A 115343-nucleotide genomic window follows, 5' to 3' on the forward strand; every position below is an offset into this window, starting at 1 on the left:
CACCGCAAACGCAGCGCTCCGCACCGCGTTGAAATCAAGTTCCTCGTCAGGGTCGAGATCAAACACCAGCCGATCGGGAAACTCCAGCCGGTCAATGCGTGAGCCCCATATATGGAATTCAAGCGTGCTCATCTGCACCGCAGAGATGACGCCGCTCACATCGTTGATGTAAAGATACTCATCCTTCTCGCCGCTTTTCTCAGCGATCGCCAGACGTCTTACTGTTTCGGGAAATCCTTTAGCGCCATGGCGCTGGAAGAAGCAGGGACTGTCCCGCCCGTCCGGGCAACGCACGAGACTGACAAGGCGCTTTTCGATATGCGGAAGCATACGCGTTCCTGCATGCTCGTAGTAGCGCGCTAGATCACTTTTGGTGATGCCAACCTCTTCGAACAGGATTTTATCCGGGCTCGACAGAGATACACCGCCGATCTGCAACCGATTGTCCGAACTCATCTGCACCGGCCTCCAGCTTGTTCAGGCCCCGACCGCGTGCGTTTCGTTCAAAACCGACCAGATTCGCAAAAAATGTCGAAAGTCGAGCGAATGTGGTCAGCCGCAGCCCGCACTGGCGCCGAAGCATCGGGAGCAACGACCATACCGATGTGATAGTTGCATAACTTCGGCAAGCCGTCCTTCGGACCGAGTTCCACGAGATCATCACGCAGGAAAGACTTGGGCAGCGGCGCGATGGCGAGATCCGAGAGGATAGCGGCTCGCTGTCCGGCCGTGTGGGCGCTCATATAGGCGATACGATAATCACGACCGTCTTTTTCCATGGCCGAGAGTGCACCGGCGCGCCATGCGCACCCCTCCTCCCAAAGGGAAAGCGGCAGCGGCTCACGCAGATGAGCGCAACCACCCTTGGCGCCAGCCCAGACGATGGGTTCGGTGAAGATGATCTGAACGCTGCCGTCTTCAGATCCTTCAGTGCATGTGAGAAGTGTGAGATCAAGTTGCCGGTTGGCCATGCGCTTGCGAAGATTTGCGCTCTGGTCGATGACCACGTCAACGGCGATGGAAGGGTGGGTTTCTGCAAAGCGTTTGAGAACGCGGGGTAAGATGCGCTCGCCATAGTCATCTGGCGACCCTAATCGAACGATGCCGCTGATATCGGGCATCACGAACTTCGAAACCGCTTCCCGATTCAGGGCCAGCAATCTCCTCGCATAGTTCAATAATAACTCGCCGTCTGCTGTGAGTGACACCGATCGCGCATCGCGCTGAAAGACCGAGCGTCCTAACATTTCCTCGAGCTTCTTGATCTGCATAGAGACGGCTGAAGGCGTCCGGAAAACCGCGTTGGATGCTGCGGTGAAACTGCCTGTCTCCGCGATCGCAACAAATGTGCGCAGCACATCGAGCTCCAATAAGGGCATCGGGTGATTGAGGGGGGCGTTCATGCCGTTCTCCGTTCAATAACTTTGAATGAAAGGATCATTCGATTGTGTTTGATTGAACATCAACCTTGCGGCATAGTCAACCTTGTCAGGCGATGACGTCTGGCAAAGCAGCCAGACAGAGGAGAAGGACAATGTCTGTATTCACACGCATGAACCAGTATGTCCGTCACTACCGGACGACTTTGAACCGTAGGCGCACCGAGCGTCTCATCGACACGCTTCCTGCAGAAATCCGCAAGGATATCGGGTGGCCTGCACATTACACTGGCATTCAGTCCGATGGTCAGGACAATCGCAGCATATCCCGTTTCTGAAGATCTGTCCTAGACAAGGAGGAGTATGCAATGACGTTGCTGACAAGGGCCCTGAAGGCCGTTCGGGATTTCGCGATCGAGTTCGATGCGATGACGCATCACGCGAAATACGGCACCCGACCCACGAAGAAGCTCGGGCCTTCTGGCCGGTGCTCGCACTGACATGAAACCAAAAGCCACGCGTTTATGCGCAGCCCATCCTAAGGAAAGCTGACCCCGAACCGAATGTCGGGGTCTTTTTTTATCTGCCCGGCACTGCAAACCCCATGGATGTCGCATTTTCTAACGTGTGCTTCGTTTTTTCCACCTCCGCGCCGGCCCAAATGGGATAATTTCCCACTATCGAACGAGCGACCCCACTCCATTCCGTATGAGAAGGCGCTCGGTGAGAGCCGATTGTCTTTCGATACAAATTCTTTGGAGCGTAAAATGAAGCTTTTTGCCCGCTTTATACGCCGTCGACGGGGTTCCAACCCGAACACGGTCTTTGCCCGTCAGCGCTTCGGCAAGACGATGCCGGGCGAGACCGGCGCCCTCGCCGCTTCAAGGTTAGGCTTTCTGGTAAACTGATCGCCCTATATCAGGACCTGTCGAATAGCCGCCGTGCCGGGCTGGTGCGGTGGCACATTCTGTTTGCGAGCCTGACACCGCAAGCATCACGGGCAAGGAACCGTGAAATGCGCCCTGAACCGCCTCACGGGCTGTTTCTTGTTCCGTCTTTGGATTGACAGAAAACCCGTTTCCTGATGACGCTTGGATGACAGGGACCCGACCCGCTGAGCGGGCGTCATGTGCGATCGGGAGGCACCATGCCGGGCGAGAACCATCACAAACGGTCAATCGTTTTCTTTCTCATCCCCGACTTCACCATGATGGCTTTTTCAGCCGCCCTGGAACCCTTGCGAACCGCCAATCGGATGGCTGGCTATGAGGCCTACACATGGCGTTTGGCAAGCAGCGACGGAGCCCCTGTTTGCGCATCCAACGGCGTGGAGGTTGCCGTCGGATCTTCTCTCGCAGCCGAAAGGCAGAAGATGGTCGGGCACGAGCGCCCGTCAATGGTCATTGTCTGCGGCGGACTGAACATAGAGGATTACAACAACAAGACCGTCTTTGCCTGGTTGCGCGAGGAGTACAACCGCGGAGTCGCCATTGGCGGTCTGTGCACGGCAGCCTATGTGCTGGCAGGAGCCGGTCTCCTCACGGATCGGCGGTGCGCAATTCACTGGGAGAACCTGCCCGGTTTCGCCGAGCGATACCCTCGTGCCAATGTGTTCGCTGATCTCTTCGAGACAGAGGCGAATATCTACACCTGCGCCGGCGGCACAGCGGCAATGGATATGATGCTGAAACTGATCGGTGAGGATTTCGACGAGACCCTGATCAACCGCGTCTGTGAGCAGTTGTTAACGGATCGCGTCCGCAGCCCATCTGATCGCCAGCGCCTGCCCCTGCGAGCCCGGCTCGGTGTCCAGAACTCGAAGGTACTGACCATCATCGAACTGATGGAGGCCAATCTGGCCGAACCGCTCTCGCTGGTTCAGATCGCCGAGAATGTCGGTCTTTCGCGCCGCCAGATCGAGCGCCTCTTCCGGCAGGAAATGGGACGCTCCCCCGCGCGCTACTATCTTGAAATCCGGCTCGATCGGGCCCGCCACCTCTTGATACAATCCTCCCTGCCCGTGGTCGAGGTTGCCATCGCCTGCGGTTTCGTCTCAGCTTCTCACTTTTCCAAATGCTACCGCGAACTCTATGCCCGTTCGCCCCAGCAGGAACGCGCCGACCGCAAGCAGCTTCTCGTCGCCTGAACAAAAAAGGATCGTTGCTGTCGGGGCTGAGGTGAGCCATTCGTCCTCGCAGCATGATCAACCAATGGGAAGCACCACAATGACCACGACCATCGACGTCAAGCCGTCCGCCGAAAACGAACTGGTTCTGGCCCGCATCATCGACGCGCCGCGCGAGAAAATCTTCCGTGCCTGGACCGAACCTGAGATCCTCCGGCAATGGTTCGTGCCAAAACCCTGGACCATCTCGAAAGTGGAAATGGATGTTCGCCCGGGCGGTTCGAGCCTTGTTGTCATGAAAGATCCGGATGGAAACGAATACCCCAATCCCGGCGTGTTCCTGGAGGTGGTCGAGAACGAGAAGATCGTGACCACCGACGCCTTCACCGAGGCCTGGAAGCCTTCTCCAAAGCCCTTCATGACCATGATCCTCACGCTCGAAGACGCCGGCGATGGGAAGACACGCTATATCGCCAGAGCGCGGCACTGGAACGCAGAGGATGTTGAAGCCCATGAAAAGATGGGCTTCCATGAGGGTTGGGGCCAATGCGCCGAACAGCTCGAAGAGATTGCCTCCAGTCTGTGAGTGGCGTCAGGGATCGCTCCACATCCAGGAGCGGTCCCGCCACATCCTTTCACCGACAAGACAATCATAGGCACTGTGAAACTGCGCCAGCATGACCTGCGGCCGATGCGTCCTCACCTCTGCGAGTTCCAGAACAAGTTTGCGACGGATGGCTTCCGGGAACTGCGACCATTCATTGACCGGTACGACGAACGCTCCCGGCCCTCCAATCACACAGTTTCGATAATAGGTATCGAGATCCTTGACGTCGAAACTGGTTGTCAGCCCGCCATTGGTCATCAGGGGCAAACCGTTGATGGTGATGCCCATGTCCACCAGCCGATCACGTGAGGGAACCACCGGTCCACCCTGGTTGTTGGGCCCATCGCCGGAGACATCGACCACGCGACGCACCCCCCTGAACCCGCTTTCGGCCAACAGATCACCGGCAAAGTCGAGCGCGCCGGAGATCGAGGTTCGGCGCGCACTGCCAGGCGGATTGGCCGACAATTGCTCGGCCACGCGTTGCGCGTCGTCAGCAGAAGCGATCCGGGTCCAGGGAATGATCACGCGCTGCGAAAAATGACCCGCCCATTCAAAATAGGTCACGGCAATCTTCCCGTGCAGCCCATTCAGAATGGCATTGACCACCTCTTCATGAACAAGGGCTTCTGCATAGCCGCGACGCTGTATCTCCAGTTCGCCCGCCGACATGGAAAGCGAGACATCGACAGCAAGAACAAGCTGAACGTCAACGATCTCCTGCGCCCTTGCCATTGAAGGGCCAGCGAAAAAAGCGCCGCAAAGACCTGCGAAAGCAGCAATCAAACCGCTTCTAAGAGTTCGCTGAGTCTTCGCTGACCTGCGCATGGCCCAGTTTAGCGCAAGAACAGCCGCATACAAATCCCGCAATTTGGCGTAATCGTCTGCCTGAACAAGCGCAAAGTACGGATTGCAATTCACCAGCCATCGGACCGCAAGGCGGCGTTCTCTGGGTCAAATGGGCTTTCTCCGATCACCTTTGCCGGGTGGCGCTTCCCCAAAATCTTGATGTCCAACTCAGTCCCTGGCGCAGCATGTGCAGGGCGCACCATCGCGAGCGCCAGGCTTTTGCCCACCCGCCAGCCAAAGCCGCCATGAGTGGCGCGTCCGACCAGTTCTCCCGCCCTGTAGATCGCCTCATTGCCACGCGCGTCTGCGTCCACGACACCCCCCACCTGAAGCGTGACGTAATTCCAGTTGAGCCCCGTCTCGCGCTGCTTGAGAAGCGCGTCCCGGCCGATGAAATCCCCCTTATCCGGATGGACGAAACGGTCAAGCCCGCTTTCCCAGGCCGTATACTCGATGGAGAGTTCGCGCGGTATCAAACGGTAACTCTTTTCGATGGCCATCGCTGTCATGGCGCGGATGCCGAAGGGTTTGATGCCGAATTTTGCGCCTGCCTCCATGACCAGATCGAAAATCAGGTTCTGCTGCTCGATCGGATGGTGCAGCTCCCAGCCAAGCTCACCGACGAAATTCACGCGCAGCGCATGGGCGCTCGCCCGCCCGATCGCGACCTCTTTCCCCGAAAGCCATGGGAACGCCGCATTGGAGAGGTCCGTGCGGGTGAGCTTTTGCAAAACATCGCGGCTTTTCGGACCAGCAAGAACGAACACGCCATATTGCTGCGTCAATGGCCGCAGAGTGACGGACCCGTCAGCGGGAGCCAGCTTCAAAAGAACGTCATGGTCATGCGCTTCATAGGCGCCGGCTGATACCAGATAGAAGCGCCCGGGCTTCCATTCATATACAGTGAATTCGGAACGCACCCCGCCATTTCTCGTCAACAGGTGGCAGAGAGCGACCCTCCCCCGTTTCTTCGGAATGCGATTGGCGAGAATGCTGTCGAGCCAGGCCCTTGCCCCCGGTCCCGAGACCTCGATCTTGGCGAAGGCCGACATGTCGAGCAGACCCACATTCTCGTGAACGTTCTTCACCTCGTTGCCGACATGTTCGAAATAGTTCGAGCGGCGAAACGACCATTTTTCAACGACACGACCATCGGCAAGCGCCGGCGCGTGATTGTGCTTCAGGAGTACATCTGCACCCACGCCTAGGTTGCTTTCCGGAACCTGATACCCCTGAGGCGCAAACCAGTTGGGCCGCTCCCACCCGTAGACGGAGCCGAACACAGCGCCGAGTCGCTTCAATCGATCATAGCTTGGCGTCGTCTTCAGCGGCCGCGCGGCCGGACGCTCCTCATCCGGGTAATGCACTGTGAAGACATTGGCATAGGCCTCCTCGTTCTTCTCACGCAGATAGCCCTCGGTTGCATAGGGACCGAAACGTCGGGGATCGACACCCATCATGTCGATGGACGGCTCGCCCTCTACGATCCATTCGGCAAGCTGCCAACCAGCACCGCCCGCTGCCGTCACACCGAATGAGTGTCCCTCATTCAGCCAGAAATTCTTCACCCTCGGCGCCGGTCCGATAATGGGAGAGCCATCGGGCGTATAGGCGATGGCGCCGTTGTAGATCTTCTTGATCCCCACCTCGCCGAACGCAGGCACGCGCGCGATCGCCGTTTCCACATAGGGCATGAGCCGCTCCAGATCCTCCTGAAACAGCTCGTACTCACTGTCGTCGCTCGGACCATCCACATAGCAGCAGGGCGCACCGACCTCGTAAGGACCAAGCAGGAGACCACCATTTTCCTCGCGCATGTACCAGGAGGAATCGCTCTCGCGCAGGACGCCCATCTCGGGAAGCCCCTCTTTCTTGCGCGCCACAATGGCCGGGTGCGGCTCGGTGACGATATACTGATGCTCCACCGGGATCACCGGCACATCGAGCCCCACCATCGCGCCGGTTCTGCGAGCAAAATTGCCGGTGCAGGAGATGACATGCTCACAGCAGATCTCGCCCTTGTCGGTGGTCACCGTCCAGGATCCATCTGCCTCCTGCGATAACGCCGTCACCGTGGTGTTGCGATAGATGGTAGCGCCAAGATCGCGCGCGCCCTTGGCCAACGCCTGTGTCAGGTCGGCCGGCTGGATATATCCGTCATCAGGATGCTGGATAGCGCCGAGCAGCCCCTCCGTTTCGCAAAGCGGCCAGATTTCTTTCACTTGCTCGGGTGTCAGGATGTTGACCGGGATGCCAATGGTTTCCGCGATCCCGGCGTAATACATATACTCATCCCAGCGGTCTTTCGTGCGCGCAAGACGAATGTTCGAGCATTGGGTGAAGCCGACATTCATGCCGGTTTCCTTCTGAAGCTCCCGATAGAATTTGACCGAGTATTTGTGGATCTGTCCAACCGAGTAGCTCATGTTGAACAATGGCAGCAGACCCGCTGCATGCCATGTCGAGCCCGATGTCAGCTCCTTGCGCTCAAGCAGCACCACATCCGACCATCCTTTTTTGGCGAGATGGTAAAGCGTTGACACCCCCACCACGCCACCGCCGATGACAACCGCTCGCGCATTCGCCTTCATGCACTCAATCCCCTCGATCGCTTTCCGGCCGAACCTTCCAGCCAGGCCGGATATGACCTGTGACAGAAACCGATCCTAGTCTGCGGGGCGCAGGGCTGCTTTGCCTGAATGCGACATCACAGAAGCGGCGCGCGCCATTAAGCAAAACGGACGTTTTGCTCAGCCGATTAACCTCTTTTCACCGCCTGTCCGGTAAAACCTGCCCCAGCGGCAGGATATTGGATTTCGGGGACACACATGACGATGGTGGTCGAACACGCAGCGACAGCGAAACGGCGAAGCTGGCTGACAAGCCCGGTTTCAATTCTCGCGATCACGGCACTTGTTATGCTGGTGTTTCTCGCTCTGCCGCTCAATGTGCCGATCGGTCCTATGTACTGGGACCTGTTCATCTATTTCGACGCTGCCAACAGGCTCTTTTCCGGTCAGGTTCCTGCCACGGATTTCTTCGCGCCCGTGGGGCCGCTCGGCTATTATCTGTTCACCGGCGGCGTGAAGCTCTTTCCAAACGCGCAGCCGCTGCTTCTTGTCCACTGGTCGCTCTTTGCAGTCACCGCCCCGTTGATGGCGCTGGCGCTCTGGCAGGTGAATCAAAGGTCACGCACAACGGCGCTCGCTCTTCTCCTGCCATTTCTCGTCTTCGCCGTGCTGCCGTTCAATACGCGCGAATTTTACTCCTTTCCCGGGTCCGATGGTTTCGGCATCTACAACAGGCAGGTCTGTCAGCTTCTTTATGTGCTGACGGTCGCGCTCATCTATCTGCGTGATCAGCGCCTCCTGCTCATCTCCATCGTAGCCGGCATGACTGGGCTTTTCCTGACGAAGATCACCGGTTTCGTTTCCGGCGGCTTGCTCTGCGCCTTTGCCTTTGCTGCGGGCCGCCTGACCCTGCGAACCGCTGTCACGTCCGCCGTTCTGTTCCTCGGCATCCTTGGGTTCCTGGAAATCGCGAGCGGTTTCACACTAAATTACTTTGCCGATATTCTGGCGCTGGTGGTGATGAACGAGGGAAGCCTTCTGCCACGGTTCCTTCAGGCTGCGTCGCACACATTCGGCATTGTAGTTCCGGCAGGTCTTCTCGCACTCGCCCTGCTCTTCCATGATCGCGCCCACCTTTTGGAGAAACTCCGCTCGAGAAGCCTCTCGGGCATGGCAAGCGTGATCGACCATGAAGCCTTCTGGATCATGGCGGTGCTCATTGCCGGCATTTTCTTCGAAACTCAGAACACCGGAAGCCAGGCGCTCATCTTCATATGGCCCGCAGTCCTGCCCGCCCTCACCCGGCTCTGGCAGACCGAAACGGCCCGCAGCCCGGCCTTTCTAACCGCCGTCGCTCTTTCCGCAGCCACGGCACTCCCGCCACTGATCAACACTGTGGAGCGCGCTGCCCGCACCTATATCGGCGCAATCAAGAATGTGGAGTTGCCGAACCAGAATCTGAAAACGCTGGGACGCGTCAACATGCGGCCCGAAGTCCTTCGACGCTCCGAAAAGATGCTCGATTTCTACGCACGGCATCGAGAAACCTATGCCGATTTCATCCGCATTCAGGAGCTGCCGGCCTATATGTACTATTCGGAATTCGACTTTCAGGCCGCGCATCTCCTGGCCATCGACGGGGCCATCGACGCGATCCGGGAGCTGGAAGCCGAACAGGGCATCAGGTTCGAAACCATTCTCAACCTGAACTTCGTCAATCCCTTCCCCTGGCTTCTCGACCGCCAGGCGCCCCTGCATGTGGCCATTGGTGCCGATCCCACGCGCGCCGTTCCTCCACCAGACGCAGAAGCACTGGAAGCCGTTCGCCAGACGGATCTGATCCTGCACCCCACCTGCCCGCTGACCACGGCCAATGCCGATCTTCTGAAGATTTACGCACCTGCCATGCAGGAGCACGAGCGCATCGCGCTGAACCAGTGCTTCGACGCCTATCTCAGGCCAGAGATGGCAGACCGGATCGAATAGGCACGGCAGCTCGTTCAAAGCCGGGCGCACGCCCCTCATCCGCCTGCACCATCGCAGACAAAAAAGAAGGCCGGGACAAGCCCGGCCAGTTGTCGCGCGAGAGGCGCTATTCCTAAACTTTTCAGAGCCTTGAAAGGCGATCCGGACTCATTCTCTCAAAAGCCGGCGCTCACTTCACCTGGCTTTTGACGAAATCCTTCACGATCGAAACGACACCGCGCCCAAGCAGCGCATCCAGCGAATCCACGAGCTTGTCCACATGCTCTGGACGCATGATCAGCGGCGGCAGGAGGCGGATGACATTGCGGTTGTATTCGGTGAAGGCCACCAGCACATCGTAATCGCGCAAGAGAAGCGCACCGACAAAGCCCGAAAGCGAACCCTTCAGCTTCTCGTCGAGCACACCCACCACCGGGCGCAGGACCGCCGGCAGGGTCTGCGAGAAATCGTGGAACTCGAGCCCGACCATGCAGCCACGGCCACGAATGTCCTTGATGATGCGCGGGTACTTGTCCTTCAGCGCATTGAGGCGTTCGACGAGATAAGCGCCGGTGATTTCGGCATTCTCCATCAGCGCCTCGTCATAGAGCACGTTGGTGCCCTCGATGGCCGTGGCGCAGGCCTCGCCGATGCCGCCGAATGTGGCCATGGCGTGGATCATCGCCGTCTTCGGGGTACCATAGGCCTTCATGTAGATCTCGCGCTTGGCGATCATCGCGGCCATGGCAGCCTTGCCCGCACCCAGCGACTTGGCGAGTGCAGTGATATCCGGCACCACGTCATAATGCTCAAACGCGTAGAAGCGGCCCGTGCGCCCGTAACCGCACTGCACTTCGTCCGCCACCCAGATCACGCCATACTGGTCGCAGAGCTGACGCAGCTTTTGCCAGAATTCGCGCGGCGCCTCGTTGATGCCTCCGCCGCCCTGCACCGTTTCAAGAACGATCGAGCCAATCTCGGGATCGGTGCGGAAAGCCGTTTCGATGGCGTCTATATCGCCAAAGGGCACACGCACAGTGTTGTCCGTCAGGCGGAACTCGGCGCGGTAAAGAGTGCCATCGGTAATGGTGAGAACACCCTTGGTCTTGCCGTGGAATGAATTTTCCGCATAGACGACCTTCGGCCGCTTGGGCCCGGCCGCGCGCTCGGCAAGCTTGATGGCCGATTCCATTGCCTCGGACCCCGAGGACCCGAGAAACACCATATCGAGCGCACCCGGCGAACAGGCAGCCAGATTGGCGGCCAGCGCCGTCGCATATTGCGACATGAAGGCAATGGCGATCTCGTGGCGCTTCTCGTCCTGGAACTTCTTGCGCGCTTCGAGAATGCGCGGATGGTTGTGGCCGAAGGCCAGCGACCCGAAACCGCCGAAGAAATCGAGGATCTTTCGACCGTTCTGGTCGATGTAATACATCCCTTCGGCACTTTCGATCTTGATCTTGTGAAAACCCAGAAGCTTCATGAAGTGAAGCTGGCCAGGGTTGAGATGCGCCTTGAACAGGTCGGTCATCCGCTCGACGCTCAACGCCTTGGCATCTTCCACGGTCAGAAGGTCGGGTTTCACGATTGTCCTGGGTGCGAGTTCGGGTGCATCCATCACGGGCCTTGCCCCTTTCGTCTCGGTCTTTGTCACGACGGTCATGGCGACCTCCCTACTCGGCCGGAACCTGGCTGGCATCCATGGCCTGCCCGGTCTTTTTGGCGCGATATTCATCATAGGCAGCGATCAGCATGTCGCCGTCATTGTATTGCGGCACCCAGCCAAGATCGCGCTCGCCCTTCGACACGTCGAGCACGCACATTTCGTCGGCGATCAGATATTGCTCCGGGTCCATGAGCGGCATGTTCATCCAATCGAGGAAATCCAGCGTGCGCTTTACCGCCCAACCGGGCGTGGGCAGAAGAAACGACTTCGAGCCCGCATGTTTTACAAGATCGCCAAGCAGCTTGCGAACCGGCGGCGGATTGAGCGAGCCGAGATTGTAGGCCTCGTTCGGCACCCCGGCCTTCCACGCAAGCCGTGCTGCTTCCGCACAATCAAACACGGAGATGAACTGATAGGGATTCTTGCCCGAGCCGATCATTGGCACCGGCAAATTCATGTCCACCAGTTTGAACAGCTTTTCCAGAATGCCCAGACGCCCGGGCCCGATGATGAGGCGCGGACGGAACAGCGAGATGTTCATGCCGCGCTTGCGCCATTCGGCTGCCAGCACTTCGGTGTCGAGCTTTGACTGGCCATATTCGCCAAGCGGCGAGACCGGATGATCCTCTGTCATCGGATAGGTCACGGTGTGGCCGTAGATCATGTCGGTGGTGAAGTGGACGAGACTCTTCGCGCCCGCCTTGTCCATCGCCTCAATGATATTGACCGTGCCGTGATAGTTCACCGGATAGAAGAAATCGTGCCGCTTGGCGCGCACCTGGATCGGCGACAGCATCTTGGCCGACAGATTGTAGACCATGTCATCGGCCTTCATGCCCACAGCCTCGACAGCCGCCGGATCGGTCACATCACAATGAATGAAGTCCACCTGGCGATAGTGTGGCAGATCGCTCTTCGCGATGTCTGCGACGATAACCTCTTCGCCATCGGCCACAAGTTTGGGCGCCAGATGACGACCGACAAAGCCGTCACCGCCAAAAATGATGTGTCTCATTGGATTATCGACCTTTCGGACTCAAGTTTGTCTTTTGCGAGCGCAGCCTGATCTTCAGGCGTCTCCCGACCGCTCTGCGCGATCAACACGGTGCCGACGCAGATGAGCGCAATGCCGGCGATGCGATAGGCGTTCAGATCCTCCTTGAAGAGCAGATACGCGAACACCGCCACCGCCACATAGGCAAGGCTCAGAAACGGATAGGCGAAGGACAGATCAACCTTCGAAAGCACATAGAGGTGCGAGGCCATGGAAATGACGAAAACGCACAGGCCGGCGAAAATCCACGGACTGAAGACAATCTGCAGGATCTTCAGGATCGGATTGGTGCCGGCAAAGCTCAGTTCGCCAAGCGACATCATGCCGTATTTCAGCATAAGCTGCGCTGCCGCGTTGGTCATCACCGTGAAGAGTATGAAGGGTATGTATTTCATCTTGTCCCGCCCTTGTCCGTCCTAACGCCGTCTCGCAAACAAAGCGTGAAGCGCATTCCAAAAATTGCATCCATCGCGCGCATTGCGGTGTTTCCCGCGCCGACTGCCTGCTCACTCGGCGGCATGGCGCCCTCCTGCGGCACTGGCCGGCAGCTCCAACGCCGTTCTGCGCCAGAAATCCGAAACGAAACCGGGATCCCGGAAGACCTCCAGATCGCGCCATTTCGGAAACGAAGCTTCGAACACCGCAGCACTCATGCGCGCATCCTTATAGGGGTTGACCGCGCCACCGGCTTCGACCGTCAGCTGATCCAGGCGCTCGAAAAGCGCTTGCGTGGCGGCACCCCCATTGGAGAAATCCAGCGTCAGCGTGTATCCGGGCCTTGGAAACGAGAGCGTGCCCGGCGATGGCACATCGCCAAACCGTTTCAGAACGGTCAGGAACGAAGCCTGCCCCGCCTCGCGCGCTGCCGCCAACATGGCCGGGATGGTTTCGCGCGCTGCATCGAACGGCACCACGCATTGATGCTGGAGAAGCCCGCGCGGTCCATAGAGCCGGTTCCAGTGGCGCACCGCATCAAGCGGAAAGAAATAGCTTTGATATGAAGAACGCCGGATGCCCTCCGCCCGCGCCTTGCTCCACGCGAACGCACGGTTGAACAGCGTCAATGACCAGCGGTTCAGGAGGTTGAGCGGCGGCCGGAAGGGAACGGCAAGACGGCGGCTGGAAGGCGAAGTATAGACCGCGCCATCCTCCGCATGATTGGCCGTGAGCAGGAATCCCCTCCCCGCCTTCGATCCCGTGGCAAGCTGATCAAGCCACGCAACGGCATATTCGTTCTGCGCGTCGGCCTCTTCGGCAAGTTCAAAATACTCGTCGAGGCTTGAAAACCCGCGCACGTGTTCATTCACATCGACGGAGGCGACCTTCATCAATCGGATCGTTGCCTTCAAGATGAGGCCTGTCAGTCCCATCCCGCCTATAGTTGCACGGAAGAGCTCGGGATTGTCCGTTTGACTGCAATGGTGTGTCTGACCATCCGAGCGCAGTAGTGTGAACGAAATCACATGACACCCAAAGCTGCCACGCCGGTGGTGATTCTTGCCGTGCACATCATTGGCGATGGCACCACCCAGCGTGACGTATTGCGTTCCAGGCACCACGGCGGGAAACCAGCCCTTCGGGCCGGCATGAGCAATGATGTCCGACAGCATGAGCCCGGCCTCAGCCGTCAACACACCGTTTTCGTCGTCAAATGCGAGAATGCGGTTCATGGAGCGCATGTCGATCAGCGCTCCCTCGTCGTTCAGGCAGGTATCGCCGTATGAGCGTCCATTGCCATAGGGCAGAACGGTCTCCGGTAGGCCCCGGCCCGCACGCAACCGCTCGATCGCCTCTTCAGCGCCGATCGCCTGTGTCGTGCCTTTCCGAACCAGTCCGAATGCCCCGTATTCAGCCATGCGTCAGAACCCCGCCGTGAAGAGGAGAAGCGCACCCAGCAGGCCGAAAAGCTGGCTGCGCCAGTCGCTGATGATGAAAACGATGGGATCGTCATGCATCTCGTCACGCCTGGCAAGGATCCACATGCGGATCGTGATGTAGAGAACAATCGGGCAAAGCGGCCAGATCAGCCATGGCATGTCGTAGAGTTCGCGCACCGCGCTGCTTTGAATATAAAGTGCAAGAACCATCGCCGAGGAAAAAGCGGAGGCCATACCCGCCTGTGCAATCACCTCCTGATCCTCCGCGCGGTACCCCCTTCCCGCAATCCGCTCGCCAGCGGGGAGCACCGTGGAGCGGAGCTCGACATAGCGTTTCACCAGCGCAAGCGAGAGAAAGAAGAACACGGAGAAGGCCAGAAGCCAGAATGAGACGCCGATCATGGTCGCCGCGCTGCCGGCAAGGATGCGCACCGTGTAAAGGCCCGCCAGGGTCAAAACGTCAATCAACAGCATCCGCTTGATGGAAAGCGAATAAGCGGTGGTGGCAACCAGATAGGCGAGGAGCACGAGGCAGAAAAGCGGCGGCAGGAGAAGCGCCGTTGCGCCACTGATTGCCAGCAGCGCCAGCATCGAGGCAAACCCGAAGGGAATCGAAAGCACGCCACTTGCAAAAGGTCTGTTCCTCTTGCTGGGATGCCGACGATCAAGTCCGAGATCGAAAAAGTCGTTCAGGATGTAGATGGCCGAGGCCGCCGTGCTGAACGAGATGAAGGCCAGAATGCACAGAATGAGCAGGGGAACATTGAAATATTCGTGACTGAGGATCAGAGGCACAAAAATCAGACTGTTCTTCAGCCATTGATGGACCCGCAGCATTTTCACATAGGTCCTGAACGTCGGCTGGGGTGCTGCCAGCAGCTCGCCACCATTCACTGCATGCCAGCGTGCGGCCGCACGATCAGGGGCAACCACGATCGCTCTGCGCGCGGCATCGAAGACAGCAACATCGGCGCGGCTGTTGCCCGCATAGTCGAACCCGCCGTCGCCGAATGCCTCGATCAGCGCGTCACGCTTCATTCCGGACGCCATGTTGCGCCCAGGTTCGGTGGAGATGACCTCGTCAAAGACCCCAAGGTGCTCTGCGATCGCATCGGCGAATTTCTTCGGCGAAGCCGTTGCCAGAACAATGTGGCGGCCGTCTGCCTTGTCTTTGCGAAGCTGTGTGAGCAGTTCCTGACGATATGGCAGCCCTGGCGCGTCTAGCTCGACGCGCGCGGCGATTTCGCATTTGAGCCGCGCCTTGCCCCCAAGAAGCCAGAAAGGAAGGAAAAGCACACACAAGGGCTGCCGGCGTAGCAGGAGGAACAGGCTCTCCCACAAAAGATCGGTCGCAATCAGCGTGCCGTCGAGATCGACAGCCAAAGGCACTGCATTGCGTTCAGATCGCGCGTCCATAAAAGCCCCCGACGAGATATCCGTTCTTCAAACGGCCTTACCCGAAAGGAGCTTCCAAAGTCTGAAATCATCGATCGACTGAGCAAATACAAAAGTAGAATTCAAAAACAGGCTTAAGACTTCCCTAAGGTCAACTGACCGGGGGGCGGCTGCGCATAAAAAACTCCGGCAGAATGGCTCTGCCGGAGCTTCTAGTAATCAGGGCATTCAATCCCGAGCAAGGGCTGCAGTCAGCGGACGCGACCGCGACCCTCGGAAATCTCGACCGTTTCCGAACCGGTCAACACTTCGCGGTCGCCATTGGGCATTGTCACAAAACAGCCTGCCGAGCAGAATTCGATCGTTTCGCCCGCACCCACCACGATCTCCGATTGCGAGCCGCCTTCGGTAACGACGATGGTCTGTGGTTCGCTGTCGCGGTTGACGACACTGGCCGCAAACACCGAACCGCCGGCGAAAATGAACGTGGTGGCCGCAAGTGCAAATATCTTCATGGTTTTCATCGGTGCTTCACCACCCCTGTAACAGCGGGCACGACAGCCCTTTGGCCCCGTTTATAGAGATTTCAACCTGAACGGCAACTGAACGACGCATCCAGTTTTCCGCCGCTATTCCGGGTCGACTTTGCGTCGGCGCCGACGCTTTCCTGCCGACAAATCATCCTGTTCGTCCACTACCGCGTCCGAGGGATCTCCATTATTTGTAGCCTGCGCCGTCTCTTGAGCTTTAAACAGCCCCGAGCGCACGTGGATATCGCGTTGCGGAAACGGTATTTCGATCCCCTCCGCCTCGAATGCGTCGACAATGGCAAAGCGAATATCGTTTTGCACATTAAGCTGCATGAGAATGTCCGAAAGGTAGACACGAATCTCGAAATCGAGGGAAGAGTCGCCAAAGCCGGCAAAGAGGACAAATGGCTCCGGGTTCTTGAGGACAAGCGGATGTGATCTGGCGATTTCCAGAAGAATTTCGTGCACCCGCCGCACATCCGACCCATAGGCGACACCGATGGGTATCTCCATGCGCCCCAGCTTGTTGCGGTGGGTCCAGTTGCCGACAGCCGCGTTGATCAGCTCGGAATTCGGCAGAATGACTGACTGGCGTTGAAACGTCTCGATTTCGGTTGCGCGCACGGAAATTTTCTTGACCGTGCCCGATACCCCGCCCGCAACGATCCAGTCACCCGCCTTGAACGGACGCTCTGCCAGCAGGATCAGCCCCGAAACGAAGTTTGAGACGATGTTCTGCAGGCCGAAGCCGATCCCGAGAGAAAGCGCACCCGCGACAAGGGCGAGATTGGACAGATTGATGCCGGCCGCCGAAATGCCGATAAGCGCCGCAATCACCAGGCCGACATAGCCGATACCGGTTCGAATGGAATTGCGCACGCCGGAATCCATCCGGCTTCGGGCCATCACCTTCCCGTCGAGCCAACTCTGAAACCAGCGCGTAAGGAAATAACCGATGACGAACACGAGAATGCCGGTCAGGATTCCGACAATGGAGAACGAGAGAGAACCGACCTGAATCTTGCCGGCGATCCGATAGCTCCACGCCGTCAGATCTGCCCAACGGAACCCCCATTGCAGAAGGATAAGCGGCACGCCGATCAGAACCACGATCGTGTTGATCAGCATACCGGTGACGAGACCGAGTTGATCGAGCGCGGTTTCATCGAAAGCCGTGTAGCGCTCCAGCCGCCGTGCCAGCCAGGAATTGGCGAAAGCCCCCTCCGAGGTGATCGCCCCGGCTGTTAGGATGCCGATATACGTCGTGGCGATGATCGCGCCCGTGACCACCGCCTGCTGGGAAAGGAACCGGGCAAAGCCGATATAGCCAAGCATCGCCGCAATGATGATGGCCGCCCCAAGGGCGAACAGGAGATAGCGAAACTTGAGCGGCCAGGGTTTCGGTTTGCCTTCCTCATCATCCAAAGGGCTGACGCCGCCAATGGCCATGATGAGCAGGCCTACAATAACAGTGGCTATCAGACTGGTGGCCACTGTCAGCGAAAGCTGAGAGCCGAACAGCAGGTAGACCTGATCCATGAAATAGTCGAATCCGGTCGCTATCGCCGTAACCACGGCCAGAACTAGCAGCCATTGAGCCGCCTGCGACCGTACGGGCAGCAGCCGCCAGTTGGGTCGCCTCGGCGCAAGGATGGCCCGCGCCAGACGATAGACGAAATAAACCAGGATGATGACGGAAAAAAACGCCCACAGAAGTGGTTGGATATCGCTGCGCAGAAGGCTGAAATAGTCGAGAAAATAGTAGGTCGAGGCTAGGAAAACGCCAATAGACAGCGACGGTATCAGCGTCGAGAACAATGCCAGCGAAAGACGACTGAGATAGGTAGGCTCCGTTTCCGTCGGATCAGGCTCTATGAAATCGCCGAACAGGCGGCGCCCCCCGAAAAGCAGCGCGAGGGCGGCAATGGTCGCCAGCGTAGTCGCGAGAAGAAGTGGCTTGAGGCGATACTTGAAGACGAAGGAGAGCCAGGCGGAGACACGCTGGTAAACGCGTCCGACGTCCTGAGTGAACTCACCGGCAACATCCGCGCTCAAGGCCGCGGAGACATCGTAGCGGCGTGAAAGCGTTCGCGTGAAAAGGTCCCGCCGAAGTTCGGCAATTCCATCGACGACACTGTTGATATGAACCGAAAGCCTCTCGGCGTCGCCGATCAGCACGTTGAAACTCGCCTTCTCGTCGAGCAATCGGGTGCGTTCGCGCGTCACCTCCTCCGGTTCGGCCGGCTCGCCCTCCTTGCGCGGCTCACCCAGTTGTTCAAGACGCGTATTGATTTCGGAAAGGCGTGGACGAAATGCCAGACTTGCATCAAAGACCTCGCGCGCGAGCTTCTCCAGCTCAACACGCACCGAGACGAGTTCACCATCGTCAGTGGCCTGATCGTCTACTTCCTGTTCCAGGCTGTTGACGGTGGATTCGATTTCGGAAAGCTTTTCGCGTTGCACCTGCAGGAAGTTTTCCGGTGCCTGAGCCAAAGCCGACGCCAGGATGGTGACTTGGAACAGGAAGCACAGGAAAACCGGAAGGGCACGAAACTTCAACGACATCTCTAACAGTGTTCTCACAGAATCATACGCCATCGGTCATCAGCCTCAATGCGTGAACATTGCCTGAGCTACGTCGGCGCAGCAAGCGATACCCCGCGCCGAGGTCTGGTCTGTGAAAACCCTTGGCGTTTTGTTTGCTTTCGGCATTCCGGGTGTCCTATAGCTTTGATCCGGGATCAATCCTCGCTCTGGCAAAAGAATGGCGGCGCATGGCGGAATATTCAGCTTTTTCGCTTTTGAAGAATGCCTTTTCAGGCAATCGTGACTGGAAACCGGCCTGGCGCAAGCCCGATCCCAAACCGAATTACGACGTCATCATCATCGGTGGCGGCGGCCATGGGCTGGCAACTGCCTATTATCTCGCAGCCGAACACGGCATCACAAATGTCGCCGTTCTGGAAAAGGGATGGCTGGGTTCCGGCAATATCGGCCGCAACACCACCATTGTGCGTTCCAACTATCTTCTGCCGGAATCCCTCCGGTTCTACGAATATTCGATGAAGCTCTGGGAAAATCTCTCCCATGAGCTCAACTACAATGTGATGTTCTCACAGCGGGGCATCCTCAATCTCGCTCATAGTCCGGGCCAGGCGGACGCTTATATCCGCCGCGGCAACGCTATGCGCCACAGCGGTGTCGATGCCGAATGGTTGAGCCCGCAACAGATCGCACGCAGGGTGCCCGGCCTCGATACGTCCGCCTCGGCGCGCTTTCCGATCACCGGCGGGCTCTTGCAGCCGCGCGCGGGGACCGCACGCCACGATGCAATCGCCTGGGGCTATGCCCGCGCCGCAGACCGTCGCGGCGTCGACCTGCTCGAGAATTGTGAGGTGACGGGTTTCCTGCGCGACGGCGACCGGATCACCGGCGTCTCCACCACGAGAGGCGACATCCGCGCAAAAAAAGTTGCGGTGGCAGTTGCCGGCAGCACCAGCCGGGTCTTGCAGCGTGCCGGCATCGAGCGCCTGCCCCTCGAAAGCCACGTCCTTCAGGCCTTTGTCTCCGAGGCCATCAAACCATTCGTGAACTGCGTCGTCACCTTCGGTGCAGGGCATCTCTACATGTCCCAGTCCGACAAGGGCGGGCTGGTATTCGGCGGCAGTCTCGATTTCTACAATTCCTACGCCCAGCGTGGAAATCTTCCCACCGCTCAGGATGTGATGAGTGAGATCTGCGCCATGTTCCCCTCCGTTGCGCGGCTGAGGCTTTTGCGCTCCTGGGGTGGCGTGATGGACATGTCCATGGATGGCTCACCCATCATCACGAAAGGCCCCCTTCCCGGTCTCTACCTCAATTGCGGCTGGTGTTACGGCGGGTTCAAGGCCACGCCGGCCTCCGGCTATTCCTTCGCCTGGACCATCGCGAAGGACGAGCCGCATGCGATCAACGCCCCCTTCACGCTGAGCCGTTTCGAGCGCGGCGCCGCGATAGACGAAACGGGCCACGGCCCAACACCCAAACTGCATTGAGGGACACGCCATGCTGATCGATTGCCCGCATTGCGGCCCGCGCGATCTTGCCGAATTCTCCTATCAGGGGGATGCATCGCGCACGCGACCTGACCTCGGCTCGACCGACACGAAGGCTTGGATCGACTATGTCTACAATCGACCAAATCCAGCCGGACGACACCGCGAGTTCTGGCAGCATGCAGGCGGCTGCCGCGCGCATCTGGTCGTGGAACGCGACACGCTGACCCATGAAATTCACGCGGTCGCTATCGCTCGAGACGCTGCTGGCGGAGATGCCGCATGAGCCCGCGCCGTTCCAGTGCTGGCGGGCTGATCGACCGTACTCGAACCATCCGCTTCACCTTCGACGGCGAGAGCCTGACAGGCCATGCGGGCGACACGCTGGCCGCGGCCCTGCTGGCCAATGGCATCTCGCTGATGGGCCGCTCCTTCAAATATCACCGCCCCCGCGGTGTCTACAGCGCCGGGATCGACGAACCCAACGCGCTGGTGACCCTCCTGCGCGAAGGCGTGCGCGAGCCCAACATTCCCGCCACGCGGACCGAGATTTATGACGGTCTGCGCGCCGAAAGCCAGAACCGCTTCCCCTCGCTCGCCTGGGATGTCGGCGCGATCAATCAGCTTGGTGGCAAGCTTTTGGGCGCGGGCTTTTACTATAAAACCTTCATGGGCCCTGTCATCGGGCCTTTGAAGGGCACGCGTTTCTGGATGATGTGCGAACATTTCATCCGCCGCGCTGCCGGTCTCGGTCGCGCCGACTTTGAGGCCGATCCGTCACGCTATGAACAGGTCAACGCCTATTGCGACGTTCTGGTGGTGGGTGGAGGCATCGCCGGGCTCATGGCGGCGGAAGCGGCGGCAAAAGCAGGAAAACGCGTCATCCTGGCCGAGCAGGAGCCGCACACCGGCGGCTTTGCCCGCTGGTCCGGCGAAACCATTGACGAGATTCCGGCGCACGACTGGGCGAATGCGCTCACCCGGCGGCTTGCCGAGCTCGACAATGTCCGTGTTTTAACGCGCACGGCAGTCTGGGGCTATTACGACGGCAACACGCTCGCAGCCCTTGAACGCGTCAACGACCACCTTGCCCGCACGCCGAAAAATCACCCCCGCCAGCGACACTGGACAATCCGTGCCGGTGACGTTGTGCTCGCGACAGGCGCACTTGAACGGCCCATCGTCTTTCCCGGCAATGACCGACCGGGGATCATGCTGGCCGGCGCGGCGCGGCGCTATGCTAAGGAATTCGGCGTTCTGCCCGGAAGCAAAACCCTGTTTTTCACCAACAATGACAGCGCTTATCAGGCAGCCGCGATCGTGAAGCGCGCTGGCGGCCATGTGGCGGCCATTGTGGATGTGCGCGCCCGGATCAGCGATACCGCAAGCGCGCTCGCCATCGAAGCAGGCGTAGAACCGATCACCGGACATGCGGTCGTCGGCACCAAAGGCGGCAAGGCGCTTTCTGGCGCAATCGTACAGGCTTTTGATGCCGCGACAGGCAAGCTGTCGGGAGAAGCAAGGCCGCTCGAATGCGACAGTCTTGCGGTTTCGGGCGGTTGGCAGCCGGTCCTTCACCTGGCAAGCCAGGCGGGCGCAAAGCCCGTTTGGGACGACGTCACACAGGCCTTTCTGCCTCCCCAACCCACACAGCGCTGGATGGGTGCAGGCGCGTTTACGGGCAGGTTCGGCACGGCCGAAGCGCTCGTCACAGGTCGCGATGCGGGCCTGAAATGTGCCGAAAAACGTCCCTCCCGCGCCAGATTGCCTGACATCGCACCCGATGCGCCCGACCTGACGCCGGCTCCCGTTCTCGAGATCCGGGGCAAGGGCAAGGCTTTCGTCGATTTCCAGCACGACGTGACCGCCGACGATGTGCGCCTCGCCCACCGCGAGGGCTTTGTCAGTGTGGAGCACCTGAAGCGCTACACAACGCTCGGCATGGCGACAGATCAGGGCAAGACGTCGAACGTGCCTGGCCTCGCAATCATGGCCGCCGCGCGCGGCATCACCATCCCCGAGGCCGGCACCACGCGGTTTCGCCCACCCTATTCGCCGGTGGCCATCGGCGCCTTGGCTGCGGAACGTTATGGCGACCTGAAGCCCGAGCGATACACCCCCATGCATGAATGGCATGTGGAACACGGGGCGGAGATGACCCCGGCCGGCCTGTGGCATCGCCCGCTCGTTTATGCCGCCCCCGGCGAAACGGTTGAACAGGCCTATATCCGCGAGGCGGCGGCGGTGCGCCGCTCGGTGGGCATTGTCGATGTCTCCACCCTGGGCAAGATCGCCGTCAAGGGGCCGGACGCCGCCACTTTCCTTGATCGAGTCTACACCAACACCTTCTCAACGTTGAAAGTTGGCAAGGCACGCTACGGCCTGATGCTGCGCGAGGACGGCATTGCCTTTGACGATGGCACAACATGGCGGCTTGGCGAAACCGACTTCCTGATGACCACCACAACCGCCAATGCGGGCGCAGTGATGCAGCATCTGGAATATTGCCTCGACATTCTCTGGCCCGACCTCAAGGTCCATCTCACCTCGGTGACGGACCAATGGGCAGGCGCGGCCATTGCCGGGCCGAAGGCACGCGCCGTGCTGGAGCGCTGCGTCACCGGAGCGAAGGTCGACAACGAAACACTGCCTTTCATGGGCATCGTGCATGGTCAGGTTGAGGGCGCCCCCGTCATGATCTGCCGCCTCTCCTTCTCAGGCGAACTCGCCTATGAGGTCTATTGCGGCGCCGGCCACGGCATGCATGTGTGGGAAGCCCTGATGGAAGCCGGCGCCCGGTTCGAGATCACGCCCTACGGCATGGAAGCGCTTGGCGCATTACGAATCGAGAAAGGCCATGTCACCGGCGCCGAGATCGACGGTCGAACCACTGCACGCGACCTTTATCTGGACTGGATGCTCTCGAAGAAGAAGCCGTTCATCGGATCGGGCCTGATGGACCGCCCGGCCCTGATCGAGAAAAACCGCCTGCGGCTTGTGGGTGTCATCTCGCTCGATGGACAAAAGCTTGGCGGCGGTGCTCATCTGGTTGAGCGCGGCAGTCCTGACGAGCCGGGCGAAAGCATCGGCCATGTGACCGCCTATTGCTACTCGCCCGCACTGCAGAAATATATCGGACTTGCCCTCGTCCGGGGCGGTAAGGCCCGCCACGGCACACGGGCCTATCTCTCCGATCCCCTGCGAAAACGCTTCGGTCAGGTAGAGATCGTCAGCCACCATTTCTTCGATCCGGATGGGGAACGCATGCATGGTTGAACGCGCATCACCGCTGGCAAGTGATTTCCGCCCCGGCTCCTATGGCGACTTTGCCGACGGCACCGGCATCACGATTTCGGAAGCCAGAAAGGGCACAATCATCGAGGCAAGTTCCTGGCCCGGCCAGGAGGGGTCACTGGCAGAAGCCCTGTCAGCCATCTGCCATCTCAAGCTTTCGGCACGGCCTGGAAACGGCGCGACGAACCGCGAGGGCACATGCGCCTTCAACATCGGCCCCGGGCGTTTCCTTGTGAGTGGTCAAGATGAAGCGCTGGCAGGCGCTCTCTCTGCAGCCATTGACGCGACAATCGGAACGGTGACCGATCTTTCGCACGGTCGCACGGTGTTCACCTTGGAAGGTCCGGCGGTCGAATGGGTTCTGTCCAAGCTATTCGCGCTCGATTTCGACCTTTCCGCGTTCCCGGTTCACGCCGGGCGGGCCACGGCCCATCACGATCTCTTTGTGCAGATCCAGCGCAGGGCTGAGACGCGATTTGAGCTGTACCTGTTCCGTTCGTTTGCGAAAGCATTCGCCGACACGCTTCGCCATGCGTCACAGGATGTGGGCTATACAATAACATAGGCCCGGCGCGTCAACGCCGGGCCTATCGACCGACCCGCGGAGCCCGCGCGAACCGGTCTGATCTGCCGGAAGGCACCACGGGCACCTTCCGGCAGTTTTCAATCAGCCATTGTCGGCATCTGGTGCCATCTCTGCGGGCGGATTGCCTGGGCGCATTTTACCGGGCATATCTCCACGAGGGCCGCCTCTGTGGTCACGCTTGTGGTGCATTTTCTTGCCATGATGGCCGCCACGCTCGCCTGCCATCTGGCGGAACCCACGGCGCATTTCGCGCTGATCGACCTTGCCATCGTCATTGGCATCCATGAGCGCGAAACGCTTTGCCTGCTGGCTTTCGATCTCGGCAATGGTCACCGTGCCGTCGCCATCCACGTCGAGGCGCTGCGCGGCACGCTTGGCGCGGCGATCAGCCATGCGCTTCGCGGCCATGTCTTGAAGTTCTGCGTCAGACAACACACCGTCACCATCGGCATCGGCTGCTTTCAAACGTTCGATGTGAACCGCAGAAAACTCTTCGGCGGAGATGGCACCGTCGCCATCCTTGTCGAGACGGGAAAAGCCCCGCATCTTCTTGCCGTCCTTCATCTTTTCACCGGCGACCTGGGGTGCAGCCTGACCGGAGTTGGTCTCCTGCGCAATCGCGGCAGAACCAGCCATCAGGCTCAGAGCCATCGCCGTCAGAAGGATTTTCTTTTTCATATCTGTCTCCTCGTAGGGGCGCCGCAGGGAGGTTGCGGCAGGGAACGAGGAGATAATCGCTGATCGCACATTACGGCGACCTTGCCGGGAAATTACAAATTCGTAAGCAACAGCGGTGGAAAGCGACGTCAGCGAACGAAGGAAACAAATTCCTCCAGCGGCGCGCGTTCACTGCGCAGGTCATTTTCCGGCTTGGAGGCATCCTCGTAGCCGAGCGCCATGCCGCAGACGACGATTTCCTCATCGGGAATGCCGAGGATCGGGCGGATCTGCTTGTGATAGGGCGCAAAAGCCGCCTGCGGGCACGTATGGAGTTCACGGCCGCGTGCCGCGATCATCACCGATTGCACGAACATGCCAAGATCGATCCACGATCCCTTGTTCAAACGCCGGTCGATGGTAAAGATCAGGCCGACCGGTGCATCGAAAAAGGTAAAGTTGCGGTCATGCTGCGCGCGCATCCGCTCGACTTCACGCCGGCCAATGCCCAAAAGACTATAAAGCGCATAGCCAACCGCACGACGGCGCGAGAGATACGGCTCGAAGAATTTGTCGGGATAGTACTTGTATTCATCCCACTCGATCTTTTCCGGGCGAACACCTGAAGAAAGAATGGCGTCAGACAACGCCTTTTTGCGCTCACCCGACACCACATAGACCTTCCAGGGCTGCATGTTGGTGCCCGAGGGTGCACGCGCGGCAACGCGAAGAATGTCCCTGATTGTCTCATCGTCGACTGGGTCCGGCAAAAATGCCCGGACGGAACGCCGCGTCAGCATCGCCTCATCGACGATGTCGGAAATGGACGGTTCATTCTTCTTGTCAGGGGCCAACATGCCGCTATCCTTCCTGGCGGTCCTTTCAGATGCGCGACTATGCCCCCTGCATCAATATCGCGATCCATTCAGGACCAAATGCACACATTCACTACGCTGTTCTCGCACCGGTCGATTTGCTAAAACGCCGACCAATGCGCCGGTCCTCGTAGTCGAAGGACCTGTTTTTTTCAAGTCGAATGCCAAATTCGCCCCTGGAGCCCTCTATGCCAAATCCCTCATCCCGCATTGCAGGCATCGTCCCGTCAGGCAAGAATGGGTGGGAAATCCACTTCGCCGCCATGACCCGCAAACAGGCGGGCGACAAGGTCATCATGTTGTCCGTCGGCGACCACGACTTTGATACACCGGAAGGTACGGTCGAGGCCTGCGTCAATGCCGTGCGGGGCGGGCATCACCACTACACTCAGCTTCCCGGCCTGCCTCGGCTGCGACGTGCTTTGGCAAAATTGTCGGAAGAATGCACGGCAACCGAGACAAGCGCAGACGAGATCATGGTCACCATCGGTGGCCAGGGCGCGCTTTATGCTGCTTTCCAGGGAGTGCTCGATCCAGGCGACCATGCGGTGATTGTCTCGCCCTATTACGCGACCTATCCCGGCACAGTTCGTGCGGCTGGCGGCCGTTACACGGAGATCGAGACCCATGCGGAAAACGATTTCGAGCCAAGCCTCGAAGAAATCGAAGCCGCACTCGAACCAGATACACGGGCGATCCTGATCAATTCGCCGAACAATCCCACCGGCGCCGTCTACTCACGCGCAACCATCGAGCGCATCGCGGATATCTGCCGCAAACGTGATCTCTGGCTCCTGTCCGATGAAGTGTACTGGACCATTCGCTCGGAAAAGGAACATCTGTCGCCCCGCGCCCTACCCGGAATGAAGGAGCGGACGCTCGTCATCAATTCGCTGTCGAAGAGCCACGGCATGACCGGATGGCGCGTCGGTTGGCTCACCGGTCCGGCCGAGATGATCGCTGTTCTGACCAATCTCAATCTCGTTGCCACCTATGGCCTGCCCGATTTCACGTCCCACGCCGCCATCGCTGCCGCCGAGAACGGTTTCGGCCTCCGCGAGATCGCCGACCTCTACACCAAAAGGCGCAAAGCGTTTCTAGAGGCGATACGCGGCTTGAACGACGTGGTCGTTCGCGGCTCGGAGGGCGGCATGTATGTGATGCTCGATATCCGCGCCATCGAATCGGACTGTGAAAGATTTGCCTGGGATTTTCTGGGCGCGGAGAATGTTGCGGTGCTGCCCGGCGCGAGCTTCGGTGACGCCGCCAAGGGACATATCCGCATCTCCATGTGCCAGGACGAGGAAACGCTGCGCGAGGCTGCCAAACGCCTCCAACGTTTCATCACGGCCCGCCTGGGGCGCTCTGCCGCGGAATAGCGAGACAGGGCGCCGAGCGCCCTACTCCTTCTTCTCGGGCAAGCCCTTGCGATCGGTTTCAGCGAATTCTTCCAGTTCGTCTTCACTCATGGACTCATACATTTCCTTGGAAGCGCCCTGAAGCTTGGATTTCGGCATCTCTCCGCGTTTGGCCGCGAGTGCGGCCCCGGCGGCCTTTTGCTGCGCTTTGGACTTTGCCGGCATCTTGCTCTCCTGCTTGAGTTACCCACCCAAGGAACAAGCCTGGGGACGAAGCGCGGTTCCCGACATCGTTCAGATTGGTGACAATTTTCGCCAATGAGGATCGGGATTGAAGCGGTCGCCGTGCTGTGCCTGCAGGCGTTCAAGCGCGTTGACAATGTCTTCGATGCCGCGCGCACGCGCATATCGAAGCGGTCCACCCCGAAACGGAGCAAACCCCGTGGCAAAGATCATCGCGCCTTCCAGCGTCTTCTCGTCGGTCACAACGCCCTCCCGCAGGCAGGTCATGCAGGTGTTGAGCATGGGCAGGATCAATCGATCTGTCATGGCTCCGTCAGGCACCGGATGCTTTGTATTTTTCACCGGATCACCATTCCGGTCGTATGTATAAAGCCCCTGCCCCGCCTTCCGGCCGGTGTGTCCTTCCGCAACCATGGATTCCAGCCAGCCGGGCACATCCGGTACCGAGGTGTCGAGGCCGGCCCGCATGGTGCGCGCCACTTCAAGACAAATGTCCAGGCCGACACGGTCGGCAAGTTCGATCGGCCCCATGGGCATGCCGAACGAAACCGCGGACTGATCGATGGCTTCTTTCTGCATGCCTTCGTCGAGCATAACAAACGCCTCGGTGAGGTAAGGTGTCAGAACGCGGTTGATGAGAAAGCCCGGCGAGCTTTTCACCGCCGCGGGAAGCCTGTCGATAGAGCCGCAAAAGGCCGCCAGCCGCGCCAGCGCCGCATCCGAACAACCGTCATGTGAAACAACTTCAACGAGTTCCATGCGCGCGACAGGATTGAAGAAGTGCAGGCCCACCAGTCTCTCAGGAAACGGAACGGCCGTTAGCAACTCGTTTAAGGGAATGCTGGACGTGTTGGTCGCCAGTATCGCGTCCTTCTTCATCAAGGGCGCGACCGTTTCAAAGACCTTGCGCTTCACGTCGGCCTTCTCCGCCACCGCCTCGATCACCAGATCAGCCTGCCTGACGCCATCACCCGCAAAATCCGGAATCAGCCGATCTGACGCATCGCGTCTGGCGATCCCGCTGTGCAGGCGTTTCTCAAAAAGTCGCCCTGCCCGGCCGATTGCTGCGGCAAGAGCCTGTTCATCCAGATCGGAAAGCGTCACCCTGAGACCCCGCGCCGCACACCATGCGGCGATATCCCCGCCCATCGTCCCGGCACCGACCACGTGAACTTGCGCGATACCACTGTCCCCCTTCCCCCCTGCCTTCAAGGCTTCACGCAGGAAAAATACGTGAATGAGGTTCTGCGCCGTCTCCCCGGTCAAAAGCGTTGCAAAGGAGCGGATTTCCTCCTTCTGCATCTCGTCCTTGTTCCCGGCACCATGGTCTTCCCACAGATCAATCAGTCGATGAGGAGCAGGATAATGCTTTTCCGGTGCGCGCTTTGCAGCCATGGCGCGCATCTTGCGTGCGGCGAAACCGCGATAAAACGAAAAGCGGCTCAAACCCGCGCCCCGCTTTGTGGGCTTCAGCTTTCCCGAGATGGCCGCTTTGACCGCGTTCACGACATGCCGCTCCTCGACCACGGCGTCGACCAGGCCGAGCTTCCGCGCTTTGGCCGCATGTACGGATTTGCCAGTCAGCATCATCTTCATGGCTTCCACCGGATCGATCAGTGCCGGCAGGCGAAAAGTCCCTCCAAGGCCCGGGTGAAGGCCGAGAAGCACTTCCGGAAACCCGAAAACCGCTCCCTCGACCGCGATCCTGAACCTGCAGGCGAGCGCCAGCTCAAGCCCGCCGCCAAGACAATGGCCGTGCACCACCGCAACGCTTGGCATCGGGAGCGCTGCCATACGGTCAACGATTGCGTGGGCCCGCGTCATACGGGCTTCAACCTCGTTTGATTGAGAGACACCGGCGAAGTCTCGGATATCGGCACCCGCGATATAGCCACCGGCTTTGCCCGAGCGCAGCACGAGCCCAGCCGGCTGTAACGCCTCGACCTTTTCCAGCAAGGTTTCCAACTCGGCCATCACTGTTTCGGAAAGCGTGTTCGTGCTTTCTCCCGCGCGGTCGAGCACCAGCCAGGCAATAGCGTCCGCGTCCCTGGACAGCGACCAATGCTCAGTTTTCGCGATCTCCTGCGCATCGGAGCCGAGCGCAAGACGGTTTCGATCGAGATGCTTGCCAGCAGATATCGTTTCAACAGACATCAGACCACCTCCATCAGCATCGCGCCACCAAGACCGCCGCCGATGCATTCGGTTGCCACACCGCGTTTGAAACCGCCTCTGCGCAGGGCGTTGACCAGATGAAGCACGATCCGGTTGCCGCTGGTTCCAACCGGATGCCCGAGGCTGATCGCTCCTCCATCCACATTGAGGCGAGTGTGGTCGATGCGGCCGAACGGCGCTTCAAGCCCAAGAACTAGGCGGCAGTAGTCTTCGTCTTCCCACGCGGCAAGGCATGCAAGAACCTGCGCCGCAAAAGCCTCATTCAGTTCCCACAGTTCGATGTCCTCGCGGGTCAGACTGTGCCGTTCGAGCAACGCCGTCGAACTCAGTGTTGGCCCAAGACCCATGATGGAAGGATCCAGCCCCGACCACTCACTGTCGACGATCCGGGCCAGCGGTGTGAGACCGTGCTTCCTGAGCGCCTCCTCGGAAGCAAGGATGACCCAGGAGGCCCCGTCGGTGATCTGCGAGGAATTGCCCGGGGTGACGTTGCCAAAAGGTTTTTCAAAGGCCGGTTTCAGCTTGGCGAGCCGCTCCATCGAGGTATCCGGACGAACGCCGTCATCGTGATCGTACAAGACGCCATCGCGGGTCACAGCAGGAACGACCTCCCCTTTGAGAGCGTCGCTTTTCTGTGCCCTCGCCAACCGCTGGTGACTTTCCAGCGCATATGCATCCGCCGCTTCACGCGAAATGTCGAAGATATGGCCGATTTTCTCGGCTGTCTGTCCCATATTGAGTTGGGTGACGGGATCGGTCAGCCCACGCTCAAGCCCAATCACCGGTTTGAGCATGCGCGGTCGCAAGGCACCCACGGCCGCCAGCTTTTCAAGAAGCGACTTGGAAAAGGCGAAGCGACCGAACCATGCAGAGCCTTCCTGCGGCCACACCAGCGGTGCATGGGAAAGCGCCTCCGTTCCTCCTGCCAGGATGAGATCCGCCTTTCCCGCCTCGATCGTACGGAAAGCAGTGTCGATAGACTGCATCCCGGAACCACAATTGATCTGAACGGTGAAGGCCGGCATCGCGTCACCCATGCCCAGCCGCAATGCTGCCACCCGTGCCGGATTCATCTCGTCTGCAATCACGTTGACACAGCCGAGGATGACCTTGTCGAAACTTGCGGAAGAAAAATTCTGTCTTGCCAACAATGGCCGCCCGCATTGGACGGCAAGATCCACCGGTGTGAATGGCCCCGGCTTGCCCTGGGCCCTTAGAAACGGCGTCCGTGCGCCATCCACGATGAAGACGGGCCTGTCTTTGCTCTCACGATTTTTTGTCTGACGGACAGGAGCTGTTCGCGTGCCTCGCGCGGGTGATTTCCGGGCAACGCGCTCCTGCTTTCGGGGCAATTGTGCCATGCAACACGCACCTTTCCTGAGAACCCGACGACCAGCAATTCTTCAGCTCAGTCGAAGCAGTTGAGCATCTTTGTCATTAATGACACAACCTTTCTGGCCTTTCCTGGTTCCGATGTTGCTTCATTCCCAATAACGCCGGCTTTAGGCCACAATTGTCTGGCCTGACCTGATTAGCCGCATTGGCCCCAGAAGCGGTTTGTGGTTTAACCGCACTGTTTTGCAGCATACGGGCGACAGGCGTTAACGTCACGGCAAGGTTGGTGACCGACACTTCGGCTCGAGAATGGGAGACGGGTTTGAGTGAAATCGACGCGAAACCGTCGATGGGGTGGCGTTTGCACGGGCCGTTGCTGCTCGCGCTTATGCTCGCCTTTTCGCCGCCTTCCGCCAATGCTTTCGAGCTGTTCGGCTTAAAGCTCTTTGGCAAGGACAAGAGTGCAGAAGAGCCGGACACGATCGGTGAACCCTGGAACTACACGGTAGAGTTCGTCCTTCCCTATGGCGCGGACGACACCGAAAAGAAGCTGAAAGGCGCCTCCTCTCTCTGGGCAGACCGCGAGAAACCCGCTTCCGGCGCAGCCGGGCTCATTGTCAAGGCGCGTGGCGACTATCGCCGCCTTCTGAATACGCTCTACGGCTCAGCGCTCTATGGCGGTTCCATCAGCATCACCATTGATGGCCAAGAGGCATCCAGTCTTCCCATCGACGCAGACATTTCCAACCCGGCCACTGTTCGGGTCGCTGTCGACCCCGGCTCCGTCTTTCATTTCGCCCAGGCGCGTATCGTCAATCAGGCGCCACCGCCGCTCAACCGCAAAGACCGTGTGGAAGACCCGGCAAAAGAGGGCTTCCAATCGGGAGAGGTAGCAGCCTCCGGAACCATCCTGAGAGCCGGTCGCCTTGCCGTCGAAGCCTGGCGCCATCAGGGGCATGCAAAGGCCGAGATCGTTGAGAGGCGCGTCACCGCCGCGCATGAAACGAAGACAGTGGATGCGATCCTTACCGTCGAACCTGGCCGTCGCGCGACCTATGGCGCTGTATCCGTCAGCGGAACGGAACGAATGGATCCCGACTTCGTGGCGCGCCAGACCGGGCTCGTTCCCGGACGCGAATACGACCCGGACGACATCGATCGGGCTCGCCAGCGCCTTTCAAAGCTAGACGTCTTTCGCTCCGCCCGGATCGAGGAAGCCGACGAGATCAGCGCTGACGGCATCCTGCCGCTTGCCGTCATCGTCCAGGAGCGCCTGCCCCGCCGATTCGGTGTCGGCGGCACCTATTCAACGCTGGACGGACTTGGCGTGCAGGCTTACTGGATGCACCGCAACCTCTTCGGTCGCGCCGAAAGACTCCGTTTCGAAGGACAGGTTTCCGGCATCGGCAACACATTCAAGCCGGAAGATCTGACCTACCGGGTCGGAACCAGCTTTCTCAAACCCGGCGTCTACACGCCCGACACGGATTTCCAGGCTTCGATATTCGGTGATCGGGAGGTTCTCGAACGCTATACGCGCACCGCGGTAAGCGCTGAGTTCGGCTTCCGGCACGAATTTACCGAAGAGCTTTCCGGAAGCCTGTTCGCCAATGCCGGCCGTGCCCGCTTCGAAGACGATTTCGGAACACGCGACTTCACGACGATAGGTCTCGCGGGCACGCTGACTTATGACAGCCGGGACAACCCTGCCGACGCAACCGAAGGCTATTTTGCCGAGTTGTCGCTCGAGCCGTTCTACGAAATGGAATATCGCAACCTGGCCGCCCGCATGCTTCTGGAAGGCCGCGCCTACCATGATTTCGGCAGCGATGGTCGCTTTGTGCTGGCCGGACGCGCAAAAATCGGCGCCCTGGTGGGTGCGCCCATTGATGAAACACCCCCAGATAAGCTCTTCTTCGCCGGCGGTGGCGGTTCAGTCCGGGGTTATGCCTATCGCAACATCGGCGTCGAGACGGCGGACGGTACTGCGGGCGGCCGCTCGTTGATGGAGGCCTCGGCCGAACTGCGCGCACGCGTCACGAATTCTATCGGTGTCGTTGGATTCATTGACGCCGGCACTGTCGGTGCGGAATCCTTCCCTGACTTTTCGGAGGACGTGCGAATCGGCGTCGGCGCCGGTCTACGCTACCTCACCCCGTTAGGGCCCGTGCGTCTCGACGTCGCCGTCCCGCTCGATCGACGCGACGGCGATCCGAGCGTTGCCGTTTATGTCGGAATAGGACAAGCGTTTTGATCCGCTTTTTTGCAGCTCTGATCCTGCTTTTCGTCCTGCTGCCTGCCATGGCGCAGGACACCCCCAGCGAGCGCACGCCCGATGAAGAGCGCTCTTTCTTCACACGTCTTCTGGAAGATCAGCTCTCCACCCCGAACCGGCAGATTCGCATTTCCGGCATCTCCGGTGCTCTGTCGTCGCAGGCCACCATCCGTGAGATCACCATCGCCGACCGGGAGGGCATCTGGCTGCGCATCGACAACGCCTCCATCGACTGGAGCCGCTCCACCCTTCTTCTGCGCCAGCGCCTCGAAGTCCAGAAGCTCGCCGCAGAAACGATCCTGGTCACGCGCCGTCCGCTGCCGGATGAGGGGCTGCCGTCGCCCGAATCACGCTCTTTCCAGGTCCCCGAACTGCCGCTAGCCGTCAATCTCGAACAGCTCGAGATAAAAGAAGCAACGTTCGGGCAGGAGGTTTTCGGCCTTTCTGCAAACCTCGCCCTGACCGGCGCCCTGAAAATCGACAGCGGAACCCTCGAGAGCAATTTCGATGTACAGCGACTGGACGGTCCTGGTGGACAGTTTGCCCTTGATGCTGCGTATTCCAACGAAACCGAGATACTGGATCTCGATCTGGTCCTTGATGAACCCGCAAACGGTGTGGTCGCCAATCTTCTGAATGTCCAGGGCCGTCCGCCTCTCAAGCTTACCCTTGCCGGCAGTGGGCCGCTGAGCATGCTTGACGTCAAGCTGGCGCTTGAGGCCGACGGTGTACCCGCCTTCGGAGGGACGGCGCGACTTCGCGAACGTGAGGAAGGGCTTGGCTTTTCGGCCAGTCTCGCAGGGTCTATCCGACGGCTCGTGCCGGTCCAGTTTCAGGATTTCTTCGGCGCGGGGACCCGCATCAACGTCAACGGCGTATCGAAAAACGGCGGCGGGATCCTGCTTGAAAATTTTCAGGTCGCCAGCGCCTCCATGCGTATCGAGGCTGTTGCGGAGACGAGCAGCGACAATTTTCTCACCGCTCTCTCCCTTGGCGCCTCCGTCGCCAACCCCAAAGGCAACCGTGTGCTGTTGCCGGTCGCCGGTGGTCAAACCTCCCTGCAATCGGCGAAACTGGATGTCACCTTTGGCGAGGCCGGTTCCGACCGCTGGAACGGAAAAATCGAACTGGATGGGCTTCAAACCGCGGAATTCGCCGCTGGTCAGACCATCCTTACGATGGGCGGACTTGCACAGAACCTGAATAATCCCCTTTCACGCCGCATAAGCTTCGAGGTCGACGGTGGCCTCTCCGAGATCACCGCAACGCAGGCAAAGATCGCCGAGGCACTCGGTGATACCATTGATATCATGGCGCGGGGTGACTGGCAGGCAGGCAATCCTGTCTTGCTGGAAAACGTAAGCATTTCTGGAAACGGGCTGGAGGCCGCCTTCGCCGGCCAGATCGATGATTTCGCCTTTAACGGCGATATCAAGCTTAGAGCAGCCGACATTGCGCCCTTCTCCGGCCTTGCGGATCAGGCACTGGGCGGTTCGGTCAATCTCGTCGCCAATGGCACGGTGCGCCCCATCAGCGGCGCTTTCGATCTCGACCTCGACGGTACGGCAACCGACCTGCGTATCGAGAACGAGATTGCCGGAAACCTGCTTGCGGGAACCACGCGTGTGGAGGGCGGTGTGGCTCGAGGTCCCGAAGGGTTGACCGCGCGGGCATTGTCCCTCGCAAACAATCAGTTCAGCATGCAGGCCGATGGTACCTTTGCCACCGGAACAGCGAATTTCCGCTTCGACGCCGCACTGGAAGATATGGCGCTTCTTGCAGATAATGCGTCGGGCCGCCTGACAGCCACAGGCCGCGCCGAAGGAGCGGAGGAACGCATCAATCTGACGCTGAAAGCCGATGCGCCGCGCGGCAGGCTGTCCGGCCGCGATCTCAGCAATGCCACGATCGGTTTCGACGGACAGCTCGAAAATGATACTCTAACGGGCGCCGTGGACGGTACCGCCTTTCTGGCGGGCGAGCGCGTGGACCTCTCCAGCCAGCTTGTCCTTTCGCCGGATCAAAGACGGATGACGGAATTTTCATTCCGTGCCGGCGGCGCGACCGCCAGCGGCAACATCGTGCAGAATGTGCGCGAAAACCTGATCGACGGAAAGGTCAACATCGATGCCGCCGATGTGTCCACCGCCGCTGCCCTCCTCCTGCGTGAGGCAACCGGCAGTGTGAAGGCCGACCTGTCTCTTTCACACGTCGGCGAAAACCAGATTGCAGACATCAACGCCACAATCCGTGACCTGAACGTCGAGCAGACGCGCATTTCCACCGCGGCAATCGCCGCCACCGTCGAGGACTTGTTTGGTGTCCCCTCGGCGGTCGGCTCGATCAATGCAGAAGGGATCAGTGCTGGCGGTGTCAACGTCGCTTCAATTGAAGCCACCGCGCGCAAGAACGCCGGTGCAACAGATTTCGAGGGCAAAGCCCTTCTTGAACAGGGCACCGAAATTGAGACCAGGGGCGCGCTCGCACCTGAAGGCGAAGGCTATCGCCTTCGGATCAACGAACTCCGCCTGGACCAGGGTGCTGTTAAGGCCCGTCTTCTGGATCCCACGTCCCTTCTTGTGGACGGCAGCGTCTACACGCTCGATCCAACAGCGATTGATGTTGCGGGCGGTCGCATCACCGCCGGAGGGCGCATCGCCGATATTCTCGATCTCGCCGTCAACCTACAAGAGGTCCCGCTTTCCATCGCCAACACGATCCAGCCTGGGCTAGGTCTTGGCGGCACGCTCGACGGCAATGCTGAGATCAAAGGCACCCGCGACAATCCGCTGGTGAATTTCGACGTCGACGGACGCGAAATCACGTCACCTGTTCTGGCACAGGCAGGCCTGAGGGCGCTGACGATCGATGCAACCGGGACGAGCCGCGACAATCGGCTGAACCTCGACACCAGCATCAGCAGCCCGGAAGGGTTGAACGCCTCCGCAAGCGGCGCGGTCCCCTTCGATGACGGGCAGCTTTCCCTGGATGTCGCTCTCAACGCTTTCCCTCTGGCCGCCCTGAACCGTGTCGTGCGCGGTCAGGACCTTGCCGGACAGCTGACAGGCAGCGCTCGGGTGACGGGCAAGCTTGCAAAGCCGCAGGCAAGCTTCGACATGCGCGCCACCGGTCTACGGGCTGCACCTTTGTCCGGTGCTGGCCTTGGCCCGCTTCAGCTCGCTGCCAGCGGCCGTTACGCAGGCGATGCGATTGAACTGGCCCGGTTGACGGCGGACGGCCCGTCCGGGCTTGGCGTGGAAGCGAGTGGCACAATCCCGCTGTCCGGTTCCGGCCTTGGGCTCAACCTTGCAGGTACGGCACCGCTTTCCATCGCCAATCGCTTTCTTGCCGATCGTGGAACCCAGCTTTCCGGAACTGCCTCCGCCAATATCCGCGTCTCCGGTGCCGTGGCCGATCCTATCATTGATGGCACGATCTCGACCGCCAACGCTTCTGCCGTCGATCCCCTCACCAATCTGCGCATTGGAGACGTGCGCCTGGCCGCAGCCGTCAATGGCGATCGGGTGACGATCACCGAAGGCTCTGCCGCCCTGGCCGCCGGCGGTCGCGTGTCCGTCTCCGGCACGATCTCGACCAATGCTCAGGCGGGATTTCCCGCCGATCTGAGAATCGGGCTGAACGACGCCAGACACACCGACGGCGAAATGCTGACAGCGACCGTCAACGGTGCCCTGACGATGACAGGCGCCCTCACCCGCGACCCGCTGCTTGCTGGCGAGGTGAACGTGGAACGTGCCGAAATTCTCGTGCCGGAAAGCATCGGTGGCGGCGCTGCTGAGATCAACGTGCGCCATATCGATCCGCCCCCGGCTGTTCAGCGCACGCTGGAGCGCGCCCGCGCAGATGACGGTACACCCATGCCCTCGGCGCGTCCGAGCGTCATGCGGCTCGATGTCAACGTGACAGCGCCGGCTCGCATCTTCGTGCGTGGGCGCGGCCTTGATGCCGAACTTGGAGGCTCGGTGAGATTGACAGGGCCGGTAACCAACATACAGCCGGTCGGAGGCTTCAAGCTCATTCGCGGCCGTCTATCCATCATCGGTCAGCGCATCACCTTCGACGAGGGAGAAGTCACCATGGTGGGCGATCTCGATCCGCAGCTCGATTTCGTCGCCCGCTCACGCGGCAACGACATCATCGTCTTCATCAATGTGAATGGTCGTGTCTCCGACCTGAACATCACATTCTCTTCGCAGCCCGAACTGCCGGAGGACGAAGTGTTGGCGCGCCTCATCTTCAACCGAGGCATCAACGAACTCTCCGCCGTGCAGATTGCACAGCTTGCGGCAGCCGCCGCAGAATTGGCGGGCGGATCCAACAGCTCCTTGCTGGGCTCATTGCGCAGTGCAACAGGACTTGACGATTTGGATGTCGTCACCGACAGCGAAGGCAACGCGGCGGTGCGCGCGGGCCGCTACATTCAGGACAATATCTATCTTGGAGTGGAAGCTGGCGCGAAAGGCACGACACGCGGCACGATCAACCTCGACATTACCGAGGATCTCAAAGCACGTGGTGCGGTGGGATCCGACGGCGATTCAAGCCTCGGGATCTTCTTCGAAAAAGACTATTGATCCGGACAAAAGAAAGCCGGCCAGAGGACTGGCCGGCAAACGGCGCGCTTGGTTCGGGTCGGGGGGATGGTGGGTGCGCGCCTTGTCTTTGAAACATCGCTGGGCAACAAAGGTTCCACAAAAAATCTCAACTTCGCGAATCCCGCGCAAATCGTTCATCCGGGAGACGCGTCTCAGCGTTGCCAGCCCTGCGCGCCGATCAGAGGAACGAAAGAAACCGTCGCAAGAACCTCCGTGCGAAAGTCGCTGTCCCCGTCACGCACCACGCAGGTGAGCTTCTGGGCACCGGGCGTTGACCCAACCGGCATGACTAGCCTTCCATTGAGAGCGAGTTGCGCTTGCAGCGCTTCCGGCACCCGCGGCCCTGCAGCGGTCACTATGATGGCATCAAACGGCCCTTCTTCCGGCAGCCCCAGCGTACCGTCACCCACAACAATACTCACATTGTCGAGGTAGCCCGCCTCTCCCAGGCGTCGCCGCGCCGCAATCGCCAGAGAATCGTGCCGCTCAATCGAAAAAACATGTCCGGCGATGCGAGACAGGATGGCCGTGGAATAGCCCGACCCCGTCCCGACCTCGAGAACCCGGCTTTGCGGCTTTATATCTGCCACCTCGGTCATCAGCGCAACGATATAGGGCTGGGATATGGTCTGCCCGTCGCCGATGGGCAGAGCTCCATCTTCATAGGCCAGCTCGGCAAGATGCTCCGGCACAAACAGATCGCGCGGCACTTCAGCCATTGCATCGAGCACGGTGTCGGACACGATGCCACGCCGTCTCAACACCGCAAGCATCGCGCCGCGGCGGTCGTCGTTCTGTTCGGTATGTTGCTTGCTGCTCAAACCTGCCCGGCTTCGGTCGTGAAGAAAATGTCCAACCCCTATATTGCAGCCAAACGCATCTCACCGTCCATCCTTGCGCCCATGAACTTATGCATGGCAGAGCAGGAACCGCGCATAGCTCGACTGGCCAGGGGCGGATAATTCGTTTGAAATGCAAAGAAAAAAAGTTTGGTGGGTGATACAGGGCTCGAACCTGTGACCCGCTGATTAAGAGTCAGCTGCTCTACCAACTGAGCTAATCACCCGACCAATTCGGGCGGCGATCTGGTCGCCGTCAACCGAATGACCGGCTCCTTAAACGGTTTCTGCCATGCATGCAAGACACTCTGACACGAGTTTGTCACTTATTGCTCAAATCAACAGTTTCCCCTCCGCCACCCGCACCGCATGACCGCCGATCCGGGCAGAAGTGATCGCCCCCAGATGGACGTCCACCTCCAGGCGGATGCTGGACGGCCGGCCCATTTCAATGCCTTGCTCGATCAGGAAGCCATGTGCGCCATCGACAAGCGCATCATGCTGCATGATCGCACCCGCAAAGGCAGCAGCCGCCGAACCCGTTGCTGGATCTTCGGGTATCCCGTCATCAGGAGCAAACATGCGAACGTGAAATGCATGATCGTGGTTCACCGTTTCGCGGCAATAGATGTACGGGGCAGCGGATGGCCCCTCGATCCGAGGGACAAGCGAACGCCAGAGGGCGGGATCGATCTGCGCACGGCGCGCCACGCTTAGATTGGCCACCGGCACACAAATATAGGGAACCCCTGCACTCCACGTGCTGATGGTGTGATTCTCGAACCCGATCTCATGATGACCGAGCCCGAGAGCAGCAGCCACCGCCTCCGGTTCTATCGGGAACGGAAGCGTCATGGGCAATTTGGGAAGATCGAACTCGGCATAGGCCACGTCCTTCCCCGCCGTGACAGCGCAGCGCACCGGTCCCACCGCCTCCTCCAGCATCATGATCGAAGTCTGGGAGCTCCCATCACCCGGTCCCGCCCGCTCAGCTAGAGCGATCGCGGCTCCCACCGTCGGGTGACCAGCGAAAGGCAATTCCGAACGCGGCGTGAAGATGCGCAGATGCGCTGTGTGGCTCTTGCTCGCCGCTTGTCCGATAAAAACGGTCTCCGAGAGATTGAACTCCCGCGCGATCCTCTGCATCACCGCATCATCCATCCCGTCCGCATCCAACACCACGGCCAATGGGTTTCCTGAAAGGGACTCAGCGGAAAAAACGTCATAAATATAATAGTTTCGACCAGTCATCTCGCCTCTCACAGAAAAATCCAGATCATCGCAGCAATGCGGCGGTGCGGACCCTGCTTCGCCATCTTTTGCCCACTTTCCTCATACCACGTCAGAACGAAATGGGGGGCGCCGCAAACAACAGGCGACCATGGAAATGACGAGCCATGAAGTTGACGGGCCCGCGACTGCACAGTGTCGGGAGGCAAGCACCGATCTCGATCCGAAACGCCGCCCGAAACACCGCCCAAAACGCCATCATTGGCTATTGCTTCTCTCCCTCGCGGCGGTGCTGGCGACAGGCATCTGGGTCTTCGCCAGCACCCGATCCATCCCGGCGGGAAGCGCATATATGCTTCACCCGGTCGAACGCGGCGATCTTGTCGCACAGGTGGCGACAACGGCGGTGTTGCGCCCTCGCACCCAGATCGAGATATCGAGCGAACTGAAAGGCACGGTGCAGTCGGTTCCTGTGCAACAGAGCCAGCGCATCCGGCGTGGAGACATCCTGGCAACACTCGATTCCACTGTGTTCCAATATGCCGTCGAGCGGGCAGAGGCGCTGGTGGCAACGGCAAGGGCGAGCCTGTCCGACGCCGAGATTTCCTTGCGCGAAGCCGAACGCAAGCTCGAAAGAGCCCAGGCCCTGAAAGCGAGAAGTGCACTCAGCGAGCAAAAGCTCGAAGACATGCAGGCCGAACGCGATCGTGCCCGAAACAAGGTCGCTACCGCACGAGCCGATCTTGCGGCCAATGAGGCCGATCTCAAGCTGAGGCGCTTCGACCTCAGCCGGACCACGATCCGCTCCCCGATCGACGGGGTGGTATTGGCGCGCAAGGCCGAGCCTGGCAAAACGATGTTCGCCTCTTCAGACGACGGGGTGCTCTTTATTCTCGCCGAGAATCTGGAGCAGATGGAACTGGTCGCGAAGATCAACGAGGCCGATATCGGCACGGTCCAACCTGGGCAACAGTCGAGTTTTACCGTCGAAGCCTATCCCGACCAGACCTTCAGCGCGACAATCCGTGATGTCTCTTTCGCCCACAAGACCGAAAACGATGTGGTGACCTATGAGGCAAACCTCGATGTACGCAACATGGACCTCAGATTGCGTCCAGGCATGACGGCCTCTGTTTCGATCAAGACAGACGAAGCGCACGAAGCTCTCCTCATCCCCACCAGCGCGCTGCGCTATCGGCCACCCACCCTTGAAGAGGCATCCTCTCGGCTCCCTTCCGGCGAACCCGGCAATTCCGCGCTTGTCCACGTGCTTGAGAACGACGAGCCGAGGGCGGTCCGGGTGAAGCTTGGTGTGCGCAACTGGGAAAAAGCCGAGGTCGTCTCCGGCCTCTCGCTTGGGCAGAATGTGATCACCGGTGAACAGATCGGCGGACTGCTCCAATGAATGCGTCGATCCCGTCGACACCGCTTCTTGCCTTCACGAAGGTCTGGCGCAGCTATGGCGAAGGCGAAATGCAGATCCATGCGCTCGCGGATGTGAGTTTCGAGATCGAGAAAGGGGCATTCGTTGCGGTAACCGGGCCGTCGGGTTCGGGAAAATCCACCGCAATGAATATTCTGGGCTCTCTCGATACCCCCACCCGTGGCGCCTATTATTTTATGGGCAACGACGCCGGCGGCCTCGATAAAGTGAAGCGCGCCGAACTGCGCAACCGGCATATCGGCTTTGTGTTTCAGGGTTACAACCTGCTGCCACGGACCACCGCGCTCGAAAACGTGGAATTGCCTCTGGTCTATCGCGGCCTCTCGGCCCACACACGTCGCACCCTGGCCAGAAGGGCGCTGGCGCAAGTCGGGCTTGAGGGGCGTGAAGATCACACACCAAGCGCCCTCTCCGGCGGTCAACAGCAACGGGTTGCGATCGCGCGCGCACTCGTCTCGGAACCGACACTGCTCGTGGCCGACGAACCGACCGGAAATCTGGACACCGGGCGCAGTCACGAGATCATGGCGCTTCTCACAGGCCTCAATCGGCAGCAGGGCCTGACCATAGTGATGGTCACTCACGAGGCAGATATCGCAGCCTTTGCCGGCAGGCAGATCGGCTTTCGCGACGGGCGGATCGCCTTTGACAGCAGTGCGGGGGCGACAGGCTGATGCTCCTGGAATCGGTTCACCTGGCGCTTCTCTCCATCGCCCGTAACAAGATGCGCTCCCTTCTCACACTGCTCGGAGTGATTATCGGCGTCGCCGCGGTAATCTCACTCCTCACGATCGGTGGCGGAGCCCGGGAAAGAATCCGCTCCGAAATGGCCGGCCTCGGAAGCCGCTTGATCTTCGTGTTTGCCGGCGTTCCCCCGGATCCCTCTGTGCCGGCTGGCGTAAAGGCACGCGCGCTGACAAACATGCATCTCATCAATCTCGAAAGATCTGTCAGCGAATACGCCATCGTTGCAGGATATGCGGAGACCCCACTTCGCATTTCTTATGGAGCACGGGGGCTCCCTGGTCGACTTCTGGGCGTCAGCCGCGCCTATTTCGCTCTGCGCGAATGGCCTTTGCGACGCGGACGCTTGCCCACTCCCCTGGAACTGGCCAGCAATGCCAGCATTTGCGTGGTTGGAAGCAAGGTATCAGAAGCACTTTTCGGGATAGAAAACCCGGTCGGCGCCCGCATTCGTCTTGGCCCCTCCCACTGTCGTGTCGTCGGCGAACTTTCCGACAGGGGCGCTTCTTTTTCCGGGGATCAGGACACTATCGTGATGATGCCGCTCGGGCTGTTTCAAACCCGGATCAGCGGCAAGAACGAGGTTGACCAGATATTGATCAACGCGCCCAACGAGGCATCAATCCCCGGTCTCAAAACGAAGGTGGCAGAGGAAATGCGCCCTCTTCGCCGCATTGTTCCGGGCCAGAATGATGACTTCCAGGTGGAGGACATGGCTGAGTATATGCGCCAGGCAAGCAGCATCATCGGGAATGTCACGGCGATACTCGGCGCGATCGCCGCCATCAGCCTTCTGGTCGGTGGAATAGGCATCATGAACATCATGCTGGTATCGGTAACCGAACGCACCCGCGAAATCGGCATCCGCATGGCCATCGGTGCCCGTCAGCGCGATATTCTGGTTCAGTTTTTGACGGAAGCCTCTGTTCTGTCACTGCTCGGAGGTTTGATCGGTATAGGCACCGGCCTTGCCATTGCCTGGGCCGTAACCGCCTTCATGAATGTCGACTTCGTGCCCAGCCTCGCCGCGATCGCAGCAATCGCTGCCGTTTCTATGCTCATCGGCATCGTCTTCGGCTTTTTCCCGGCACTGCGCGGCGCCCGTCTTGATCCGATCGAGGCCCTTCGGCACGAATGATTGCTGATACCGGCTCTTCGCCCGGTCAGGTTATATCGAGTTGAACCACCACCGGACAATGATCGGAAGCTTTGGGGCGGTCCCAGCCTACGCGAGGAAAGCGGGGTATGTCTTGATCCGGCGGAAAGATCGTGCGCCAGGGCTGTCCGGAGCGGATGATCTCGGGCACGGCACGGGGGTTGCGTGCGGCGAGCCCTTTCGAGGCAAGCAGGTAATCGAGCTGGCAGAGATGCCGTTCCTCCGGTCCCCTGGTGTGATAAAGCGTCCAGCGATCCAACTCGGGCCGGCGCTCTACCAGGTTTTCGCAGAAGCCACCGGCCGTCAGCGTGTTGATGCTCGAAAGCGCCTCCTGCACAGGCTCAAACCTGTATCCCTCATGCGCTTCTCCCGAAATGACGACGCGCTCGCGATAGTCGTTCAAATCGCCGCAAACCACCCAGCGCTTGGAAGAGGCCCGCTCCTCACCGCCAAAACGCTCCTCGATGATGCGTCGGACAGCAGCGGCCTCGGCCATTCGCACAGGCATCGACGCCGTGCGTCCATCCATGCCGTTTCGCGGCGGGCTCATCGCCTTGAAATGGACAACGTAGAGCGACATCGGGCGGCCCCCGACCTTGATGTCCAGCTCCAGGCAATCCCTGCGGAAGATGCGGTCCTGCGGATTGATACCAAGGTCAGCCAGCGCATCGTTATGAAGGTCCAGATCCGAGAAAGTCACATGGGCATGACTGGTCATGCGCTCGAATTCGATTGGCTGGCCATGCGCAGTCATTGGCCGCATCATCACCGCCACATCGATACCGCGTGAATCATTGCCCGAAGCAGAATACTTCTCGCGGTAACCGTTCCCGATCATCTTGAAGAGATAGCCATACTCGAACGCCTTGAGCGCGGCGAGATTATCGACTTCCTGAAGGCACAGAATATCTGCTCGGGTCGCTGCGATGGCAAGTGCAGTCAATTGCCTCGCATCATCCGTCAACGCTACGGCTCGCGCCTGTTCAAGTGCACGATAATGCGCTTCATCCTCGATCTCATAGAGCGACAGCGCGCGGTCGCGATGCAAATCGTTGCGGAAACCGGAGAAATCGAACCGGTTCATCAGATTTTCGACGTTGAAGGTGGCGAGCCGGAGCGACATGCAAGAACGTTTAAACGCTGCAGCACGGATTACAAGCCTCGGTTCAGCCCAGAAACGGCAACGTTTCCATTCATCACACGTTCATGGAGATTGTGCTTGCTTCTGATACTATAAGCATCTCTGACATTGCTTGTTTAAAGGGATGAAGGGGCTTGTTGGGGTCTGGAAACCAGGAGACCACTATGAAACACGGACTGACAAAATTCGCTTGTTCGGGCCTGATCGCGCTTGGCTTTATCGTCTTCGGCGCACCTGCCAATGCCAATGCGCTCGGTATCGTCGGCAGCGCGGCTTCGGGAGCGGTAGAGCGTTCAGCAAGTGAAGCGCCTTTGACGCAGGTAAACCACCGCAATCACAGGAAATGGCGCCACCACAAGCAACGCCGCAATTGGCACCGGCATCGCCCGCGTGCAGGCTTTTACCTGGAGTTCGGCCGGCCAGCTCCCTATTACTACCGGCCTCATCATGTCCGCCCCCGGCCCGTACGCCCTTACTACGGCCAGCCGGTGAGGCTGTCGCGCGCGCATGTACGCTGGTGCCACAATCGCTATCGTTCCTATCGCGCTTCCGACAACACTTTTCAGCCCTATCACGGCCCACGTCGGCCCTGCCGTTCGCCATACTACCGATAGGCAGAGGACCTGAATTCTGGAAATGGCGCGGTCCGTCCGCGCCATTTTCATATGGAGCATCTGCTGTCGCGCCGACTTGAAGCGATGTTTACGACAATTCTCCTTTTCAACCTTGAAGACGCAATGGAGAATCCGGATTTATATCTGGAGTTGTTCATTATGCACTTTTCAAAAGCTGTTCTTGTTATTGCTCTTTGCCTGGCAGGCACGCAAATGGCGACCGCCGGTCGGCTTTTTTCGACAACCAGCAACCGCATTTGCCTGGACAGCTGGAACGAACGTCGCACGATGCGGCATCTCTTTCCCGGCCGAATGCAGTTGACACTGGGCGACATGCATCGTCGCCATTGGCTCGAGCGTTGCCGCACTGCCTATCGCTTAAACCATCGCACCAATCCCTCATGGTCGCCCTGGCATGATCCGCATGGCCGCTTTGCTGGCTATTTCTACGGTTTCAACGATGTGTACGGTCCAGGTCGGCCATTGTTGAGACCACGCCATGGAAGTCGGTCGTTCTATTGGCGCTATGAGCCAGCGCAGCGCACAGGGGTGGCACGCCCATATCCGAGCCATAACGCGCGCGCCGCGCATCTGGCTTGGTGCAGCGGAAAATACCGTTCGTTTCGCGCTTCAGACAACACGTTCCAGCCCCATCGCGGTCCACGCAAACGCTGTGTATCTCCTTACGGCCGATAGGTTGGCTACCTGAAAAAAAGACGCGTGCCTCACCCGCGAAACAGCGCCCGATAAGCTCTTGGGGTCATGCCTCGCAAAGCCTTGAACTGCCGGTTGAAATTGGCCAGCGAGTGATAGCCGACCGCTGCAGCCACGTGCCCGATTGGCTGATCATTTGAGGACAGCCGCATGCAGGCTTCACCAATGCGCAGCCGCATTACGTAGTCCGAAATGCTGGTGCGCGTATGCCGGCGAAACAGACGATGCAAACCGGAGGAACTGAGCGCTGCAATCTCGGCCAGCTCCGCGTTGGTAATCCGCTCCGCGTAGTGGGTATGAATATGCAAAAGAACGCGATCTATCCGTTCGCGGTCCGCCCGATCGAGATCACGCGCCGCCACCGTGCTTGCAAGAGATTCCGCATCCGTGTCTGCTGCCAGAAGCAGCAATACCCGCACCAGCGCCAGAAACCGCTCGGCCAACTCCGCCTCGAAAAGTGCCTCGATCAGGGGCCGCGCCCGTGCGGAAACCTCTGCCGAAAAGGCAAGTCCGGTCTCTGCGCGCGACAAGAGCCCTCCTATGGGGCGCAGCTCCGCAAACCCCTCCCCCAGTGCCGCCGCCCATTCGTGACGAAACCACATGACCAGCGCCACATGGGGCAGAGAGGGGTTCCGCCGCGTCCGGGAAGCCCATGTATGCGGCAGGTTCGCGCCCACCAGAACCAGATCGCCATCATCATATTCCCCCACATGATCGCCGACGAAACGCTGCCCCGTGGAGTTGAGCGTCAACGTCAACTCGTATTCGGGATGATGGTGCCACTCGAAAGGAATACCATCCTCGAGTCGACGATTGAGCATGCTCCAGGAGGCACCCGGCACCTTGGGCAATGTCTCAAGAAACGGCCTCATCCAGCGCTCCACAGCCTCAGAAGGCCATAATCGTATCAATATTGGCGACGAGAGTACAACATCGCCCTGGGGGCCGCGGTATTCTGATCCCTGTAAGTAGGAATATTCGGGAGGAAACCATGCAAGAAGCGGCCATCAAGCGCGATGCGCACCCCTCAACCAGCAAGGTTGGCACGCAGCTTAAAGACATCAAGAAGACACTGCCACTGCGTGTGCTTTCTAAAGACGACTGGCAGCATTGGATCACGAAGGGCTACGTCATTGTACGTCAGGCCGTGCCCCGCGAGAATGTCGAGCGTCTGGTGGAGCTCCTATGGGAGTTCGACGAAAAAGACCCCAAAGACCCGGCCACCTGGTACGCCCCGCAGCGCCGCGAGCATAAAATGAAAGAGCTCAACAACACCGGCATGCTGGAGATCTACAATCACCAGTATCTGTGGGATAATCGTATGGAAAAGCGCGTCTACGATGCCTTCGTCGACATCTGGGACCGCGAAGACCTCTGGGTCACCATCGACCGTGCCAATCTGAACGTGCCGAAGAAAGCTCCCGGCAATCCCAACGGCTTCATCCACTGGGATGCCGACACATCGCTCCGCCCCCTGCCCATCGGCGTTCAGGGCGTCTTGAGCCTGAAGAAGCAGGACGGCGATGTCGGCGGTTTCCAGTGCATTCCCGAGCTCTTCGAGCATTTCGATGACTGGGTGAAGACCCAGCCTGTCGACCGCGATCCCATGCATCCGGACACGGCTGGTTTCAAGATCACCAACATCGACATGGAGGCAGGAGACCTGTTGATTTTCAACTCGCTCCTGGCACATGGCGTGCGCCCCAACCATTCGAAGGACCGGGTTCGGATGGCACAATACATCTCGATGCACCCCGCCGAATTCGAAAATGAGCAAGAGCGCCTCGAACGCATCCGCCTCTGGCGCGAACTCGACCACCCCAAGCGCGACGCCTTCCCCGGCGACCCGCGCGAATGGGAAAAGAACAACGCGAAGACGGCGAAGCTTACGGAACTGGGGGAAAAGCTTCTGGGGCTGATGGAATGGGATTGAGACGTGAGATCACGAGAAGGGTTTGCTGTCCGAGGCGAACCCTTGCCGTCGCATAATTGAAAAGAAGCATCAGGGTTCAGGATTTATCGCTTTCGATGGAAGGCAAACCGCTTCCCTCTGGGCAGGGATAAGGCTTTGTTATGCCTGCCCGCTTTGTCCGTCTTCGACACTTCTTGAAAAAGGACAAACACAAATTTGCCGCAAACAATGAATAAAAAGGCAAGCATAGAAGAAACTAATGCTTTAAAGAATAACGGTTTTAGGCAATGAATAGAATATCAATTTCAATTTTATCAATGATCGTAATAAGCGGATCTGCACTCGCTGCGGATGATACTTCCAATCTCGATCGATTCGAAGTGAGCGCTGAAGAAATCACAGTGGACGACACCAACATTATGCATGCCAACGGCAATGTCGTCCTAACCGATGAGCGCACAGAAATCCGTCTGGACAAGGCCAAGATCTCCTTCAAGGACGGCAAAACCATCATTGATGCGCGCGTCGCAAAATAGGCTAGCCGTGCCGGACGGGATTTACGTCCGGCACTCGCCCCCTCACGCAAGCGCCACGCCGATCTCCGTCAGGCTGCGCCAGCGGATGCTGGCTTGGCGGACACGGTCGCTGCCTTCGATCTCGACATAAACTTCATCGGGAATGACCCAGTATATCGCCACGCATCCGGCCGAACACGGAAACGAGGAAGAACACCTCCGCCTCTGGCGCGAACTCGACCACCCCAAGCGCGACGCCTTCCCCGGCGACCCGCGCGAATGGGAAAAGAACAACGCGAAGACGGCGAAGCTCACGGAGCTGAGGGAAAAGCTTCTGGGCCTTGAACCCTGGCCGCTAACAGCCTGAACAGGCTAGTCAATTCACGACAAACCAAGGCCCTGGGCATATCGTCACTCTCCTGTCAGCGCACGCGCTCCTGGCAGGAGAGGACTGATGTCGAACCCTTTTGACAGGGTCACAACGCCTGTCTCGGTGTTGATCAGACAGACGAGCACGGGACGATAGGCGTCCGTCAGTCGCGGGCCGGCCACCACCGCCACGTCATAGCCTGGCAACCCACCGGCGTCCGGCAAGACAATCGGATTCTGCCAGGTCTCGCGGGCCGCCTCGCCGCAACGCGAACTGACCTCCATCTGCCTTTCGAACTTGATGGACACGTCTTCAGCTGAAGCCATTCCGGGGAAAAGGAACAAGGGTAAAAATGCAAATTTACAAAATAAGCGCATTGCAAAACCGTTTTAATAAATACAAAAATCATGCGCTCTATACTGGTTTGAATGGATGTTTTCATCAAGTAAAAATAATATAACTATTTATCAAAGCGATATTATTATCTTGAATTACGCAAAAACATAAAGTAAATTTTCATGTAGGGCAAGAATTTACCCAAAGGCAACTCCGATCTCCGTCAGGCTGCGCCAGCAGATCTTGGCCCGGCGCACGCGATCACTGCCCTCAATCTCGACGTAAAATTCATCCGGCACGGCACAGATGTCACAGAAGCGGATGCGCGCGCCGCTCTCGCTGAGATCACGCACCATACCCAGAAGCATGCAGGCGCCGTTGTTCCAGAAGAGCCGGGCACGTCGCTCCACGGGATCGCGCGGTTCGTTGCGACGCTCGGTCGAAACCGTGCGCCCGGAAGGTAATCGTCTTTCCATGTCCGAAATCATCACCATCTCCTCGCATTTGCCCGCTTCTGGAGGACCACGCAGCGAAAATTGTGCCAGCATGTCCGTTTCATGGTGGGACAGGCAGATGAAGGACCGGTAAAGAAAAAGGCCGCGGGCGATGCCGCGGCCTTCTCTCTGAGACTTTGGGAAAGATCAGTTCTTTTCCTTGTCCACCAATTTGTTCTTGGAAATCCACGGCATCATGCCACGCAGCTTCTCGCCCACTTCCTCGATCGGATGCTCGTCGTTCAGGCGACGGGTTGCCTTGAAGCGGGCCGCACCGGCGTGCCACTCCTGCATCCACTCGGTGGTGAAACGGCCGGACTGGATGTCCTGCAGAACGCGCTTCATCTCTGCCTTGGTCTCTGCCGTGATGATGCGCGGGCCCGTGACATACTCGCCCCACTCTGCGGTGTTGGAGATCGAGTAGTTCATGTTTGCAATGCCGCCCTCATAGATGAGGTCGACGATCAGCTTCACTTCGTGCAGGCACTCGAAATAAGCCATTTCCGGGGCATAGCCGCCCTCGACCAGCGTCTCGAAGCCGGCGCGGATGAGCTCGACCAGACCACCGCACAGAACCACCTGTTCACCGAAGAGATCCGTCTCGCACTCTTCGCGGAACGTGGTCTCGATGATGCCCGAACGGCCGCCACCCACGCCGCAGGCATAGGAAAGGCCAAGGTCCAGCGCATTGCCGGAAGCGTCCTGGTGAACGGCAACCAGGCACGGCACGCCGCCGCCCTTCTCATATTCGCCGCGCACCGTGTGGCCCGGGCCCTTCGGCGCGACCATCAGCACGTCGACGGTCTTCTTCGGCTCGATCAGGCCGAAATGCACGTTAAGGCCATGCGCGAAGGCAATGGCCGCACCGTCGCGGATGTTCGGCGCGATCTCGGAATTGTAGATGCCGGCCTGCAGCTCGTCGGGCGTGGCCATCATCATCAGGTCGGCCCATGCGGCCGCCTCTGCCACCGACATCACCTTCAGGCCGTCTGCCTCCACCTTCTTGGCAGTCGCAGAGCCCGGACGCAGCGCCACGGCGATGTCCTTGGCGCCTGAGTCCTTCAGGTTCAGCGCGTGCGCGCGTCCCTGGCTGCCATACCCGATAATGGCGACCTTCTTGCTCTTGATGAGGTTGAGATCGGCATCGCGATCGTAATACACCCGCATACTCAGTTCCTTTCCTGATCCAACTTGATGTTGTCCGTTTCCGACTGCCTAGCCCCTGTCCCGGCTTGCCGTCTCCTCTTTTCGCGCTCCAAAGAGCACGAAAAACTGCTCCACCGCCTCCTCTGCGAGCGCGGCATGATTTCCCGACCGGCTTACACCGGCCTCGCCCAAAAGCATGCGCACGTGAAGATCGCGCACGATCAGGCCGTAAAATGTGTGATAGGCAGCATCCCGATCCCCATAGGCGATCAACCCACGCTGTCGGCCCGCCTCAAGAAGCGCACCCGCACGCTTGTCGATGCCATGTCTGCCCCGTTCGATCAGAAGCGCCCCCAGCCGGCTGCCTTCGCGGCTCGCCTGCCCGATCGCCAGCCGGTTGAGCGCCAGCGAAACATCCCCGCTCAACACCTGTAGAAGATCATTGGCGAAATCCACCAAATGCGCGCGAAAGCGGCCATGGTCGAGCTTCTCGCCACCGTCAATCCGCGCACGCACCTTGCTCGCCTGATGGGCGATCATCGCGGCCAGAAGCCCGTCGCGATCGCCAAACCATTTGTACAGGCTTTCCTTGGAGCAATTGGCCGCCCGTGCGAGACCCGCGGTCGTCAGTGCGCGTTCACCGCCCTCCACCAGAAGACCGAGCGCCTTGTCCAGAACCGCGCGTTGGCGCGGTGTATATTCGTCCTGCATTTCCGGCATGTGGCGCACGAAGACTTCTGATCCCGCTTGTATATCGTACCGTACGGTACGGTTCTGTCACACCAACCGACGGATTGCAAGCCGGATCGTCAGCCAAAGTCCGCCTTTCGGAACAGCATTGAAGAGAGGCAAGCAACCCCGCATCTGGGCAGGAGACGGGGAGCTCATGGGCATTCCGACGATGCCCGGAGCATTCGCTACGCGGCAGCACAGGCCATGTCAGGAAAACCGACGGAGCTCTAGCGTCCGCACTGGCGCATCTGCTGAGCATAGCGTTGGGCCATGCTGGCGGCCTTTCGCGCCGACTTCTGCATTTGGGGATTGTTACGCCACACCCCGCGCCGATACCCCGCATGCCCGGCATAATAGTTGAGATAAAGCCCATAGGCGTCGTTGAGAGCGACACCGTTGGTCCTGTGGCTGGTCTGATGATACCAGCCGACAAAGTCCACCGCATCGGCGAAACTCGTGCGCCGCGCCATCAGATTCCCGGTTTCGCGCTTGTAGCGCTCCCAGGTGCCATCGAGCGCCTGCGAATAGCCATAGGCACTCGAAGCACGTTTCCAGGGGATGAAACCGAGCAACTTCCGGCGCGGTGGGCGCGCATCGGCGTCAAAACCGGATTCGATCCGGATCGTCGCCATCAAAACCTCCGCAGGCACGCCATACTTGCGCTCTACACGCTTGGCCTGCGTGTACCAGCCGCCGAAAAAGCCCTGCTTCTGGTCGAAAACTGTACAAACGTTGTTGATGCTGCGCGGCGTCGAAGCACAACCTGCCAACGCCAGCGCGAGCAGAATGATCACTGCAGCTATACGCATGGAACACCTCAAAACCCGCGTCCCTTGCATTAGCTGGCGAGTCCTAAGAAACCCTGTGTGCAGACGTTAACACTCTGGGCAATTCCGTGACGAGGTTCCACTCAAACGGAGCGAAAGCTTACCCCTCGCACGCCCGCATGAAGCGGCGCACCGTCTCCGTCATGCCAAATTCCAGCGCATCGGCAGTGAGCCCATGCCCGATAGAGACTTCACAGAGGCCGGGTATGCGACGCGCGAGCGCAGGAAGGTTCGCCACCGTCAAATCGTGGCCCGCATTGACCCCGAGCCCATTGTCCGCGGCAGCGTCCGCCGTTTTTCCGAGCTTTTCCAGCTCGATAGCCGCTTTTCCGGAATCATCGTGGCAAGCACCATATGGCCCTGTGTACAATTCGATCCGGTCAGCCCCCAGCGCGGCCGCAGCCGGCACCTGCTCGGGGTCCGGGTCGGCAAAGAGCGAAACCCGAAAACCCTGCTTCTTCAACCGCGCGATCACGGGACGGAGAAAGTCGCCCTGCCCGGCAAAATCCCAGCCATGGTCCGAGGTCGCCTGCGCCGGGTCGTCGGGCACTAGCGTGACCTGTTCCGGCTGGTGCTCTTCCACGAGGGCAAGAAAATCCTCGGTGGGAAACCCCTCGATGTTGAACTCACGATCAGGAAAACCGTCATCCAGCAGCGCCCGGATCTCCGGAAGATCGGAAAAGCGGATATGCCGTTCATCCGGGCGGGGATGAACAGTCAGCCCGCAGGCGCCTGCCTCCAGTGCAATCCGCCCAAGCCCTGTAACGCTCGGCCATGGCAGGTCGCGCCGATTGCGCAGCATGGCGACAGCATTGAGATTGACGGAGAGTTTTGCCGGCATTGTCGATTTCTGCTTTCTGAATCGTTGGCATTGTCCCTGCTCCATAGCGCGATCAGGCGGGAACGGACAGGCCCGGACAGCGTTGATAATACAGGCAGCACGCGGTCAGGAGAGAAAAATGACCATCAACGACACGCCCCCGAACGTGCGACGCATCGAGACCAGTCGCGAGGATGCCTATGCTTTTGAGGTCGTGGGGCATATCACGGCAGCCGATGTGGAAAACCTCTACGGCCTTCTCGAAGGCGCTTATGAGGTGCATGACAAGATCGACCTGCTCGTCATCATCCATGACTATGAAGGCTTTGACTGGCAGGCAGCCTTCAAGGAACAGACGATACTGGGCAAGACCCACGCGCTGAAACATATTCGCAAATATGCTGTAGCAGGGGGACCGGGCTGGATGGGCACGACCATCGCCCTTTTCCGCCCGTTCTTCACCATGGAAATGGAATATTTCCCTTATGAGAAGGTCGAGGAGGCGTGGAAGTGGCTGGGTGCCAAACCCGCTTCTCCACCAGCGTGATCAGCGCCAATGAAAATCCAGAAAAAGTCGAAACGCTCTACCGCACGATGGTGAGCCGTTCGGAAGCGCGGGTAATCGCCGTATAGAGCCAGCGCTGACGGGTGTCGCGGAAAGCATAGCTCTCATCGAAGAGCACCACCTCGTCCCATTGCGAGCCCTGCGCCTTGTGAACCGTCAGGGCATAGCCATAATCGAAATCGTCAAACCGCTTCTTGGTCTGCCAGGGAATCTCCGCCTCCGGATCTTCAAAAGCCGCCTTCAACAGCTTGATCTTGGACACACCGCGGTCGGGATCGTCTTCTTCGGGAGAAACCAGAAGATTGATGCCCGGCTTCACTGTCTCCTTCGATGAGGTCATCACCTTCCACAGCGACCCGTTGAGCAGCCCCTTGGCCGGATCATTGCGCAAGCATACGAGCTTGTCTCCAGCCTGCGGGTAGTCGGCATCAAACCCTTTCAACTCACGCAGGCGTTGGTTGTAGCGCCGGCGTGTTCGGTTGGTCCCCACCAGAACCTGGTCGGCAGAAAGCACAAGATCCTGATCGACCTCAGCCTTGGAAATCACCTTGGCAGCCCCATAATCGCCAAAGGTGATGTCGCGGCCTTCACGCACATCGAGAGCGAGCTGAATGATGGGGTTGTCCCGAGCTTGCCGATGAATCTCGGTGAGAAGATGATCAGGCTCGTGCTCGGTGAAAAATCCACCGCCCGAAATCGGCGGAAGCTGACCGGGATCGCCCAGGACCAGGATCGGCGTTCCGAACGACATCAGGTCCCGCCCGAGCGCCTCGTCAACCATGGAGCATTCGTCGATAATCACCATGGCTGCCTTGGCGATAGGGCTCTGCCGGTTGAGCGAGAACGTTGGAGAAATGGACGTGCGGCCCGTCAACTCGTCCTCCACCTCCTCCTCTCCACGCGGACGATAGATCAGCGAATGAATGGTGCGAGCATTGGTGGCACCGCGCGAGCGCAAAACCTGGGCGGCCTTGCCGGTAAAGGCAGCAAACTGAACATCGCCGTCCACATGTTCGGCGAAATAGCGCGCCAGTGTCGTCTTGCCTGTTCCGGCGTAGCCGAACAGACGAAAAATCTGGCTTTGCCCGGCTTTGAGCCAGCGGGCCACGGCGTTAAGCGCCGCATCCTGTTGCGGGGAGAATTCCATACGGCCCAGAAAGCAGATTCGCTCCCGCCTGAACAGGCCGCAACGGAGCTATTGATAAGGAGAAAAATCCCGGCCTGGCCAGGTGGTGACCGGAGGCTCCGGCATGACATCCTCTCCCAAATGGCTAGAGACGTGAAAGATGTCTTGCCAGAGTTCGTCGGTTCCCCTGTCACTTAGCACCCGGAGCATGACAAGATAACGTTTGCGTGCTCGCACACCACAGACCGGTGGCGAACGGAGGCTGTATAGCCTTCGCCACCGTTGGGCGCGCTCACGAACCACATAATAGCCGTTCCCGGCTGGATCCTCGAAACTCGCCTCGATGATCATACCGTGACGGAGCGGACGAACTTCCTTGACCGAAAGATCGTATCGGATCTCCGCCTTGTTGTGATCAACGGTAAAGCCTCCCCCAACGATATTGAGCAACGGCTTCTTGGCAGGTGGTTCATAGGTGAGCCAACCAATGGCGAACAGAACAATTGAAACCGCGAATGTGCACAGGAACAACCGCCAGGTCACCGTGGCTTCATCGAGTCTCGGCATCCGACCACTCCACCGCGCTGCGGGAAGCATTTAAGATAGCCAGCTAATATTTTATATGCAAGCAGGGAGGTTTGATTGCCGCCGCTTCAACTCGTCCTGGAGGTCAAACTCAAGCAGATGGCGCTAGCGAAGCATCGGCCACAGCGTCGCGGCAAGCGCGATGCCCATGGCGATGTTGAACCATTTGAGGCGAACGGGGTCGGCCAGAAAGCCGCGCAGTGCAACGCCAAAACCGGCCCAAACGGACACGCTCGGGAAATTCACGATGACGAAAGCGAAGGTCACGAGAAACACGGTTAGAAACGGTGCCGCCGGATCCGTGTAAACCGCCATCGCTGTGAGGGCCATCACCCATGCCTTGGGGTTGACCCATTGAAAGGCAGCTGCTTCGACAAACGTCATTGGCTCGCCTTTTCCTCCCCGCGCTTCTCCCAGTGCGCGCGACATTGCAATGCGCCAGGCGAGATAAAGGAGGTAAGCGCCTCCAACAATCTTCAAGACGGTGTGGAGTGCCGGAACCGCGGTGAGCACTGCGCCGAGACCGAAGCCAACAGCCAGAAGCAACGAAGCAAAACCGCCGGCAATGCCGAACATGTGCGGAATTGTACGGCGAAAGCCAAAATTCACGCCCGAGGCCAACAGCATGAAATTGTTGGGGCCCGGCGTGACAGAAGAGACGAAAGAGAAGACCAACAAGGCAAGGAAGACGTCGGGTGACATCCGTTTGCTCCCAGACAGCAACCCGGAGAGGGCATGAAGGTCAACATTATTGACCCGGTTTCCAGCGCAGGCCATGTGAAATTTGTCCCCCTGCGCCGGAAAATTGTCCCTCGTTCGGGCTGGTGCCCTACATTCCCTCCGGCCCCCGGTTCATTGCCGCAACACCCGTGCGGCAGACCTCCACCAGACCGAGCGGCTTCATGATGGCAATGAATTGCTCGATCTTCGAAACCCGCCCGGTGATCTCGAAGATGAAATGCTCTGTGTTGGCGTCGATCACCTGAGCACGGAAAGCGTCGGCAAGGCGAAGAGCCTCCACACGGTCGTCACCCTGCCCTCTCACCTTCACCAGCGCCAGCTCACGCTCCATCGGTCGATCATGGCCACGTTCGTCGGCCACCACCGAAAGATCAACCACGCGGTGGACGGGCACGATGCGCTCAAGCTGATGCTTGATCTGCTCAAGCACGTGGCCCGTGCCGCGCGTGACGATCGTGATCCGCGAAAGATGGCGCTCATGCTCCGTCTCCGAGACGGTCAGGCTGTCGATGTTGTATCCGCGACCGGAAAAAAGGCCGATCACGCGGGCAAGAACTCCCGGTTCGTTGTCCACGAGAACCGCCAGCGTGTGGGTTTGGGCGGCTTCCGTTTCCTTGGTAATGAAATAGGCAGAGCCGGTGGGTTGTAGTTGCGCGTTCATTGCGTGAATCTCTTCTGCAAAACCATTGTGTAACTGACTGAAATCAAAACACATCTCCACATTTTGAGAGGCGCCTCGACACCATCAGACCAACTGCCGGCCCTCTTCGTCGATCGCGTTGGCAACCGCTTCGTCGCTGGCTTCGTCGGGAAGCAGCATCTCGTTGTGCGCCTTGCCGGAGGGGATCATGGGGAAACAGTTGGCAAGGGCAGCCACGCGGCAATCGAAGATCACCGGCTTGTCCACCGCGATCATCTCACGGATCGCGTCGTCAAGCGCGGCCGGCTTGTCGCACCTGATGCCGTGACAACCATAGGCTTCGGCGAGTTTCACGAAATCGGGCATCGCTTCGGTATAGGAGTGCGAAAGGCGGTTTCCGTGCAGAAGCTGCTGCCACTGGCGCACCATGCCCATATACTGGTTGTTCAGGATGAAAATCTTGATCGGCGCGTTGTGCTGGACCGCCGCGCTCATCTCCTGAATGGTCATCTGCACCGAGGCGTCACCGGCAATGTCGATCACCAGCGCTTCGGGATGCGCAATCTGCACGCCGAGTGCGGCAGGCAGACCATAGCCCATTGTGCCCAGTCCGCCCGACGTCATCCAGTGATTGGGGGCTTCGAAGCCGAAATGCTGTGCCGCCCACATCTGGTGCTGCCCGACCTCGGTCGTGACATAAACATCGCGATCCTTGGTCAGTTCATAAAGCCGCTGGATCGCATATTGAGGCATGATCACGTCCTCATTCGGCCTGTAAGCCAGAGAATCGCGCGCCCGCCAGATATCGATCTGCGTCCACCAGGGTTTGAGTGCGGTCTTGTTGGGTTTGGCAGTCGCACGCCACAACCGCACCAGATCCTCGAGAATGCGTCCGGCATCGCCGATGATCGGCACGTCGACGTGGACATTCTTGTTGATGGAAGAGGGATCGATGTCGATGTGGATCTTGCGGGAATTGGGCGAGAACGCGTCGAGACGCCCGGTGATGCGGTCGTCAAACCGCGCACCGACACACAACATCACATCGCAATCGTGCATCGCCATATTGGCTTCATAGGTTCCGTGCATGCCCAGCATGCCGAGCCAATTGTCACCGGAAGCCGGATAGGCGCCCAGTCCCATCAATGTCGATGTGATCGGAAAGCCCGTGAGATCCACCAGCTCACGAAGCAAATGGCTGGCCTCCGGTCCGGCATTGATCACGCCGCCGCCTGAATAGATCACGGGCCTCTTGGCATGCGCCATCAACTCGATCGCTGCTTTGATCTGGTTGATGTCGCCCTGCTCCTGAGGCTGATAGCTGGTGCGGGGTGCCGTCTGCGGCGGCGTGTACGTCCCCTTGGCGAACTGGATGTCCTTGGGAATGTCCACGACAACAGGTCCGGGACGCCCCGTGGTCGCCACATGGAAAGCTTCATGGATGATCGCGGCGAGCTGGTTCACATCCTTCACAAGCCAGTTGTGCTTTGTGCAGGGGCGCGTGATGCCCACCGTATCGCACTCCTGGAAAGCATCGGAGCCGATCAGTGCCGTGGGCACCTGGCCACTGATGCAGACGAGAGGAATCGAATCCATTAAGGCGTCCTGCAGCGGCGTCACCGCATTGGTGGCGCCCGGCCCGGACGTCACCAGCATCACACCTGCCTTGCCGGTGGCCCGAGCATAGCCTTCGGCCGCGTGCCCTGCCCCCTGCTCGTGGCGCACCAGAATGTGCCGGACCTCTTCCTGCTGAAAGAGCTCGTCATAGATGGGAAGGACGGCACCGCCCGGATATCCGAAAATACTCTCGACCCCGTTATCCTTGAGCGCCTGCACAACGATTTCCGCTCCCGTCATTTCGTTGTGGGCGGATGTATCCGCTGCTGGCTCCGACACTGCCTTGTTCATCTTGTCTTTCCGTTCTGTCTACCGGCCCATTCTGTCCACCGGCGAAGTTGGTTTAGCTGCCCCGCGCCCCCAAGGAAACACTGGGCCAATAAAAAAGGCCCCCGAAGGAGCCTGTGTTTCGCGCATGGGAGCTTTCGCCAGACGGCTACGCCGCCTTGCCCATGCGCCTTCCTACGATAAGAATGTTTCGTGTCATCATGGCCGCGCACAATAAGGTTGCTTGAGCGGTTCGTCAACCGGCTAACGCAGACCAGTTCATCGGTGACGTTTACCCCTCCTCAACCATCCCGAAACACGTGGTCTTAACCTCGTACCCCTAGGCTTGTGGATTAGGGAAACTGGGGTGCACCATGTATTTGGAAGGCGGAACGACACAGGGCGAGGCCACATCGCAGGAGCGGCGCGCAGCCGATCAGCCGCGCCGGCGCCTGCTCGGTCATGTGGTTCACTGCGATGGTGCCCGTGCAACCATTGCTGCCGATACCGAAACAGACGATGCAGATCAGTCGAATTACTGGACTGTCGGCAAGATGATTTCCATCAATATGGGAACGACGCGTACTGTCGGTCTCGTCTATGCCGTCGAACGGCCGCAACATCGTTGGCGCGACGGCGAAGCCAATCCCATAGCCATCTCCGTCGAACTCGTTGGCGAGGTCCGGGATCGTGGTACAGAACCCGTCTTCGACCGAGGCATCACCGAGTATCCTCATATCGGTGCGCCAGCCCATCGTATTCGTTCACGCGACTTGAAGGCAGTGTATGACCTTGCGGGACGCCAGCAAGCGGTCATCGGAAAATTGTCGCAGGACGAAGCCATCGACGCGTGTATCGCTGTCGACGATACGCTCAATCGCCACTTCGCGGTCGTCGGCACCACGGGCGTGGGCAAGTCGTCCGCTGTTTCTCTTCTTCTTCGCAAAACCATCGCTTCCCGTCCCGACCTGCGGGTGCTGATCCTCGACCCGCACAACGAGTTCGCCTCCGCGCTGCCCGAACATGCGGTTCGGGTCGATACAAACACGCTCGACCTCCCCTTTTGGCTGTTTCGCCTGGAAGAGCTCGTGGAAGTTCTCTTCAGGGGGCGCGAACCCGTTTCCGAAGAGGTGGAGCTCCTGCGCGACCTCATTCCCCTCGCCAAGCATCTCTATCGAAATCCCGGCACGGCGGCTGCGCTGCGGCGCAACAACGATGCGGGCGGCCTGACGGCCGACACTCCCGTGCCTTACCGTATGGCCGATGTGCTCAAGGAGATCGATGAACGGATCGGTCAGCTCGAAAACAAGGTGGAACGCCCCCTTTACCGCAGCCTGAAAACGCGCATCGAAGCAGCTATCAACGACCCGCGCTACCGCTTCATGTTCGCTGCCCGGGTTATCGAAGACACGATCCACGAGACCATCGGCAGGCTTTTTCGTGTCCCGAGCCACGGCAAGACCGTGACCTGCTTCGAAATGGCGGGCATGCCATCGGAAGTGGTCAACTCTGTCTGCTCGGTCATGGCGCGTCTCGCCTTTGACCTGGCACTGTGGAGCGAAGGGAAGCTCAATCTTCTTGTCGTCTGCGAAGAGGCGCATCGCTACATGCCGGCCGATCCGCGCCTTGGCTTCGCACCCACGCGCCATGCGTTGGCGCGCATCGCGAAGGAAGGTCGCAAATACGGTTGTTATCTCGGCGTGGTGACCCAACGTCCGGGCGAGCTCGACCCAACGGTTCTCTCGCAGTGCTCCACTGTCTTCGCCATGCGGCTCGCCAATGATCAGGACCAGGCGATTATCCGTTCCGCGATTGCGGATTCGTCCGCCTCCATGCTCTCCTTCCTGTCTGCCATGGGCCGTCGGGAGGCGATTGCCTTTGGCGAAGGTGTGGCGACGACCATGCGTATGAAGTTCGAATCTCTTCCGCCACATGCCTTGCCCGGCGTTCGTGACAACGACAGGCACAAGGCCTCCAATCCCGAAGAGATTGATCGCGAAGTGGACCTCGCATCCATCGTCAACCGCTTGCGAGACACCGGGCGCGCTCCCCGCGGGCAGGTGGAGGCATCTCCGAATATCGGGGCGCCTGTCCCTGCCGGTCTGCAGGCAGGCGATCAGGGTTATTTCGCCGGTCAGGCCTCATACCCGGTCGAAACCGGCACAAGACCGTCGTCAGCCCTCCCCCCGTTGCGTTCCTCGGATGCATCGTCGCTCGCGCGCTATACAGGCGCGGCGCCCCTGCCCCGAGGAAAATTCGGGACCCGTTGATCGGTCAACTGTCCGCACTCAGGACACAGACACCGTCGTTTCCGCGAAACGCGCAGCGGAGCGAGCGTTTGACGGTTTTGCAAAGCATGTTCTTCGTGATGAGAAAGAGAAGCGCCGCAGCTCAGGCGCAAACCCGATTGCGTCCTAGGCGTTTCGCCTCATAGAGCATCTTGTCGGCGCGTCGATAGAATTCTTCGGCCGATTCCCGACCGTTCCAGATCGATAAGCCTACACTTATCGTCACCCGAATGTTCACGTTCGAGGTTTCGATAACAAGCGCCCCGACCGCACGTCGAATGCGCTCCGCCAGTTTCACCAGAGATTCATTGTTCATGTTCGGCGCAACGATGGCGAATTCCTCCCCCCCCATACGCGCCACCACATCGTGATAACGTGTCAGGTCTTTCAGGCAACGCGCCACTGCGCGCAGCACTTCATCTCCCACATCATGACCGTGCGTGTCGTTCACCTGCTTGAAGTGGTCGAGATCGAGCACCATCAGCCCGACGGGTTTTTCAATACGGCGGAACTCCTGAAGATATTCCCGCAGTGCATCGTCGAAAAAGCGCCGGTTCTGCATGCCTGTGAGACTATCTGTCAGCGCGGCGTGCTGGAGGGATTCCGATCGCGCACTGAGCGTTTCCGTCATCGCCCGCAACTTCCCTTCCTCTTGCACCTGGGTGCGGATCAGCGGATAGATGAAGAACAGGCCAAAAACGGTGGCTGTGGCAATCAGCACCCCTGAAACGAACAGGAGTTGTATGAAGCTTCCAAGCTGCTGGGGAACAGGAAACGTGCCGATACCGGAGCGTAAAAGCCAGTAGGCGTAGGCAAGCATTCCACCCGCTCCCAGAACGAGCGAAATGAATACAAAAAACGCCGACTCCGCTTTGTGGAAACGCATGCTGGCCCCGAACGACACCCTTTCAGCCGTTCTCGCACAGCCTTACTTACGCAAGGTTAATCTCCCCAAATAGAAGTCGCGATCACGGCTATTTGAGATTGTTTTTGATGAGGGCGATAAGATCCTCGGCTGAATTTGTGTGCCTGCCCATGGGCAGCCTCAACCACCGATCGTCAAGCTGATGCCGAAACCAGGTCGCCTGCCTCTTGGAATAACGGCGCGTAGCGGTTTTTGCTCGTGTGACGGCCTGCTCCAGAGTGCACTCACTCCGCAGATAGGCTGCCAGTTCGGGGACACCGATGGCCTTCATCGCAGGAAGGGATGCGGCAAGATCAAGCGCAAGGAGAGCTGCGACTTCCTCGAGGGCGCCGTCCGCTACCATACTGTCGAACCGACGCTCTATGCGATCAACCACAAAAGAGCGCTCCGGTTCAAGAACGATACAGGTGCAGTCCTCCCGCGAGAGCAATGGTTCGGTTGTTTCGTTTTGCCAGGCGCTCAGCGCCTTGCCCGTTGCATCGTGAACCTCCAGGGCGCGTGTGATACGCTGCCCGTCTGTGGAACCGATCGCGGCTGCCGCCACGGCATCACGCTCCGAAAGGAGACTGTGAAGCGCTTCGGGTCCTTCATCGGCAAGACGCTTCCGCCAGCGAATGCGCACGGGCTCCGGCACCGGCGGCGTCGGTGCGATTCCATCGAGAAGTGCACGAAAATAAAGCCCAGTGCCGCCCACAAAGATCGGGCGGCGATCCTTCAGAACATCCGTATCGAGCAGCCTGGAAACATCGTCCAGCCAGGCCCCTGTCGAATAGGCGACGGAAGGCGAGACATGACCATAGAGATGATGCGGCACCCTCCCCAGGTCATCTGCCCCCGGCCGGGCCGAGAGAACCCGTAGCATGTCATAGACCTGCATGGAGTCGGCATTGATGATCGCTCCCCCAACCTCCAGGGCCAGGCGCAGCGCCAGCGCAGACTTGCCGCTGGCCGTTGGCCCGGCTATCAGGATCGCATCGTTCAGCATGCCTGCCATTCAAGCTCCCGGAAAGCGCCCATGTCCCTCGTAGCCACCCTCATCTCACATCCGAAAAAACGCGCATTGACGCCGGACGTTGCGACTATGGCCATGAAGGCGCTCGATGCAAGCGCCATCGACTGGCTGGGGGAAAACCTCGCTTGTGATATCGTCCTGAAGCCAGGCATTGAGCCGAAAGCAGCGGATGCCATCCTGCGCGAAGCCCTCATCGATAGACCCGTGGACATAGCAGTGCAGAATGCTATGGGCCGTCGCAAAAAATTGCTGATCGCCGACATGGATTCAACCATGATCGATCAGGAATGCATCGACGAGCTTGCAGCCGAACTCGGGCTCAAGGAAGCTGTTGCGGAGATAACCCGTCGCGCAATGAATGGCGAGATCGCATTTGAGCCCGCACTGGAAGAACGCGTCGCTTTGCTCAAGGGCTTGTCCCTCGATGTCATCGACAGCGTTATTGAAAAACGCATCACGCTCGCTTCCGGCGGCCGGACACTGGTTGCCACGATGAAGGCGTCCGGTGCTTTCACCGCCCTGGTGTCGGGCGGCTTCGAGCAGTTCACCGGACCCGTGGGCAAAAAACTCGGTTTTGACACCCAACAGGCAAATCGGCTCCTCACGCACGAGGGCAAGCTCAGTGGTGAGGTGGCAAGGCCCATTCTGGGCCGTGCTGCCAAGGCGGAAGCACTTGATCGCCTCGCCGCACAGCATGGCATTTCTCGGCAGGACGTGCTGGCGGTCGGCGATGGGGCCAACGATCTCGACATGATCGAGCGGGCAGGCCTCGGCGTGGCACTTCATGCCAAGCCCGCCGTTGCCGCGCAGGCCGGTGTGCGCATCGACCACGCAGACCTCACAGCACTCCTGTTCCTGCAAGGTTTTCGGGAGAAGGAATTCGTCCAATGATCCTCCTGGAGACCGACCGTCTGGTCCTGCGCAATTGGAGCGAGGAAGATCGACCGTTTTTCCATCGCATCAATTCCGATGACACGATCATGGAGTTCTTCCCTTTCCGCAGGAACCGCGAAGAGGCGGATGCGGTCATGGACCGGATTCGTGACGGCATCGCGAAGAATGGCTTCGGGTTCGCGGCGGCAGCCCTGAAAAGCACTGGCCGGCCGATCGGGTTTGTGGGGCTGCACGAGACATCCGGCCTCGCCAACCTGCCGGCTGGGTCCGTTGAAATCGGCTGGCGGCTGGCACCGGAATTCTGGGGCAATGGTTATGTAACCGAAGCCGCCCGCGCATGGCTCGATTTTGGTTTCGACACGCTCGACCTTGAGGAAATCGTCTCTTTCGCAGTGACAGACAATCATCGCTCCATCGCGGTTATGCGCCGTATCGGCATGCACCAGGATGAAGCCGGCTCCTTCGATCATCCTGGTGTTCCAGAGAGCCACCCGCATCTGAAACCCCATGCGCTCTATCGGCTGACGCGGTCGGACTGGCGGGCGGCGCGCCAATAAAAATGGCCCGGTGGTCACTCCCACCGGGCCGCGTTTGATTTGACGTAAGCAACCGACGCTCAGTCCATCCGCAAAGTGACGAAACGCAGCTCACCATTCTTTGAGGCCAGCATCAGCAGTGCGTTACGGCGCCCCTGCCCTTTCAGCTCTTCGAGCCGGTCCAGCGCTTCCTTGGGTGTCGAGACCGTAGCCTGCGCGATCTCCACGATGACGTCGCCCGCGGCCACACCCTTCGTGGATGCTGGCGACCCCTCATCAACCTTGGTGATCACCACACCGCTTACATCGGCGGAAACTTCAAACTGCTCTCGCAGTTGATCATCCAGCGCGGCCATGTGCATTCCAAGAACAGCCGCCGACGACACCGCCTCGCTGCCGCCGGCAGACTTATCCTCCGGCGTCTCGGCAGAAGCCAGTTTCTCGCCGTCTTCGAGCCGTCCGAGTGTCACCCGCACGGTTTCCTCCTCGCCCTTGCGGACCACGACGACGTCCACGGCCTTGCCAACCGGGCTCTCGGCAACGATGCGCGGCAGTTCGCGCACATTGTCGACAGTCTTCCCGTCGAACTCCACGATAACGTCACCGGGCTGAATGGAGCCGTCATCCACCGGGCCGCCTTCTATGACACCGCTCACCATCGCGCCCATGGCTTTGTCCATGCCCAGGCTTTCGGCGATTTCGTCCGTGACTTCCTGGATGCGCACACCCAGCCAACCGCGCCGTGTCTCGCCGAATTCGCGCAACTGGTCCACCACCTTGATGGCCAGAGCCGAGGGGATGGAGAAGCCGATGCCGATGGAGCCGCCCGTGGGCGAAATGATCGCCGTGTTGATGCCGATCACTTCCCCGTCCATGTTGAAAAGCGGGCCGCCGGAATTGCCACGATTGATGGCCGCATCCGTCTGGATGAAATCGTCATAGGGACCGGAGCCAATTTCACGGTTGCGCGCCGAGACGATCCCGACAGTCACCGTTCCGCCCAGTCCGAACGGATTGCCGATCGCCATCACCCAATCGCCAATCCGCATTTTGTCGGAATCTCCGAACGGAACATCCTGCAATTTGCGCTTGCTCGGGTCGATCTTCAGCACAGCCAGATCGGTCTTGGTGTCAACGCCCAGCAGTTCGGCGTCGAGTTTACCGCCGTCGGTGAAATTGACGACGATTTCGTCTGCGCCGGAGATGACGTGGTTGTTCGTGACGACGATGCCTTCTTCCGCATCGATCACGAAGCCAGAACCCAGAGACTGCGCTTGACGCGGTCCCTGCTCATGTTCGGGCTCGTCCTGGAAGAAATCGTCGAAAAACTCCTGCAGCGGAGAGCCTTCCGGCAGCTTTGGCAATGGAACACGACCCGACCCGCCACCATCCGTGGAACGTGAGGTGGAAATGTTGACCACCGCGCCGGCCAGCCCCTCAGCCAGGTCTGCCACGGAAGCCGGGCCTTCCGCCCTGGCCTCCTGTGCCAGGATCAACGGAGTGGAGCTGAGACCACCCAGCGCGATCAGCGCGGCGACCGGTGCCACCCGCGTGGCGCGTAAAATCTTTGTCGGGAACATTGAGAGCGTTTCTCCAGATGGCTTGCTTGGTGGAACGGCCCGTAGCTGGAACGGTAAACCGGCACCCTAGCGGAACTTTGAGCTCAACACTGCCTGGATTCCATTAACAGGCATTTCACATCTGTATGATTGGGCCTGATTACGGCACGTTTGCGGCCCACACGGGAATTCCATGCGGGCCGCAAACTGTTTCATCCTCGAACGAGCCAAACCAAGGCCACCCCGAGTACCATGGCCGAAATGCCCGCCGTGCGAAGCGCGCTGTCCGGCATTTCGAGAACCTGCTCGGCCAGTTTTCTGGCCAGCCTCGGCATGCCGCCATAGACCAGACCCTCGATGACGAGAACCAGGCCCAGGGCGGCAATGAAATCGCTCATGTCAGCCGCCGGTCACTGTCCGGTGGTCGCGCCTTGAGCGGTCGGCGCTGACACGCGGGCCCCACCGCCACTGGAGTCATTGAAGAAGCGAAAGAACTCCGAATCAGGCGACAGAAGCATGGTGGTGCCGTCGGGGTTCAACGCCTGCTGATAGGCATTCATCGAGCGATAGAACTCGAAAAAGTCCTCATCGCGTGAGAATGCTTCAGCGAAGATCGCGTTCCGCTCGGCTTCACCCTCACCACGAAGGATCTCCGATTCGCGCTGCGCGGCAGCCAGAATCTCGACCACTTCACGATCGGCACGGGCACGAATGCGGGCTGCGGCCTCACGACCACGGGCACGCAGACGTTCAGCCTCCGCCAGACGCTCCGCCTTCATGCGGTCATAGGTCTGTTGCGAGACCTCGGCCGTCAGGTCGGTCCGCCGAATGCGCACGTCCTCGATCTCCAGCCCCAGCGATGCCGCGGCAGGCCGCAGTTCCTCGGCCACTTCACGCATCATGGATGCACGCTCTTCCGAAAGAGCCGCCTCGAAGCCACGCAGACCGTAGACCCGGCGCAGGGCCGCATCAAGACGGGTCCGCAGCCGCTGTTCAGCCAGTGCTACACTGCCCGAAACCGTCTGACGGAACCTGCGCGGATCGTTGATCGAATAGGCGATGAACGCATCCACCTCGTAGAACTTGCCGCCCGAGACCTGCACGCGGATATCGTCAAGATCGAAACGCATGATGCGGTCCTCGATGATCTGGACATTGTCCGCCTCGACAAAAGCGAAGGGCAGCTTGAAATAGAGGCCGGGTTCGGTCTTCACGTCGACGATTTCACCGAAACGAAGAACAATGGCCTGCTGCCGCTCATTGACGACGAAAATCGCCGAATAGAGCAGGAAGAGCAGAACCGCGCCAATGATGACGAGTATGGGAAGACGGTTGGACATTAGTTGCTCCCTCCCGCGGTTCCACGCGGCTGCTGCTGCGATTGCTGGCGAAGTTCGGGCAATGGCAGATAAGGCACAACGCCCTGTCCGCCATTCTGCTCGACAATCACCTTGTTCGAGCCCTGCAGCACCCCTTCCATCGTCTCCAGGAACAGACGCTTGCGCGTCACGGCTGGAGCCTTGGCGTATTCATCATAGACGGAGATAAAGCGCTGAGCCTCACCTTCCGCCTCCTGAACGACACGGTTCTTGTAAGCGGCCGCCTCTTCGCGGATCTGCGCGGCTTCACCACGCGCCTGACCGAGCTTCTGGTTGGAGTATTGGTTGGATTCCTCCACGAAACGGTCCTCGTCCTGTTCGGCGCGCTGCACCTCGTCGAACGCATCGGCCACTTCGCGTGGCGGTGCGGCATCCTCGATCGACAGTGCGTTGACCGTCAGCCCCGTCCCGTATTCGTCGAGCGCGGTCTGGATGGTCACCCGAACATCCTCGGCAATGCCCTGACGATCATCTCGGAAGATGTCCTGTGCCGGGCGCCGGCCGACAACCTCACGCATGGCGCTTTCGGCAACCTGGCGCAGCGTCTCGTCGGGGTTGGCGACGTTGAAGAGATAGGCAGCAGGATCGGCAACCTGATAGGCAACGGAGAACTTCACATCGACGATGTTCTGGTCGCCAGAAAGCATCAGCCCGCTGGAAGCCCCGCCCCTGGTCTGGCCGATATCCACCAGCCGCTCGGCAACGGAAGCCTTCTCCACAGTCTCGATCGGCCACCAATGGAAATGCAGACCCGGCTCGGAAAGCTCTGGCTTCGGTTTACCAAAACGCAATTCCACCGCCAGCTCGTCCGGCTGCACCGTGTAAACGGATTTGAACAGCCACAGACCCGCCAGCGCCAGAAGCACCAGACCGATCATGGCCGGGCTGATACCGCCACCGCCGGGCAGCGCGTTTTTCAGCCTGTCCTGGCCGCGTTTGATGATCTCTTCCAGATCGGGCGGAGATCCCTGCGGTCCACTCGGCCCACGCGGTCCCTGATCCCAGGGGCCTCCGTTATTGCCGCCGCCCCAAGGGCCGCCTCCGCCACTTTGATTGTTCCAGGGCATTCTTGTTCCTTTTCTCGATCCGGGTTCCGTCCGTCGAGGACAGCTCTCCCATCCGGTCAGTTATAGGTAGCGGCAAAAGCTCTTTCAACGCGGCAGCCCGCCGCGTTCCCCGCTCAGTTCAGCGAAAAGAGAGCCCTGCCCTGCCTCTTCAGCGTCGTTGGTAGACCACATAGGAGGTGGCGTAAACGTCCTTTTCGCCGGCAGGCACGTCCTCGCGAGACACCGCCTCCCAGATTTCGGGGGCAATTTCAGGGAACAGGGTGTCCCCCTCGATCTGCGCATCGACATGCGTGACATGCAGGCGATCGGCCTTGTCCATCGCTTCCCGATAAATCTGCCCGCCGCCGATCACACACACATCCGAACCGGGTTCGCCGGCCGCCGCGAGCGCAAGCGCCACGTCGAGCGACGACACGCATTCAGCCCCTTCGGCTACATAATCCGCCTGCCGCGTGACCACTATGTTGCGCCGGCCAGGCAGTGGCTTGCCGATGCTTTCCCAAGTCTTGCGCCCCATGATCACAGGCTTGCCCATGGTGATGGCCTTGAAGCGATTGAGATCCGTTGAAAGCCGCCAGGGCAGATCGCCGTCGCGCCCGATCACGCCATTCTCCGCCATTGCAACGACGAGTTCGACGCTCATCAGCATTCCTCCCTTTCAAACAGCAATCGGCGCGCGGATCGTCGGATCGGCCACATAGCCGTCAAGCCGGAAGTCCTCGAATTGAAACGCGAAGAGATCGGTCACGTTCGGATTGATCCACATGGTCGGCAGCGGCTTTGGCGTGCGAGTCAGCTGCTCGCGGGCCTGGTCGAAATGGTTGGAATAAAGATGTGCATCGCCCAGCGTGTGCACGAAATCGCCTGCCCGAAGCCCCGACACCTGCGCCACCATCATGGTCAGAAGCGCATAGGAAGCGATGTTGAAAGGCACGCCGAGAAAGATGTCGGCAGAGCGCTGGTAGAGCTGGCAGGAGAGCCGCCCCTCCGCCACATGAAACTGGAACAGGCAATGGCATGGCGGCAGTGCCATGGAATCGACCTCGGCCGGATTCCACGCCGAAACCACATGACGCCGCGAATGAGGATTGTCACGCAATCCTTTGAGAAGATTCGCGATCTGATCGATCTGCCCACCGTCCGGTGCCGGCCAGGAGCGCCATTGTGCACCATAGACGGGCCCGAGATCGCCATTCTCGTCCGCCCACTCGTCCCAGATCGAAACGCCGTTCTCCTTCAGATAGGCAATGTTCGTATCGCCCCTCAGGAACCAAAGCAATTCGTGAATGATCGAGCGCAGATGCAGCTTCTTCGTGGTGAGAACAGGAAAGCCCTCCTCCAGATTGAAGCGCATCTGATAGCCGAAAACGCCGCGCGTACCCGTCCCCGTGCGATCGTCGCGGTCGACACCGTTTTCGAGAACATGGGAAAGAAGATCGAGATATTGGCGCATGGCGGTCCGATTCGGGCTGGCGTTTCCGCCGCATCATAAAGCAGCTGACCGGCACGAGAAGGGCCGGCACTGCAAATATCGGTCTCGTCCACACGCCCAAATGAAAACGCCCCCACCGGCAGGGAGGAGGCGCTTGAAGGTCAGGTCGCGTAGCAGCTCAGAGGCTGGACAGTTTGCCCAGATGCTTCGCCACCAGATAGTAGAACGTCACGCGGCTTTTCGAATTGTCGCCGGACATCGTCTCGCAGACCTTTTCGATGATGGAATCGCACTTGGCACCATCGGTTTCGCCAAGCTTCTTCATGCACCAGCTCTCGCGCACGCGATCCAGTTCACTGGAATCGCTGCACGAAACCAGAGAGGAGTCCCGGTTGCGCAACGCGATACCAAGATGCTTCACGATCTTCTTGACGACGTCTTCGTCAGCGGTTGCATCATATTTGCGGACATCCGCGAGATAATCGGCCATGATTTTTCCCTCGTTTCAAATCGTGGGCCCCCTTCGACACGATCCGGCCAACAACGCAACCTCAACGTTTGCCAAAGTTCTTCCCACACCATTGCAGACATTCCGCAAAGCATGACGTCAAGTCAATGCCGAAAAGACTTTTCGCCAGAAACCCCCTTTTCTTACTGTGGAGGCCTCACTATATTCGCACCGTCGGCTCGACCGACTATGGCGATAAACTGCCGGTGTAATAAACCATTCGGACCCGGGGGCAGTGCCCGGCGCCTCCACCACAAACCGTCGAAGACCATGCGTCCGCTGACGGCTTCTGATGGGGGCGAAACAGGATCGACGAGGGTGTAAAGATCGGACTTTCGCTCGGCATGATACCACCGTTATCGGGTCAAACCAGTAGTTGCAAACGACAACTATGCGGAGGCACGTCTCGCTGCTTAATGCAGTGCGACAGCTTCACTTAAACTCCTGAGGGTTCGCACCTTCAGGCGGGGTTCGGAGGCACCTGGCAACAGAAGCCTCCACTCATCCCCCTTTTTTCAGTTGTCCGCTTTCCCGCCGTTCCGCCGGGCGCTTTTTCTTGCCTCCAGAAAAAAAGGGGGCGCCAACGCGCCCCTTGTCAACAGACCTGTCAGGTTCACCGATTTCATTCCGCGGCAGCCCGCGCAGGCTGTTCGTCACGCCCCAGTGTCAGTTGGGTCAATGCCAGCGCAAGCACAGCGCAAACGGCGATGCTCGTCGCCATCGGCAATGGCGTGCCGTCGAAAAACAGGCCCGAGACAGCCATGGCCGCAGCCCCGATGGCAAAATGCAACGTTCCCATCAGCGCCGAGGCCGTTCCGGCAATTGTGCCGTGATCATCCATCGCAAGAACCGAGGTGGTTGGGATGACGAGCCCAAGGAAGCCGTAGCCCACGAAAAGGAATGAGGCCAGCACCCACAGCGACTGCAGGCCGGATGCCATGACAGCCAGCATGGCCACGATGGTCGTCGCGTAGGAGATGACAGCCACTCGCACGACACGCCGCAAACCATATCGCTCCGTCAACCGTCCCGTGAGCTGCGACATGGTGAAAAATGCCACCGCGTTGATGGAAAAGAACACGCTGTAGAGCGTCGGCGACAGGCCGTAATGGTCGATCAGCACAAAGGACGAATTCGACAGATAAACGAAGAAGCTGGAGATACCGAACCCTCCGATGAAGGTCAGCCCCATGAACTTCCGATCCCCAAGGAGAAAACGGTAGCCGGCAAGCGCCGTTCGCAACGAACTGCCTTTCCTCTGCTCAACAGGCCTTGTTTCCTTCAGCGCGGTAGCGAGAAGAACAAGGCCAAGCACTGCAGCGATGGTCACGGACCAGAACACAGCTCGCCAGCCGAGTGTGGCTATGATCAAACTGCCCGTGAGCGGTGCCAGGATGGGCGAGATGGAGAAGACCAGCATCAGGAGCGACATCAACCGTGCGGCTTCCGTACCGGTATGAAGATCGCGCACCACTGCGCGCGGCACGACCATTCCGGCCGAAGCTCCCAGCCCTTGCAGAAACCGGAACGCGATCAGCATCTCGATACTGCCGGCCAGCGCCGAACCGATACTGCCGATGATGAAAACCACCAATCCGGCATAGAGCGGCACTTTGCGGCCCACCATGTCGGAAATCGGCCCAACAATGATCTGGGCCAACCCCATGGATAAAAAGAACACCAGAAGAGACATCTGCACCGGTACGGTTTCCGCTTTAAGGTCTGCGCCGATGGACGGCAAAGCAGGCAGATACATGTCAATGGCAAACGGCCCAACGGCCGTCAAAAGCCCCAGCACCAGGGCGATGCGTAAAAACCTTGCAGTCATGGATAGGCACTTTCAAATATGGCGGATGCCCTGAAGACATCGCTTGGCAGACAGAGATTCCGGCTAGGGCCGGTGGCGTAAAATCCGCCGATTTCTTGAGATGAGCTGCTTATAATTTTTGACAACCTTGTCTAAAAAGTCAATCACGCCTATACTTTTTTCATGAACGTAATGACAGCTACTGACAGCTTCCCGACGCGCGGACACGCGGCCAAGCGCCTGTCCATTCTTGAAGCGGGCGCGCGCGTTTTCTGCCGGGAAGGCTATGCCGGCGCCAATATCGACATGATCTCTGCAGAGGCAGGTGTGTCGCGCCAGACCGTCTACAATCATTATGGCGACAAGGATAAGCTGTTCGCAGCCGTCGTGACCGAGGTCACCCGGCGCTGCAACGCTCGCAGTTTTGAAGTGCTGGCAACCTTTCCCGATCAGCCCGACAACCTTGAAAAGGACCTCGTCGCCTTTGCAATCCGTCTGACACAGAATTGCCTGTGCGACGAGGATGGGAAGTATCTGCGCAAGCTTATTCAAGGTGAAGGCGAGAGGCACCCTCAACTCTTTGCAAGCTGGCGCATCGACGGTCCCGGCAAAGTCTGGTCTGCGCTTGCTGCCCGCTTCGCCCGTCTCGCCTATGCGGGACACCTCGATCTCGACGATCCCGACATTGCGGCGCGTCAATTCCTTGCGCTCGTGAACACCGAACTGCAGATTCCAATGCTTTTCGGAGAGAAGCTGGAGAACAAACGCCTGCAAAAAACGGCCGCATGCGCAGTCAGAACCTTCCTGCGGGCCTATGGCAGTAAGCGGTCGGACGACCAGGAAATACCGCCAGGCGGCAACGCTTTGCGCGCTTGACGCTGCGGAACCCGGCTTTTGCCGGTTTACCTGAGCACAGTCCTTGATTAGAGGTAGGTCGAAGATTCACAAACCGGTTCCTGTTGATGGCCGAAGACCGCATAAGATACGATATTCTCGCTCAAGACGCTCTGCGTGGCGTCATGCGCAAGGTTTTGACAGAAGTTGCGCGCACCGGGCTGCCTGGTGAGCACCACTTCTTCATCACCTTCCTGACCCACGCTCCAGGCGTCCGCGTTTCATCTCGGCTCCGTGAGCGTTATCCCGAGCAGATGACAATCGTATTGCAGTATCAGTACTGGGATCTGAAAGTCAGCGAGACCGGCTTTGAGGTCGGCCTGTCCTTTGCCGACGTTCCCGAAATGCTGAGCGTACCCTTCTCTGCTGTCCGCGGCTTCTACGATCCCTCGGTCAACTTCGAGCTCGAGTTTGATGTCAAGCCGGAGCAAGGCGAGCATTCGGCGGACATCACGGAGGTCTACCCCGAGGAAGCTGCGGAAGAACCGCAAAAGCCAGCGACCAAGAAGAAGCCTGCCAAAAAAGCCAGGAAAGAAAAAGCGGAGGCTGAGAACGCTTCTGAACAGGAAGAAGCTCCCGCATCAGAAGGCAAAGGGGCCGAGGTCGTCTCTCTCGACGCTTTCCGAAAGAAGTGACGATGGGCGAACTGGTCAATCTCAGGCAACGGCGCAAGCGCCGGGCCCGCGACGAGAAAGAGCAGCGCGCCACGGAAAATCGCATCCTTCATGGACGCACCAAAGCCGAACGCACTCGGGAAGAAAGCGCAAAGGCACGCTCCGTCTCCCTGCTCGAAGGGCACAAACGCGAAGAGAATCGGGACGACAGCCCCAAATGAGCCGAATAGCCAAGCGTTCGGTCAGCATACGTGGCCATAGGACTAGCGTTTCTCTGGAAGAGCCCTTTCTCGTCGAACTGGAAAGCATCGCACAACGCAGAAACATCTCGTTGGCGGCGTTGATTGCCGAGGTGGATGCCGGTCGTAGAGAAGACAACAATCTCTCCTCCGAATTGCGGCTCTACGTCCTTCAGGATCTGAAAACCCGGACGCCCTACGACGCCTGACCCTCAGTTCACCCCGCCGTCTGCGCCCAGAAGTTCGCGCAGCCTTTCGGGTGAAAGGTTCTTCGAGCGGAAGAATTCTGAAACAGCATCAGGCGAATTCGCGCCTTCCGGAGCCTCCAGCGGCGCTCGTTCGATTTCTGAGGGTGTAGCGCGTTCCCCGGGAACATTTTGCTGCTGGCGCTTTCGCGCTTCTGCAGCACGGCGCGCGGCTTCGGCGTCTCGTTTTGCCTGTCGGCGCGCGGCTTCCTCCGCCTCACGCTTCTGGCGCAGTTCGCGCTCCAGTCTCTGGCGCTCTGCTTCTGCCCGCTCGCGCTCGGTCTGCAGTGCCGCGAAATAACGTGCCTCTCGGCGCAGTCTCTGTTTCTCCAGAAGCACCGACTGCATTCGCTCCACCCGCACCTGCTCGCGCTCCAGCGCCCGCTGGGTCAAAAACTGCGCGAGCGGACCAACTGAAAGCGACAACTTCACATCTGCGAACGGCCCCGCTGCCGCCACATCCACACGAGGCTCCGCACCCACAACGGCTTCGAGACCAGCGTCGAAGACCAGCGCCCCGTCCGTAGCCACCGTCATGCGCTGCAAATCAGCCGAGGCCGACGTGGTCAGGATCGCGCCCTCCGCTTCGAGCCGCATCGGCGGTGTGCGTGCAACGCCCCCTGCAATGGTGAAGGCGAATTCGGTGCTCCCCACATGAAATTCGCCATCGCGGATGAAAGGTGGCGCGAAAATCTCGGTCTGCGCGGCGTCGATCTCATTGCCCAGAACATCCGCCTTTTGAAGGATCATCGGCAACGCCTGCGGGTTGAGATCGCGGATACTCAGATCGTTCAAGGTGACCGAGCCGGATCCAGTCAATGCCGAAGCCATGCCGTTCACCGTCTTGCCGCTGGCGGTCACGCTGGCATGTCCACTGAGACGCCCCTGAAGGCTCCCCTGCGGCATGAGCGCGTCCAACGCCGTGTCCTTAAGCCCGATCTGCGCCGTCAGCAGGCCTGTCCCGGCATTGTTCTTCAGCGTCGCAAAACCTTCGATCGAACCGTCAAAGGCTGCCGCCTTCAGATCGGAAACCGTCAGTCCCTCATCATCGAGTTTCAGCTTCAGGCTGGCCTCCTGCCCGGCCGAGAGGAAGCCGGCCCAGAGCGCGTCCGTCTGAAGGTCGAGATCGGCTGCAAACGGCAGATTGACATCGCCACCGAACGGTTCTTCGGGCCAGGCCCCGCTCTCCTCGCCTGACAGTACACCCGGCCCAAGAACGAGCTCCGCCGCCGGCGCAAGGTCAAATCGCGCCAGGCGAAGGGCCCCGTCGACGCGCGGCTTTCCGCCATCGCGCAGAATGTTGAAATCGCCACTCAAATCCGTTCCGGCCACCGCACCTGAGAGGCCGGAGAGCACGACAACCTCCTCGCTCCACTCTAGAGCCGCTGCCAGCTCAACCGGCAGCCCAAGCCCGAATCCCGGCAGCACAACGCCGCCTACGGCCAGCCATGGCTCGATATCATCGCTCTCCACCTGCACCTTGCCGGACAGCGCAGGAGCTGAAAGCGCATTGGCAAGTTCTCCGTCGAATGATGCGGCAAACCCCTCACCCGAAACCGCAGCCTGTGTGCTCACCGCGTCTGCCAGCGAACCCGAGGCGGTAAGTTCAAGCTTCGCATCGCCGACCAGCCCGAGCGGGAGCGCCGGCAGGCCGGCGAGCCCGTAAAGCACCGCGGCATCGTCATTTCTGGCCGTCACGGAAAGCTTGAATTCACCCTCAAGCGGATCGTCCCGGGGGCTGCGATCGGAAAGCGAAAAGCTGAGATCGGTGCCCCCGGCTTCCCCTTCCGCGCTCACCGCGAGCCCCACCGTGCCGTCCCTGTTGTTGGCCGCGCTGGCGACAAGGTTGATTTCCGCATTTTCAACCAGCCCCGGAAAGGCCTGGGTCCGCTGGGCAATAGCCCCCAGAACGCGGTTTTCAGGGAAGCGGCCGGCCGCCATCGCCGCCAGATCGGCAAGATCGGTCGACAGGATCGTTGCATCGATCTGCCCCGTCAGCGCGGTGGAAAAATCGCGAAGCTGTCCGGTGGCACTGATCTGGGCGCCGGCAAGCCCGCCCAGCGTCAGCCTGTCGATCTCAAGGACGCCCGCGCGCAGGCGCAGCGCTGTGTCGACCGTTTCTGCCTCAACACCAGCGGCAGCAACAGGTCCCGCCTTCACGGCGAGATCCACATCATGTCCCGAAAGCCTGTTCACACCGGCATCGTTCACGAAAAGCGAGGCAAAGGCCCGGATGCCGTCGAGATCGAGCGCCTCACCCTCCAGCGCAATATCCAGAGAGGGTTTTGCATCATCCGGCGCCTGCCGTTCCACACGGCCGTTGAAGCGTGCACCGCCCAGGATCAGCTCCAGCGTCTCGAAGGTCTGTGCGCGCCGTGAAAGATCCACCTCGGCACTGAAGCCAGCGGAAGAGAGGCGACGGATTGCATCATCCACATCACGCGAAATCCAGGCGGCAAAGCCCGATGGCTGTGCGATCGCAAGCAACATGCGCCCCTCAAAGGCAAGGGCATCGCGCGTGGTCAAAAGGCCGCTGGCTTCCAGTCGCGTCCGGCCCGGCAGGGTCGCGGCCACCGAGCCGATCGACCAGCCGCGCTCCGCAGGCTGCGCCCGCAGTTCGATGTTCCGGATCGTTGTGTCGCCGGCCACGATGGCTGGCAGATTGAGCGCGATCTCACCGGGGATACCCGGCGCCGGCAAAGCGCGCATCATATCCGCAAACGCGTTGAAGCGCGCGTTGAAGTCCAGACCGGCAATAGAGCCGCTTTCCCCCTCCTCCGGTTCAAAACGAAGCTGGGCTCCGTCCGCCTCGACCAGAAAACGCGGCGCGGCACCAAACTCGATCCGCGCCTTGCCCTCAGCGCTATAGGGAGCATCAACCGGCCCCGTCTCGAAGCGAAACGCGTCCACAGCCAGCCGATCATGTCTGAGATCGAAGCTGCCGGTCAGTCGATTGCTCGCTGCAGCCGTGGTGAGTACCGGAGGTTGCCCATCCTCCTCGCGCAACTCGGCCACCGTCTCTTGGCTATAGGTGTTCAGCGCAAAGGTGCCGTCATAATAGGCGGCTTCGTTCTCGATGCGCGCCTGGCCGTCCATTGCGAGCCTGACGGGAAGATCCTCAGGCAAAGCGTCGATCCGCAACCGCATGCGCCCGTCATCCCCAAGCGTGCCCGTCGAAACGGAAACCCGCATTGGCAAACCGTCGAAAGCGAGCGATCCGCCGATCCGCCAGGGGCCTGCCAGGCTGCGTGCGGAAAGCTCCGCATCGATATCGGACACCTGATGAATCTGCCCACTCACTTCATGGCGAAGCGTCACCGAGCCATCGACGATGCTGACGCTTTCAAGCGTTACCTGCCGCGGGTCGAACGGGCCGGAAGGGCGCACGGCCCAGTCGATGCCCCCATCTGCCGCCACAGAAATACGCGCCTTCGGCCGCGTGAGCTGCATGTCGAAAATCAGCACCTCGCCACGCAGAAACGGAGCAAGTTCGGCGTGCATGGAGAATTCATCCACCGTCATCCCCGGCGCATCCGGCGTTTCGCCGGCCACAACCACTTCGGTGAAGGTCAGCGAGGGGAACGGCAGAAGCCGCGCCCGTGCGGAGCCCTCCACCCGAACATCGCGGCCAAGCACCCGCCCCGCTTCGCGCTCAAACGCGGATCGGTAATGATTCCAGTCGATGAAATAGGGGGCGACGAGCGCCGAAGTGAGCGCCAGCACCACAAGTCCACCGAAGAATACAAAAAGCCGGGCCAGATTGCTCTCCCTGGTTCAAACGCCGTTGGCCTACACTAGTGCAATTCCAGAAAAAGTGGAAACCGGTTTTCCGCACGGAATTGCGTAAAAACAATGAGTTAGAACGCTTTCACGGTTCAACGATATAAAGACTCTATCTCGTTCGCTCTCGTCGACATTAAAGCGCCAGTCGGCCATATGGTCGCACAACGGATTGCTTATAATCGCCTGGAGCCCACGACCTTGCCCGGATTCATGATGTTGAGCGGATCAATTGCCTGTTTGACCGCCCGCATCACGTCTACCGCGTCACCGAGCTCTTCCTGCAGAAAGCGCATCTTGCCCTGCCCGATCCCGTGTTCGCCCGTGCAGGTGCCATCCATGGCGAGCGCCCGCTTGTTGAGACGGGCAACAAAAGCTTCCGCCTGCTCGATTTCCTTCGGGTTGTCCATGTCCATCAGCACGAGCACATGAAAATTGCCGTCGCCCACATGCCCGAGAACCGTGGCCATCAGCCCCTGCTCCTCGACATCCGCCTCGGTTTCCAGAATGCATTCGGCCAGCCGCGAAATGGGGACGCAGACATCGGTCGAGATGCCACGCGTTCCCGGGCGCAAAGCCACACTGGCCCAGTAGGCGTTGTGGCGTGCCTTCCACAGCTTGGTGCGCTCCTCCGCAACACTCGTCCAGTGAAACGGACCGCCGCCGAACTCTTCCGCAATCTCGCCAAAGGTTTCAGCCTGCTCCTTTACGCCGGCATCGCTTCCGTGAAACTCGACAAACAGACAAGGGCTTTCAGGGTAGTTCAGGTCGGAATAGGCGTTGATCGCCTTCATCGCGAGCGCGTTGACGAACTCGATGCGTGCCACCGGCACCCCTATCTGGATCGTCGTGATCACTGCCTGGCACGCCGACTCCACGTCTGGGAACGGGCACACACCACCTGAAATCGCCTGAGGGATGCCATAGAGTTTCAAAGTCAGCGCAGTGATGATGCCCAGCGTCCCCTCGGCACCGACCAGAAGCCGCGTGAGATCGTAGCCGGCCGATGTCTTGCGCGCGCGCCGTGCCGTGGTGATCAACCGACCGTCGGGCATGACAGCCTGCAGGTTCACCACATTGTCACGCATCGTGCCGTAGCGGACTGCATTGGTCCCGGAAGCTCGCGTCGAGGCCATGCCTCCCAGGCTCGCATTGGCACCGGGGTCTATCGGGAAAAACAGGCCCGTATCGCGCAGGTAATGGTTGAGGTCCTCGCGCGTCACACCGGGCTCCACGGTGCAATCCAGATCCTCGGCATTGACCGAGAGAATGCGGTTCATGTTCATCAGGTCCAGCGAGATCCCGCCACCTGGCGCATTCACGTGGCCCTCCAGCGAAGAGCCGGTTCCAAAAGGAATGACAGGCACTCGATGCTCGGCGCACATACGCACCACATCTTGAACCTCCTCGACATTGTGGGGTGCGAAAACAGCATCCGGCAATTGTGGAGGAATATAACTCGTGGAATGGGCATGCTGTTCACGAACCGAATGTCCGGTAGCCAGCCGCTCCCCGTACCGCTGACGCAAAAGGTCCAGCACAAGCCGCACACCTTCGTCGTTCCTTGCAACCTGTTCCAATTCCGCGAGCGCCATTCAGCTTCTCCAATAAGGTGGTCCAACCCTTGCCGCACAGGACCGTTTTCGTTTCTATCCGAATCTGATGCAAGTCGAACATAGTCCGCAGAACAGGGATAGAGAAAAACAATGCCAGACGAAGCACGTTATTGCTCATCTGTCTTCGAGCTGCAGAAGGATTGGATCGACTTCAACGGTCATCTGAACATGGCCTATTACACGGTACTTTTCGACCGCGCCTATGAAGAAGTGTCGGAAGAGTTTGGAATGGGTGCCCGATATGCGGCAGAGCGGCGCCTGACCACCTACACCGCGGAAATCCACCTTTGCTACCTGCGAGAGCTTCATCTCGAAGACAGGGTTCGGGGCACCTTTCAGCTCCTCGATCACGACGAAAAGCGCCTTCATTCCTATCAGGAGCTACGCCATGCCGAAGAAGGCTGGCTGGCGGCTACCTGCGAGACACTGACGCTGCACGTCGATATGTCCGGCCCGAGGGTCACCCCCTTTCCCGCCGACGTGCTTGGCCGCATCGAAACGATGCATGGGTTGCATAAATCGCTCCCGCTACCGGAACAGGCCGGCCGCTCCATCGCCATCCGTCGCCGGACACGCTAAGCTTCCTCATGCCCCTTCTAAAACTGATAAAGCGTCTGCCACAGATTCTCCGAACGTGGATCGAGCCGAATATCAGCGCCTTCCTGGAGGCGCGGCTGCCACTGGTCTGGCTCCTGTCGCTGCTTCTCGGGCTCGCAGTGGCGGTCGCGGCCATTGCGTTCCGCGAGCTGATCGGTTTCTTCCAGCTCTTTTGGCTCGGCACCAGTTCGGAGCGCGTGCTCACGGCCGCCCTCTCCCTGCCCTGGTACTGGATCATGGCAGGACCCGTGGGCGGGGGGCTCCTGGTGGGCATTCTCCTCACACGGCTTGAAGCCCGGCGTACTGGAGCTGTTGCGGATGTGATCGAAGCGCGTGCCTTGTCGGGGCGCAAGCTCAGATTTCGAGAGGGCCTGCTTTCCGCTTTCGTCACCGCCCTCTCACTCGGTTCGGGCGCAAGCGCGGGGCGCGAGGGCCCTGTAGTCCATCTGGGTGCCGTTCTGGCAACGGCCATTGCATGGCGCGCCAACCTGCCCGAATGGTGTCGGCGCACCCTTTTGGGCGCAGGTGTTGCCAGCGCGATTTCCGCCTCCTTCAACGCTCCCATTGCCGGCGTTCTATTTGCGCATGAGGTCATTCTCGGCCACTACGCCATGCGTTCCTTCGTCCCCATCGTCATTGCCTCGGCCGCTGGCGCGGTGGCATCCCGGCTGTGGTTCGGGAGCGCCGCCGCGTTCCTGGTCCCCACGCACCAGATCAGCTCTTTCTGGGAGTTCCCCGCCTTCGCCCTTCTGGGGGCCACGGCTGCCGTGGTGGCGATCCTCTTCCAGTTCTCGCTCTTCGTCTCGGACTATGCTGCCCGCGGCATCCGTATCCCGCTCTGGACGCGTCCCCTTGTCGGAGGCCTGATTGTCGGCGGGATTGCCGTCGTCTTCCCGCATGTGCTCGGCGTCGGCTACGAAGTCACCGATATGGCTCTGTGGAACCGTCTGCCCCTTATGACCTTGCTGGCGCTGATCGTTGTGAAAACGGCCGCCACTTCCATAACGCTTGCCATGCGCTTCGGCGGTGGCATCTTCTCACCAGCTCTTTTTCTCGGTGCTCTGACCGGAGGTGCATTCGGGATCATCGCCGCATCGGTCTTCCCGACCATGGCTTCCAGCGAGGGGCTTTATGCCATTCTCGGCATGGGCGCCGTGGCCGGCGCCGTCCTCGGGGCGCCCATCTCCACCACGGTCATCGTTTTCGAACTGACAGGCGGATATGAACTTTCCATCGCCCTTCTTCTGACCGTCGCCGTCGCTCACGGCATCACCCAGACGATTCATGGCCATTCTTGGTTCCAGTGGCAGCTCGAGATGCGCGGTCTTTTCCTCGTCGAGGGCCCTCACCGGGCGCTCGGCCAGTCCATTCGCGTCATGGATTTCATGGAGCCGCTGGATGAAAAGGAAGAGCCGGTCACATACGATCCCGAGACCGGCGCCCCTTCACTCAAACCGACCGATACGCTCGAAGCCTCGTTGCGCGCATTCGACAAGGGCGGACACGACCGCCTGCCGGTGGTTGATCTGAAGGACCCCAGCGAGGTCATCGCCTTCGCCAGCCATGTTCGGGCGCTGCGCTTCTTCAACCGCGCTCTCGTGGACATGAGCGAGGAAGAGCACAGATAGGCTGCAGGAACACCAGGTTCCGGCTGCAACCATGAACGCAGGGTTTGTTAACCATACCGGTTAAGGCATCAGCTTTGCACAAGTTTAACCATGCCATCCGCTTGAAGCGCCGAAGCGGCACGCCGACCATCCTGCCTGAACGCATTCGATTCGTGGTTGTCGGAAAGCCGGTGTTGAACGAGGAAGCCAAAGCCCTGTCAGATGGTCTCGCGCACTCACACGAGATCACGGATTACGACTTCTGGCGCGCGCTCAAATCCATCGAGGACGAGCTTTATTGGCTCGAACGAAACCGCAGGCCGATCCCCATCGACCTGATCTATGTTCGCGCCATCGTCCGCACCGCGCGCCAGAAGCGCCTTTTCATCGCCTGGGATCCTGCGCCCATTGACGAATATTGAGGTTCAGGACAGGTGTTCCTTCAGGAACGCCACCGTTCTCTCCCAGGCCAGATCCGCCGCTTCCTTGTCATAGCGGGCTTCCGACGTGTCGTTGTTGAACGCGTGGTTGACACCGTCATAGACATGGATCGTGAAGTCCTTGCCCGCTTCTTCAAGCGCGGCTCGGTAAGCGTCGATCCCCGCATTGATGCGCTCGTCGAGCCCGGCATAGTGAAGCAGCAACGGCGCTTCGATTTTGGCAACCTCAGCCGCATCTGCCTGACGCCCGTAATAGGCCACACCTGCGTCAAGCTCGGGATCGTTCACGGCAAGCTGGTTCACCAGCCCCCCACCCCAGCAGAAGCCGATTGCGCCGACATTCCCGTTGGTCGCATCATGTCCGGCAAGAAACGCCTGCGTTGCAACCGCATTGCCCACGGTCTGGCCGCCTTCAAGCTGACCGATCATGTCGCGCGCCTTGTCCTCGTCTTCTGGCGTACCGCCCGACGGCGACAGAAAGTCAGGCGCAAGCGCTACGAAGCCTTCAAGCGCCATGCGCCGTGCCACATCACGGATATGCGGATTGAGACCACGGTTCTCGTGAATGACGATCACCGCCGGAAGTTTTCCGTCGGCTCCGGCCGGGCGGGCGAGGTAACCCATCATTTCCCCACCTTCACCGGCATAGGTGACTTCTTCCGCGGTGAGGCGATCATCATCTTCAGCCACCATGGCCGCCCGCGCGGAATTGGCGGCGAGCATGGGCGCGATGGCCGCCGCTGCAGCCCCCGAACCGGCAAGCTTGGTCAATCTGTTCATGAAGGCACGGCGATCGAGCGTGAGATGCGTGTATTCGTCATAGGCGTCGATCATCGCCTGTGTGATCTTCGGCTGATCCTGCATGAAATCACTCCCGATTGTTGTCAGACCCCGCTGGGCAAAGACTATCGTCCCTGTGGCTGAGGTCCACTCACACCCGCGTGAGCGACGGCAGACTTTCGCTCACGACCGCCGATGCCTATATCTTCGGGAGCAAAAGCTAGGAGCGATCCTCATGTGGTCCATCGGAGAATTATCGAAGCGGGTGGGCGTGAAAGTGCCGACAATCCGGTATTACGAGGAGACCGGCCTGATCGAACCGCCTGAACGCTCTTCCGGCAATCAGAGGCGCTATGGCCGCAACGCGATGGACCGCCTGACTTTCATCCGGCATGCCCGCGATCTCGGCCTCGGCATCGACGCCATTCGCTCGCTGATCGAGTTGAGCGGGCATCCGGAAAAGCCTTGTGAGACGGCCGACAGCATCGCCCGCGAACATCTTGGTGAGGTGCGCGAGCGCATCGCCCGCCTCCAGAAGCTCGAACAAGAGCTGCAACGCATTGTGGACAGTTGCGACAGCGGCACGGTCTGCGATTGCTACGTTCTTCGCGCACTGTCCGATCATTCGCTTTGTGAAAGCGACCACTGATCATCAGAACGGATGAATTTGCCGGCTGTCAGCATCTTGGTTCATGGGCTGCAAACCGGTACAAATGGAAAACATCCTTGGGCTTTGCCCCCCGAATCACCATATGCAGGTCCGATGTCCGGCTTTCCTGACGATATTCCGTTCTTCGACGAGGACGACCCGACCCCGCCTCCCCCGGCAGCGCAGAAGCCGTCCGGCATTGCCGCGCGCGCCATGGCCGCGCGCTCGGGCGGTCCCGACACGCGCTATCTCGATGCACTCAATCCCGAACAGCGGCTTGCCGTCGAGACGACCGAAGGCCCCGTCCTGGTGCTTGCGGGTGCCGGCACCGGCAAGACCCGCGTTCTGACCACGCGTATCGCGCATATCCTGGCCTCCGGCCGCGCCTATCCCTCGCAGATTCTCGCCGTGACCTTCACCAACAAGGCCGCGCGCGAAATGAAAATGCGCATCGGCACGCTGGTGGGCGAAGCCATCGAGGGCATGCCTTGGCTGGGAACGTTCCACTCCATCGGCGTCAAGATCCTGCGCAAACATGCCGAGCTTGCGGGGCTCAAAAGCTCCTTCACCATTCTCGACACCGACGACCAGATCCGCCTGATGAAGCAGATCATCCAGGCCGAAGGGCTCGACGACAAGCGCTGGCCGCCGCGCCAGTTCGCGCAAATGGTCGATGGCTGGAAGAACAAGGGCCTCGCGCCCAAGGACATTCCCGAGGGCGATGCGCGCGCCTTCGCCAATGGCAAGGGCCGTGAACTCTACGCCGCCTACCAGGACCGGCTGAAGACACTCAACGCCGTCGATTTCGGCGATCTCCTGTGCCATCCGATCCGCATTCTGCGCGATCACCCGGATGTGCTTGCCGACTATCACCGAAAGTTCCGCTACATTCTCGTCGACGAGTATCAGGACACCAACACCGCGCAGTATATGTGGCTCAGGCTGCTGGCCCAGCGCCCCAAGAGCACCGAACCCGTCAACATCTGCTGTGTGGGCGACGACGACCAGTCCATCTATGGCTGGCGCGGAGCCGAGGTCGACAACATCCTGCGTTTCGAGAAGGATTTTCCCGGCGCCGCCGTCATCCGGCTGGAGCGCAACTACCGTTCCACCGCCCATATTCTGGGTGCTGCCTCCCACCTCATTGCCCACAATGAGGGTCGGCTTGGCAAGACGCTGTTCACCGAACAGTCCGATCCCGACGACCCCAAGGTCAAGGTCCATGCCGCCTGGGATTCGGAGGAGGAAGCGCGCGCCGTCGGCGAGGAGATCGAGGCGCTTCAGACCAAGGGCCACGCGCTCAACGACATCGCCATCCTTGTGCGCGCCTCCTTCCAGATGCGCGAGTTCGAAGATCGTTTCGTCACGCTGGGGCTCAACTACCGCGTCATCGGCGGCCCCCGCTTCTATGAGCGCATGGAAATCCGCGATGCCATGGCCTATTTCCGCATCGTCGCGCAGGCCGCCGATGATCTCGCCTTCGAGCGCATCGTCAACGTGCCCAAGCGCGGGCTGGGCGAAGCCAGCGTGCGGCAGATCCACGACGTGTCGCGCATGCGCGAAGCCACCCTTCTGCAAGCCGCGCGCGATCTCGTCGGTACCGAAGAGATGAAGCCCAAGCCGCGCGCCTCGCTGCGCACGCTGGTCGACAATATCGAACGCTGGCAGGGCATGCTCGACCGCACGCCCCACACCGAACTTGCCGAGATCATCCTTGAAGAGTCCGGCTATACGGACATGTGGAAGAACGACCGCTCCGCCGAGGCACCCGGCAGGCTCGAAAACCTCAAGGAGCTGATCCGCTCCATGGAGGATTACGACAGTCTGCGCGGCTTCCTCGAACATGTTGCTCTCGTCATGGATGCCGAACGCGACGAGGAACTCGACGCCGTCAGCCTGATGACGCTGCATTCGGCCAAGGGTCTGGAGTTCCCCACCGTGTTCCTCCCCGGCTGGGAGGAAGGCCTCTTCCCCCACCAGCGCGCGCTCGATGAGGGTGGCCGCTCCGGTCTGGAAGAAGAGCGGCGCCTCGCCTATGTCGGCCTCACCCGCGCCAAGAGGAACCTGCATCTGTGGTTTGCCTCCAACCGGCGCATTCACGGCCTCTGGCAATCCACCATCCCCTCGCGCTTTCTCGACGAGCTGCCCGAGGCCCATGTGGATGTGGCCGAGGAAAGCAACAGCTATGGTGGCTATTCCGCCGGCCAGCCCGGCCGACCAAACCCCTATGGCAAATCCCGGTTCGACGACCAGCCCGCCTTCTCAAACAGCTACGCCACACCCGGCTGGCAGCGCGCCCAGAAAAACCGCACCGAGGCAACCACGCGCAACTGGGGCAACCGCTCCGGCCATCAGGTGGAGCGCATCGGTTATGGCGAGGCGGATTCGGGCTATGGCGCAGGCCGCGGCTCGGTCAAGGGTCGGGTGATCGAAGGCGAGCTTGTCGCCAAATCGGTGTCCGACACGCCCTCCAGTTTCAAGGTCGGCGACCGGGTGTTCCACCTCAAGTTCGGCAATGGCAATGTGGCCGCCATCGAGGGCAACAAGCTCACCATCAATTTCGACAAGGCTGGCCAGAAGCGCGTTCTCGATGGCTTTGTCGAGCGGGTTTAGCCGCACATCGTGCAAAGGCCGAACCTGCCGCCGCGCTCAGTCAGTCCCCGGCTTGACGTAAACGAACTTGCCGTCGACATTCTTCTCCCGCGACAAGACGCCCGTGCGCGCATGGCGCGACAGCGGCCCTGAAAAGGCGTTCGATTTGTAGCGCATGCCGAATGTCTCCTGGCAGCGAGCAACAATATCGCCGATGGTGCGGGGAGCATCGAAAAAGTCGCTCTCAAGCAGATCGTTCAAGGCAGCCACAGCTCCCTTGGCACTGTCCGTGGTTGTCTTGCGTCGCCCATGGCGAGGCGTGGTGCGCACGACCTGCATCATGCCGGGTCCGGCGATGAAATCGCTGATTCCCCCCTCGGAAAACCCACCGGCCCGAGTGTCGTTCTGGCCCAGGACCAGCTCGACTACACGCAGTTGAACGGCCTCCGACTCGAACTTGTTTACCGCCTCCGAAAGCTCGTTAAGCTGCTGCTTGAGCTTGTCGAAATCCTTGATCATGAAATCCGCCCCGATACCGTAATTACCACCATAAACAGGTGAAACGCGCACATATGTCTCTATAAGCATTCAGTAAGTCAAGAGTGCGACAGGGCCGTATAGGCTAAACAGCCACCTCTCTATGCCTCATCCACCGATTTCCAATCGGTAGACGCATCAAAAGAGAAAAAACAATCAAAAGTTGAGAACAACGTGAACGCGAATCACCCGAGTTCCAGCAATAGCTCGCGAACCACCATTGCCTGATTGCGGTCGCGATTCTTCGCCGAAAACAGCAATGTCAAAGGCCCCTCCTCTGCGGCGGCCATCAGTTCTTGCAAAAGCGCATCCCGGCAAGCCAGTTCTTCCCGATATTTCTCGCAAAACGCGCTCCAGCGCTCTGGTTTGTGCGCATACCATTTGCGCAAAGCGTGGCTCGGTCCCACGTCGGGCATCCAAGCGTCGAGTGCCGCGCGCGTCTTGCTCATGCCGCGTGGCCATAGCCTGTCAATGAGGATTCGCTTTCCGTCGCCATCCTCTACGGGATCATAGATGCGCTTCACCCGAATATCGGCATTCACCATGGCAAACCTCCCGCAGCCATACCTCGCAGCCATACCCCGCAGCCATACAATGCAATCAGTTACACGCGATGATTGAAGAACAGGCCAATCAATTTCAAACCATGTATCGTTAGGATGCACATATGGGGTTGACCCGTCCCCATGGCCATCACGGCAACTTAACCTCAACCCTGAACCTCCCGCCGGCCTCCAGGCGGCGGGAGGTTGCTTTCTGGTCCAATACCTTGCGACAAGATGAGGCTTTGCGCACCCCCGGCACTTGCGCCTATGATGAGGCATGAAAACAGAGCACCCACGGCAGATGGTCCTATGGCTGAAATTGGGAGCGTCAGCGCTGCTACTGGCGGCTTTGACCGGCCTCGCCTTTGCCATGTGGCTGGAAAAGGGGGCCGGGATCTTTCTCGCGCTCGTGGAATCCGGTTTGTCCTGGTGCTTCTGACGCCCCTCCCTGCATTCTCGTTTCAGGTAAACATCAATGATGCGTTCCATCCTCATCGGCATCCTGGCGGTCATGGCCGTCGGCGTTGGCCTTCTCACGTTTCAGTGGTACCAACAGCAGAGCTCGGGCAAGGCCTTCGGCGTGCCGTTTGAACTCGTTGATCAGGATGGCAACACCATCACCGAAGCCGCATTCAAAGGTGGACCGAGGGTCGTCTTCTTTGGCTTCACCCATTGCCCCGAAGTGTGCCCCACCACTCTCTTCGAACTCGACGGCTATCTCGAACAACTGGGTGATGATGCCGCCGACATCAAACCCTATTTTGTCTCCATCGACCCGGAGCGCGATACCCCCGAGGTCATGAAGACCTATCTGTCGAATTTCTCCGACCGCATCACCGGTATCACGGGCGACCCGGAAAAGGTCGCGGCCATGGCCAAGGGCTTTTCCATCTATGTGCGCAAGGTTGAGCTTGAAGATGGCGATTACACAATGGATCACACCGCTTCGATCCTGCTGCTCGACAGCGATGGCGACTTTTTCGGCACGATCGCCTATGAAGAAAATAGTGAAACTGCCATCGCCAAGCTGAAGCGTCTGGCAAACGAAACCTGACACCGGAAATTCATGGGCCAGACACGACTTTTCCTGACGGCGCCGCGCGAGCAGGCCGAATCGATTTTTTCAGTTCTCGACGCGCATTTTGAGGATGATGGGCTGCCGATCAGTATTTTCGAGCCCGAGGAAGACAGCGGCATCTTCCAGATATCGATCTATGCCGAAGACGACGTTGACGGTTTGGAACGGCGGGTGCGGGAAAGTCTAGCGGATTTTTCCCCCATACCCCCGCTGAAGCGGGAAGAGGTTCCGGAGATCGACTGGGTCAGCCATTCGCTCGAAGGCCTGCGCCCGGTTCGCGTTGGTCGCTTTCTCGTCCACGGAAGCCACGACCGGCATTTGCAGCGTATCGGCGACATCGCGATAGAGATCGATGCCGGCCTCGCCTTCGGCACCGGACACCATGGCACCACGGCGGGCTGTCTGAGCGTGCTTGCAGACATTCTGAAAAGCGAGCACCCACGCAATGCGCTGGATCTGGGCACCGGTAGCGCCGTGCTGGCCATCGCCATTGCAAGGGCCGCCCGCATTCCGGTTCTCGCAACAGACATTGATCCGATCGCCACCGAAGTGGCTGCCTCGAATGTCCGCCTCAACCGCGTGGCAAGCTTGGTAGAGACACACACGGCGCCCGGCTTTCACCACGCTGTCTTTGCCCGCAAGAAACCCTTCGATCTCATCGTGGCGAACATTCTTGCCCGCCCCCTCATGGCTCTGGCGCCTCACATGGCAAGTCACATAACGCCGGGCGGGTCACTGGTTTTGTCGGGCATCCTGGAGCGGCAGAGACGGGCGGTTGTTGCCGCCTATGGCGGACAGGGGTTCCGCCACGTGCGCACCCAGGCGCGCGAAGGCTGGGTTACAATTCACATGAAGCGTTAGGCGCACGGAGGCACACAAGCAAAAACCCCGAAAGCTGGGCTTTCGGGGTTTGAATCGACGCCGTTTAAAGCGGATCAGAACATGTGGGAAACGCTGCGGCTACGCTTGAGTTCATCACGGTTATAGCCGTGGGCACGCAGTGTTTCGTCGTCCAGCATCAAAAGCGCGCCATTGACATAGCTCCGGACCTGCTTCTGACGGGCTTCGATCAGCGCATCGAATGCGCCGCGGAAAAAGCCACGCATTTGGGCCATCTGATTTCTCCTTGAATTCTTGCAACGGAAGCTCCGTTGTTCATGGTTCAAAGATAAGCCTGCAAACCGTTCTCAACCAGCGCCGATTGCGCATGGCTACCATCTCTTTTTGCATTGCAACAAAGTAATTGTGCAGCGCGATAGAGACATTCCTTCACCGGAGACCCGTTCCGCTTCTCGCAGCGATGCTATAGGTTTGGCACAGATTTTTCAGACCAAGCGGCAAAATTCCATGTTTCAGTCTTTCGATGTTACCGCCGATCCCAGCCAGGGCATCGTCCGCGTCGGGCGCCTCCGTGAGGCAATGGCGAAAGCTGGCCTCGACGGGTATCTCGTTCCTCGCGCAGACGAGCATCAGGGCGAGTATGTCGCCCCCTCGTCCGAGCGGCTCGCTTGGCTGACAGGTTTCACCGGTTCGGCGGGTGCAGCGTTGATCCTTGGTGATCGCGCAATTCTTTTCGTGGATGGCCGCTACACGCTCCAGGCCGCCGAACAGACCGATCCGTCTATTTTCACCATAGCGAGCCTGATCGACAGTCCGCCGCGCGAATGGATCGCCAAGAACGTGAAGAACGGAAGCCGCATCGGTTTTGATCCATGGCTGCACACCATTGCGGAGCTTCGCGCACTGCGTGTCAAAGCTGCAGCGCGGGGCATCGAACTTGTGCCGACAGACAACAATCTGGTCGATGGCATATGGGAAGATCGCCCTTCCCCGCCGCTGGCGCAGGCCCGCATCCATTCGAATGACCATGCGGGAGAGCGCGCCACCGTGAAGCTCGAGCGCATGGCAAAAGCCATCGGTGAGGCAGGTGCCGCCTGTACAGTGCTTACAGACCCGTCATCGATTGCCTGGACATTCAATATTCGCGGGCAGGACGTGCCCCATACACCACTGGCCCTCGGCTTTGCCATGATCCCCGCCGACGGGCGGCCCTCGCTCTTCCTCGACAAGCGCAAGCTCGACCGCGAAACCGAAGCCTATCTGACCCAGCTCGCAGATCTGAAAGCACCTTCGACGCTGGAGGCGGAACTCTCGACCGCGGCCGGAAAATCGGGTTCGATCGGCCTCGATCCATCGCTCACTGCCGAGCGGCTGCGTCTGGTCGTGGAAGAGGCTGGCGGCCGCATCGCGGATCTTGATGACCCGGCCCGCCTTCCTCGTGCGATTAAAAACCCCACCGAACTTGAAGGTGCCCAATCTGCCCATCGCAGAGATGGTGTCGCCATGGTGCGCTTCCTCGCATGGCTCGATTCTCAGGAACCCGGCACGGTCGACGAGATTGGCGCAGTGCAGCAGCTGGAGAAAAGCCGTACAGAGACAGGCCAGAGCCTGCAGATGCCGCTTCGCGACATCTCCTTCGACACGATATCCGGCGCTGGTCCCAATGGCGCGATAATCCACTACCGCGTTACCACGAAGACCAATCGTACCCTCAAGGCAGGCGAGCTTTATCTGGTCGATTCCGGCGCGCAGTATGACGATGGAACCACCGACATTACCCGGACCATCATCGTCGGTCGTCCCAGCGATGAGATGCGGGAACGCTACACGCGTGTTCTAAAAGGCCTGATCGCGCTCTCCACAATCCGCTTTCCCAAAGGTACGCGCGGGATGGATATCGACCCGTTTGCCCGCCAAGCCCTGTGGCAAGCCGGCCTCGACTACGCCCACGGCACGGGTCACGGCGTCGGTTCCTATCTCGCTGTGCATGAAGGACCCCAGCGCATCGCAAAAACCGGAACGCAGGTTCTGGAGGCTGGCATGATCCTGTCCAATGAACCCGGCTACTACAAACCCGGCGGCTATGGCATCCGGCTTGAGAATCTGATCGTCGTGGAACCGGCAACCCCAATCCCAGGCGGGGACATCGACATGCACGGTTTCGACACACTGACCCTGTGCCCGTTCGACCGCCGTCTGATCGACACGGGCCTGCTGTCCTCCGGCGAGCGCACCTGGCTCGACGCCTATCATGCTCGTGTGCGTGAAACGCTTACGCCGCTTCTCGACGGCGAAACCCTGCGATGGCTCGAGAAGGCGACCGCGACACTCGATTGAGAGATTCTGACTATCCGATCAGATGGCGAAGCAGGATGAGCACCGCCGCAGCGGACAGAAACATCGGCATCATGCCGCCGGCAACGAGCGAAACCACCACGCCGGTCGTCAGCGCAGCGATTTCGGGTATGCCCCCGTTCATGGCGGCCGGTGCCACCAGCGTGGTCAGAACCGCGGCGGGGACGGCATTCAACCCCGCTTCCACACGCGGGTGAATGCTCTCGAAGCGTGAAAGCACCATGTGCCCGCCGATACGCGTCAGATACGTCAGCACCGCACCTGCGAGAATGACCCAGACCGTTGTGCTCATGGAGCCTGCCTCCCCTTGCGCGCGTCTGGCGCCATGATTGCCGCCAGCGCAACGCCTGCGACTGCTCCGATGGAAACATGCCAGGGCGAGCCGACAGTGCGATAGGCCAGCACGGAAGCAGCCGCACTCATCAACACCACCGGAAGCCAGAAAGCGCGTTTGCGGAAACTCATGACCAGACCCATAAAGTAGATCGGAAACAGAAAATCGATGCCCAGCGCGTGCGTGTCTGGAACCAGATTGCCGAACAGCGCGCCGATCCAGGCTTCGGCGACCCAGAAGACATAAAGCGGCAGCGCCGCGCCCATATACCAGCCGAACGAGACGGTCCCATGCGTCTCTCCGCGCCGTTCCGTCTCGGCGAACATCGGGTCGACCAGCATGAAGAAGCCAAGCAAGCGCTGCACAGGCCCCCAATGCGCGATCCGCCGCCCGGTGGTTGCGGAATAAAGAACGTGGCGAAAATTCACTGCAAGGATCGACAGAACGATCAGCCAGGGAGCCACCTTCTGGCCGAACAGGTCGATTCCGACCATCTGGCTCGCACCGGCGAAAATCGTGGCGCTCATCAACACCGCTTCAAAAACCGAAAAATTGTTCTCCACCGCCAATGCGCCGAACAACAGTCCGAACGGCATTGCCGCGACCACCACAGGCACGCTGTCGCGCACCCCTTGCGCAAAATCGCGCGGGCGCGCGCTGTCCTTGGCAATGTCGGCAGTCATGAATCCTCCAGAGGATAGCAGTTTAGGTCAACAATACTGACCAGTCATATGAATTCCATTGAGCCAAGCATCAACGGAGATGAAGAGGTCGGGCTAACCGCCCACCCGTTCGAACCAGGCGTCTTCGTCAATCACCTCGATGCCAAGCTCAGCAGCTTTCTTAAGCTTCGAGCCCGCCCCTGGCCCGGCAACCACCAGATCCGTCTTCTTGGAGACAGAGCCTGCGACCTTTGCCCCCAGTCGTTCGGCCATGGCCTTGGCCTCATCGCGCGACATGCGTTCAAGCGCGCCGGTAAACACGATGGTCTGGCCCGCGACGGGCGAATCCATCGTCGGGCGTTCCGCCTCCTGCACGTCGATCTCGCCCGCCAGCGCCTCGACCAGTTCGCGGTTGTGCGCCTCACCGAAATAATGGGCCAGAGAATCGATCACCGCATCGCCGATATCGTCGAGCGCGTCCATTTCCTCGCGCGCCTGTGCATCGCCCTCTGCGACCGCCAGAACGGCATCGTGAAACTCCTGCCAGGTGCCATAGGCCCGCGCCAGTGTCTTGGCCGTCTGTTCGCCCACATGGCGGATGCCGAGCGCATAGATCGCCCGTTCCAGCGCGATGGAGCGCCGCGCCTCGATCGCCTCGAACAGATTGGCGGCCGAAGTCGCGCCCCACCCTTCCTTGTCCTTCAGCTTCTTCAGATTGTCGGCATCGCGGCTTGCGAGCGTAAAAATATCCCCCGGCGCCTTCACCGGCAGATCGGGATCGTTGAAGAAGAACTCGATCTGCTTCTCGCCCAGCCCGTCAATGTCGAAAGCGCGCCGTGACACGAAGTGGCGCAGATGCTCGACCCGCTGAAACGGGCAGGCAAACTCGCCCGAACAGCGCCGCACCACGCCCTCCGCACCAGAGCCTATCCCCTCGCGCACCACAGGCGTCTTCAGTTCGCAGGGGCACACGCTCGGAAACTCGAAAGCCTGCGCATCCGCCGGCCGCTTCTCCTCGATCACACCAAGAATCTGTGGGATCACATCGCCGGCGCGCTGCACCGTCACCGTGTCGCCGATCATCACGCCCAGCCGCTCGATCTCCTCGGCATTGTGCAGCGTCGCATTGGTCACCACCACGCCGCCCACGGTCACGGGCTCCAGCCGCGCAACGGGCGTCAGCGCGCCGGTGCGTCCCACCTGAATGTCGATGCCGTTCAGAATGGTTGTCGCCTTCTCGGCCGGAAACTTGTGGGCAATCGCCCAGCGCGGGCTGCGCGACACGAAACCCAGCCGCTGCTGCAAGGCCAGATCGTCCACCTTGTAGACCACGCCATCGATGTCATAGGGCAGCGTTGCCCGCTTTTCCTCGATCAGGCGGTATTGCGTCAGAAGCGCCTCGGCGCTCTCGCAGCGCTTCATCAGCTCGTTGACGCGAAAGCCATAGGCCTCCAGCGCCGCCACCATCCCCGTCTGCGTGTCTGCGGGCATGTCGGAGACCTCGCCCCATGCATAGGCGAAAAACTTGAGCGGCCGTGCCGCCGTGACGGAAGAATCCAGCTGGCGCAGCGAGCCCGCCGCCGTGTTGCGCGGGTTCACATAGGTCGGCTTCCCCGCCTCTTCCTGCCTCTTGTTCAGCGCGAAGAAGTCGGCATGGGTCATATAGACCTCGCCGCGAACCTCGATCACCTCGGGCGGGTCGCCGTCGAGCACATTTGGGATATCCGTCACCGACCGCGCATTGGCCGTCACGTTCTCCCCCTCCTGCCCGTCGCCGCGCGTTGCAGCCGAGACAAGACGTCCGTTCTCATAGCGCAGCGAGAGCGAAAGCCCGTCGATCTTGGGCTCGGCCGTCATCGCCACCGGCGCGTCTGCATCAAGCTTCAGATAGCGGCGTATGCGCCCCACGAAATCGACCACATCCTCATCGGAGAACGCATTGTCGAGCGAAAGCATCGGCACTTTGTGCCGCACCTTCTCAAATTTCTCCGAGACAGGCGCTCCCACCCGGCGCGAAGGCGAGTCTTCCCGCACAAGCTCGGGAAAGCGCTGCTCGATCGCCAGATTGCGCCGCCGCAGCGCGTCATATTGCGCATCCGAAATCGTCGGCGCGTCTTCCCCGTGATAGCGCCTGTCATGCTCTTCGATCTCCCGAGCGAGCTTTTCCAGCTCGTCCCTGGCTTGGGCCTCCGTCAGCGTATCAACGGCTTGCTTGGCTTTGGGCATGACAGTCTATCCGGATGAGAACTGAAGCGCAGTGTAGTCGATCCGCGCGCGTTTTTGGCAGCCGTCTTTTTACGCGGCTCATCCCTGCTGACAAGGTCAGCCAGTCCTGCTTGAACAGGAAGTGTTCAGGAAACCGCCTCGCTGCCCCTGAGAAGCCGCTGGGCGGCGGCGCGTGCCTCGTCGGTCACGGTGGCACCGGCCAGCATGCGGGCAATTTCCTCCTGCCTCGCATCCGTATCCATGACCGAAACGCCCGTGGCGACCCGGTCCGTGTCGCCGCTCTTGGCGATCAGGTAATGCGTCCCCGCACGTGCGGCCACCTGGGGTGCATGGGTCACCGATAGCACCTGAATGCGCTCGGAAAGCCGAGAGAGCCGCTGGCCAATGGCGTCCGCCACCGCGCCGCCCACGCCGGTGTCGATTTCGTCAAACACGAGCGTCGGTGCCGAGCCCCGGTCGGCCAGCACCACCTTGAGCGCGAGCAGAAAGCGCGAAAGCTCACCGCCAGAGGCAACCTTCATCATCGGACCTGCGCGCGTGCCGGGATTGGTGCGCACCCAGAACTCCACATGATCGATGCCGTCTTCCCCACGGTCGTCCGCTTCGGTGGCAATCTCGACGATGAATTCCGCCCGCTCGAGCTTGAGCGCCGGCAGTTCCGCCATCACCGCCTTGCTAAGTGAGGCGGCGGTCTCGCGGCGCAATTGCGAAAGCTCGGTCGCAGCCGCGTCATAAGTCGTGACCGCCACCTTCGCTTGTTGCTCCAACGCTGCCAGCCGCTCTTCGCCGGCGTCCAGCTCATCCAGATCACCCACCATGCGCGCGCAAAGTTCAGCCAGGTCATCCACCTGCACATTGTGTTTACGGGCTGCCGCGCGCAGCGCAAAAAGCCGCTCCTCCGTATCCTCAAGCCGCTGCGGGTCGAACTCGGTTGCCCGCATAGCCTCATCCACGGCCGATTGTGCGGCGTCGAGCGAAAGAAGCGCCGAATCAAGCGGCTCGATGATGCCGTCCAGAAGACCCGGCGCATCCTCTGCCTTGCGCTGCAAGCGGCGCAGAAGGCTGGAGAGTTGCGACACGGGCGACGCATTGCCCGAAAGCACCTCCTGCGCATCGGATATATCGCTGGCGATCTTCTCGGCGCGCATCATACCCGCGCGCTCTTCCGCAAGCACTGCCTCTTCATCCGTGCGCGGGTCGAGCTTTGAAAGCTCCTCCACCGAAGCCCTCAGGAAATCGGCCTCGCGCGCCGCCGCTTCCACGCGTGCCCGGTGCCGCGCCAGCTCCTGCTCGCATTTGCGCAGATCGCGCCATGCAAGCCGCACGCGCGCAACAGCGTCACCATGTCCGCCAAAAGCATCGAGAAGATCGCGGTGAATGCTCGCATCCACCAGCGCACGCTCGTCATGCTGGCCATGTATCTCCACCAGTTGCCGCCCCACCTGGCGCATCAGCGCCACGCTCGAAGGCTGGTCATTGATGAACACCCGTGTGCGCCCGTCCGCGCTCTGCACGCGGCGCAGGATAACATCGCCCTCATCGTCGATGGCGTTCTCGGCAAGCAGGGCGCGCACCGGATGCGAGGCCGGCAGGTCGAAAACAGCGATCACCTGCCCCTGGTCCGCACCATGGCGCACCAACGATGCATCGCCGCGCCCGCCAAGCGCGAGCGAAAGAGAATCAAGAAGAATGGATTTGCCTGCACCGGTTTCACCGGTGAGCACCGAAAGCCCGCCGGAGAAATCCATGTCGAGGCGTTCAATCAGGACGATATCGCGGATCGACAGATGACACAGCATGGTTCGGGTCAGCCGCCCAGAATCGCTGCTCCAGCCTTGGAGATCCACGAACCGGTGTTCTCACGCGGTTCCAGTCCGCCAGACTGCAGGAGGGCGTACGAGTCCTTGTACCAGTCACTGTCAGGGAAGTTATGCCCCAGCACCGCCGCAGCCGTTTGAGCTTCCGAAACAAGTCCCATCGCGTAATAGGATTCCGTCAGGCGTGCCAGCGCTTCTTCGACATGGCGCGTATTGGGATAACTTTCCACGACACCGCGAAAACGCCGCACCGCGGCAACGTATTCGCGCCGTTCAAGATAGTAGCGCCCAATCTGCATTTCCTTGCCCGCGAGCTGATCGCGCGAAAACCGGATCTTGGCCTGTGCATCCTCGACATATTCCGAATCGGGCCAGCGCTGCACAACCTCTTCCATCGCTTCAAGCGTAAGGCGAGCTTCGCGCTGATCCTGGGTCACGTCGCGAATTTGGCGGAAATAGCTTAACCCCACGAGATATTGCGCATAGGCCGCATCTTCCGTGGTTGGATAAAGCGCCACATAGCGCTTACCGCCATTGATCGCCTCATCGTAATTGCCCTGCCGGTAATTGGCGAACGTGTTCATCACCATCGCCTTGCGGGCATATTCCGAATAGGGATGCTGCCGGTCGATGGACTCGAACTTGGCGCTCGCCTCCTTCAGACGGCCGGCATTCATGTTCGCCAGCGCCTGATTGTAGAGCACGTCAGCCGGATCCGTCTGCTCGACATAGGTCGACAGGTCCAGGTCTTTCTCGGCATTGCACGCAGCAAGAAGAAGCGAAACGCCAAGCACCGAAGCCGCGGTAACGGCCACCTTGCCTGTCCTGGTCATGCCGGCAACAAAAGTTGAACGCATTTCGCCTCTCGCAAACGGAAAATCAATTTCGGAACGCAGTCATAGAGCATATGACCGCCATGCGGCAACGCTATTGCCTGCCAATCGTACAATTTTGTGGCGTCTGAGTGGGAAAGCCCGCCGGAAGATCCGGAAAGATGTGGGGCTCAGAGTGTCCAGGGAGCATAAACCGGCGCGCTGACAGCCACCATCTCGGCCCGACGCCCCTGCTCACGGCGCGTGGTCTCAACGATCTCATAAGCAGAGCGATCGGTCAGAAGATGCCGCAGCGCGGCCGCATTGAGACGGTGACCACCACGATAGGAACGAAAGCAGCCGATAAAGCGCGCACCGGCCAGAGCGAGATCACCGACCGCATCGAGCATCTTGTGGCGCACGAACTCGTCGGGATAGCGCAGGCCTTCCATGTTGATGACCTTGTGATCCTCGCCGATCACGACAGAGTTCTCGAGCGAAGAACCCAGCGCATACCCAGCGGCCCAAAGACGCTCGACATCCTTGATGAACCCAAAGGTGCGCGCGCGTGCAACTTCTTGTCGGAAATTCGCGGCGTTCAGGTCAAGGCCCAGCGACTGGCGACCGATTGCCGGTGTCTCAAAGTCTATTTCGACCTCGAAGCGCGTACCGTCATATGGACGGAATTCCGCCCAGGAGCCGCCATTGTCGGTCCGCACAGGCTTCACGACGCGAATATAGCGGCGCTTGACGGAAAGCGTGGCGATGCCGGCTTGTTCAAACGCATCCACAAAGCCGATGGCGCTGCCGTCGAGAACAGGCACCTCGCTGCCGTCGATCTCTATGACCACATTGTCAATTCCGACTGCCAGAAGAGCGGCCATGAGGTGCTCAACGGTAGCGACGGATTCGCCACGCGCGTCACCAAGGGCCGTGCAGAGGTCTGTCTGGCAAACTTCGGAGGCAAGAGCGCGAATCACGCGACCGCTACCCGCTTCATCGATGCGCTGAAAGACGATCCCGGTGTCGGGCTCGGCGGGGGAGAAGTGAATGGAGACGGGCTTGCCGCTGTGGACACCGATGCCCGAGAGCGAGCAGCGTGCTTTGAGTGTCGTCTGATATTCGAGCAAAATGGTCCCCGTGAGCTCTTCAAGGCCGCGCGTCTCAGCGCCGGTTTGTCCAAAGTTTCAGGACGACACCCCCAAAATGCGTCCCACACCCCACCGTTATTCGCAACGAAAGATAATGTCGCGGAATACAGACTCCAAATCACGCTTTCTTACTTCATGTTACGGCATAAGAAAAATACAAGAGTCCTATAACTTTTTGAATTATTTACCTAATTTTAACAAAAAGGGGGATGCGCCGCATCCCCCCTGTGAAAGGTTTGTAACAGAGTTTATCGCCTAGTTAGCTTGCCGGCGAAGAAAAGCGGGAATCTCCAGGTGATCTTCTTCCTGAACATTCCGTGACTGGGTGGTGAGCCGACCATGCTCATCCAGGCGTCCCTGCCGCGGTGCATAAAGGTGTCCCTCGCTCTCCGGCGCGCGGCGCGACTGCGGTGCAGCCTGACGCAGTTTCGGTTCACGCGGCTGCTCGGCATAACCTTGTTCGCCATCGCGGCGGGAAAGCCCGTGGGTGAGTCGTTTGATCAACCCCATCGGCCCACGGTCTTCGTGCTCCTGCGTTTTTGCTTCCATCTCGGCTTTCACCACCGGCGGAAAGTCTTCAACGCGGGGCATGCGGGGAGCCGAAACCTGCTCCTCCTCGACACGCATCTGGGGCTGCGGTTCGCTGTGCTCGGCAACCGGTGCCGGCTGAACCTGCTTGGGCGCCGGAGCAGCGGCTCGCGGTGCGGGCTGTACCGGCTGGGCATTGCGGAAGAGAGAACTTTGCGGCTGAAAACCACCATTGCTCATAACCGGTCGTGCAGTCTGTGAGGCCGCCGGTGCCGCAGCTGGTGCCGTTACAGGCGTAGCAGCAGGTTCAGCTGTTGTACGCTCAGCCTGGCGAATGGCCTCTGCCACCGGATCAACAGCGGGCTGCGGCTTCGCCTCAACGGCGGCCGCTGCGGGTCGCTGGGATTCAATACTACGCGGCTGCTGCATGGGACGAGCGGCCGTGGCAGGCGCGGAAATTTCAGCAGCCGACTTGTCGATTCCAGTCGCCACGACAGACACGCGGATCACGCCTTCCAGATCTTCGTCGAAGGTCGCACCGAGAATGATGTTCGCGTCCGGATCCACTTCCTCGCGAATGCGGGTTGCCGCCTCATCCACCTCGAAGAGGGTCAGGTCCCGGCCGCCGGTAATCGAGATCAGAAGGCCACGCGCGCCCTTCATGGAGCTTTCGTCCAGCAGAGGATTGGCGATGGCAGCTTCGGCAGCAGCCATTGCCCGGCCTTCGCCGGAAGCCTCGCCCGTCCCCATCATGGCCTTGCCCATCTCGCGCATCACCGAACGCACGTCAGCGAAGTCGAGATTGATCAGGCCTTCCTTGACCATCAGGTCGGTGATGCAGGCAACACCCGAATAGAGGACCTGGTCCGCCATCGCGAAAGCGTCGGCGAAGGTGGTCTTGTCATTGGCGATGCGGAAGAGGTTCTGGTTCGGAATGACGATCAGCGTGTCGACGCATTTCTGCAGTTCCTCGATGCCGGCTTCCGCCGTCTTCATGCGGCGCTGGCCTTCGAAGTGGAACGGCTTGGTGACGACACCAACGGTAAGGATGCCTTTTTCGCGGGCAGCGCGCGCCACCACGGGAGCCGCACCCGTGCCGGTGCCGCCGCCCATGCCGGCGGTCACGAAGCACATATGGGTCGAGGACAGGTGATCGACCAGCTCGTCGATGCATTCTTCGGCGGCGGCCTTGCCGACTTCCGGCTGTGAACCGGCACCCAGTCCTTCAGTCACGGCAGCGCCGAGCTGAATCAGGCGTTCCGCCTTGGACTGGGTCAGCGCTTGTGCGTCGGTATTGGCGACGACGAACTCGACGCCCCGCAAGCCCGCATTGATCATGTTGTTGACGGCATTGCCGCCCCCGCCCCCGACACCGAACACGGTGATGCGTGGCTTCAGCTCGGTAATATCCGGCTTCTGCAGATTGATAGTCATTGTCCTCGTCCTTTCCGCCTTTGCCGCCGCCTCGCCGCCGCGGTCGTCATTTGGGGCGCGCCCCCGCTAGAAGTTGCTTTTCAGCCATTGGCTGACGCGCTGGAACCGGCCGCCAGTGCCGGTCGCGCGAGTGAATATGCCGCTCTTTCCGCTGCGGCCACGGTTTTCGAACTCCGCTACTTGCGGATAAATCAGCAGCCCCACGGATGCGGAAAAGGCCGCCCCCTTGGCCGCTTCGGGCAACCCAGCCACGCCGAGCGGGCGCCCTAGCCGGACATTGCGCCCAAACAACCGCCGGGTGGCTTCCGGAAGCCCCACCAGCTGGCTCGCCCCGCCCGTCAGAACCACGCGGCGGCCCACAAGGCCGCCATAGCCGGAGCGGTTGAGCTTGTCGCGCACCATCTCCAGCGTTTCCTCGATCCGCGCGCGGATGATCCTTGTCATCACCGCGCGCGGCACCTGGATCGGTTGTTCGCTCGGATCCGCACCCATCGGGTGGATCGAAACGATATCCCTGTCGTCGCTCGAAGAGATCAGCGCCGACCCGTGCATCACCTTCAAACGCTCCGCATCCTCGACCCGCGCCGATAGCCCACGCACCAGGTCCATCGTCACATGGTTGCCACCCACCGGCAGCGCATCGGCCCACACGAATTTCCCCTCAGCAAAAACGGAGATCGTCGTCGTTCCGCCGCCCATGTCGATACAGGCCGCACCCATCTGCGCCTCGTCATCCACCAGCGCCGCCAGCCCGCTTGCATAGGGCGTTGCCACCATGCGCTCGACCGAGAGATGCGAGCGGTTTATGCAAAGTTCCAGATTGCGCAATGGCGCCGCATCGGCTGTCAGGATGTGCATGTCGACGCCAAGCTCTGAACCGACCATTCCGCGCGGATCGCGAATGCCGCGCTCGGCGTCGAGGCTGAACCCGGTCGCCAGCGAATGCACCACTTCGCGCTCGATCTCCAACCCCTGCCGCGCACCGGCCGCGAGAACGCGGTTGATGTCGGACTGGGCAACCTCATGCCCCCCGAGATTGATGGAGGCCGAGATGGTTTCACTGCGCAGCCGGCCCGCCGATACGTTGACGATCAGCGAATCCACCGTCAGCCCCGCCATACGCTCGGCAGCGTCCACAGCCAGCCGGATCGCTTCTTCGGCCCGGTCGAGATCGACGATCACACCGGACTTCATGCCCTGTGATTGCTGATGCCCGATGCCGATGACCTTCACACGATGTGTGCGGTGCCGCAGCGCCCGTCCCTCTTCCGCCGGCATGAGCCTGGCGATGATGCAGCAGACCTTGCTTGATCCGACGTCGAGCACCGTGATGATGCCGGAGCGGCGGGCAGCGCCTTTCTTGGTATCTGATAACCAGCTCATATCTGCGCCCCGTCTGCAATTCGCGTCTTGTAGCGCTCACGCATCGCGTCCTGGTGCGCCTTCGCAGCCTCTTCCGAGAGACCGATCGCCATGCGATCGGGCAGCCGCATGTCCACCGAAGTGATATCGCGCGACAGAAGACCATTCTTGCGATCGAGGGCCGCGAGCGTCGCCAGTGTCAGCGCCTCGTTCTTCTCGGGCAGCTTCACGGTCACGCCGTTCTTCAGCCGAAGATCCCACCGCCGGTCTCCGACACGAATATAGGCCCGCACCTCGCTGGCAACGGAAGGATGTCGGGCGACTTTGGCAATGAACTCAGGTCCGGCCACGCGCGCACCAACACCGATCACCATCGGCAGCGCCGTATACCGGCCGCCATCGAACGGCGCGATCACGGAGCCATCCTTCTCGATAAGCGAGAGCTCATTGCCATGTTGCCAGATCGCAAACGCCTTTTTCTCGGTGATATCCACCTCGAGCGTGGCCGGGTAGACCTTGCGCACGGCAACACCTTCGACCCAGGGCAGACCGGAAACACGCTGCCTGGCATTCTCGGCATTGAAACCGACCAGGGCCGTCCAGCCGTTGAGGCCGACCTCTTGCAGAACATCGATTTCAGAAGTTTCCTGATTGCCGATCACGTTGACCTGCGCGATGGCAAGCCCGGTGCGCGCGGTGACGCTCTGCAGCACCTGAGGCAGGTGCCCACCAGCAATCACGCCATAAACCACCGTCGCCCCAAGCAGGACCGCAGACGCGATCGTCGCGCCATGGCGCGGCGCTTCGACTTCCCCTGCATTGACCCTCTGCATGAAGCGCGCCGGACGGCGCAGCCAGCGCGGCAACACGATGTCGCCTCCGCGAAAGCGTCCGCCGCTCCGGCCCGTTCCGGCTTGAGATGACGTCAGCGAGAACACGAGGCGTCCTCCACAATCCAACTCAACAATTCACCAAACCCAATTCCCGCCGCAGCGGCGATTTCGGGCACCAGAGAGGTTGGCGTCATGCCGGGCTGCGTGTTCACCTCCAACCAGACAAGCTCCCCATCAGCGGATTTGCGATCGTCGAAACGGAAGTCGGACCGGGACACGCCCCGGCAGCCAATAGCCTTGTGTGCCTTAAGGGCCAGTGTTTCTATTTTTTGGTAAATATTTGGTGAAATTTTTGCCGGGCATTCGTGTTTTGAGCCCCCGGGGACGTATTTTGAATCATAATCGTAGAAGGCATGCCCGACCGGGATGATTTCCGCGATACCAAGCACTCGGTCCCCCATCACAGCGCAGGTGAATTCACGTCCTGCAATGTAGCGCTCCACCATCACGCGCTCGCCATATTGCCATTCGGTGGACCCGATGATCTGCGGCGGGTTGCCCTGCCCCTCGGTGACGATCACCACACCGAAGCTCGACCCTTCATTGACCGGCTTCACCACATAGGGCGGCGCCATGGGGTGCTCGTTGCCGATCTCGAAACGGTTCACCACCAGTGCATCGGCAACAGGGATGCCTTCCGCCTTCGCCACGATCTTGGCGAGTTGCTTGTCCATGGCCAGCGCGGATGCGAGCACGCCCGAATGCGTGTAGGGAATATCGAGATATTCGAGAATCCCCTGGATCGCCCCATCCTCACCGAATGGACCGTGCAGCGCATTGAAGGCGACGTCAGGACCAAGCTCCGAGAGAACACGCGCCACGTCGCGCCCGACATCGACGCGCGTGACGGCATAGCCCTCAATCTCGAGAGCATCGGCGCAGGCAGTGCCGGAAGAGAGACTGACCGGTCGCTCAGAGGAAAAACCTCCCATAAGGACGGCAACGTTCTTTCTCTTCATGGTCCGGCTACCCCCTTGTCCGGCCGCCCAGAATTTTGGGCGATAAGCTGCATTGGTCGAGTGAGACCTCCTCAACTAGGAAAGCCCCCGACCCGAACGCCGCGACTCAAATCAGTGATTACTTATGAGCCAAAGAATCAGAGGTTTGATTCCATGGCAAGGGCTTGAGATTCCCGGAGATTCAATTTTCTGAAAATTTTACACTTTGTGAACGCGAACACCCGCCCAGGGCAACTTGACAAGGCACGGCTCCACCAGCGTCACAATCAAGGAAGGACTTCGCGTCATGCGAAAGGTTGCATGCGCCCTCAGAGCATTTGCCCCAAAAGCGGATCGATCTCACGCCCTTGCTTGAAATCCCCGATGCGCTTGATCTCCCATTCCAGGCGAATGCCTGAATGCTCAAGCACACGCGCCCGGACCGTTTCACCGAGATATTCGAGATCGTACCCGCTCGCCGTCCCGGTATTGATCATGAAATTGCAGTGCATCGGCGACATCTGCGCCCCGCCGATGGTGAGGCCCCGGCATCCCGCCTTGTCCACCTCTTTCCATGCCGATGTCCCGGGCGGATTCTTGAAGGTGGAGCCGCCTGTCTTTTCGCGTATCGGCTGCACGGTCTCGCGATGATGCTGAACGGCGTCCATCTCTTTCTGGATCGTCTCCCGGTCTTCGGGGTACCCCTCCATCAGGGCCGAGGTGAAGATCAGATCCTTTGGCACCGAGGAATGGCGGTAGTCGTATCCCATATCGGCGTTCGAAAAGACGTGCAGTTCGCCTTTCCGGTCGAGCGCGCGCACTTCCACGACCCGCTCTCTGGTCTCGACGCCATTGGCGCCCGCATTCATGCGCAGCGCACCGCCCAGCCCGCCCGGTATGCCGTGGTAGAAATGAAATCCACCGATGCCCGCCTCCAGCGCTGCTGCCGCGAGCCGCTTGTCGGGGATGGCCGCTCCCGCTCTGATTTGCGTATCGGAAACGATCTCCGCCTGCCCAAAACCCTTGGCCGACAACCGCACCACGAAGCCGCGTATGCCGCCTTCGCGCACGAGCAGGTTCGAACCGATCCCCACCATGGTCACCGGAATGTCTTCCGGCACCGCCTTCAGGAAGGCAGCCAGATCCTCCTCATCGGCAGGCTGAAACAGCGCGTCCGCCGGACCGCCGGCGCGAAACCAGGTGATCTTGTCCATACCCGCGTCGGACGTCAGACGCCCTCGCAGTCCCGACAATCGGTCTCCAAGACGGTCGAGAAGCGCGGCACCACTCATCCCTTTGCCTCCAGCTCCTCGGGAAGCGCGTAGGCCCATTGCGTGATGTTGCCTGCACCCAGATAAACGATGAAATCGCCCTCTTCCGCCCATTCCCTTACAATGGGCTCCACCGCTTCCGCTCCCTCGATATGGGCGACGTCACGATGTCCGGCTGCACGAATACGGGCCACCAGCGCCTCGGACGACACGCCCTCGATCGGGTCTTCACCAGCGGCATAGACCGGTGCAATCAACACCTTGTCGGCCTCGTTGAAGCAAGCCGCGAAGTCATCGTAGAGATCGTGCAGGCGGGAATAGCGATGCGGCTGCGCGATGGCGAGAATCCGCCCCTTGCAGGCTTCCCGGGCGGCTTGCAGAACCGCACGGATCTCCACCGGGTGATGCCCGTAATCGTCGAAGACGCTCACGCCGTTCCAGCTTCCCGTCAGCGTGAAACGGCGTTTGACGCCGCCAAAGCCCGCAAGGCCAGTACGGATCGCCTCATGGTCGATGCCCAGTTCATGCGCCACGGCGATCGCCGCTGTCGCATTCGAAACATTGTGTTTTCCGGGCATGGGAAGGCGCAGTCCTTCAAGCGTTTCCGTGCCACCCGTCTTGCGATCGCGGAAGGTCACGTCAAACACGGAAACCGGCCCATCCATCCGGTGATTGGAAAAGCGCACATCCGACTGCGGGTTTTCGCCATAAGTGACCACCCGGCGATCCTCGATCCGCCCGACAAGCGCCTGAACCTCGGCATGATCGATACACATGGCAGCAAAGCCATAAAACGGCACATTCTCGACAAATTGCCGAAACGCTCCGCGCAGTTTGTCGAAATCGCCATAATGATCGAGATGTTCCGGATCGATATTGGTGATGACGGCAATTTCCGCGGGCAGCTTCAGGAAGCTTCCATCGCTTTCATCGGCCTCGACCACCATCCAGTCACCTTCGCCCATACGCGCATTGGTGCCATAGGCATTGATGATGCCGCCATTGATGACCGTCGGATCGAACCCACCCGCATCGAACAGCGCAGCAACCATCGAAGTGGTTGTGGTCTTGCCGTGCGTTCCTCCTATGGCAACCGCCTGGCGAAATCGCATCAGTTCGGCCAGCATTTCCGCGCGCCGCACGATCGGAAGGTGCTTTTCACGCGCGGCCACAAGTTCCGGGTTGTTCTTCTTGATGGCCGTCGAGACAACGATGACCTCGGCCTCCCCGAGATTATCGGCGGCGTGTCCCACGAAAACCTCGATACCCTTTTCGCGCAGGCGCACGACATTGGGGTTTTCGGCCTGATCAGACCCTTGCACCTGGTACCCCAGCGTATGCAGAGCTTCTGCGATACCACTCATGCCGATGCCGCCAATGCCGACGAAGTGCACGGTTCCGATCGTCTCCGGCATTTTCATGCGTGGCTTCCTTCTTTCACGGTTTTTGCAGATTGGCCGGAGGCAATAGCCTCAACCAGGTCTGCAAGCAACGTTGCAGCATTCGTTTTACCAACCCCATGGGCTGCTGCTGCCATGTCGGTCAGGCGCTGAGGCTGCTCCATCGCTCCTCCGATCAGTTCGGCAAGACGCTCCGCGCCCAGCGTGGCCTGCGGGTGGAGTTCAGCTCCCCCTGCACGCCCCAATGCCGCGGCATTGGCTGCTTGATCGTGGTCGAGCGCATGGGGATATGGCACCAGAAAGGCCGGTCGGCCAATCGCTGCAATCTCCGAAACGGTCGAGGCACCCGAACGCGATATCACCAGATGGCTCTCGGCAATGCGCCGCGCCATATCGTTGAAAAACGTCGAAACCTCTGCCGGCACGCCGAGCGCTTCATAAGCAGCACGAACATCGGCCTCGTCTTCAGGCCGCGCCTGTTGCGTGACGACAAGGCGTTCGATTTGCTTCGGTGCGAGTTGCGCGATGGCCGCGGGGATGGCATCTGAAAAAAACTGTGCCCCCTGACTGCCGCCAAAGACAAGCAGTCGAAACACGTCTTGCGAACCCGCAGCGCGATAAGCTTCGCCAGCCGCCTCGATGACCGCCGGACGGACTGGGTTGCCCGTAGCGATAATCTTGTCGGCAAACGGTCCTTCAGCGGCCAGAAACCCACCGGCGATGGCCTGCACGCGTGCCGCCAAAGCCTTGTTGGCACGTCCCATCACGGCGTTCTGCTCGTGGATCATCGCCGGAATACCCCGTCGCGTCGCCGCCCAGAGCGGCGGAAGGGTCGGGTATCCGCCGAACCCGACCACCGCAGCAGGCTTCAGCCGCTGCAGCAAAGCAGAGGCCTGTTTGACGCCACGCCAGATGGTCCAGCCCGCTTTCAGAAGCGCAATGGGGTTTTTCGAACCGAAAGTCGCGCTCTCGATGACATGGGTTTCCTCGGCTGGAAAATCGCCGGAGAAGCGCGCCGCCCGCTTGTCTGTCGCCAGATGCACCCGCCAGCCTCGCGCGCGTAGGGCATGTGCGAGCGCTTCGGCCGGAAAGAGATGACCGCCGGTCCCACCGGCGGCAAGAAGTATCGTGCCTTTTCCCATATCAGTTCGCGATCGCCTCGCGGCCCGATGGTTGGGCATAGGTGACCGGACGGCGCTTTTCCGGCTTGCGACGCGTCAGCGCCAGCACGAAACCCATGGAAATGGCCATGGCGATCAGCGAGGACCCGCCATAGGAGATGAAGGGCAGCGTCATGCCCTTGGCCGGCAGCATACGGACATTCACACCCATATTGATGATCGACTGAAAGCCAAACAGGATGACGAGACCACTCACCGCATAGCGTGTGAAATCATCGTCCTCGCGCCGCGCTTTCGTCAGTCCGCGCAACACCACAAACGCAAACAGCCCCAGCAGGATCAGGCACAGGATGATACCAAATTCCTCGCCGGCGACCGCGAAGACGAAGTCCGTGTGACTGTCGGGAAGAATGCGCTTGACGGTGCCCTCGCCGGGCCCACGCCCGAACCAGCCACCGCGGGTTATCGCCTCGATGCTCATGTCCACCTGGTAAGTATCGCCTTCACCGGTCAGGAAGCGGTCGATGCGGTCGGCCACATGCGGGAAAATCGTATAGGCGAGAAAGGCCCCGCCTGCGCCCAGAGCGCCAAGCACCGCGATCCACAACCATGGCATTCCGGCAATGAAGAACATTGCCCCCCAGGTGCCGAGAACCAGCATGGTCTGGCCGAGATCGGGCTGCGCCACCAGCAGTGCGATCACAAGTCCCAGAAGAAGCATGGCGAAGAGATTGCCCGGAATCTCCGGCTGACGGGCATGCTCGTGAAAGAGCCATGCGCAGATCACCACAAAAGCCGGTTTGAGATATTCGGAAGGCTGAACGGAAACACCGAACACATAAAGCCACCGCCGCGAGCCCTTGACCTCCATCCCGGCAAAAAGGGTCACAACCATCAGGACCAGTGCGCCCGCAAGCATGACGAGGGCAAAGCGCCGCACCTGACGTGGGCTGAGGAAGGAAATGCCGATCATGACCACCAATGCCGGCAGCATGTAAACGATCTGGCGTGTAACGAAGTGAAAACTCGACAAGCCAATGCGCTCCGCCACGGCCGGGCTTGCCGCGAACGACAGAACCACCCCCAACCCCATCAGCATGAGGAAGGCCGCGAGAAACCACCGGTCGATGGTCCACCACCAGTTTGCCACCGGACTGCGATCGGTGCGGCTCACCATGTCACTTGCTCCCCATCATTTCGGTACCGGCGAGCGAACGCACCGCTTCGCGGAAGGCATCGCCACGCACCTCAAAATTTCTGAACTGGTCGAAACTCGCACAGGCTGGCGAAAACAGAACAACAGATTCCGGCGCGGGATCGCCCGCCGCATCGCGCGCCGCGTGGTCTACGGCTTTGTCTATCGTACCTGAAATCTCAAACGTCGTCGCCTCCCCGATCGTGGCGGCGAACGCCGGCGCCGCCTCGCCTATGAGGTAGGCCTTGGCGATACGCGGAAAGAAGCTTTTCAGCGTCTCGATCCCGCCCTCCTTGGGCAGGCCGCCGGCGATCCAGTAGATACGCTCGAAACTTGCCAATGCCCGCTCCGCCGCATCGGCATTGGTGGCCTTGGAATCGTTGACGAAGAGAACCCGTTCCCGGCGGGCCACCTGCTCCATGCGGTGGGCAAGCCCGGGAAAACTGTTGAAACCGGCCTGGATCTGGTCCGCCGTCAGGCCGCAGTCGAGACAGGCCGCAAGGGCCGCCAGCGCGTTCTGAGCGTTGTGCGCGCCGCGCAGGGATCCGATGTCTTGAAGCGTCGCCAGTTTTTCGGCGACGCCATCGGCGGCTCGCATGAGATCGGAACCCTCCAGATAGAACCCATCGGAGAGCGATGATGTCGCCGAGATTCGCTGCAGCCTGCGCCCCTGCTTTTCAAGCCGGTTGGCGATTTGCCGGCAATCGGCATCGTCGACGCCCACAATGGCCAGCCCGCTCCTGGCCACCAGACGTTCCTTGATGCCGGCATACTTCTCGAACGAGCCATGCCGGTCCAGGTGGTCGGGCGAAAGATTGAGCAGAATGCCGACCGAAGGATCAAGCGTCGGGGCGAGATCGATCTGGTAGGAGGAGCACTCCACCACATGGTATCGTTCAGCCGCAGGCGGTTCGAGCGTCATCACGGCGCGGCCGATATTGCCGCCCATCTGTGTGTCCCGCCCCGCACTCTTGAGAATGTGGGCGATCAGAGCCGTTGTCGTGCTCTTGCCGTTGGTGCCGGTGATGGCGACAAAAGGCGCTTCAGATGCATGGGCCCGACGCTCGCGTGCGAAAAGCTCCACGTCGCCGATGATCTCCACCCCCGCGGCCCGCGCGAGATCCACGCTCCAGTGCGGGCGCGGATGCGTGAGCGGGACACCCGGCGAAAGGACGAAGGCCTCCTGCCCGCTCCAGTCGATGTTGCGCAGATCTCCGGTCGGCACACCCTCACCCGCCGCGCGCGCCACGCTGTCAGGGTTGTCGTCAAAGGCCGTCACCCGCGCCCCGCCGGCCATCAGCGCGTGGGCGGTGGCGATGCCCGAACCGCCAAGCCCGAAAAGGGCGATGGTCCTGTCGTTGAAAACCGTGGCCGGGATCATTCCGCCCCCTAGCGCAGCTTGAGCGTGGAGAGCCCGATGAGGGCAAGCAGCACCGCGATAATCCAGAACCGGATCACCACCTGGCTCTCCGTCCAGCCAAGCTTTTCGAAATGATGATGTATTGGCGCCATCAGGAATACGCGTTTACCGGTCATCTTGAAGACCGCTACCTGGATGATCACCGAGAGGATCTCCACCACGAACAGCCCGCCGATGATGGCAAGCACGATCTCGTGTTTGGTCGCGACGGCCACCGAGCCGATCAGCCCACCCAGCGCCAATGATCCGGTGTCCCCCATGAAGATCGCCGCCGGCGGCGCATTGAACCACAGGAAGCCGAGCCCCGCGCCGATCACCGCACCCAGGATCACCGCCAGCTCACCCGTCCCCGGCACGAAATGGATCTGCAGGTAGTTGGCGAAAATGGCGTTGCCCGAAAGATAGGCGATCACACCGAATGAGGCCGCAGCCACCATCACGGGAACCGTCGCCAGCCCGTCCAGCCCGTCCGTCAGGTTCACCGCATTGCCCGCCCCGACGATCACGAAGGCCGCGAACGGGATGAAGAAAATCCCCAGATTGAGCAGGAAATCCTTGAAGAAGGGGAAGGTCAGCGAGGAGGAGAACGGCGCCTGCCCCGCCTGCATGATGGTCCATGCCGCAAGCCCGGCAATCAGGAACTCCGCCGAAAGCCGCGCCTTGCCCGAAAAGCCCAGATGCGACTGTTTCGTCACCTTCAGATAATCATCATAGAAACCGATGGCGCCAAAACCCACCGTCACCATCAGGACCACCCAGACATAAACGCTGGAGAGGTTCGCCCACAGCGCGCACGATCCCAATATGCCCGAAAGCATCATGAGCCCGCCCATGGTCGGCGTTCCCGCCTTCTTGAAATGGGTCTGAGGCCCATCGGCGCGGATCGGCTGCCCCTTGCCCTGCCGAACCCTCAGCGAGGTGATGATCATCGGCCCGAACAGGAAGACGATGAGCGCCGATGTGATCAGCGCACCGCCGGTGCGGAAAGTGATGTAACGAAATACGTTGAGAACCGAAACTTCATCGGCCAGGTCAACGAGCATCATGAGCATGGATCAGTCCCCTGTCGCCGCGCCCGGATAGGTTTTGATAAAGGCGTCGACCAGTTTGTTGAAGCCGATGCTCTTCGAAGATTTGATCATCACGGCGTCGCCCGGCTTCACCGCACTGATCACAAGATCGCGCAAGTCGTCTGTCGTCTCGCGATACTCCATCGGCAGCCCCTCCGGCAACGCCTCTGCCAATGCCTTCATTTCACGGCCGGCCAAAAACACGCAATCCGTCCCCGCCCCCGTGACAAGATCCGCCAGTCCCGCATGCAATTTCTCCGCATGGGAGCCAAGTTCGGCCATGTCGCCGAGAATGGCGATGCGCCGCCCGCCTTCGCCCACATCCGCACGCTGAAGCAGATCGAACGCCGCTCCCATCGAGGCCGGATTGGCGTTGAAGCTCTCATCGATCAGTGTGAACGCGCCACCCTCCAGCATCAGCCGGTGCCGCGCGCCCCGCCCGGCTTCCGAACCGAAGGAACCCAGCGCCATCGCCGCCTTCTGCACATCAGCGCCCGCCAGATGCACGGCACCCAGCGTCGCAAGCGCGTTCTGAACCATATGCCGGCCCGGCACACCAAGGCGCACCTCCGTTTCCACACCTTCGATCTTCACGGCGAAGGTGGAGGAATTCGCACCGCATTCGGCGTGCATCAGCCGTATATCGGCGCGCGCATTCTCGCCAAAACCCGCAATGGTCTTCACACCGGCCTCCCCGGCAAGCGCCGACAGCAGCTTCCAGCGCTTGTCGTCACGATTGATGAGCGCAGCACCGCCCTTCACGACGCCTTCGAAAATCTCGCCCTTGGCCCGCGCGATCTCATCGATGCTCTTGAAGAAGCCCAGATGCGCCGCCGCCACCAGCGTGACAACGGCAACATGCGGGCGAACCATCTTCACCAGCGGGCGGATCTCGTCCGGATGGTTCATGCCGATCTCCAGAATCGCGAAATCGCAATCGGCCGGCATGCGGGCGAGCGTCAATGGCACACCCCAATGGTTGTTGAATGAACGATCCGCCGCGTGAACGCTCCCACAGGCCGAAAAAGCCTGCCGCATCATGTTCTTGGTTGATGTCTTGCCGACCGAACCCGTCACCGCCACGATCTTGGCACGGCTGCGCAAGCGTGCGGCGCGGCCGAGATCTTCCATGGCCGTCTGCACGTCCGGCACCACGATCTTGGGTACAGCCAACCGTCCAAGCGCCGGCAGCTTCGCCTCGGAGACCACCAGCACCGAAGCTCCGGCAGCCATGGCTGCCGTGGCAAAATCATGCCCGTCAAATCTCTCACCCTGAATGGCGAAGAATACGTCGCCCGGCTGGAGCGTCCGCGTGTCGATGGAGATGCCGGTTATAGCCGTTGCCGGCTGGCCGAGTGGCCTGCCACCCATTGCCTGCACCAGCGCATCATGGGTCCACAAAACGCTCATCCGCCCCGCTCCGCCAATGCGGCCCGCACTTCTTCGTGATCGGAGAAATGATGCTTTTCGCCGGCTATTTCCTGTCCGGTTTCGTGCCCCTTGCCGGCGACAATCAATGTATCGCCCTCTTCGAGCATCGCCACCGCGGACCGGATCGCTTCATGGCGATCCCCGATCTCGCGCGCCCCCGGCGCCGCCGCCATGATAGCCGCCCGGACCGTTGCCGGATCTTCCGAACGTGGATTGTCGTCCGTCACGATCGCCACATCGGCCAGCCGCGTTGCAATCTCGCCCATGATCGGGCGTTTTCCCGTGTCGCGGTCACCGCCGCAGCCAAACACCACGATCACCCGCCCTGTCGTGAAAGGGCGCACCGATTTCAATACGTTCTCCAGCCCGTCCGGCTTGTGGGCGTAATCCACATAGACCTGGGCGCCGTTTTCTGCCGTCCCCACGAGTTCGAGACGGCCCGACGCGCCCTTGAGCTTTTCCAGAGCTGCAAACACCGTCTCAACCGCCGTGCCAGTGCTGATCGCCAGTCCCGCCGCAACCAAAGCATTGGCGACCTGGAAATCGCCTGCAAGCGGCAGGTCGACTTCGTAGATGACGCCGTCGACATCCACCTCCGCCCGCTGTCGATGGCGCTCGTGTTCAACCCGCTTCAGCGTCAGGAATGCCCCTTGCCGGCCCACCGTGCGCACATCGAGGCCGGCAGAGCGCGCAGCTGCCACCGTTGGCTCGCTCCACGGATCGTCGGCAAAGACAACCGCCGGCGCTCCCTTCGGAAGGAGCGTGTCGAAGAGGCGCAACTTCGCCTTGTGATAGTCCTTGACGGTTGGATGATAATCCATGTGGTCGCGGCCAAGATTGGTAAATCCAGCAGCCGAGAGGCGCACCCCGTCGAGACGGCGCTGGTCGAGGCCATGGCTCGATGCTTCCATTGAGGCATGGCTCACCCCCTCACCCGCCAGATCATCAAGCAGGCGATGCAGCCCGATCGGATCGGGCGTCGTCAGTTCGCCATATTCGTCCCGTCCAGGTGCCACCACGCCCGTCGTGCCGATGCTCGCTGCCGGCAGGCCTGCGTGTTCCCAGATCTGGCGCGTGAATGACGCAACGGATGTCTTTCCGCTGGTCCCAGTCACTGCAACCATCGTCTCGGGTTGAAGCGGAAATAGCCTTGCTGCACACAAAGCAAGGGCACGCCGGGGATCGTCCGTTTCTATGACGGGGACTCCAGGGTCGGCAGCAAGCGCGCCGGGAGCTGCAATGATGGCCAGTGCCCCTTTGCGGGCGGCATCCGCTGCGAAGGCTGCGCCATTGGCCTTTGTGCCGGCAAGGGCGAAAAACAGATCCCCCGCCTCGACCTTTCGCGAATCCGACGAAATCCCCGAGACTTCCGCTTCCGCAGACAACAATCCCTGTTGTGGAAGAATCTCCGCCAATTCACTGAATTTCATGAGGCCCCGGTACTCTCAATTGCGTTTGTTTTCTCGGCTGGTGGCCGACTCACTGCTGCGAAATCAGCAAGGCATCACTTTCTTGACCGAATTCAGGCTTTACGCCAAGCAGCGGCGCGGAACGGCGGATGATGTTGCGCACCATCGGCGCAGCGTTCAGGCCGGCAGTCGCGCCAATCCCCTCCCGTTCTGGCTTGGGTTCATCGACAAAAACCAGCACGATGTATTCGGGATCGTCGACCGGGAAACCGGCGATGAACGCGTTGAAGCGAACATTGTTGGAATAGCGGCCGTTGACAACCTTCTCCGCGGTTCCCGTTTTACCACCGACGTAATAACCTTCCACCTCAGCGCGCCGGCCCGATCCCTTTTCGGAGTTCAGACGGAAAAGATACCGCATCTGGGCGCTTGTCTTGGGCGAAATCACCTGTTTTGCGATTTCGTTTGCCTCTTTCTCCGAGCGCGGCAGGAATGTTGGCGGAATGAGCTTGCCACCGTTCAGCATGGCCGCGGCCGCCACCGCTGTCTGCAGCGGCGTCGTGGCCACACCATGGCCGTAGGAAATCGTGATCGAATTGATCTTCTTCCACTCCTTCGGCTCCGTAGGCAAGGCAACTTCGGGCAGTTCCGTGGACATCCGTCCCAGAAGACCAATCTTGTCGAGAAACGCCCTGTGCCCCTCGATACCGACCACGTCCGCCATCTTGGCCGTGCCGATATTGGAAGAGTAGATAAAGATTTCAGGCACGCTCAACACCCGGCGTTTGCCATGAAAGTCGTTGATCGTGAAACCGCCTATGCGAATGGGACGCGTGGCATCGAAGCTGTCATTGATGCTTACCAGCCCTGAATCGAGCCCCATCGCGGTCGTAAAAATCTTGAAGGTCGAACCCATCTCGAAGACGCCGGCCGACATGCGGTTCAACCGGTCCTTGTCGAGCGCATTGACCGGGTTGTTGGGGTCGAAGTCCGGCACGGAGGCCATGCCCACCACTTCGCCGGTATTGGCATTCAAAACCACGGCGCCGGCTGCAATGGCCTGATAGCGGTCAAGTGCCTGAACCAGCTCGTCGCGAATGATGTGCTGTACACGCAGGTCGACCGCCAGCTTGACGGGCTCCAGATGCCCCTCCACCGCGAGCCCCGTGGCCTGCAGGTCTGCAAGGCCCTGATCATCGACGAATTTTTCGATACCAGCGATGCCCTTGTTGTCGATGTTCACAAGCCCGAGAATATGCGATGCAGTCGGTCCGCCTGGATAGAAACGCCGCTTTTCGGTGCGGAAACCCAGCCCCGGCACACCCAGTGCCAGAATGTCAGCCTGCTGGCGGGGCGAGAGCTGGCGACGCAGCCACACAAAGCCCGCATCGCTGTCGAGCCTCCGATAGGTCTGCTGATAGTTGAGATCGGGAAGTACCGTCGAAAGCTTCTCGATCGCTTCATCGATGTCCACGATCCGCCGCGGCTCGGCAAAAAGCGACGCTGTCTTGATGTCCGTCGCGAGCACTTCCCCATTGCGATCAACCAGGTCGGGTCGTGAGGCGGTGACGCGGGCAGCCGGAACGCTTGGCTCGGGCTCATCCTGCAAGGCGAGATGAACCAGCCGCCCACTGAGCGCCGCATAAATACCGAACATGACGGCCATTGCCATCACCACCCGGTTCTGGGCACGCCCCCCGCGAGATTTGCCGGTCCCATCCATGACGATGGTTGCGGCCCCTCGGCGAACGGCCGAGGAAGCGAGATCGTCCGCATATCCACGCGAGCTCATCATGGCTGCACCGCCCCGGTTGTCGTCTGATCTGCTTCGCCTCCGGCATCCGCCATGCCGCCGACGAGCCCCTCGATGGTGAGGGCTTTTTCTGGAAGGTCGGAGAATTCGGCTATTTGCGGCGCCTCCACGGGTTCCAGTCCCAATTCGTCCTTGTAGGTCTCTGCCAGTCGCTGCAGGCGAGCCGGTTGGGTCAAGAGACTCCAGTCAGCCTTGAGGAGA

104 protein-coding genes, 1 tRNA gene, 1 other RNA gene and 1 pseudogene (2 of these 107 only partly in view) are annotated in these 115343 nt (G+C 60.1%); 39 read left to right on the plus strand and 68 right to left on the minus strand.

Annotated features, from left to right (window positions below; all coding sequences use genetic code 11):
• Both ligD and KW403_RS01335 read right to left on the minus strand, forming a co-directional pair.
• On the minus strand, positions 1–456 hold the 5' portion of the coding sequence (ligD, locus tag KW403_RS01330) for a non-homologous end-joining DNA ligase (RefSeq protein ID WP_223020993.1). It extends 444 nt beyond the left edge of the window; the window shows 456 of its 900 coding nt (coding positions 1–456); its start codon is at positions 454–456; its stop codon lies off the left edge, out of view.
• A gap of 47 nt (positions 457–503) precedes the next feature.
• Positions 504–1403 (minus strand): LysR substrate-binding domain-containing protein, encoded by a 900-nt coding sequence (locus tag KW403_RS01335; protein WP_223020994.1) that lies wholly within the window; start codon positions 1401–1403, stop codon positions 504–506.
• Between the two features lie 131 nt (positions 1404–1534).
• Here KW403_RS01335 and KW403_RS01340 point away from each other — a divergent pair, with 131 nt between their 5' ends.
• The 5 genes from KW403_RS01340 to KW403_RS01355 all read left to right on the plus strand — a co-directional run bounded on the left by KW403_RS01340 (position 1535) and on the right by KW403_RS01355 (position 4090).
• Positions 1535–1717 carry a hypothetical protein gene (locus tag KW403_RS01340; protein ID WP_223020995.1) on the plus strand — a complete coding sequence of 61 codons (183 nt, stop codon included), beginning with the start codon at positions 1535–1537 and terminating at the stop codon, positions 1715–1717.
• Positions 1718–1747: 30 nt separating this feature from the next.
• Entirely contained in the window at positions 1748–1879 is a 132-nt protein-coding gene (locus KW403_RS19430) for a hypothetical protein (RefSeq protein ID WP_281425623.1), read from the plus strand.
• A gap of 267 nt (positions 1880–2146) precedes the next feature.
• The gene (locus KW403_RS01345) at positions 2147–2287 is read left to right on the plus strand and encodes a hypothetical protein (RefSeq protein ID WP_223020996.1); all 141 of its coding nucleotides are present in this window, start codon (positions 2147–2149) and stop codon (positions 2285–2287) included.
• Positions 2288–2526: 239 nt separating this feature from the next.
• Positions 2527–3525 (plus strand): GlxA family transcriptional regulator, encoded by a 999-nt coding sequence (locus KW403_RS01350; protein ID WP_223020997.1) that lies wholly within the window; start codon positions 2527–2529, stop codon positions 3523–3525.
• 79 nt (positions 3526–3604) lie between these two features.
• Positions 3605–4090, plus strand: a complete 486-nt coding sequence (locus KW403_RS01355) for an SRPBCC family protein (RefSeq protein WP_223020998.1) — start codon at positions 3605–3607, stop codon at positions 4088–4090.
• Between the two features lie 6 nt (positions 4091–4096).
• On the opposite strand, the gene KW403_RS01360 is transcribed toward KW403_RS01355, so the two are convergent.
• Both KW403_RS01360 and KW403_RS01365 read right to left on the minus strand, forming a co-directional pair.
• Positions 4097–4846: a DUF1194 domain-containing protein gene (locus KW403_RS01360; protein ID WP_246637850.1), complete on the minus strand. Its 750-nt coding sequence runs from the start codon at positions 4844–4846 to the stop codon at positions 4097–4099.
• Positions 4847–5028: 182 nt separating this feature from the next.
• Positions 5029–7551, minus strand: coding sequence for a GcvT family protein (locus KW403_RS01365; RefSeq protein ID WP_223021000.1), 2523 nt, complete (start codon positions 7549–7551; stop codon positions 5029–5031).
• Positions 7552–7788: 237 nt separating this feature from the next.
• Here KW403_RS01365 and KW403_RS01370 point away from each other — a divergent pair, with 237 nt between their 5' ends.
• On the plus strand, positions 7789–9516 hold the full coding sequence (locus KW403_RS01370; RefSeq protein WP_223021001.1) for a hypothetical protein: 1728 nt from the start codon (positions 7789–7791) through the stop codon (positions 9514–9516).
• Between the two features lie 169 nt (positions 9517–9685).
• On the opposite strand, the gene KW403_RS01375 is transcribed toward KW403_RS01370, so the two are convergent.
• The 7 genes from KW403_RS01375 to KW403_RS01405 all read right to left on the minus strand — a co-directional run bounded on the left by KW403_RS01375 (position 9686) and on the right by KW403_RS01405 (position 18582).
• Positions 9686–11113: an aspartate aminotransferase family protein gene (locus tag KW403_RS01375; RefSeq protein WP_246637941.1), complete on the minus strand. Its 1428-nt coding sequence runs from the start codon at positions 11111–11113 to the stop codon at positions 9686–9688.
• A gap of 55 nt (positions 11114–11168) precedes the next feature.
• Positions 11169–12176, minus strand: a complete 1008-nt coding sequence (locus KW403_RS01380) for an NAD-dependent epimerase/dehydratase family protein (protein WP_223021003.1) — start codon at positions 12174–12176, stop codon at positions 11169–11171.
• Complete coding sequence (locus KW403_RS01385; RefSeq protein WP_223021004.1) at positions 12173–12610, minus strand: EamA family transporter; 438 nt, start codon at positions 12608–12610, stop codon at positions 12173–12175. The genes KW403_RS01380 and KW403_RS01385 overlap by 4 nt, the downstream gene beginning before the upstream one ends.
• A gap of 111 nt (positions 12611–12721) precedes the next feature.
• Complete coding sequence (locus tag KW403_RS01390) at positions 12722–14071, minus strand: FAD-binding oxidoreductase (protein WP_223021005.1); 1350 nt, start codon at positions 14069–14071, stop codon at positions 12722–12724.
• 3 nt (positions 14072–14074) lie between these two features.
• A complete protein-coding gene (locus KW403_RS01395) occupies positions 14075–15508 on the minus strand; it encodes a UbiA family prenyltransferase (RefSeq protein ID WP_223021006.1) in 1434 nt (477 codons plus the stop codon).
• A gap of 230 nt (positions 15509–15738) precedes the next feature.
• Positions 15739–16011 carry a hypothetical protein gene (locus tag KW403_RS01400; RefSeq protein WP_223021007.1) on the minus strand — a complete coding sequence of 91 codons (273 nt, stop codon included), beginning with the start codon at positions 16009–16011 and terminating at the stop codon, positions 15739–15741.
• Positions 16012–16116: 105 nt separating this feature from the next.
• Positions 16117–18582, minus strand: a complete 2466-nt coding sequence (locus KW403_RS01405) for a mechanosensitive ion channel family protein (protein WP_223021008.1) — start codon at positions 18580–18582, stop codon at positions 16117–16119.
• A 209-nt stretch (positions 18583–18791) separates the two neighbouring features.
• On the opposite strand from KW403_RS01405, the gene KW403_RS01410 reads away from it, so the two are divergent.
• Genes KW403_RS01410 through KW403_RS01425 form a run of 4 tightly spaced genes read left to right on the plus strand, consistent with a single transcriptional unit; the run spans position 18792 to position 23910 of the window.
• Positions 18792–20051 carry a sarcosine oxidase subunit beta family protein gene (locus tag KW403_RS01410; RefSeq protein WP_223021009.1) on the plus strand — a complete coding sequence of 420 codons (1260 nt, stop codon included), beginning with the start codon at positions 18792–18794 and terminating at the stop codon, positions 20049–20051.
• Positions 20052–20061: 10 nt separating this feature from the next.
• Entirely contained in the window at positions 20062–20337 is a 276-nt protein-coding gene (locus KW403_RS01415) for a sarcosine oxidase subunit delta (protein ID WP_223021010.1), read from the plus strand.
• Entirely contained in the window at positions 20334–23327 is a 2994-nt protein-coding gene (locus KW403_RS01420) for a sarcosine oxidase subunit alpha family protein (RefSeq protein ID WP_223021011.1), read from the plus strand. Before KW403_RS01415 ends, KW403_RS01420 begins: the two co-directional genes overlap by 4 nt.
• Positions 23320–23910 carry a sarcosine oxidase subunit gamma gene (locus KW403_RS01425; RefSeq protein ID WP_223021012.1) on the plus strand — a complete coding sequence of 197 codons (591 nt, stop codon included), beginning with the start codon at positions 23320–23322 and terminating at the stop codon, positions 23908–23910. The genes KW403_RS01420 and KW403_RS01425 overlap by 8 nt, the downstream gene beginning before the upstream one ends.
• 102 nt (positions 23911–24012) lie before the next feature.
• On the opposite strand, the gene KW403_RS01430 is transcribed toward KW403_RS01425, so the two are convergent.
• Both KW403_RS01430 and KW403_RS01435 read right to left on the minus strand, forming a co-directional pair.
• A complete protein-coding gene (locus KW403_RS01430; protein ID WP_223021013.1) occupies positions 24013–24609 on the minus strand; it encodes an EF-hand domain-containing protein in 597 nt (198 codons plus the stop codon).
• Positions 24610–24737: 128 nt separating this feature from the next.
• A complete protein-coding gene (locus KW403_RS01435; RefSeq protein ID WP_223021014.1) occupies positions 24738–25445 on the minus strand; it encodes a nitroreductase in 708 nt (235 codons plus the stop codon).
• Between the two features lie 206 nt (positions 25446–25651).
• Between KW403_RS01435 and KW403_RS01440 the strand changes: the two genes are divergently transcribed.
• Complete coding sequence (locus KW403_RS01440) at positions 25652–26842, plus strand: pyridoxal phosphate-dependent aminotransferase (RefSeq protein ID WP_223021015.1); 1191 nt, start codon at positions 25652–25654, stop codon at positions 26840–26842.
• A 21-nt stretch (positions 26843–26863) separates the two neighbouring features.
• Here KW403_RS01440 and KW403_RS01445 read toward each other — a convergent pair whose 3' ends face one another.
• The 3 genes from KW403_RS01445 to KW403_RS01455 all read right to left on the minus strand — a co-directional run bounded on the left by KW403_RS01445 (position 26864) and on the right by KW403_RS01455 (position 30600).
• Positions 26864–27046, minus strand: coding sequence for a DUF3008 family protein (locus tag KW403_RS01445; RefSeq protein WP_223021016.1), 183 nt, complete (start codon positions 27044–27046; stop codon positions 26864–26866).
• Between the two features lie 69 nt (positions 27047–27115).
• Positions 27116–29218, minus strand: a complete 2103-nt coding sequence (locus KW403_RS01450) for a 3-hydroxyacyl-CoA dehydrogenase NAD-binding domain-containing protein (RefSeq protein ID WP_246637851.1) — start codon at positions 29216–29218, stop codon at positions 27116–27118.
• Positions 29218–30600: an acetyl-CoA C-acetyltransferase gene (locus tag KW403_RS01455; RefSeq protein ID WP_223021018.1), complete on the minus strand. Its 1383-nt coding sequence runs from the start codon at positions 30598–30600 to the stop codon at positions 29218–29220. Before KW403_RS01455 ends, KW403_RS01450 begins: the two co-directional genes overlap by 1 nt.
• A 323-nt stretch (positions 30601–30923) precedes the next feature.
• On the opposite strand from KW403_RS01455, the gene KW403_RS01460 reads away from it, so the two are divergent.
• Together KW403_RS01460 and KW403_RS01465 are read left to right on the plus strand one after the other, a co-directional pair.
• A complete protein-coding gene (locus KW403_RS01460; RefSeq protein ID WP_223022391.1) occupies positions 30924–32828 on the plus strand; it encodes an autotransporter assembly complex protein TamA in 1905 nt (634 codons plus the stop codon).
• Positions 32825–37444 carry a translocation/assembly module TamB domain-containing protein gene (locus KW403_RS01465; RefSeq protein WP_223021019.1) on the plus strand — a complete coding sequence of 1540 codons (4620 nt, stop codon included), beginning with the start codon at positions 32825–32827 and terminating at the stop codon, positions 37442–37444. Before KW403_RS01460 ends, KW403_RS01465 begins: the two co-directional genes overlap by 4 nt.
• Before the next feature lie 173 nt (positions 37445–37617).
• Here the strand turns inward: KW403_RS01465 and KW403_RS01470 are convergent, their stop codons facing one another.
• From KW403_RS01470 to KW403_RS01480, 3 genes are all read right to left on the minus strand, one after another.
• Positions 37618–38286, minus strand: a complete 669-nt coding sequence (locus KW403_RS01470) for a protein-L-isoaspartate(D-aspartate) O-methyltransferase (RefSeq protein WP_246637852.1) — start codon at positions 38284–38286, stop codon at positions 37618–37620.
• A 169-nt stretch (positions 38287–38455) separates the two neighbouring features.
• A tRNA-Lys gene (locus tag KW403_RS01475) sits at positions 38456–38531 on the minus strand.
• A 106-nt stretch (positions 38532–38637) separates the two neighbouring features.
• Complete coding sequence (locus KW403_RS01480) at positions 38638–39555, minus strand: PhzF family phenazine biosynthesis protein (protein ID WP_223021020.1); 918 nt, start codon at positions 39553–39555, stop codon at positions 38638–38640.
• A gap of 136 nt (positions 39556–39691) precedes the next feature.
• Between KW403_RS01480 and KW403_RS01485 the strand changes: the two genes are divergently transcribed.
• Genes KW403_RS01485 through KW403_RS01495 form a run of 3 tightly spaced genes read left to right on the plus strand, consistent with a single transcriptional unit; the run spans position 39692 to position 42860 of the window.
• Positions 39692–40939, plus strand: a complete 1248-nt coding sequence (locus tag KW403_RS01485) for an efflux RND transporter periplasmic adaptor subunit (RefSeq protein ID WP_223021021.1) — start codon at positions 39692–39694, stop codon at positions 40937–40939.
• Positions 40936–41652 carry an ABC transporter ATP-binding protein gene (locus tag KW403_RS01490; RefSeq protein ID WP_223021022.1) on the plus strand — a complete coding sequence of 239 codons (717 nt, stop codon included), beginning with the start codon at positions 40936–40938 and terminating at the stop codon, positions 41650–41652. The genes KW403_RS01485 and KW403_RS01490 overlap by 4 nt, the downstream gene beginning before the upstream one ends.
• Positions 41652–42860 (plus strand): ABC transporter permease, encoded by a 1209-nt coding sequence (locus KW403_RS01495; RefSeq protein ID WP_223021023.1) that lies wholly within the window; start codon positions 41652–41654, stop codon positions 42858–42860. Before KW403_RS01490 ends, KW403_RS01495 begins: the two co-directional genes overlap by 1 nt.
• Before the next feature lie 25 nt (positions 42861–42885).
• Here the strand turns inward: KW403_RS01495 and KW403_RS01500 are convergent, their stop codons facing one another.
• Positions 42886–44001 (minus strand): endonuclease/exonuclease/phosphatase family protein, encoded by a 1116-nt coding sequence (locus KW403_RS01500; RefSeq protein WP_223021024.1) that lies wholly within the window; start codon positions 43999–44001, stop codon positions 42886–42888.
• Positions 44002–44183: 182 nt separating this feature from the next.
• Between KW403_RS01500 and KW403_RS01505 the strand changes: the two genes are divergently transcribed.
• Together KW403_RS01505 and KW403_RS19305 are read left to right on the plus strand one after the other, a co-directional pair.
• Complete coding sequence (locus KW403_RS01505) at positions 44184–44633, plus strand: BA14K family protein (protein WP_223021025.1); 450 nt, start codon at positions 44184–44186, stop codon at positions 44631–44633.
• 51 nt (positions 44634–44684) lie between these two features.
• Positions 44685–45329 carry a BA14K family protein gene (locus KW403_RS19305; protein ID WP_246637853.1) on the plus strand — a complete coding sequence of 215 codons (645 nt, stop codon included), beginning with the start codon at positions 44685–44687 and terminating at the stop codon, positions 45327–45329.
• Between the two features lie 29 nt (positions 45330–45358).
• On the opposite strand, the gene KW403_RS01515 is transcribed toward KW403_RS19305, so the two are convergent.
• Positions 45359–46219, minus strand: a complete 861-nt coding sequence (locus KW403_RS01515) for a helix-turn-helix domain-containing protein (protein WP_223021026.1) — start codon at positions 46217–46219, stop codon at positions 45359–45361.
• A 119-nt stretch (positions 46220–46338) separates the two neighbouring features.
• Between KW403_RS01515 and KW403_RS01520 the strand changes: the two genes are divergently transcribed.
• From KW403_RS01520 to KW403_RS01525, 3 genes and pseudogenes are all read left to right on the plus strand, one after another.
• Positions 46339–47280 carry a phytanoyl-CoA dioxygenase family protein gene (locus KW403_RS01520; protein WP_223021027.1) on the plus strand — a complete coding sequence of 314 codons (942 nt, stop codon included), beginning with the start codon at positions 46339–46341 and terminating at the stop codon, positions 47278–47280.
• Positions 47281–47660: 380 nt separating this feature from the next.
• Complete coding sequence (locus KW403_RS19435) at positions 47661–47795, plus strand: hypothetical protein (RefSeq protein WP_281425624.1); 135 nt, start codon at positions 47661–47663, stop codon at positions 47793–47795.
• 142 nt (positions 47796–47937) lie between these two features.
• Positions 47938–48141 (plus strand): annotated as a pseudogene (locus tag KW403_RS01525) (phytanoyl-CoA dioxygenase family protein); the annotation flags it as partial.
• Positions 48142–48185: 44 nt separating this feature from the next.
• Here KW403_RS01525 and KW403_RS01530 read toward each other — a convergent pair.
• From KW403_RS01530 to KW403_RS01555, 6 genes are all read right to left on the minus strand, one after another.
• Positions 48186–48452 (minus strand): hypothetical protein, encoded by a 267-nt coding sequence (locus KW403_RS01530; RefSeq protein ID WP_223021028.1) that lies wholly within the window; start codon positions 48450–48452, stop codon positions 48186–48188.
• A gap of 225 nt (positions 48453–48677) precedes the next feature.
• The gene (locus KW403_RS01535) at positions 48678–49028 is read right to left on the minus strand and encodes a PilZ domain-containing protein (protein ID WP_223021029.1); all 351 of its coding nucleotides are present in this window, start codon (positions 49026–49028) and stop codon (positions 48678–48680) included.
• 93 nt (positions 49029–49121) lie between these two features.
• Positions 49122–50141 (minus strand): ketol-acid reductoisomerase, encoded by a 1020-nt coding sequence (ilvC, locus tag KW403_RS01540; RefSeq protein ID WP_223021030.1) that lies wholly within the window; start codon positions 50139–50141, stop codon positions 49122–49124.
• Between the two features lie 48 nt (positions 50142–50189).
• Complete coding sequence (locus KW403_RS01545) at positions 50190–50840, minus strand: TetR/AcrR family transcriptional regulator (RefSeq protein ID WP_223021031.1); 651 nt, start codon at positions 50838–50840, stop codon at positions 50190–50192.
• A gap of 239 nt (positions 50841–51079) precedes the next feature.
• Positions 51080–51661, minus strand: a complete 582-nt coding sequence (locus KW403_RS01550) for a transglycosylase SLT domain-containing protein (RefSeq protein ID WP_223021032.1) — start codon at positions 51659–51661, stop codon at positions 51080–51082.
• A 118-nt stretch (positions 51662–51779) separates the two neighbouring features.
• Entirely contained in the window at positions 51780–52520 is a 741-nt protein-coding gene (locus KW403_RS01555) for a pyridoxine 5'-phosphate synthase (RefSeq protein ID WP_223021033.1), read from the minus strand.
• 118 nt (positions 52521–52638) lie between these two features.
• Between KW403_RS01555 and KW403_RS01560 the strand changes: the two genes are divergently transcribed.
• Complete coding sequence (locus KW403_RS01560) at positions 52639–53046, plus strand: SpoIIAA family protein (protein ID WP_223021034.1); 408 nt, start codon at positions 52639–52641, stop codon at positions 53044–53046.
• Between the two features lie 37 nt (positions 53047–53083).
• Here the strand turns inward: KW403_RS01560 and KW403_RS01565 are convergent, their stop codons facing one another.
• The 5 genes from KW403_RS01565 to KW403_RS01585 all read right to left on the minus strand — a co-directional run bounded on the left by KW403_RS01565 (position 53084) and on the right by KW403_RS01585 (position 58064).
• On the minus strand, positions 53084–54211 hold the full coding sequence (locus KW403_RS01565) for an ATP-dependent DNA helicase (RefSeq protein ID WP_223021035.1): 1128 nt from the start codon (positions 54209–54211) through the stop codon (positions 53084–53086).
• A gap of 48 nt (positions 54212–54259) precedes the next feature.
• Entirely contained in the window at positions 54260–54757 is a 498-nt protein-coding gene (locus tag KW403_RS01570) for a hypothetical protein (protein WP_223021036.1), read from the minus strand.
• 123 nt (positions 54758–54880) lie between these two features.
• On the minus strand, positions 54881–55477 hold the full coding sequence (locus KW403_RS01575) for a LysE family translocator (protein ID WP_223021037.1): 597 nt from the start codon (positions 55475–55477) through the stop codon (positions 54881–54883).
• A gap of 127 nt (positions 55478–55604) precedes the next feature.
• Positions 55605–56177 carry an acetolactate synthase small subunit gene (gene ilvN / locus KW403_RS01580; protein ID WP_223021038.1) on the minus strand — a complete coding sequence of 191 codons (573 nt, stop codon included), beginning with the start codon at positions 56175–56177 and terminating at the stop codon, positions 55605–55607.
• 84 nt (positions 56178–56261) lie between these two features.
• Entirely contained in the window at positions 56262–58064 is a 1803-nt protein-coding gene (locus KW403_RS01585) for an acetolactate synthase 3 large subunit (RefSeq protein WP_223021039.1), read from the minus strand.
• A 350-nt stretch (positions 58065–58414) separates the two neighbouring features.
• On the opposite strand from KW403_RS01585, the gene KW403_RS01590 reads away from it, so the two are divergent.
• Entirely contained in the window at positions 58415–60310 is a 1896-nt protein-coding gene (locus KW403_RS01590; RefSeq protein ID WP_223021040.1) for an ATP-binding protein, read from the plus strand.
• 121 nt (positions 60311–60431) lie between these two features.
• Here KW403_RS01590 and KW403_RS01595 read toward each other — a convergent pair whose 3' ends face one another.
• Both KW403_RS01595 and miaA read right to left on the minus strand, forming a co-directional pair.
• On the minus strand, positions 60432–61214 hold the full coding sequence (locus KW403_RS01595; RefSeq protein WP_223021041.1) for a GGDEF domain-containing protein: 783 nt from the start codon (positions 61212–61214) through the stop codon (positions 60432–60434).
• Between the two features lie 88 nt (positions 61215–61302).
• Positions 61303–62238, minus strand: coding sequence for a tRNA (adenosine(37)-N6)-dimethylallyltransferase MiaA (gene miaA / locus KW403_RS01600; protein WP_223022394.1), 936 nt, complete (start codon positions 62236–62238; stop codon positions 61303–61305).
• Between the two features lie 30 nt (positions 62239–62268).
• On the opposite strand from miaA, the gene serB reads away from it, so the two are divergent.
• Both serB and KW403_RS01610 read left to right on the plus strand, forming a co-directional pair.
• Positions 62269–63156: a phosphoserine phosphatase SerB gene (gene serB, locus KW403_RS01605; protein WP_223021042.1), complete on the plus strand. Its 888-nt coding sequence runs from the start codon at positions 62269–62271 to the stop codon at positions 63154–63156.
• A complete protein-coding gene (locus KW403_RS01610; RefSeq protein WP_223021043.1) occupies positions 63153–63716 on the plus strand; it encodes a GNAT family N-acetyltransferase in 564 nt (187 codons plus the stop codon). The genes serB and KW403_RS01610 overlap by 4 nt, the downstream gene beginning before the upstream one ends.
• Before the next feature lie 59 nt (positions 63717–63775).
• Here the strand turns inward: KW403_RS01610 and KW403_RS01615 are convergent, their stop codons facing one another.
• The 7 genes from KW403_RS01615 to KW403_RS01645 all read right to left on the minus strand — a co-directional run bounded on the left by KW403_RS01615 (position 63776) and on the right by KW403_RS01645 (position 69622).
• On the minus strand, positions 63776–65275 hold the full coding sequence (locus KW403_RS01615) for a DegQ family serine endoprotease (RefSeq protein ID WP_223021044.1): 1500 nt from the start codon (positions 65273–65275) through the stop codon (positions 63776–63778).
• Positions 65276–65466: 191 nt separating this feature from the next.
• The gene (locus KW403_RS01620; RefSeq protein ID WP_223021045.1) at positions 65467–65652 is read right to left on the minus strand and encodes a DUF2065 domain-containing protein; all 186 of its coding nucleotides are present in this window, start codon (positions 65650–65652) and stop codon (positions 65467–65469) included.
• A 12-nt stretch (positions 65653–65664) separates the two neighbouring features.
• A complete protein-coding gene (hflC, locus tag KW403_RS01625; RefSeq protein WP_223021046.1) occupies positions 65665–66594 on the minus strand; it encodes a protease modulator HflC in 930 nt (309 codons plus the stop codon).
• Positions 66594–67700 carry an FtsH protease activity modulator HflK gene (gene hflK / locus KW403_RS01630; protein ID WP_223021047.1) on the minus strand — a complete coding sequence of 369 codons (1107 nt, stop codon included), beginning with the start codon at positions 67698–67700 and terminating at the stop codon, positions 66594–66596. The genes hflC and hflK overlap by 1 nt, the downstream gene beginning before the upstream one ends.
• A gap of 148 nt (positions 67701–67848) precedes the next feature.
• Complete coding sequence (locus tag KW403_RS01635) at positions 67849–68343, minus strand: dihydrofolate reductase (RefSeq protein WP_223021048.1); 495 nt, start codon at positions 68341–68343, stop codon at positions 67849–67851.
• A 15-nt stretch (positions 68344–68358) separates the two neighbouring features.
• Positions 68359–69153, minus strand: a complete 795-nt coding sequence (locus KW403_RS01640; protein WP_223021049.1) for a thymidylate synthase — start codon at positions 69151–69153, stop codon at positions 68359–68361.
• Positions 69154–69310: 157 nt separating this feature from the next.
• Positions 69311–69622 carry a DUF2853 family protein gene (locus KW403_RS01645; RefSeq protein ID WP_223021050.1) on the minus strand — a complete coding sequence of 104 codons (312 nt, stop codon included), beginning with the start codon at positions 69620–69622 and terminating at the stop codon, positions 69311–69313.
• Positions 69623–69774: 152 nt separating this feature from the next.
• On the opposite strand from KW403_RS01645, the gene ssrA reads away from it, so the two are divergent.
• Positions 69775–70142: a transfer-messenger RNA gene (gene ssrA, locus KW403_RS01650) on the plus strand.
• Between the two features lie 120 nt (positions 70143–70262).
• On the opposite strand, the gene KW403_RS01655 is transcribed toward ssrA, so the two are convergent.
• Positions 70263–71468 carry a multidrug effflux MFS transporter gene (locus tag KW403_RS01655; RefSeq protein ID WP_223021051.1) on the minus strand — a complete coding sequence of 402 codons (1206 nt, stop codon included), beginning with the start codon at positions 71466–71468 and terminating at the stop codon, positions 70263–70265.
• Positions 71469–71630: 162 nt separating this feature from the next.
• On the opposite strand from KW403_RS01655, the gene KW403_RS01660 reads away from it, so the two are divergent.
• The 4 genes from KW403_RS01660 (at position 71631) to KW403_RS01675 (ending at position 73403) form a co-directional block, all read left to right on the plus strand.
• Positions 71631–72323: a TetR/AcrR family transcriptional regulator gene (locus tag KW403_RS01660; RefSeq protein WP_223021052.1), complete on the plus strand. Its 693-nt coding sequence runs from the start codon at positions 71631–71633 to the stop codon at positions 72321–72323.
• An 86-nt stretch (positions 72324–72409) separates the two neighbouring features.
• Positions 72410–72976, plus strand: a complete 567-nt coding sequence (locus tag KW403_RS01665; RefSeq protein WP_223021053.1) for an SspB family protein — start codon at positions 72410–72412, stop codon at positions 72974–72976.
• Positions 72977–72978: 2 nt separating this feature from the next.
• Positions 72979–73176, plus strand: coding sequence for a DUF4169 family protein (locus KW403_RS01670; protein WP_223021054.1), 198 nt, complete (start codon positions 72979–72981; stop codon positions 73174–73176).
• Entirely contained in the window at positions 73173–73403 is a 231-nt protein-coding gene (locus KW403_RS01675) for a ribbon-helix-helix domain-containing protein (protein WP_223021055.1), read from the plus strand. Before KW403_RS01670 ends, KW403_RS01675 begins: the two co-directional genes overlap by 4 nt.
• 3 nt (positions 73404–73406) lie before the next feature.
• Here KW403_RS01675 and KW403_RS01680 read toward each other — a convergent pair whose 3' ends face one another.
• Both KW403_RS01680 and KW403_RS01685 read right to left on the minus strand, forming a co-directional pair.
• Positions 73407–77198, minus strand: a complete 3792-nt coding sequence (locus KW403_RS01680; protein WP_223022395.1) for an AsmA family protein — start codon at positions 77196–77198, stop codon at positions 73407–73409.
• A gap of 197 nt (positions 77199–77395) precedes the next feature.
• Positions 77396–78814, minus strand: coding sequence for an FAD-binding oxidoreductase (locus tag KW403_RS01685; RefSeq protein ID WP_223021056.1), 1419 nt, complete (start codon positions 78812–78814; stop codon positions 77396–77398).
• Positions 78815–78925: 111 nt separating this feature from the next.
• Between KW403_RS01685 and KW403_RS01690 the strand changes: the two genes are divergently transcribed.
• From KW403_RS01690 to KW403_RS01700, 3 genes are all read left to right on the plus strand, one after another.
• Positions 78926–79414 carry a thioesterase family protein gene (locus KW403_RS01690; protein WP_223021057.1) on the plus strand — a complete coding sequence of 163 codons (489 nt, stop codon included), beginning with the start codon at positions 78926–78928 and terminating at the stop codon, positions 79412–79414.
• An 8-nt stretch (positions 79415–79422) separates the two neighbouring features.
• The gene (locus KW403_RS01695; protein WP_223021058.1) at positions 79423–81060 is read left to right on the plus strand and encodes a chloride channel protein; all 1638 of its coding nucleotides are present in this window, start codon (positions 79423–79425) and stop codon (positions 81058–81060) included.
• Between the two features lie 74 nt (positions 81061–81134).
• Positions 81135–81461 carry a hypothetical protein gene (locus KW403_RS01700; RefSeq protein ID WP_246637855.1) on the plus strand — a complete coding sequence of 109 codons (327 nt, stop codon included), beginning with the start codon at positions 81135–81137 and terminating at the stop codon, positions 81459–81461.
• 3 nt (positions 81462–81464) lie between these two features.
• On the opposite strand, the gene KW403_RS01705 is transcribed toward KW403_RS01700, so the two are convergent.
• Positions 81465–82343, minus strand: coding sequence for a dienelactone hydrolase family protein (locus KW403_RS01705; protein WP_223021059.1), 879 nt, complete (start codon positions 82341–82343; stop codon positions 81465–81467).
• 151 nt (positions 82344–82494) lie between these two features.
• On the opposite strand from KW403_RS01705, the gene KW403_RS01710 reads away from it, so the two are divergent.
• Entirely contained in the window at positions 82495–82908 is a 414-nt protein-coding gene (locus tag KW403_RS01710; RefSeq protein ID WP_223021060.1) for a MerR family transcriptional regulator, read from the plus strand.
• Between the two features lie 114 nt (positions 82909–83022).
• Positions 83023–85521: an ATP-dependent helicase gene (locus KW403_RS01715; protein ID WP_223021061.1), complete on the plus strand. Its 2499-nt coding sequence runs from the start codon at positions 83023–83025 to the stop codon at positions 85519–85521.
• A 36-nt stretch (positions 85522–85557) separates the two neighbouring features.
• On the opposite strand, the gene KW403_RS01720 is transcribed toward KW403_RS01715, so the two are convergent.
• Both KW403_RS01720 and KW403_RS01725 read right to left on the minus strand, forming a co-directional pair.
• The gene (locus KW403_RS01720) at positions 85558–86088 is read right to left on the minus strand and encodes a hypothetical protein (RefSeq protein ID WP_246637856.1); all 531 of its coding nucleotides are present in this window, start codon (positions 86086–86088) and stop codon (positions 85558–85560) included.
• Positions 86089–86222: 134 nt separating this feature from the next.
• On the minus strand, positions 86223–86582 hold the full coding sequence (locus KW403_RS01725; RefSeq protein WP_223021062.1) for a DUF488 domain-containing protein: 360 nt from the start codon (positions 86580–86582) through the stop codon (positions 86223–86225).
• A 277-nt stretch (positions 86583–86859) separates the two neighbouring features.
• On the opposite strand from KW403_RS01725, the gene KW403_RS01730 reads away from it, so the two are divergent.
• From KW403_RS01730 to KW403_RS01740, 3 genes are read left to right on the plus strand one after another with little or no spacing between them, the layout of a single operon-like run.
• Positions 86860–87021 (plus strand): hypothetical protein, encoded by a 162-nt coding sequence (locus tag KW403_RS01730; protein WP_223022636.1) that lies wholly within the window; start codon positions 86860–86862, stop codon positions 87019–87021.
• Positions 87022–87057: 36 nt separating this feature from the next.
• Positions 87058–87636 (plus strand): SCO family protein, encoded by a 579-nt coding sequence (locus KW403_RS01735; RefSeq protein ID WP_281425625.1) that lies wholly within the window; start codon positions 87058–87060, stop codon positions 87634–87636.
• A gap of 12 nt (positions 87637–87648) precedes the next feature.
• Positions 87649–88521, plus strand: a complete 873-nt coding sequence (locus tag KW403_RS01740) for a 50S ribosomal protein L11 methyltransferase (protein WP_223021063.1) — start codon at positions 87649–87651, stop codon at positions 88519–88521.
• A gap of 74 nt (positions 88522–88595) precedes the next feature.
• Here the strand turns inward: KW403_RS01740 and KW403_RS01745 are convergent, their stop codons facing one another.
• Positions 88596–88775: a hypothetical protein gene (locus KW403_RS01745; RefSeq protein WP_223021064.1), complete on the minus strand. Its 180-nt coding sequence runs from the start codon at positions 88773–88775 to the stop codon at positions 88596–88598.
• Positions 88776–89007: 232 nt separating this feature from the next.
• On the opposite strand from KW403_RS01745, the gene KW403_RS01750 reads away from it, so the two are divergent.
• Positions 89008–90837 carry an aminopeptidase P family protein gene (locus KW403_RS01750; RefSeq protein WP_223021065.1) on the plus strand — a complete coding sequence of 610 codons (1830 nt, stop codon included), beginning with the start codon at positions 89008–89010 and terminating at the stop codon, positions 90835–90837.
• A 10-nt stretch (positions 90838–90847) separates the two neighbouring features.
• Here the strand turns inward: KW403_RS01750 and KW403_RS01755 are convergent, their stop codons facing one another.
• From KW403_RS01755 to ftsL, 20 genes are all read right to left on the minus strand, one after another.
• Positions 90848–91147 carry an AzlD family protein gene (locus tag KW403_RS01755; protein ID WP_223021066.1) on the minus strand — a complete coding sequence of 100 codons (300 nt, stop codon included), beginning with the start codon at positions 91145–91147 and terminating at the stop codon, positions 90848–90850.
• Entirely contained in the window at positions 91144–91872 is a 729-nt protein-coding gene (locus KW403_RS01760) for an AzlC family ABC transporter permease (RefSeq protein ID WP_223021067.1), read from the minus strand. Before KW403_RS01760 ends, KW403_RS01755 begins: the two co-directional genes overlap by 4 nt.
• Before the next feature lie 93 nt (positions 91873–91965).
• Complete coding sequence (gene ligA, locus KW403_RS01765) at positions 91966–94077, minus strand: NAD-dependent DNA ligase LigA (protein ID WP_223021068.1); 2112 nt, start codon at positions 94075–94077, stop codon at positions 91966–91968.
• A gap of 125 nt (positions 94078–94202) precedes the next feature.
• The gene (gene recN / locus KW403_RS01770; RefSeq protein ID WP_223021069.1) at positions 94203–95876 is read right to left on the minus strand and encodes a DNA repair protein RecN; all 1674 of its coding nucleotides are present in this window, start codon (positions 95874–95876) and stop codon (positions 94203–94205) included.
• Positions 95877–95884: 8 nt separating this feature from the next.
• Complete coding sequence (locus KW403_RS01775; protein WP_378596824.1) at positions 95885–96727, minus strand: outer membrane protein assembly factor BamD; 843 nt, start codon at positions 96725–96727, stop codon at positions 95885–95887.
• A gap of 170 nt (positions 96728–96897) precedes the next feature.
• Positions 96898–97836 (minus strand): UDP-3-O-acyl-N-acetylglucosamine deacetylase, encoded by a 939-nt coding sequence (gene lpxC, locus KW403_RS01780; RefSeq protein WP_223021071.1) that lies wholly within the window; start codon positions 97834–97836, stop codon positions 96898–96900.
• Positions 97837–98112: 276 nt separating this feature from the next.
• Positions 98113–99819 (minus strand): cell division protein FtsZ, encoded by a 1707-nt coding sequence (ftsZ, locus tag KW403_RS01785; RefSeq protein ID WP_223021072.1) that lies wholly within the window; start codon positions 99817–99819, stop codon positions 98113–98115.
• Positions 99820–99885: 66 nt separating this feature from the next.
• A complete protein-coding gene (gene ftsA / locus KW403_RS01790) occupies positions 99886–101202 on the minus strand; it encodes a cell division protein FtsA (RefSeq protein ID WP_223021073.1) in 1317 nt (438 codons plus the stop codon).
• Complete coding sequence (locus KW403_RS01795; protein WP_246637857.1) at positions 101199–102119, minus strand: cell division protein FtsQ/DivIB; 921 nt, start codon at positions 102117–102119, stop codon at positions 101199–101201. The genes ftsA and KW403_RS01795 overlap by 4 nt, the downstream gene beginning before the upstream one ends.
• Positions 102107–103033, minus strand: coding sequence for a D-alanine--D-alanine ligase (locus tag KW403_RS01800; protein WP_223021074.1), 927 nt, complete (start codon positions 103031–103033; stop codon positions 102107–102109). The genes KW403_RS01795 and KW403_RS01800 overlap by 13 nt, the downstream gene beginning before the upstream one ends.
• Positions 103034–103341: 308 nt before the next feature.
• Positions 103342–104304, minus strand: coding sequence for a UDP-N-acetylmuramate dehydrogenase (gene murB / locus KW403_RS01805; protein ID WP_223021075.1), 963 nt, complete (start codon positions 104302–104304; stop codon positions 103342–103344).
• Positions 104301–105704, minus strand: a complete 1404-nt coding sequence (murC, locus tag KW403_RS01810; RefSeq protein WP_223021076.1) for a UDP-N-acetylmuramate--L-alanine ligase — start codon at positions 105702–105704, stop codon at positions 104301–104303. The genes murB and murC overlap by 4 nt, the downstream gene beginning before the upstream one ends.
• Positions 105701–106825 (minus strand): undecaprenyldiphospho-muramoylpentapeptide beta-N-acetylglucosaminyltransferase, encoded by a 1125-nt coding sequence (gene murG / locus KW403_RS01815; protein ID WP_223021077.1) that lies wholly within the window; start codon positions 106823–106825, stop codon positions 105701–105703. The genes murC and murG overlap by 4 nt, the downstream gene beginning before the upstream one ends.
• Before the next feature lies 1 nt (position 106826).
• Complete coding sequence (gene ftsW, locus KW403_RS01820) at positions 106827–107981, minus strand: putative lipid II flippase FtsW (protein ID WP_223021078.1); 1155 nt, start codon at positions 107979–107981, stop codon at positions 106827–106829.
• A gap of 1 nt (position 107982) precedes the next feature.
• Complete coding sequence (gene murD, locus KW403_RS01825; protein WP_223021079.1) at positions 107983–109380, minus strand: UDP-N-acetylmuramoyl-L-alanine--D-glutamate ligase; 1398 nt, start codon at positions 109378–109380, stop codon at positions 107983–107985.
• A gap of 8 nt (positions 109381–109388) precedes the next feature.
• On the minus strand, positions 109389–110471 hold the full coding sequence (gene mraY, locus KW403_RS01830) for a phospho-N-acetylmuramoyl-pentapeptide-transferase (RefSeq protein ID WP_223021080.1): 1083 nt from the start codon (positions 110469–110471) through the stop codon (positions 109389–109391).
• A 3-nt stretch (positions 110472–110474) separates the two neighbouring features.
• The gene (locus KW403_RS01835) at positions 110475–111899 is read right to left on the minus strand and encodes a UDP-N-acetylmuramoylalanyl-D-glutamyl-2,6-diaminopimelate--D-alanyl-D-alanine ligase (RefSeq protein ID WP_223021081.1); all 1425 of its coding nucleotides are present in this window, start codon (positions 111897–111899) and stop codon (positions 110475–110477) included.
• Positions 111896–113350, minus strand: coding sequence for a UDP-N-acetylmuramoyl-L-alanyl-D-glutamate--2,6-diaminopimelate ligase (locus KW403_RS01840; protein WP_223021082.1), 1455 nt, complete (start codon positions 113348–113350; stop codon positions 111896–111898). Before KW403_RS01840 ends, KW403_RS01835 begins: the two co-directional genes overlap by 4 nt.
• A 49-nt stretch (positions 113351–113399) precedes the next feature.
• Positions 113400–115121 (minus strand): peptidoglycan D,D-transpeptidase FtsI family protein, encoded by a 1722-nt coding sequence (locus KW403_RS01845; protein ID WP_223022400.1) that lies wholly within the window; start codon positions 115119–115121, stop codon positions 113400–113402.
• Positions 115121–115343 carry the 3' portion of a cell division protein FtsL gene (gene ftsL / locus KW403_RS01850; protein ID WP_223021083.1) on the minus strand. Its footprint extends 146 nt past the window's final position, so 223 of the gene's 369 nt are visible here — the last part of the coding sequence; its start codon lies off the right edge, out of view; its stop codon occupies positions 115121–115123. The genes KW403_RS01845 and ftsL overlap by 1 nt, the downstream gene beginning before the upstream one ends.

It is taken from the genome of Nitratireductor kimnyeongensis (assembly GCF_019891395.1).
Classification (GTDB): domain Bacteria; phylum Pseudomonadota; class Alphaproteobacteria; order Rhizobiales; family Rhizobiaceae; genus Nitratireductor; species Nitratireductor kimnyeongensis.

Bases quoted from the DNA above. Each gene is read 5' to 3' on its own strand.
- KW403_RS01550 (WP_223021032.1), bottom strand. From the start codon at position 51,661: ATGCGTATAGCTGCAGTGATCATTCTGCTCGCGCTGGCGTTGGCAGGT.
- KW403_RS01375 (WP_246637941.1), bottom strand. From the start codon at position 11,113: ATGGATGCACCCGAACTCGCACCCAGGACAATCGTGAAACCCGACCTT.
- KW403_RS01845 (WP_223022400.1), bottom strand. From the start codon at position 115,121: ATGAGCTCGCGTGGATATGCGGACGATCTCGCTTCCTCGGCCGTTCGC.
- KW403_RS01615 (WP_223021044.1), bottom strand. From the start codon at position 65,275: ATGTTCCCGACAAAGATTTTACGCGCCACGCGGGTGGCACCGGTCGCC.
- KW403_RS01560 (WP_223021034.1), top strand. From the start codon at position 52,639: ATGACCATCAACGACACGCCCCCGAACGTGCGACGCATCGAGACCAGT.
- KW403_RS01565 (WP_223021035.1), bottom strand. From the start codon at position 54,211: ATGGAATTCTCCCCGCAACAGGATGCGGCGCTTAACGCCGTGGCCCGC.
- KW403_RS01400 (WP_223021007.1), bottom strand. From the start codon at position 16,011: ATGAAAACCATGAAGATATTTGCACTTGCGGCCACCACGTTCATTTTC.
- KW403_RS01645 (WP_223021050.1), bottom strand. From the start codon at position 69,622: ATGGCCGATTATCTCGCGGATGTCCGCAAATATGATGCAACCGCTGAC.
- mraY (WP_223021080.1), bottom strand. From the start codon at position 110,471: ATGCTCATGATGCTCGTTGACCTGGCCGATGAAGTTTCGGTTCTCAAC.
- KW403_RS01415 (WP_223021010.1), top strand. From the start codon at position 20,062: ATGCTGATCGATTGCCCGCATTGCGGCCCGCGCGATCTTGCCGAATTC.
- KW403_RS01835 (WP_223021081.1), bottom strand. From the start codon at position 111,899: ATGAGCGTTTTGTGGACCCATGATGCGCTGGTGCAGGCAATGGGTGGC.
- KW403_RS01505 (WP_223021025.1), top strand. From the start codon at position 44,184: ATGAAACACGGACTGACAAAATTCGCTTGTTCGGGCCTGATCGCGCTT.
- KW403_RS01590 (WP_223021040.1), top strand. From the start codon at position 58,415: ATGTATTTGGAAGGCGGAACGACACAGGGCGAGGCCACATCGCAGGAG.
- ftsW (WP_223021078.1), bottom strand. From the start codon at position 107,981: ATGGTGAGCCGCACCGATCGCAGTCCGGTGGCAAACTGGTGGTGGACC.
- KW403_RS01610 (WP_223021043.1), top strand. From the start codon at position 63,153: ATGATCCTCCTGGAGACCGACCGTCTGGTCCTGCGCAATTGGAGCGAG.
- KW403_RS01710 (WP_223021060.1), top strand. From the start codon at position 82,495: ATGTGGTCCATCGGAGAATTATCGAAGCGGGTGGGCGTGAAAGTGCCG.
- murD (WP_223021079.1), bottom strand. From the start codon at position 109,380: ATGATCCCGGCCACGGTTTTCAACGACAGGACCATCGCCCTTTTCGGG.
- KW403_RS01335 (WP_223020994.1), bottom strand. From the start codon at position 1,403: ATGAACGCCCCCCTCAATCACCCGATGCCCTTATTGGAGCTCGATGTG.
- KW403_RS01705 (WP_223021059.1), bottom strand. From the start codon at position 82,343: ATGCAGGATCAGCCGAAGATCACACAGGCGATGATCGACGCCTATGAC.
- KW403_RS01570 (WP_223021036.1), bottom strand. From the start codon at position 54,757: ATGCCGAGACTCGATGAAGCCACGGTGACCTGGCGGTTGTTCCTGTGC.
- ftsA (WP_223021073.1), bottom strand. From the start codon at position 101,202: ATGAGCTGGTTATCAGATACCAAGAAAGGCGCTGCCCGCCGCTCCGGC.
- KW403_RS01480 (WP_223021020.1), bottom strand. From the start codon at position 39,555: ATGACTGGTCGAAACTATTATATTTATGACGTTTTTTCCGCTGAGTCC.
- hflC (WP_223021046.1), bottom strand. From the start codon at position 66,594: ATGTCCAACCGTCTTCCCATACTCGTCATCATTGGCGCGGTTCTGCTC.
- KW403_RS01675 (WP_223021055.1), top strand. From the start codon at position 73,173: ATGAGCCGAATAGCCAAGCGTTCGGTCAGCATACGTGGCCATAGGACT.
- KW403_RS01575 (WP_223021037.1), bottom strand. From the start codon at position 55,477: ATGTCACCCGACGTCTTCCTTGCCTTGTTGGTCTTCTCTTTCGTCTCT.
- murG (WP_223021077.1), bottom strand. From the start codon at position 106,825: ATGGGAAAAGGCACGATACTTCTTGCCGCCGGTGGGACCGGCGGTCAT.
- KW403_RS01460 (WP_223022391.1), top strand. From the start codon at position 30,924: ATGGGGTGGCGTTTGCACGGGCCGTTGCTGCTCGCGCTTATGCTCGCC.
- ilvC (WP_223021030.1), bottom strand. From the start codon at position 50,141: ATGCGGGTGTATTACGATCGCGATGCCGATCTCAACCTCATCAAGAGC.
- KW403_RS01360 (WP_246637850.1), bottom strand. From the start codon at position 4,846: ATGGCAAGGGCGCAGGAGATCGTTGACGTTCAGCTTGTTCTTGCTGTC.
- KW403_RS01620 (WP_223021045.1), bottom strand. From the start codon at position 65,652: ATGAGCGATTTCATTGCCGCCCTGGGCCTGGTTCTCGTCATCGAGGGT.
- KW403_RS01385 (WP_223021004.1), bottom strand. From the start codon at position 12,610: ATGAAATACATACCCTTCATACTCTTCACGGTGATGACCAACGCGGCA.
- KW403_RS01730 (WP_223022636.1), top strand. From the start codon at position 86,860: ATGAAAACAGAGCACCCACGGCAGATGGTCCTATGGCTGAAATTGGGA.
- KW403_RS01515 (WP_223021026.1), bottom strand. From the start codon at position 46,219: ATGAGGCCGTTTCTTGAGACATTGCCCAAGGTGCCGGGTGCCTCCTGG.
- hflK (WP_223021047.1), bottom strand. From the start codon at position 67,700: ATGCCCTGGAACAATCAAAGTGGCGGAGGCGGCCCTTGGGGCGGCGGC.
- KW403_RS01655 (WP_223021051.1), bottom strand. From the start codon at position 71,468: ATGACTGCAAGGTTTTTACGCATCGCCCTGGTGCTGGGGCTTTTGACG.
- KW403_RS01500 (WP_223021024.1), bottom strand. From the start codon at position 44,001: ATGTCGCTCCGGCTCGCCACCTTCAACGTCGAAAATCTGATGAACCGG.
- KW403_RS01735 (WP_281425625.1), top strand. From the start codon at position 87,058: ATGATGCGTTCCATCCTCATCGGCATCCTGGCGGTCATGGCCGTCGGC.
- KW403_RS01495 (WP_223021023.1), top strand. From the start codon at position 41,652: ATGCTCCTGGAATCGGTTCACCTGGCGCTTCTCTCCATCGCCCGTAAC.
- KW403_RS01485 (WP_223021021.1), top strand. From the start codon at position 39,692: ATGACGAGCCATGAAGTTGACGGGCCCGCGACTGCACAGTGTCGGGAG.
- KW403_RS01660 (WP_223021052.1), top strand. From the start codon at position 71,631: ATGAACGTAATGACAGCTACTGACAGCTTCCCGACGCGCGGACACGCG.
- KW403_RS19305 (WP_246637853.1), top strand. From the start codon at position 44,685: ATGGAGCATCTGCTGTCGCGCCGACTTGAAGCGATGTTTACGACAATT.
- KW403_RS01690 (WP_223021057.1), top strand. From the start codon at position 78,926: ATGCCAGACGAAGCACGTTATTGCTCATCTGTCTTCGAGCTGCAGAAG.
- ilvN (WP_223021038.1), bottom strand. From the start codon at position 56,177: ATGAACGCGCAACTACAACCCACCGGCTCTGCCTATTTCATTACCAAG.
- KW403_RS01425 (WP_223021012.1), top strand. From the start codon at position 23,320: ATGGTTGAACGCGCATCACCGCTGGCAAGTGATTTCCGCCCCGGCTCC.
- KW403_RS01775 (WP_378596824.1), bottom strand. From the start codon at position 96,727: ATGACCAGGACAGGCAAGGTGGCCGTTACCGCGGCTTCGGTGCTTGGC.
- KW403_RS01450 (WP_246637851.1), bottom strand. From the start codon at position 29,218: ATGTCTGTTGAAACGATATCTGCTGGCAAGCATCTCGATCGAAACCGT.
- murC (WP_223021076.1), bottom strand. From the start codon at position 105,704: ATGAAAATGCCGGAGACGATCGGAACCGTGCACTTCGTCGGCATTGGC.
- KW403_RS01745 (WP_223021064.1), bottom strand. From the start codon at position 88,775: ATGGCCCAAATGCGTGGCTTTTTCCGCGGCGCATTCGATGCGCTGATC.
- KW403_RS01395 (WP_223021006.1), bottom strand. From the start codon at position 15,508: ATGGACGCGCGATCTGAACGCAATGCAGTGCCTTTGGCTGTCGATCTC.
- KW403_RS01720 (WP_246637856.1), bottom strand. From the start codon at position 86,088: ATGCTTATAGAGACATATGTGCGCGTTTCACCTGTTTATGGTGGTAAT.
- KW403_RS01490 (WP_223021022.1), top strand. From the start codon at position 40,936: ATGAATGCGTCGATCCCGTCGACACCGCTTCTTGCCTTCACGAAGGTC.
- KW403_RS01440 (WP_223021015.1), top strand. From the start codon at position 25,652: ATGCCAAATCCCTCATCCCGCATTGCAGGCATCGTCCCGTCAGGCAAG.
- murB (WP_223021075.1), bottom strand. From the start codon at position 104,304: ATGAGTGGTGCCGCGCTTCTCGACCGTCTTGGAGACCGATTGTCGGGA.
- KW403_RS01740 (WP_223021063.1), top strand. From the start codon at position 87,649: ATGGGCCAGACACGACTTTTCCTGACGGCGCCGCGCGAGCAGGCCGAA.
- KW403_RS01840 (WP_223021082.1), bottom strand. From the start codon at position 113,350: ATGAAATTCAGTGAATTGGCGGAGATTCTTCCACAACAGGGATTGTTG.
- KW403_RS01410 (WP_223021009.1), top strand. From the start codon at position 18,792: ATGGCGGAATATTCAGCTTTTTCGCTTTTGAAGAATGCCTTTTCAGGC.
- KW403_RS01435 (WP_223021014.1), bottom strand. From the start codon at position 25,445: ATGTTGGCCCCTGACAAGAAGAATGAACCGTCCATTTCCGACATCGTC.
- KW403_RS01345 (WP_223020996.1), top strand. From the start codon at position 2,147: ATGAAGCTTTTTGCCCGCTTTATACGCCGTCGACGGGGTTCCAACCCG.
- KW403_RS01420 (WP_223021011.1), top strand. From the start codon at position 20,334: ATGAGCCCGCGCCGTTCCAGTGCTGGCGGGCTGATCGACCGTACTCGA.
- KW403_RS01405 (WP_223021008.1), bottom strand. From the start codon at position 18,582: ATGTCGTTGAAGTTTCGTGCCCTTCCGGTTTTCCTGTGCTTCCTGTTC.
- KW403_RS01380 (WP_223021003.1), bottom strand. From the start codon at position 12,176: ATGAGACACATCATTTTTGGCGGTGACGGCTTTGTCGGTCGTCATCTG.
- KW403_RS01520 (WP_223021027.1), top strand. From the start codon at position 46,339: ATGCAAGAAGCGGCCATCAAGCGCGATGCGCACCCCTCAACCAGCAAG.
- KW403_RS01350 (WP_223020997.1), top strand. From the start codon at position 2,527: ATGCCGGGCGAGAACCATCACAAACGGTCAATCGTTTTCTTTCTCATC.
- KW403_RS01585 (WP_223021039.1), bottom strand. From the start codon at position 58,064: ATGAACAAGGCAGTGTCGGAGCCAGCAGCGGATACATCCGCCCACAAC.
- KW403_RS01670 (WP_223021054.1), top strand. From the start codon at position 72,979: ATGGGCGAACTGGTCAATCTCAGGCAACGGCGCAAGCGCCGGGCCCGC.
- KW403_RS01340 (WP_223020995.1), top strand. From the start codon at position 1,535: ATGTCTGTATTCACACGCATGAACCAGTATGTCCGTCACTACCGGACG.
- KW403_RS01640 (WP_223021049.1), bottom strand. From the start codon at position 69,153: ATGCGCCAATATCTCGATCTTCTTTCCCATGTTCTCGAAAACGGTGTC.
- KW403_RS01750 (WP_223021065.1), top strand. From the start codon at position 89,008: ATGTTTCAGTCTTTCGATGTTACCGCCGATCCCAGCCAGGGCATCGTC.
- KW403_RS01555 (WP_223021033.1), bottom strand. From the start codon at position 52,520: ATGCCGGCAAAACTCTCCGTCAATCTCAATGCTGTCGCCATGCTGCGC.
- KW403_RS01685 (WP_223021056.1), bottom strand. From the start codon at position 78,814: ATGGCGCTCGCGGAATTGGAACAGGTTGCAAGGAACGACGAAGGTGTG.
- KW403_RS01545 (WP_223021031.1), bottom strand. From the start codon at position 50,840: ATGCCGGAAATGCAGGACGAATATACACCGCGCCAACGCGCGGTTCTG.
- KW403_RS01365 (WP_223021000.1), bottom strand. From the start codon at position 7,551: ATGAAGGCGAATGCGCGAGCGGTTGTCATCGGCGGTGGCGTGGTGGGG.
- KW403_RS01430 (WP_223021013.1), bottom strand. From the start codon at position 24,609: ATGAAAAAGAAAATCCTTCTGACGGCGATGGCTCTGAGCCTGATGGCT.
- KW403_RS01715 (WP_223021061.1), top strand. From the start codon at position 83,023: ATGTCCGGCTTTCCTGACGATATTCCGTTCTTCGACGAGGACGACCCG.
- KW403_RS01665 (WP_223021053.1), top strand. From the start codon at position 72,410: ATGGCCGAAGACCGCATAAGATACGATATTCTCGCTCAAGACGCTCTG.
- KW403_RS01455 (WP_223021018.1), bottom strand. From the start codon at position 30,600: ATGGCACAATTGCCCCGAAAGCAGGAGCGCGTTGCCCGGAAATCACCC.
- KW403_RS01370 (WP_223021001.1), top strand. From the start codon at position 7,789: ATGACGATGGTGGTCGAACACGCAGCGACAGCGAAACGGCGAAGCTGG.
- KW403_RS01695 (WP_223021058.1), top strand. From the start codon at position 79,423: ATGCCCCTTCTAAAACTGATAAAGCGTCTGCCACAGATTCTCCGAACG.
- ftsZ (WP_223021072.1), bottom strand. From the start codon at position 99,819: ATGACTATCAATCTGCAGAAGCCGGATATTACCGAGCTGAAGCCACGC.
- KW403_RS01800 (WP_223021074.1), bottom strand. From the start codon at position 103,033: ATGAAGAGAAAGAACGTTGCCGTCCTTATGGGAGGTTTTTCCTCTGAG.
- KW403_RS01760 (WP_223021067.1), bottom strand. From the start codon at position 91,872: ATGACTGCCGACATTGCCAAGGACAGCGCGCGCCCGCGCGATTTTGCG.
- miaA (WP_223022394.1), bottom strand. From the start codon at position 62,238: ATGCTGAACGATGCGATCCTGATAGCCGGGCCAACGGCCAGCGGCAAG.
- serB (WP_223021042.1), top strand. From the start codon at position 62,269: ATGTCCCTCGTAGCCACCCTCATCTCACATCCGAAAAAACGCGCATTG.
- KW403_RS01355 (WP_223020998.1), top strand. From the start codon at position 3,605: ATGACCACGACCATCGACGTCAAGCCGTCCGCCGAAAACGAACTGGTT.
- KW403_RS01635 (WP_223021048.1), bottom strand. From the start codon at position 68,343: ATGAGCGTCGAACTCGTCGTTGCAATGGCGGAGAATGGCGTGATCGGG.
- recN (WP_223021069.1), bottom strand. From the start codon at position 95,876: ATGCTGTGTCATCTGTCGATCCGCGATATCGTCCTGATTGAACGCCTC.
- KW403_RS01390 (WP_223021005.1), bottom strand. From the start codon at position 14,071: ATGGCTGAATACGGGGCATTCGGACTGGTTCGGAAAGGCACGACACAG.
- KW403_RS01535 (WP_223021029.1), bottom strand. From the start codon at position 49,028: ATGCTGGCACAATTTTCGCTGCGTGGTCCTCCAGAAGCGGGCAAATGC.
- ligA (WP_223021068.1), bottom strand. From the start codon at position 94,077: ATGCCCAAAGCCAAGCAAGCCGTTGATACGCTGACGGAGGCCCAAGCC.
- KW403_RS01725 (WP_223021062.1), bottom strand. From the start codon at position 86,582: ATGGTGAATGCCGATATTCGGGTGAAGCGCATCTATGATCCCGTAGAG.
- KW403_RS01595 (WP_223021041.1), bottom strand. From the start codon at position 61,214: ATGCGTTTCCACAAAGCGGAGTCGGCGTTTTTTGTATTCATTTCGCTC.
- KW403_RS19430 (WP_281425623.1), top strand. From the start codon at position 1,748: ATGACGTTGCTGACAAGGGCCCTGAAGGCCGTTCGGGATTTCGCGATC.
- KW403_RS01445 (WP_223021016.1), bottom strand. From the start codon at position 27,046: ATGCCGGCAAAGTCCAAAGCGCAGCAAAAGGCCGCCGGGGCCGCACTC.
- KW403_RS01755 (WP_223021066.1), bottom strand. From the start codon at position 91,147: ATGAGCACAACGGTCTGGGTCATTCTCGCAGGTGCGGTGCTGACGTAT.